At 46.6% G+C, this 115,343-nt stretch carries 66 protein-coding genes and 16 pseudogenes (1 of these 82 running past the window's edge); 51 read left to right on the forward strand and 31 right to left on the reverse strand.

Going from position 1 to position 115,343, the window contains the following annotated elements:
- Positions 1–325: 325 nt before the first annotated feature.
- Positions 326–1,666, forward strand: coding sequence for a hypothetical protein (locus tag DW830_RS02985; RefSeq protein ID WP_089543775.1), 1,341 nt, complete (start codon positions 326–328; stop codon positions 1,664–1,666).
- A 226-nt stretch (positions 1,667–1,892) separates the two neighbouring features.
- Here DW830_RS02985 and cysK read toward each other — a convergent pair.
- The 7 genes and pseudogenes from cysK to DW830_RS03020 form a co-directional block, all read right to left on the reverse strand.
- A pseudogene (gene cysK, locus DW830_RS02990) lies at positions 1,893–2,839 on the reverse strand (cysteine synthase A).
- 62 nt (positions 2,840–2,901) lie between these two features.
- Positions 2,902–4,196: pseudogene (locus tag DW830_RS02995) on the reverse strand (O-acetylhomoserine aminocarboxypropyltransferase/cysteine synthase family protein).
- 295 nt (positions 4,197–4,491) lie between these two features.
- Positions 4,492–5,766 carry an ATP-binding protein gene (locus tag DW830_RS03000; protein WP_119248812.1) on the reverse strand — a complete coding sequence of 425 codons (1,275 nt, stop codon included), beginning with the start codon at positions 5,764–5,766 and terminating at the stop codon, positions 4,492–4,494.
- Positions 5,767–6,078: 312 nt separating this feature from the next.
- Complete coding sequence (locus DW830_RS03005) at positions 6,079–6,972, reverse strand: hypothetical protein (protein ID WP_119248813.1); 894 nt, start codon at positions 6,970–6,972, stop codon at positions 6,079–6,081.
- Positions 6,973–7,035: 63 nt separating this feature from the next.
- Positions 7,036–7,482, reverse strand: a complete 447-nt coding sequence (locus DW830_RS03010) for a DUF6108 family protein (RefSeq protein ID WP_119248814.1) — start codon at positions 7,480–7,482, stop codon at positions 7,036–7,038.
- A 66-nt stretch (positions 7,483–7,548) separates the two neighbouring features.
- On the reverse strand, positions 7,549–8,052 hold the full coding sequence (locus DW830_RS03015; RefSeq protein WP_119248815.1) for a hypothetical protein: 504 nt from the start codon (positions 8,050–8,052) through the stop codon (positions 7,549–7,551).
- Positions 8,053–8,068: 16 nt separating this feature from the next.
- The gene (locus DW830_RS03020; RefSeq protein ID WP_119248816.1) at positions 8,069–8,569 is read right to left on the reverse strand and encodes an RNA polymerase sigma factor; all 501 of its coding nucleotides are present in this window, start codon (positions 8,567–8,569) and stop codon (positions 8,069–8,071) included.
- 155 nt (positions 8,570–8,724) lie between these two features.
- On the opposite strand from DW830_RS03020, the gene DW830_RS03025 reads away from it, so the two are divergent.
- A complete protein-coding gene (locus DW830_RS03025) occupies positions 8,725–10,305 on the forward strand; it encodes an L-lactate permease (RefSeq protein WP_119248817.1) in 1,581 nt (526 codons plus the stop codon).
- 85 nt (positions 10,306–10,390) lie between these two features.
- Here DW830_RS03025 and DW830_RS03030 read toward each other — a convergent pair whose 3' ends face one another.
- On the reverse strand, positions 10,391–11,335 hold the full coding sequence (locus DW830_RS03030) for a DMT family transporter (RefSeq protein WP_119248818.1): 945 nt from the start codon (positions 11,333–11,335) through the stop codon (positions 10,391–10,393).
- Positions 11,336–11,509: 174 nt separating this feature from the next.
- On the opposite strand from DW830_RS03030, the gene DW830_RS03035 reads away from it, so the two are divergent.
- Positions 11,510–12,325: an AAA family ATPase gene (locus tag DW830_RS03035; protein WP_089543767.1), complete on the forward strand. Its 816-nt coding sequence runs from the start codon at positions 11,510–11,512 to the stop codon at positions 12,323–12,325.
- A gap of 16 nt (positions 12,326–12,341) precedes the next feature.
- Entirely contained in the window at positions 12,342–13,343 is a 1,002-nt protein-coding gene (locus DW830_RS03040) for a DUF4435 domain-containing protein (RefSeq protein WP_119248819.1), read from the forward strand.
- 94 nt (positions 13,344–13,437) lie between these two features.
- On the opposite strand, the gene DW830_RS03045 is transcribed toward DW830_RS03040, so the two are convergent.
- From DW830_RS03045 to dxs, 5 genes and pseudogenes are all read right to left on the reverse strand, one after another.
- The gene (locus tag DW830_RS03045) at positions 13,438–14,466 is read right to left on the reverse strand and encodes a virulence RhuM family protein (RefSeq protein ID WP_119248867.1); all 1,029 of its coding nucleotides are present in this window, start codon (positions 14,464–14,466) and stop codon (positions 13,438–13,440) included.
- A gap of 110 nt (positions 14,467–14,576) precedes the next feature.
- Positions 14,577–15,539: a type I phosphomannose isomerase catalytic subunit gene (locus tag DW830_RS03050; protein ID WP_119248820.1), complete on the reverse strand. Its 963-nt coding sequence runs from the start codon at positions 15,537–15,539 to the stop codon at positions 14,577–14,579.
- A gap of 68 nt (positions 15,540–15,607) precedes the next feature.
- The gene (locus DW830_RS03055; RefSeq protein WP_119248821.1) at positions 15,608–17,065 is read right to left on the reverse strand and encodes a TrkH family potassium uptake protein; all 1,458 of its coding nucleotides are present in this window, start codon (positions 17,063–17,065) and stop codon (positions 15,608–15,610) included.
- A gap of 64 nt (positions 17,066–17,129) precedes the next feature.
- Positions 17,130–18,472, reverse strand: a pseudogene (trkA, locus tag DW830_RS03060) (Trk system potassium transporter TrkA).
- A 27-nt stretch (positions 18,473–18,499) separates the two neighbouring features.
- Positions 18,500–20,395: a 1-deoxy-D-xylulose-5-phosphate synthase gene (gene dxs, locus DW830_RS03065; RefSeq protein WP_119248822.1), complete on the reverse strand. Its 1,896-nt coding sequence runs from the start codon at positions 20,393–20,395 to the stop codon at positions 18,500–18,502.
- A gap of 199 nt (positions 20,396–20,594) precedes the next feature.
- Here dxs and DW830_RS03070 point away from each other — a divergent pair, with 199 nt between their 5' ends.
- The 4 genes and pseudogenes from DW830_RS03070 (at position 20,595) to DW830_RS17245 (ending at position 28,858) form a co-directional block, all read left to right on the forward strand.
- A complete protein-coding gene (locus DW830_RS03070) occupies positions 20,595–22,001 on the forward strand; it encodes an aminopeptidase C (protein WP_119248823.1) in 1,407 nt (468 codons plus the stop codon).
- 13 nt (positions 22,002–22,014) lie between these two features.
- Complete coding sequence (locus tag DW830_RS03075; protein ID WP_119248824.1) at positions 22,015–23,298, forward strand: serine dehydratase subunit alpha family protein; 1,284 nt, start codon at positions 22,015–22,017, stop codon at positions 23,296–23,298.
- A gap of 339 nt (positions 23,299–23,637) precedes the next feature.
- A complete protein-coding gene (locus DW830_RS03080; RefSeq protein ID WP_119248825.1) occupies positions 23,638–26,823 on the forward strand; it encodes a SusC/RagA family TonB-linked outer membrane protein in 3,186 nt (1,061 codons plus the stop codon).
- A 14-nt stretch (positions 26,824–26,837) separates the two neighbouring features.
- A pseudogene (locus DW830_RS17245) lies at positions 26,838–28,858 on the forward strand (RagB/SusD family nutrient uptake outer membrane protein).
- 562 nt (positions 28,859–29,420) lie between these two features.
- On the opposite strand, the gene DW830_RS03090 reads toward DW830_RS17245, so the two are convergent.
- A complete protein-coding gene (locus tag DW830_RS03090; protein ID WP_119248826.1) occupies positions 29,421–30,674 on the reverse strand; it encodes an ATP-binding protein in 1,254 nt (417 codons plus the stop codon).
- Positions 30,675–30,954: 280 nt separating this feature from the next.
- The gene (locus tag DW830_RS03095) at positions 30,955–31,854 is read right to left on the reverse strand and encodes a diaminopimelate dehydrogenase (RefSeq protein ID WP_089543756.1); all 900 of its coding nucleotides are present in this window, start codon (positions 31,852–31,854) and stop codon (positions 30,955–30,957) included.
- A 679-nt stretch (positions 31,855–32,533) separates the two neighbouring features.
- Here DW830_RS03095 and ruvA point away from each other — a divergent pair.
- Positions 32,534–33,148: a Holliday junction branch migration protein RuvA gene (gene ruvA / locus DW830_RS03100; RefSeq protein WP_089543755.1), complete on the forward strand. Its 615-nt coding sequence runs from the start codon at positions 32,534–32,536 to the stop codon at positions 33,146–33,148.
- Positions 33,149–33,177: 29 nt separating this feature from the next.
- Positions 33,178–40,794, forward strand: a pseudogene (gene sprA, locus DW830_RS03105) (cell surface protein SprA).
- A 113-nt stretch (positions 40,795–40,907) separates the two neighbouring features.
- Here the strand turns inward: sprA and DW830_RS03110 are convergent.
- Positions 40,908–42,236, reverse strand: coding sequence for an ATP-binding protein (locus tag DW830_RS03110; RefSeq protein WP_119248868.1), 1,329 nt, complete (start codon positions 42,234–42,236; stop codon positions 40,908–40,910).
- A gap of 236 nt (positions 42,237–42,472) precedes the next feature.
- The gene (locus DW830_RS03115; RefSeq protein ID WP_158573419.1) at positions 42,473–44,770 is read right to left on the reverse strand and encodes an outer membrane beta-barrel protein; all 2,298 of its coding nucleotides are present in this window, start codon (positions 44,768–44,770) and stop codon (positions 42,473–42,475) included.
- Between the two features lie 186 nt (positions 44,771–44,956).
- On the opposite strand from DW830_RS03115, the gene DW830_RS03120 reads away from it, so the two are divergent.
- Positions 44,957–46,333, forward strand: a complete 1,377-nt coding sequence (locus DW830_RS03120; protein WP_119248828.1) for a sensor histidine kinase — start codon at positions 44,957–44,959, stop codon at positions 46,331–46,333.
- A 2-nt stretch (positions 46,334–46,335) separates the two neighbouring features.
- Positions 46,336–47,061, forward strand: a complete 726-nt coding sequence (locus DW830_RS03125; RefSeq protein WP_119248829.1) for a response regulator transcription factor — start codon at positions 46,336–46,338, stop codon at positions 47,059–47,061.
- Between the two features lie 98 nt (positions 47,062–47,159).
- On the opposite strand, the gene nadB is transcribed toward DW830_RS03125, so the two are convergent.
- Positions 47,160–48,749: an L-aspartate oxidase gene (gene nadB / locus DW830_RS03130; RefSeq protein WP_119248830.1), complete on the reverse strand. Its 1,590-nt coding sequence runs from the start codon at positions 48,747–48,749 to the stop codon at positions 47,160–47,162.
- A gap of 171 nt (positions 48,750–48,920) precedes the next feature.
- Here nadB and DW830_RS03135 point away from each other — a divergent pair, with 171 nt between their 5' ends.
- The 5 genes from DW830_RS03135 to DW830_RS03155 all read left to right on the forward strand — a co-directional run bounded on the left by DW830_RS03135 (position 48,921) and on the right by DW830_RS03155 (position 53,881).
- A complete protein-coding gene (locus DW830_RS03135; RefSeq protein WP_089543749.1) occupies positions 48,921–49,328 on the forward strand; it encodes a PH domain-containing protein in 408 nt (135 codons plus the stop codon).
- Positions 49,325–50,602: a D-alanyl-D-alanine carboxypeptidase/D-alanyl-D-alanine-endopeptidase gene (gene dacB, locus DW830_RS03140; protein ID WP_119248831.1), complete on the forward strand. Its 1,278-nt coding sequence runs from the start codon at positions 49,325–49,327 to the stop codon at positions 50,600–50,602. The genes DW830_RS03135 and dacB overlap by 4 nt, the downstream gene beginning before the upstream one ends.
- Before the next feature lie 59 nt (positions 50,603–50,661).
- A complete protein-coding gene (locus DW830_RS03145) occupies positions 50,662–51,915 on the forward strand; it encodes a mechanosensitive ion channel family protein (RefSeq protein ID WP_119248832.1) in 1,254 nt (417 codons plus the stop codon).
- Between the two features lie 35 nt (positions 51,916–51,950).
- On the forward strand, positions 51,951–52,991 hold the full coding sequence (gene mutY, locus DW830_RS03150; RefSeq protein ID WP_119248833.1) for an A/G-specific adenine glycosylase: 1,041 nt from the start codon (positions 51,951–51,953) through the stop codon (positions 52,989–52,991).
- Positions 52,992–53,092: 101 nt separating this feature from the next.
- A complete protein-coding gene (locus tag DW830_RS03155; protein WP_119248834.1) occupies positions 53,093–53,881 on the forward strand; it encodes a DNA/RNA non-specific endonuclease in 789 nt (262 codons plus the stop codon).
- Positions 53,882–54,007: 126 nt separating this feature from the next.
- Here DW830_RS03155 and rbr read toward each other — a convergent pair whose 3' ends face one another.
- The 3 genes from rbr to ald all read right to left on the reverse strand — a co-directional run bounded on the left by rbr (position 54,008) and on the right by ald (position 57,616).
- A complete protein-coding gene (gene rbr, locus DW830_RS03160) occupies positions 54,008–54,550 on the reverse strand; it encodes a rubrerythrin (protein ID WP_119248835.1) in 543 nt (180 codons plus the stop codon).
- Positions 54,551–54,643: 93 nt separating this feature from the next.
- A complete protein-coding gene (locus DW830_RS03165) occupies positions 54,644–56,272 on the reverse strand; it encodes a Na+/H+ antiporter NhaC family protein (RefSeq protein WP_119248836.1) in 1,629 nt (542 codons plus the stop codon).
- Positions 56,273–56,509: 237 nt separating this feature from the next.
- Positions 56,510–57,616 carry an alanine dehydrogenase gene (gene ald, locus DW830_RS03170; protein ID WP_119248837.1) on the reverse strand — a complete coding sequence of 369 codons (1,107 nt, stop codon included), beginning with the start codon at positions 57,614–57,616 and terminating at the stop codon, positions 56,510–56,512.
- A gap of 213 nt (positions 57,617–57,829) precedes the next feature.
- Between ald and DW830_RS03175 the strand changes: the two genes are divergently transcribed.
- The 5 genes from DW830_RS03175 (at position 57,830) to DW830_RS03195 (ending at position 62,950) form a co-directional block, all read left to right on the forward strand.
- Positions 57,830–58,528 (forward strand): SIMPL domain-containing protein, encoded by a 699-nt coding sequence (locus DW830_RS03175; protein ID WP_119248838.1) that lies wholly within the window; start codon positions 57,830–57,832, stop codon positions 58,526–58,528.
- A 33-nt stretch (positions 58,529–58,561) separates the two neighbouring features.
- The gene (locus DW830_RS03180) at positions 58,562–59,971 is read left to right on the forward strand and encodes a hypothetical protein (RefSeq protein WP_119248839.1); all 1,410 of its coding nucleotides are present in this window, start codon (positions 58,562–58,564) and stop codon (positions 59,969–59,971) included.
- Positions 59,972–59,988: 17 nt separating this feature from the next.
- Positions 59,989–60,531 carry a thioredoxin gene (trxA, locus tag DW830_RS03185; RefSeq protein ID WP_233544354.1) on the forward strand — a complete coding sequence of 181 codons (543 nt, stop codon included), beginning with the start codon at positions 59,989–59,991 and terminating at the stop codon, positions 60,529–60,531.
- Between the two features lie 170 nt (positions 60,532–60,701).
- Positions 60,702–62,009 (forward strand): phosphopyruvate hydratase, encoded by a 1,308-nt coding sequence (gene eno, locus DW830_RS03190; RefSeq protein WP_119248840.1) that lies wholly within the window; start codon positions 60,702–60,704, stop codon positions 62,007–62,009.
- A gap of 194 nt (positions 62,010–62,203) precedes the next feature.
- A complete protein-coding gene (locus DW830_RS03195) occupies positions 62,204–62,950 on the forward strand; it encodes a ZIP family metal transporter (protein WP_119248841.1) in 747 nt (248 codons plus the stop codon).
- Here the strand turns inward: DW830_RS03195 and DW830_RS03200 are convergent.
- Positions 62,919–63,191, reverse strand: a complete 273-nt coding sequence (locus tag DW830_RS03200) for an AzlC family ABC transporter permease (protein ID WP_119248842.1) — start codon at positions 63,189–63,191, stop codon at positions 62,919–62,921. The genes DW830_RS03195 and DW830_RS03200 overlap by 32 nt on opposite strands.
- Before the next feature lie 190 nt (positions 63,192–63,381).
- Here DW830_RS03200 and DW830_RS03205 point away from each other — a divergent pair, with 190 nt between their 5' ends.
- Positions 63,382–64,182, forward strand: a complete 801-nt coding sequence (locus DW830_RS03205) for a KilA-N domain-containing protein (RefSeq protein WP_119248843.1) — start codon at positions 63,382–63,384, stop codon at positions 64,180–64,182.
- 252 nt (positions 64,183–64,434) lie between these two features.
- On the opposite strand, the gene DW830_RS03210 is transcribed toward DW830_RS03205, so the two are convergent.
- The 3 genes and pseudogenes from DW830_RS03210 to dapF all read right to left on the reverse strand — a co-directional run bounded on the left by DW830_RS03210 (position 64,435) and on the right by dapF (position 68,814).
- Positions 64,435–66,624, reverse strand: coding sequence for a glutamine synthetase III (locus DW830_RS03210; protein WP_119248844.1), 2,190 nt, complete (start codon positions 66,622–66,624; stop codon positions 64,435–64,437).
- 56 nt (positions 66,625–66,680) lie between these two features.
- A complete protein-coding gene (locus DW830_RS03215) occupies positions 66,681–67,913 on the reverse strand; it encodes an LL-diaminopimelate aminotransferase (protein ID WP_119248845.1) in 1,233 nt (410 codons plus the stop codon).
- Between the two features lie 62 nt (positions 67,914–67,975).
- Positions 67,976–68,814, reverse strand: a pseudogene (gene dapF / locus DW830_RS03220) (diaminopimelate epimerase).
- A gap of 453 nt (positions 68,815–69,267) precedes the next feature.
- Between dapF and DW830_RS03225 the strand changes: the two are divergent.
- The 8 genes from DW830_RS03225 (at position 69,268) to DW830_RS03260 (ending at position 76,073) form a co-directional block, all read left to right on the forward strand.
- The gene (locus DW830_RS03225) at positions 69,268–69,624 is read left to right on the forward strand and encodes a P-II family nitrogen regulator (RefSeq protein WP_006849503.1); all 357 of its coding nucleotides are present in this window, start codon (positions 69,268–69,270) and stop codon (positions 69,622–69,624) included.
- Between the two features lie 111 nt (positions 69,625–69,735).
- Positions 69,736–71,004: an ammonium transporter gene (locus DW830_RS03230; protein ID WP_119248846.1), complete on the forward strand. Its 1,269-nt coding sequence runs from the start codon at positions 69,736–69,738 to the stop codon at positions 71,002–71,004.
- 876 nt (positions 71,005–71,880) lie between these two features.
- On the forward strand, positions 71,881–72,108 hold the full coding sequence (locus DW830_RS03235) for a helix-turn-helix transcriptional regulator (RefSeq protein WP_119248847.1): 228 nt from the start codon (positions 71,881–71,883) through the stop codon (positions 72,106–72,108).
- Entirely contained in the window at positions 72,108–73,445 is a 1,338-nt protein-coding gene (locus tag DW830_RS03240) for a DNA cytosine methyltransferase (RefSeq protein WP_119248848.1), read from the forward strand. Before DW830_RS03235 ends, DW830_RS03240 begins: the two co-directional genes overlap by 1 nt.
- 1 nt (position 73,446) lies before the next feature.
- Positions 73,447–74,676 (forward strand): HpaII family restriction endonuclease, encoded by a 1,230-nt coding sequence (locus DW830_RS03245; RefSeq protein ID WP_119248849.1) that lies wholly within the window; start codon positions 73,447–73,449, stop codon positions 74,674–74,676.
- Positions 74,677–74,709: 33 nt separating this feature from the next.
- Complete coding sequence (locus tag DW830_RS03250) at positions 74,710–75,429, forward strand: hypothetical protein (RefSeq protein WP_119248850.1); 720 nt, start codon at positions 74,710–74,712, stop codon at positions 75,427–75,429.
- 98 nt (positions 75,430–75,527) lie between these two features.
- Positions 75,528–75,776, forward strand: a complete 249-nt coding sequence (locus DW830_RS03255; RefSeq protein WP_118080162.1) for a DUF3791 domain-containing protein — start codon at positions 75,528–75,530, stop codon at positions 75,774–75,776.
- 90 nt (positions 75,777–75,866) lie between these two features.
- Positions 75,867–76,073 carry a DUF3791 domain-containing protein gene (locus DW830_RS03260; RefSeq protein WP_006848384.1) on the forward strand — a complete coding sequence of 69 codons (207 nt, stop codon included), beginning with the start codon at positions 75,867–75,869 and terminating at the stop codon, positions 76,071–76,073.
- 867 nt (positions 76,074–76,940) lie between these two features.
- Here DW830_RS03260 and DW830_RS03265 read toward each other — a convergent pair.
- A complete protein-coding gene (locus DW830_RS03265) occupies positions 76,941–77,618 on the reverse strand; it encodes an SGNH/GDSL hydrolase family protein (protein ID WP_119248851.1) in 678 nt (225 codons plus the stop codon).
- 450 nt (positions 77,619–78,068) lie between these two features.
- Here DW830_RS03265 and DW830_RS03270 point away from each other — a divergent pair.
- The 3 genes and pseudogenes from DW830_RS03270 (at position 78,069) to DW830_RS03280 (ending at position 80,927) form a co-directional block, all read left to right on the forward strand.
- A pseudogene (locus DW830_RS03270) lies at positions 78,069–79,135 on the forward strand (PDDEXK nuclease domain-containing protein).
- Positions 79,136–79,145: 10 nt separating this feature from the next.
- A complete protein-coding gene (locus DW830_RS03275; RefSeq protein ID WP_233544355.1) occupies positions 79,146–79,763 on the forward strand; it encodes an HAD family hydrolase in 618 nt (205 codons plus the stop codon).
- A 24-nt stretch (positions 79,764–79,787) separates the two neighbouring features.
- Positions 79,788–80,927: a DUF418 domain-containing protein gene (locus DW830_RS03280; protein ID WP_119248853.1), complete on the forward strand. Its 1,140-nt coding sequence runs from the start codon at positions 79,788–79,790 to the stop codon at positions 80,925–80,927.
- A gap of 149 nt (positions 80,928–81,076) precedes the next feature.
- On the opposite strand, the pseudogene DW830_RS03285 reads toward DW830_RS03280, so the two are convergent.
- The 3 genes and pseudogenes from DW830_RS03285 to DW830_RS03295 all read right to left on the reverse strand — a co-directional run bounded on the left by DW830_RS03285 (position 81,077) and on the right by DW830_RS03295 (position 85,151).
- Positions 81,077–83,067, reverse strand: a pseudogene (locus DW830_RS03285) (glucosamine-6-phosphate deaminase).
- Positions 83,068–83,102: 35 nt separating this feature from the next.
- Positions 83,103–83,894 carry a glucosamine-6-phosphate deaminase gene (nagB, locus tag DW830_RS03290; protein ID WP_118313121.1) on the reverse strand — a complete coding sequence of 264 codons (792 nt, stop codon included), beginning with the start codon at positions 83,892–83,894 and terminating at the stop codon, positions 83,103–83,105.
- 60 nt (positions 83,895–83,954) lie between these two features.
- Positions 83,955–85,151, reverse strand: coding sequence for an ROK family transcriptional regulator (locus DW830_RS03295; RefSeq protein ID WP_119248854.1), 1,197 nt, complete (start codon positions 85,149–85,151; stop codon positions 83,955–83,957).
- A gap of 355 nt (positions 85,152–85,506) precedes the next feature.
- On the opposite strand from DW830_RS03295, the gene DW830_RS03300 reads away from it, so the two are divergent.
- The 14 genes and pseudogenes from DW830_RS03300 (at position 85,507) to DW830_RS03365 (ending at position 105,872) form a co-directional block, all read left to right on the forward strand.
- Entirely contained in the window at positions 85,507–86,742 is a 1,236-nt protein-coding gene (locus DW830_RS03300) for an MFS transporter (protein WP_119248855.1), read from the forward strand.
- Positions 86,743–86,787: 45 nt separating this feature from the next.
- Positions 86,788–87,704: pseudogene (locus DW830_RS03305) on the forward strand (dihydrodipicolinate synthase family protein).
- 25 nt (positions 87,705–87,729) lie between these two features.
- The gene (locus DW830_RS03310; protein WP_119248856.1) at positions 87,730–88,914 is read left to right on the forward strand and encodes an AGE family epimerase/isomerase; all 1,185 of its coding nucleotides are present in this window, start codon (positions 87,730–87,732) and stop codon (positions 88,912–88,914) included.
- A gap of 53 nt (positions 88,915–88,967) precedes the next feature.
- Positions 88,968–89,735 (forward strand): creatininase family protein, encoded by a 768-nt coding sequence (locus tag DW830_RS03315; RefSeq protein WP_119248857.1) that lies wholly within the window; start codon positions 88,968–88,970, stop codon positions 89,733–89,735.
- Between the two features lie 54 nt (positions 89,736–89,789).
- Positions 89,790–91,082, forward strand: coding sequence for a sialidase family protein (locus DW830_RS03320; protein ID WP_158573420.1), 1,293 nt, complete (start codon positions 89,790–89,792; stop codon positions 91,080–91,082).
- A 74-nt stretch (positions 91,083–91,156) separates the two neighbouring features.
- Entirely contained in the window at positions 91,157–94,456 is a 3,300-nt protein-coding gene (locus tag DW830_RS03325; protein ID WP_233544360.1) for a SusC/RagA family TonB-linked outer membrane protein, read from the forward strand.
- 12 nt (positions 94,457–94,468) lie between these two features.
- Positions 94,469–96,028: pseudogene (nanU, locus tag DW830_RS17250) on the forward strand (SusD family outer membrane lipoprotein NanU).
- Positions 96,029–96,191: 163 nt separating this feature from the next.
- Positions 96,192–98,053 (forward strand): annotated as a pseudogene (locus DW830_RS03340) (family 20 glycosylhydrolase).
- A gap of 62 nt (positions 98,054–98,115) precedes the next feature.
- A pseudogene (locus DW830_RS03345) lies at positions 98,116–100,179 on the forward strand (GDSL-type esterase/lipase family protein); the annotation flags it as partial.
- A 75-nt stretch (positions 100,180–100,254) separates the two neighbouring features.
- Positions 100,255–101,235: pseudogene (locus DW830_RS16275) on the forward strand (cyclically-permuted mutarotase family protein); the annotation flags it as partial.
- A gap of 270 nt (positions 101,236–101,505) precedes the next feature.
- On the forward strand, positions 101,506–101,862 hold the full coding sequence (locus DW830_RS03350; protein ID WP_089545297.1) for a P-II family nitrogen regulator: 357 nt from the start codon (positions 101,506–101,508) through the stop codon (positions 101,860–101,862).
- A gap of 63 nt (positions 101,863–101,925) precedes the next feature.
- The gene (locus tag DW830_RS03355; protein ID WP_119248862.1) at positions 101,926–103,188 is read left to right on the forward strand and encodes an ammonium transporter; all 1,263 of its coding nucleotides are present in this window, start codon (positions 101,926–101,928) and stop codon (positions 103,186–103,188) included.
- A 189-nt stretch (positions 103,189–103,377) separates the two neighbouring features.
- The gene (locus tag DW830_RS03360) at positions 103,378–104,097 is read left to right on the forward strand and encodes a hypothetical protein (protein ID WP_119248863.1); all 720 of its coding nucleotides are present in this window, start codon (positions 103,378–103,380) and stop codon (positions 104,095–104,097) included.
- Between the two features lie 191 nt (positions 104,098–104,288).
- Positions 104,289–105,872 carry an ATP-binding protein gene (locus DW830_RS03365; RefSeq protein WP_119248870.1) on the forward strand — a complete coding sequence of 528 codons (1,584 nt, stop codon included), beginning with the start codon at positions 104,289–104,291 and terminating at the stop codon, positions 105,870–105,872.
- Between the two features lie 103 nt (positions 105,873–105,975).
- On the opposite strand, the gene DW830_RS03370 is transcribed toward DW830_RS03365, so the two are convergent.
- Both DW830_RS03370 and DW830_RS03375 read right to left on the reverse strand, forming a co-directional pair.
- On the reverse strand, positions 105,976–107,460 hold the full coding sequence (locus DW830_RS03370; RefSeq protein ID WP_119248864.1) for a glycoside hydrolase family 125 protein: 1,485 nt from the start codon (positions 107,458–107,460) through the stop codon (positions 105,976–105,978).
- Between the two features lie 33 nt (positions 107,461–107,493).
- Entirely contained in the window at positions 107,494–109,671 is a 2,178-nt protein-coding gene (locus tag DW830_RS03375) for a GH92 family glycosyl hydrolase (protein WP_119248865.1), read from the reverse strand.
- Positions 109,672–110,218: 547 nt separating this feature from the next.
- On the opposite strand from DW830_RS03375, the pseudogene asnB (DW830_RS17255) reads away from it, so the two are divergent.
- The 3 pseudogenes from asnB (DW830_RS17255) to gltB all read left to right on the forward strand — a co-directional run.
- Positions 110,219–110,882 (forward strand): annotated as a pseudogene (gene asnB, locus DW830_RS17255) (asparagine synthase B); the annotation flags it as partial.
- A gap of 83 nt (positions 110,883–110,965) precedes the next feature.
- A pseudogene (gene asnB, locus DW830_RS17260) lies at positions 110,966–112,005 on the forward strand (asparagine synthase B); the annotation flags it as partial.
- Positions 112,006–112,044: 39 nt separating this feature from the next.
- Positions 112,045–115,343: pseudogene (gene gltB, locus DW830_RS03385) on the forward strand (glutamate synthase large subunit) (it continues 1,224 nt past the right edge of the window).

Raw genomic sequence — 115,343 nt, forward strand, 5'->3', positions numbered from 1 at the left:
TATATAATATATTAATATATAGATATTTTATATATATACTATATTATATATAGATATTTTATATATATACTATATTATATATAGATAATATTATTAACAATATTATCTATATATAATATAGCTTATGTTATGAAGAATGATAGATTGATGTATCTTGAAATAAGTGATACTGTCCCTATGTGAGTAGAAAAAATCTCAATGGGAGTAGAAAGATTCCTGATATGAGTAGAAACTTGCGGAAACATTTGGTGGTCTTGGATATTTTTCGTAATTTTGTAGTGTGTTGAAAATAACTTCAACCGTCAACTAATAAATACTAAACAAAATGGAAGAAAACAAAGAGAATCAGAAAGATCTTTTGTTTGAAGACGAAGAGGAGGAAGAGGAACTTCCCCCTGCGATGCCGGAAAAACTGCCATCGCTTATCAAGCTCCTAGTGAGTCGTACCCCTGACATCTACAAGCCAGCCGTGGCTCATGCCGTATTCCCATCTCTTGCCGCCCACCTCTATCAGGTAAGCTTCGAGTATGTAGATGGTGTAGAACACGAAGCAACACTAATGAACGTGCTCATGGCCCCCACAGGTGCAGGAAAGAGCTGCGTGAATGCTCCGATTAATCACATCATGGCCGATATCCGCAAGCGGGATGAGGTGAACCTGCAGCGAGAGAAAGAGTGGAAGCTGGAGGTGAATACGATGGGTACGCACAAGTATAAGCCGAAGCGTCCTACCGACCTGATGGTGCAGGAAGTGGATCCGGACATGACTTCGGCTGCCTTCGTGCAGCGCATGTATGATGCCAAGGGCCATTTCCTCTACTCCAACATGAACGAGATTGATCAGTGGGATGCCATCGAGGATGGCGGAAAGGGCAAGCAGAGAGGCAGAAAATGGACTATCATGTGCCTCGCCTTTGACCCCGGTAACTCCTTCGGGCAGACCCGCGCCATGCCCGGTTCTGTGAACGAAAGGGTACACATCCTCTATAACTGGAATGCCTGTACCACCATCGGTCACGGTCGTCAGTTCTTCAAGAAGGTGGTATCAGACGGTCCGCTCTCCCGCATCAATTTCTGTACCATTCCGCCCCGTGAAATCGGTTCTGATATGCCGGTGTATGGCGATTATGATGAGGCATTCGATGAGGAGCTTCGTCCTTACATCAATCGCCTGTGCAAGGTGCGCGGCAAGATAGACTGTCCTCAGGCCGTCCGTCTCATCAACGAACTCATGGAGGAATGTCGTGATTTCTCTATCTGCAGTCAGGACCGCATCTACGAGAATTTCTCATTCCGTGCTCTCGTGATAGCTTATCTCAAGGCTTGTGTGCTCTATGTGGCAAACGGTTGCAAGTGGGAGGATGAGATAGATGATTTCATCCGCTGGTCGCTGCATTATGATCTGTGGTGCAAGATGCGCTTCTTTTGGGATCTGATAGATGATGAGAGACATCAGCGTTTCACCTCCCGCGGTCCGCAGAATCTTCTCCAGCAATTGCCTGATGATTTTACCTGGGAGGCATTGGAAAAGCTTCGTGACGAGGCCAACCTGAAGCCTGGCGGTACCCGGGAGATGCTGAAGAGCTGGATGAAGCGAGGGTATCTGGAATATGATGTGGTGAGCAGAAAGACGCTTTTCCGCAAGAGTGCTTTCGGAAAAGCATAGTCGAAATGTAGAATAAGATAATCTTTCGATAAAATATAGTCGAAATGTAGAATATGATGCTCTCAGATAGGGGCAGTTTCAGTTGTTTTTTCAGACATTCAACTGAAGCTGCCCCCTCTTTTTTATATGAAGTTTTGGGAAATGCAAATTCCCAACCTGCTATGGGAAAGCTGGTTGGGGAAATTATGATAGATTTCGCTTCTATCAGAAAATATCCGAATGTGAATTAGAGTGGATATTCCTCGAAAGCGTAGAGTACAGTGCTCAAATAACGCTCGCCAGTATCTGGCAAGAGGGCAACAATCTTCTTGCCCTTGTTTTCAGGACGCTTCGCAATCTCGGTGGCTGCAAAGGCGGCAGCACCTGATGAGATTCCTACCAGCAGACCCTCGGTCTGAGCCAAATCACGACCTGCCTTGATGGCATCATCGTTCTGAATATCCAATACCTCATCGATATATTCTGAAGAATAGGTCTCTGGAACGAAACCGGCTCCAATGCCCTGAATCTTGTGAGGACCGCTCTTTCCGCCGTTCAATACAGGCGATGTGGCTGGTTCTACGGCAATCACCTTCACGTTAGGATTCTGCTCCTTCAGATATTTGGCGATGCCCGAAATGGTTCCACCAGTACCTACACCGGCTACGAAGATATCAATCTCGCCATCGGTATCAGCCCAGATTTCTGATCCAGTTGTGGCATAGTGCTTGGCAGGATTGGCTGGGTTGGTAAACTGTCCCAGAATCACGGAACCAGGAATGGAATCGCGGAGTTCCTCGGCAGCCTTGATGGCACCAGGCATTCCGTCCTTACCGCTGGTCTGCTTCACTTCTGCGCCGTAAGCCTTCACCAGGTTTCTGCGTTCCACACTCATGGTTTCTGGCATGGTGAGGATGAGGTGATAGCCCTTTACGGCTGAAACCAGAGCCAGGCCTACACCCGTATTACCGCTGGTTGGTTCGATGATGGTGGCACCTGGTTTCAGGATGCCCTTCTGCTCAGCGTCTTCGATCATCGCAAGTGCGATACGATCCTTTACGCTTCCGCCAGGTTGAAGAATTCTACCTTAGCAATCACAGGAGTCTCCAAACCCTTGGATGCTGAATACTTACCCAATTCTACCAATGGGGTCTTACCGATCAAATCAGTAATCTGTTTATATATCTTTGTCATAACTGTACTCTTTAAAATCATTAATAATTAGCTACTACTTACTAGTCATTTCTCCCTATTCATTACTTTACATAGGTGAATGCCTCATCGAGTGCCTCAATCAGGTCGTCGATGTTCTCGATACCGATGCTCAGGCGAACGGTAGAAGGATAGATGTGCTGCTCCTCCAATTCCTCTGGGCTCAACTGAGAGTGGGTGGTTGTTGCTGGGTGGATAACCAGAGACTTCACGTCGCTACGTTAGCCAACAGAGAGAAGATGCGCAGGTGGTCGATGAACTCCCATGCCTCTTTCTCGCCGCCCTTGATATCGAAGGTGAAGATAGAACCTGCACCGTTAGGGAAGAGCTTCTTGTAAAGCTCGTGGTCTGGATGAGACGGAACGGCAGGGTGATTTACCTTAGCCACCTTAGGATGGTTCTCCAGATACTCTACCACCTTCAATGCATTCTGAACGTGACGCTCTACACGGAGGCTCAATGTCTCCAAGCCCTGAAGAAGAATCCAGGCATTGAATGGAGAGAGGGTTGCACCGGTATCACGAAGGATGACCGCACGGATTCGGGTTACGAAGGCTGCTGCTCCGGCTACATCTGCGAATACCGCACCGTGATATGATGGGTCTGGCTTAGCGAGAGTAGGGAACTTGTCGGCATTTGCCTTCCAGTCGAACTTACCGCCATCTACGATGACGCCACCGAGAGATGAACCATGACCGCCGATGAACTTGGTAGCAGAGTGAACCACGATATCTGCTCCGTGCTCGATAGGGCGGATGAGGTATGGGGTGCCGAAGGTGTTGTCGATAATCAATGGGATGTTGTGGCGATGAGCAATCTCTGCCAACTTATCGATATCGGTTACATCAGAGTTCGGATTTCCGAAGGTCTCTGCATAGAGTGCCTTGGTATTTTCCTGGATGGCAGCCTCTACCTGCTCGAAGTTGCGAGGATCCACGATGGTGTAGCTGACACCCTGTGTGGATAATGTATGAGTGATGAGGTTATAAGTACCACCGTAGATGTTGTCGGCAGCTACGATGTGGTCGCCATTCTGAAGGATGTTCTGCAGAGCGTAGGTAACGGCGGCAGCGCCAGAAGCGACAGCCAAACCTGCTACACCACCTTCGAGGGCAGCCACACGGTCTTCGAATACACCCTGAGTAGAGTTGGTCAAGCGACCGTAGATGTTACCTGCGTCACGGAGTCCGAAGCGATCGGCAGCGTGCTGAGAGTTGCGGAACACGTAACTTGTGGTCTGGTAGATAGGCACCGCACGGGCGTCGGTAGCTGGATCTGGATTTTCCTGACCTACATGCAACTGAAGTGTCTCAAAGCGAAGTTTCTTTTCAGTACTCATAATCTATGTCCTTTCTTTAATTTTATGTTAATATTCCATCTTATTCATTTATATAAATATGTCGCCCAGAAATCAGATTGATGTTCTCTTTGAAAGACATTATACTGTTTGTTCTGATTGACGCTGCAAAGGTACGGCGATTTTTGGGATTCTGAAATAGCATATGAGTAGTATTCCTGCTACCACGTTTGTGGTATTCGGGCATTTTTTAGCTGCTTTGATGGGCTTACACCTTATTATTATAGGAGCAATTTTTATTATATATAGGATTTTTGAGTCTGTATCCCATCCCAAACTAGTCTTTCAGGCAGCCGATAGGTACCACATATACTCCGTCTTCTCTGCGGTAAGCATAGTCGCCTACGGCAGTAAGTACCATCATAAAAGATGGAGCTTTCATCTTGGTCGTGTCTATCTTATCTGCAAGAGCAGTTAGTGTAGAGACTCCTTTTTCGATGGCTTGTGCACCACCCAGCTTGATTTCGATGAGGCCGTATGAGCCGTTGCGAAGATGGATAACTGCATCACATTCCAAACCGTTCTTATCGCGGTAATGATATACGTTGCCGTCGATGGCATCAGCATATACACGAAGATCACGGACGCATAGGGTTTCGAAGAGCAAACCGAAAGTCTCCAAGTCGTTGATGAGATCATCAGGACCTAGACCTAATGCAGCCACTGCAATGGATGGATCAACGAAATATCGGGTTTCAGCCGAACGGATGGCTGTCTTGCTGCGAAGGTTCGGATTCCAGGCAGGCATGTCCTCTATGACGAAGATTTTTTTGAGCGCACCGATGTAACTCTGTACAGTCTTGTCAGCCAGTGTCTCATCATCGTTTTCCATCATATCTTGTCTTATGGCTCCGATACTTACTTGCCCACCTTGTGAACGGGCGTATGAACGCAGAAGCAGCTTGGTTCGTTCGCTGTTTCTGCTGATTTCATCCACTCTTGAAATATCAGTCTTTACCACCGCATCGTAATAGTCGTAAGCCTGTCGCAAAGCGGCTCTTGGGTTCTTGGTAGTGGCACTAGGCCATCCACCTCTGCAGACGAGATATGCGATGTCTTCCAGTTTCAATTTGTTGAAACCTTCCAGGTTTGCATTTCCCTTGAACAGTTCGCTGATGCTAACTTCTCCTGTAGATTCTCCTGATTCCCATAATGACATAGGTCGCATGGTAATCCAGGCGAAACGTCCTGTACCCGTGTGATGTATTTTTTCGGAAGATGCAGGCACGGCAGATCCAGTGAGGATAAACAAGCCTTCCTCACCCTGATGGTCCACTTCAAATCGGATGGCATCCCAGATTTGCGGTATGATTTGCCATTCGTCAATGAGTCGTGGCTTTTCTCCTTTCAGGAGCATTTTTATCTTTAAATTTGCCATTTCCAGATAGTTATTTTGATTGTCTGGATCTGCCATATATAGCACGCTTTTGGCCTTTTGTTCTGCTGTGGTAGTTTTTCCACACCATTTTGGCCCTTCTATCAATACGGCTCCAACTTCTTCGAGTCTGTATTCCAATAGTTTATCTGCAATTCTTTTCTTGTATCCTTTCATATTGAATCTCCTTTGTTTCGGCTGCAAATATACGATAAAATCTTGGAATTACCAAATTTGGCGGCATATTTTTACTTAATTTGGCTGTGTTTTGTTACCCAATTTGGCTGCGATTTTCGAAATCTGTTACCCAATTTGGCTGTATTCAACTCCCGAATTTGGCCGATTATTTTTCCCGAATTTGGCCGTTTTTAATTCCCGAATTTGGCAGAATACAAAAACTGTCCTCATCTGAATGAGTGTTTCAGATGGGGACAGTTTCAGTTATGTTTTGCTACATTACAGCTATATTTCTGCTACATTGCAGCTATGTTACAATCTAAATCCTAAGCCGATGGTCATCGGGTAGCACTTGGGAGCCTTGGTCTTGTTGAGCAGCGGGGTTACTCCGGCACGGGCGTAGAGCATCACTCCTGAGTAGCCGGCACGGGCCTCGAGGTTCACGCCGATAGGGTTGAGGTTGATATCGCCTGTTTCGGTATGCTTGTGCTTGCCTATGAAGTAGCGGGAATGCTCGTGCCAGCGGTATTCTACGGATGGACCTAGCGCCAGGAAAGCATCATGGCATCCTATGCGCTTCTGCCACTCCAGCATGATAGGCAGGCGGAGCACATTGTAGCTGATATAGCTTTTCTTCAGCGTCTCGCCTTCTATCGGAGTCATTGCAGATACCCCGTTTTGGGTGCTTAATACATAATTGTCCTTGAAATGGTGGTGTACCTGTCCGATGGAGAGAGAGGAGGTGAGCGCCATTTCGTTGGAAAGGCGGAAGCAGAGACTGGTGAGGGTAATGCCCCATTCCCACGACTTGGAGTCGCGACTGTGCATCTCGTTGTTGCCTCCCATGCTTCCTCTGCTGCCTGGCAACTGGCTGCAGCCGAAGAAGAAGGTTGGATAATGACTCTCCAGACTGCGCTTGCGCTTGCTCAAGGTCTGAGGGATGAATGGTGAGGTGACAAATACCTTTTCTACTTCCTGACCATCTACGAATTGGGTTTCGGAAATCTTGGTCATCTCGTTGCCGTTCATCTTATATATCTTCACAGAAGTCTGTTCACCATCCTGCTTGATGACGATGTTCTGGTCGTTCACTCTGATTGTGGTGTCGTTAGCCTCTACCGAGGCTAGTGCACTGTTGCTGTTGGTTTCAGCAAGGGCGAAGGCTGGCATCATGGCAGCCATCATCATTACGTTTTTGATATTCATAATACTTTATTTTATGTTGTTTCTTATTCTTATTGAGAGGATTCCTGTAGGAAGATGCTGTTTCTATCTTCTGGAATAGCAGAGTTTCATGATGTCTTCGGGCGACAGGTCGCCTTCGATATAAATCACGGTTCCCTTGCTTTCATTCGGATTACTGAAGAGGATAAAGCGGTTGTTGCCATTGTTCAAGGGTGCCATCATGTAATAGCCGCTCACCATCTTGCCATTTTCCACCACCTCTCTGATCTTTTTCGCAGCTTTGCGGTCGGACTTCAGATAGTGGGCTATTTCCGTGGCATGGTTCTTATATACCAGGCTCTTGTATATCTTGAGCCTGTAACCTTTGAGTTGCGCATTCTGCATCGTAACCATCTTGCATCCCTTGGCGTGCCCGAATCGTTGGAATATACTTTTTACGTATAGTCCCTCCTGGGCATTAGCCGAAATCGAGGCTACCACGATAAGAAGCAGTCCGATGAAGAAGCGTTTTATCAAGTTGCATCGTTTCATATTCTATACCTTATTATATATATTATACTTTATAGTTTGATTGATAGTTTCATCTAAAAGATGAATTTATTGTTTCATCATATCCAGGGCACTGAATGGATCTTCGGAATCTGCCGAAATATCTTCCAGGGCATCCAGAGCTTCGTTATGAACGAACTCCTGGTCGGTATAAACCTTTCCATCGATAACCGCATAACATTCAGGCTGAGGCTGGGCTATCTTCTGGATGCCCACAATCAGGAATGCGATGATAGCGGCGGCTGCCACAGATGTGCCGAAATATTTGAGCCATCTGCTGCGAGAAGCTTCCTTCTTTGGGATTTCTTTCTTCTCGATATCTTTCTTTTCGAAATCCTCCTCCTTCTCTTCTTCTCCTTTTAGAATTTGAGAAAGATTCATCTGTTCGAATCCGATATAGCTGAAGAGGGCGCGATAGGATTCCCATTCTTCCGGAATATCATTGCCATGCTCTTCGAAATATTTTCTGAGCGTTGCCTCTTCTTCATTGGATGTGGCACCATCCATATACTTGTCGAGCAAGTCCTGTATTTTCTTTATTTCATCATTCATATTCTTTCCTCCTTCTTTATTTTGTTCTGTTTTGTTTCACGATATTCATGTAGGTCTCTCTGATTTTGAGCCGGGCTCGGGAGAGATTCTTTCGGAGATTATCGGCAGTACATCCCGTTATCTGCATGATTTCATCGGCAGTATAGCCTTCTATCTCCTTCATGCGGAATATCTGCTGCTGCAAGGGCGGAAGCTGTGCCACTATCTGCTTGATGAGGTTTACCTCGTCCCGTTGCTCTGCCCGCCGGTCTTCTATGGACACTTCCATCACCTTGTCGGTGGTGAAGTTCCGCTCCTCATGTCGGCACTGGTCATAAAACTTGTTGCGCATGATGGTGATGGCGAGCGCCTTGAGGTTATCTTCTGCCTTGATATTCTGGCGTATGTCCCACAGCCTGAGCATGACTTCCTGCACGAGGTCTTCGGCATTGTCGTCACTCTCAGTCAACCTTAGCGCATACGCTTTCAAGTTGCTGCGCATCGGTAGGATGATATGGTTGAATTCTTCTGTTCTCATAACCTTTACACTCTATAGACGTATGAAATTGAAAAATCGGACATCTTAAAAAAGATTTTTTTCAAAAAATGCTTTCTTTTTTCAAAGAAAAATGTTATTTTTGCAAGTGAAACATAAAATTTAGCAATCGAAAACATTAAAAAACTGAATGGCTTATGGCATCAATAGTTTCTATTATTCCCATCGTGTTGCTGTTCATCCTGATGCTCGGCTTCAAGATGGCAGGTCATAAAAGCGCCTTGCTGACGCTCGTAATTACCGTGTTGCTCGCTCTCTTCGCTGCTTCACCGCTGGGCATGATTGCTCCGGAACATGCGGAGGACAGCGTTATCGCCCTGACGGGATGGGCGGTGGTGGAAGGCATCCTGAAGGCGGTATTCCCGATTCTCATCATCATCCTGATGGCTATCTACAGCTATAATATCCTCGTGGAAAGCAGGCAGATTGAGGTAATCAAGAGGCAGTTTACATCGATTACCGATGATAAGGGACTGCTCGTGCTGCTCCTCGTATGGGGATTCGGCGGACTGCTCGAAGGTATGGCGGGCTTCGGAACGGCGGTGGCGATACCTGCTGCCATCCTCATCGGACTCGGATTCAAACCGATGTTCTCGGCTCTGGTGTCCTTGATAGGTAATACCGTGGCTACGGGATTTGGTGCCGTGGGTGTGCCGGTTACAACGCTCTGTAATGAGGTGGCTGAAAGCGGATCGGCTTCGGCGGCACAGATTTGCGAGACTTCGGCCTTCGCCATTATCCAGCTGGCACCTCTCTTTATCATCCTGCCTTTCATCATCCTGACGCTTACCGATAAGCACAATCTTATCAAGAATCTCATCATCGCCCTCTGGGTGGGAGTGATTTCCGTGGTAGTGCAGTTTGTCTGCGGCTATTATCTCGGTTCGGAGACTCCAGCCATCATCGGTTCGCTGGCTGCCATTATCGCCATCATCGCATACGCCAAGGTATTTGCCAGAAAGAGCAAGGTGCAGGATAAGGAAACCTTTACGCTTGCCGAGAGTATGAAGGCATGGAGCGTTTACCTCTTTATATTGATTTTCATCCTGGTTTCCGGAGCTCTCTGTCCTCCGGTCAATGCTTTCCTCAAGAGTCATCTGGTGAGTGCTGTTCATCTGCCTGTGCTCGACAGCACCTTTAAGTTTGGCTGGATTTCCAATGCGGGCCTGATGCTCTTCCTGGGTGCTACGATTGGTGGACTGATACAGGGATTGAGCCTCAAGAAATTGATGGTGATTCTTGCCCGTACCACGGTGAATCTGCGCAAGACGGTAGTGACCATCTGTTCGCTGATAGCCCTGGCGAGCGTGATGAACTATTCGGGAATGATTACTGCCATCGCCTCAGGTCTGGTGGCAGTGACGGGCGACTTCTATCCTTTGGTAGCACCGATGATTGGTGCCATCGGAACCTTTGTTACGGGTTCTGATACCTCTTCGAACATTCTTTTTGCCAAGCTCCAGGCTCATGTTGCCAACCAGTTGGGCATGACGGGACAGAGCACATTCTTTGGTATGGAGGGCGGTCAGGAGAACTGGCTGGTTGCTGCCAATACCACGGGAGCCACGGGTGGCAAGATGATCAGTCCGCAGAGCATCGCCATCGCGACTGCAGCCTGCGATATGGAGGGAAAGGATGGAGAAATTCTCCGTTCGGCTATCCCATACGCCCTGCTGTATATCGTATTGGGCGGATTGATGGTTTATTTCGGTTGCTGATATCTTTTCTTATAAAACAAAAACTGTCCTCATCTGTTATCTCAGATGGGGACAGTTTCAGTTTTATAAATCGACATTATATCTTTTAAGCATGTCTTTTCTCGTAAGCCAGACTGTGGTCGTGCTGGTCGATATCATGCTTCGACTTACTCTTTACTACGAGCCATACGCCAGAGAATACAAGGATGGCGGCAATTGCCTGCATACCCTTGAATACGGCGAGACCTACGATGACACTTACGGTGACCGATACCAGCGGCTGCACATAGTTATATACACTCACCACGGTAGGGCGTAGAGTCTTCTGACCAATCATCATGCAGATGTAGCCCAGATACGTGCCGAATAGAACCACGTAGCCCGTTTCCCACCAGGTGCTCATCGGAATATGGGCAAAGTCGATGCTCATCACGTGACTGATGGTGAAAGGCCATATAATGATGGTGGCCCAGAGGAACATCCACTTGTTGATGGTGAAGAGCGAATACCTAGACAGCAGGTTCTTGAAGAGCGACAGGTAGAGGGCGAAGGAAAGCTGAGCCGACATACAGAGCAGGTCGCCCCAGATGTTTCCCACCTTGGCATTGCCAGCCGTGGCACTAGTCAGGATGATGATGACGGCACCAGCACATCCCATCAGTACACCGAGCGCCTTCTTCCAGGTGATAGGCTCCTTCAATATCAGGAAGGAGAGAACCATGGCGAAGATAGGCATTGAGGTGGTCATGATGCTGGAATTGCTAGGCGAGGTCATGTTCAGACCGATGGTGTAAGAACACTGGTTGAACACGAGGGCAAAGAGTCCGGCAGCAGCAAACTTGAAGATGTCTTTCACTGGAACATGCTCTTTCTTGGTGAAGAGCGAGGTGAGCCAGAAGAGGAGAGCACCACCCAAAACACGGAAGCTCACCAGGTCGATGCCGTCGATGCCGTGAAGCATGGCATCCTTGCCTACGGGAGCCATCAGTCCCCAGAATGCGCCGGAACAGAAGAGGCACAGGTGGGCGATAAGAGGTCGTTTGTTATCCATTTTTCCTTATTTCTATTTAAATCTTCTTTATTTTGAATAAAATCGGATGCAAAGGTACAAAAATTCGAGGAATTTTGCTATATTTGCGGTATATTTTTTAGAAGTTAAAGAAGTTAAGAAGTTAAGACTATCGTCTTTTTCTGTTCTTGACTATTAAAGATAGGAGAATATCTTATGCAGAAATATGCTGATTATATCAAACAGATAGAGATAGAATCTCTCTGGAGCGGTACCAAACATATTCTTTGGAACCTCGACCGCCGTGTCAATATCCTGAGTGGTGTAAACGGCGTGGGCAAGAGTACTATATTGAACAAGGTGGTAAAGGGCCTGGCGGCTGGCGGCGAATTCCCTAGTCACATGATCAAGGGCGTACACCTGAAGGTGGAGCCGGAGGAGGCAAAGTGGATTAGATATGATGTAATCCGATCGGTAGATAGACCATTGATGAATGCCGAGATGATCAACAAGATAGACCTTACCCTGGTTACCGAACTCGACTGGCAGCTTTTCCAGCTGCAGCGCAAGTATCTGGATTATCAGGTGAACATCGGCAACCGCATCATCGCCGTGCTTCAGAGTGGCGAACCGGATGCCGCCTTCAAGGCTCAGCAGCTGAGCGAACCGAAGAAGATGTTCCAGGATATCGTAGATGGTCTTTTCAAGGATACCGGCAAGACCATCATCCGTACTGCCAACGAAATCCGCTTCAACCAGATAGGTGAGCAGCTCTCGCCTTATCAGCTCTCGGCTGGTGAGAAGCAGATTCTCGCCATCCTCCTTACCGTGCTGGTGGAGGACAACCAATCTTATGTCCTCTTTATGGATGAGCCGGAAATCAGCCTTCACTTCGAATGGCAGAAGCAGCTCATCGGTCTGGTGCTAAAACTCAATCCGAACATCCAGATCATCATGACCACCCACAGTCCTGCCGTGGTGATGGACGGATGGACCGACCGGGTGACGGATGTGAGCGATATCACGATATAAGTGAAAAAGAAGTATTATGGCTAAACGTTTAACCGATAACATCAACTCGCTCTACTTCGAGGCCGCCAACAAGATGACCTCGAAGAAGGCTCGGCGCAAGATTGTGGCTTACGTCGAGAGCTACGATGATGTCTTCTTCTGGCGGTCGGTGCTGGGAAAGTTTGAGGATGAGACCCGCTATTTCGAAATCCTGCTTCCTACTCGCAACAACCATCTCGACCGCGGCAAGAAGGCGGCTATCAGCAATATGCTCAAAGGGGTGGGCAAGGATATGATAGCCTGCGTGGATGCCGACTACGATTTTCTGCGGCAGGGTACTACCGAGGCTTCTCAGCTGATGCTGGAGAATCCTTATATCTTCCATACCTACGCTTATGCCATTGAGAATTTCCAGTGTTATTCCAAGGGTTTGCACGAAACCTGCGTGATGGTGACGCTGAACGATACCCATATCTTCGATTTCGAAAGATTCATGGAGGCATATTCCCGTACGATATGGCCGCTCTTCGTGTGGCATCTTCTCTTCTATATCCGTCATCGCAAGATGTCGATGCATTTTGACATGGCAGAGTTCGACAAGGTCATCGTATTGCCATCAGTCAGAATCCAGGACCCTCAGCAGGCTATCAATTATCTTGCCAAGAAGGTGAGGGCGAAGCTTTTCCAGCTGGAGCGCCGCTTCAAGACGTTCAAGGATGAACTGCCGGATATGATCAAGTATCTGAATAATCTGGGGGTAAACGAGCATAACACCTATTTATATATACAGGGTCATCATCTTTTCGATCTGGTGGTTTGCCCTTTGGTGCAGACAGTCTGCGATACCCTTCGCAATGTCAGGGAGAATGAAATCCGTGATAGGGCGGTTCATTCCGAGCAGGCACGCACCGAGATGGCATGCTATGAGAACAGTCTGGGCAAGGTGAAAATGATGATGAAGAAGAACACCTTCTACCAGTTCTCTCCGGAATTCCAGAAGATTCAGGCGGATGTGGAGAAGTATTTGAGTGAAGAGTGAAAAATTGAAAATCGGCGACCGAGAGGAAGCCAACAGAAGAGTGAAGAATTTATGTGCAATGCCTATTGAATTCTTCACTCTTTTGCTATAAGTATTAGCTATCTGCTTTATCTCTGTCATCGGACAATCGTTTCCGCTCTCTTTCAAAGTTTTCTAGGAAGTGAATTCCTACAGGAGAAAGGTCATTCTTTGTTCGTTCTTTGAATTTGTCGTATTCAGTATCAGCCTTTTCCTTTGCCAATTTTGCAGATATCTTACCTGCATGGGTAAGTATGTCTTTCCGAGAAATACGGAGGAAGTCGTCTAGGATGTTAATCCAGTCCTTCATGTACATAGGGCGATGCTCTTCTGCCTGCATTTCTGCAAAGTCAAGATAGAGGCTCACGATGCGATTCAGTGATGTAATCTCGGCTTGTGTGAGATAATTCTTCGCAATCTCGGCTTCTGGCTTTGTAGGCATAGCACCTGACCAAGTGGTGAGTCCCATGAAATCTTTTTGGGCATCTGCACGTTCATAGATGATTTCCGCTGCGGTATGCCCATGTACAGAATAGTGCATTTTATTTTGTACCGTCTTGAAGAACTTTTGGGTCATTTCCACACGAGGGTCATAGTCGATACTGAGTGCATAGATTTCCAGAACTTTGCGATAGAATACCTTTTCACTAGAACGGATGTCCCTAATTCTTGCTAGAAGTTCATCGAAATAGTTGCCGCCGCCTGCACGTTTCAATAAGTCGTCGTTCAAGGCAAACCCCTTCACGATATACTCCTTTAGCACCTTGGTTGCCCAAATTCGGAATTGTACACCGCGATAAGAATGGACACGATAGCCTACGCTGATAATCATGTCGAGGTTGTAATATGATACAAGATGTTCTTGGGTCTTGCCCTCTATAGCACCATGTTTAGTGGTAGTTGCAAATTTTGCAACTACCATATTCTCGTCTAATTCCCCCTCCTCCAACACATTCTTAATATGTCTGGAAATGGTGGATTTGTTGCGTTGGAAAAGCTCTGCCATTTGGTCGAGTGACAACCAAACGGTATCGTCTTGCAACTTTACCTCTATCTTTGATTCTCCATCGGGAGTTTGATATAATAGAAATTGTCCTTTGTCCATGTTCGTTTCTCCTTTATTATTCAAAGTTGAGTTTTGGCAGAGATTCAATAGTTTAATAAAAAGGTTCGCAAGGCAATAAAACTTGCGAGCCTTTTTATTTCTTTTCATTTTTATACGTATGTCTCCAGGAACTTCAGTGTTCCCTCAACCTTCAATGTCTGGGTAGAAGCAGGAACTACGATACTCTCGCCGCCCTGGAGCGTAATCTCATTACCCTCGTTGTCGGTAATCTTAGCCTCACCCTTCAAGCCAATCAGAATCACGAAGCTGTCCAACTCTGAATAATCCAGAGTCATTGGCTCATTGAGATCATAAACGGCTGTGGTGAAGTAAGGGCACTGTACCATGCTGACACCCTGGTTCTTGGCAGGAATGTAGTTCTGGCGATAGTCTGCCAATACGGTGTAGTCGATGCACTCGGAAGCCTCCTTGGTGTGGAGCTGGCGATAGTTGCCATCCTTGTCCTTGCGCTTGAAGTCGTAGATGCGATAGGTAACATCGCTGGTCTGCTGAATCTCGGCAACGAAACAGCCTGTTCCGATGGCGTGAATTCTGCCGGCTGGGATAAAGAAGCAGTCGTCCTCCTTCACGTTATACTGAGCCAGAGCATCGGTGATGGTATCATTCTCCACCATCTCCTTGTACTGCTCAGGAGTAATCTGCATCTTTAATCCATTGTAGAGCTTGGCATCCGGCTCGCTTGGCAGCGCATACCACATCTCGGTCTTGCCACGCTCCTTACCCTGCTTCTTGGCAATCTCGTCATTAGGATGTACCTGGATAGAAAGGTCGGTATTGGCATCGATAAACTTGATGAGCAATGGGAACTCGTTGCCAAAACGCTTATAGTTCTCTGCTCCGAGGAAGTTCTCCTTCAACTCGGCAACAACCTCATTGAGTTTCTTGCCCTTCATCTCGCCGTCGGCTACGATGCTCTCGTTGCCTGGAACACCAGAGATTTCCCAACTTTCGCCAACTTTCTCCTGCTTGATGTCAAGATGCTTGAAGGCGATGATCTTGTTTCCACCCCAGATGGTGGACTTCAATAGTGGTTCAAATTTTAATGGCTTCATAACTTTATTGAATTAGTTGATAAAATTTATTATTGTCTAGGATTTCCTGTACCTGCCTCCTGCGGAAACTAGTTTTCTCTCCAGAAGGCAGGTGTAAAGATCACCAGTACGCTGAATATCTCCAGACGACCGATGAGCATCATCAGTGAGCAGAACCATTTTGCCACATCCGGCAGTTCGCTCCACGACATCGTCGGACCAATCTCCGTACCCAGCGTCGGACCTACGTTGCCCACACAGCTCAGGGTGATGGTGATGGCATTGGTGTTGTCGATGCCCATGGCTATCATCGTGAAAGAGATAACCAGGCAGATGATGAGATAGGTGGTGAGGAAGGCGAGCAAGGTGACTCGCTTCTGCATCGGAACGTTCACACCGTCAATCTTCAATGGAAGTACCGCGTTAGGGTGCAGAATCTGGCGGAATTCATTCTTCACCATTCTCACCAGCATCACGCCACGGATGCATTTCAAACCTCCACTCGTACTGCCCGAGCAGGCTCCGAAGAACATGCAGGTTGCCAATACCACCCAGGTGACATGAGGCCAGAGGGCAGCATCATCATTAAACAATCCCGTGGTGGTGATGAAAGAAACCACCTGGAAGACCGCGCTGCGGAAGGCATGCTCTATATCGTAGTTGCGCATCGCTATCAGCTCTACCATGATGAAGGCTGTGAAGGATGTAACGAGGAACATATAGAACCTGAACTCCGAGTTCTTGAACAAATCCTTGATCTTGAACTTGATGACTGCTGCATAAAGCAGGGTGAAGTTCACACCCGACAGGAAGCAGAAGAACGTACAGATGTATTCCACCGCTGGCGAATGGAAGAACTCGGTACTGCTGTTGTGGGTAGAGAAACCACCCGTAGCCGTCGTGGTCATCGCATAGTTGAAACTGTCGAAGAGATTCATTCCCGCCACGTAGTAGGAGGCGATGCAGGCGGTGGTGAGCACCAGATAGATGCTCCAGATCCATTTTGCCGAAGTGGAGAGGCGGGGATGCAGCTTGGTCTTGATAGGACCCGTAGCCTCGGCTGCAAACACCTTGGTCTGTCCTCCTACAAGTGATGGCAGCAGGGCGATGGTGAAGAACACGATACCCAAACCGCCTATCCACTGGGTGAGCGATCGCCAGAAAAGCAATCCGTGCGGGAAGCACTCTACATCATCTAGAATGGTGGCACCCGTAGTGGTGAATCCCGACATCGTCTCGAAGTAGGCATCCGTAAAGTTATTGATGTAACCGCTGACCATAAAGGGCAGGGTGCCGAAGAGACTGAAGATGATCCATGAGAGCGATACCACGAGGTAGGCGTCACGGCGCGACATAGAATTGTCTGCTCCGTGTCCCTTCCATTTCAGAATGAGTCCGCCGCCGATGGTGGTCAGTGTGGCTACCACGAAAGCGAAGATGTCGTCTTGCTGGTAGTAGTATGCCACCAGCAGACTGACGAAGAGCAGGAATGCCTCGATGAAAAGCAACTGTCCCAGTATCTTGTATATCAACTTACTGTTTATCATTCCCTCTTGTCTTTATACCTTATTATATATATCATATCTGTCTATACCTTATTATATATATAGACTAAATGAAATATTTCTCAATTTTCTTCATATTGATGTTGTGGCAGAACACCATTACCGAGTCGCCCGCTTCTATCTGGGTGTTACCCGAAACCAGCATTCCTTCGCCGTTTCTCACCAGACCACCGATGGTAACACCGATAGGCATTCCCAAGTCTTTCACCGGTTTTTGGGTAACCTTGGAATCTTCCTTGGCGATGAATTCTGCCACATCAGCGTTGGCACTCATCAGGAATCTGACGTTCATCACGTCGGCATCGAGCATCATCTGATAGATGTAGCTGGCTGCAATCATCTTCTTGTTGATGATGGTACCGATATCCAGACTCTCTGCCATGCTTACGTAATCCACGTTTTCTACGGCAGCCACGGTCTTGCGCACACCCAATCTCTTGGCGGTGAGGCATGCGAGGATATTGGTTTCCGCATTTCCCGTCAGTGCCACGAAAGCCTGGGTGCTCCTGATACCTTCCTCTGTGAGGAGAGGAATGTCGCGGCCATCGCCGTGGATGATGAGGATATGATTGTCGTCGAGGATATCGTTGAGATATTCGCAGCGATTCTCATCTTTCTCGATAATCTTGCACTCCATGTATTCCGGCATTTTCTTCACGGCTCTCACGGCAGTGCGTCCGCCACCCATCACCATCACGTTCTTCACATCCACATAATGCTCCTTTCCCACAATCTTGCGGATGTAGGGAATGTAGTTGCGGGTGGTCATGAAGTAGGCGAGGTCGTAGAGCTTCAGCTCATCGTTACCACCCGGGATGATGGTTTCGCTGCCTCGCTTGATGGCTACCACGTGGTAAGGGTCGTTGGGACCGCTGATGTTCTTGAGCGGCTCGTTGAGGATCTCGCATCCCTCACGCAGCTTGATGCCGAGCATCACGAGGGCGCCGTCGTGCACATCCCAGCGCTGGCGCACCCAACTCATCTTGAGTCCGTTGTTGATATCTACGGCAGCGAGCATCTCCGGATAGATGAGCTTGCTGATACCGAGTTCCTTGAAGAATTCCTGTGCCTGCGGTTCCATGTATTCCGGATTATCCACACGAGCACGGTGCGCTTGGCACCGAGATTCTTGGCAAGGATGCTGGAGGTGATATTGGTACTCTCCACCGGGGTGACCGCGATGAAGAGATCCGTATCCTGAACACCGGCATCCCTCAAGGTCTGCAGACTGGTAGGTTTTCCTATCATGGTGAGCAGATCGCAGTCGGAGCCGATACTTGCCAGGCGCTCTTCGCTTTCATCTATGAGTGTAATCTCCTCCTGGCTGCGCGACAGGAGTCGCGCCAGGTGGGTACCGATGGCATAGGCGCCAGCTATGATGATTTTCATATTGATGAATATTTAAATTTCGATGCTCTATTTTCCGATAATGGCATTCTTGATGCTCTCGTGGTCGAGATGTACAATCTCGCGCAGCTGTTCTACGGTTCCATGCTCCACAAATTCGTCTGGCAATCCCAGGCGGGTTATCTGTGGCTGATAGCCGTGGTCGCTCATCCATTCGAGAACGGCAGCTCCCATTCCGCCCATTCTTGCACCATCTTCTATGGTCACAATGCGCTTGAATTTCTTGCCCACCTCGGTGAGGATGTTTTCATCCAGCGGCTTCACAAATCGCATATCGTAGTGTGCAACGCTCATCTCCGTTTCCTTCTCTACCTCTTCGATTGCCTGGATGGCATCGTTTCCGATAGGACCGAGGGTGAGCACGGCTACATCTTCTCCGTCTTTCAGCTTTCTGCCGGTACCGGTCTTGATTTCCTCCATCTTGTTGCGCCAATTTACGAGCACACCGCAGCCACGAGGATAACGGATTACGTAGCTTCCGTGGTCTGGCAGCTGGGCAGAATACATCAGGTTGCGCAGTTCGTGCTCATCCATCGGCGAGGCGATGGTGAGATGCGGGATAGGGCGCAGGGCTGCCAGGTCGAAGGCGCCATGATGGGTAGGACCATCTTCTCCTACCAGTCCGGCACGGTCGAGGCAGAGCACTACCGGCAGATTGAGGAGTGCCATGTCGTGGATGATATTGTCGTAGGCACGCTGTGCAAACGAACTGTAGATATTGCAGAAAGGAATCAGCCCATCCTTTGCCATACCACCCGAGAAGGTGACTGCGTGGCCCTCGGCGATACCTACGTCGAAGGTGCGGTTTGGCATCGCCTTCATCATGATGTTCATAGAGCATCCAGTAGGCATGGCTGGTGTCACACCTACGATCTTAGGGTTCTGCTCGGCAAGTTCCAGCAGGGTCTTTCCGAAGACATCCTGGAACTTAGGAGGCTTGTTGCTGTTGTCGGCAATAATTCTCTCGCCGGTTTCCGGGTCAAACTTGCCTGGTGCATGCCAGATGGTAGCACTCTTCTCGGCAGGTTCGTATCCCTTGCCCTTGGTGGTATGCAGGTGGAGCAGCTTAGGGCCTTTCATGCTTCTGAGCTGCTTCAGGATTCTTACCACTTCCTTTACATCATGACCGTCGAATGGTCCGAAGTATCGGATGTTCATTCCCTCGAAGATATTCTGTTGATGGCTCAATACCGACTTGAAGGCATTGTTCAGCCGGATGATGCCGTTCTTGCGGTTATCATTGAGAATACCCTTGGAGTGGAGCCACTGCGAAGCCTTGAAGCGAATCTTGTTGTAGGTCTCGTTGGTGTCGAGCTGGAGGAGATACTTCTCCATGCCACCCACGGCACGGTCGATGCTCATATCATTGTCGTTGAGGATGATGAGCATATCGTTTGGTGTACTTGATACATTGTTGAGTCCTTCGAAAGCTAAACCACCGCTCATCGCACCATCGCCGATAACGGCTACTACGTGGCGGTCTTTGTTGCCTGTTTCGCGTGCTGCCACCGCCATACCCAGGGCTGCCGAGATAGAGTTGCTGGCATGTCCGCAGGTGAAGGTGTCGTATTCACTTTCCAGCGGTGTTGGGAATGGACGGATGCCATGGAGCTTTCTGTTGGTGCAGAATGCCTCACGTCTTCCGGTCAGAATCTTATGTCCGTATGCCTGATGACCTACATCCCAGACGATGCGGTCTTCTGGAGTATTGTACACGTAGTGTAAAGCTACGGTGATTTCCACAACACCCAGAGAGGAAGCAAAATGGCCAGGGTTTACAGCCACTTCGTCAATGATGTCTTCTCTCAATTCTTTGCATACCTCTGGCAACTGATTAATGCTCAGTTTGCGCAAATCATTAGGATATTTGATGTTGCTTAACAGACTAAACTTACTTTTGTCCATAATTTAATAATTTTATAAGTGCAAAGGTAATGCTTTTTTTCATAAAATAACATTTTTATGGGGAGAATTTCGCTTTTTTCGATAATTCTTTGTATTTTTGCAAAAAATTAGGAAGGAATCAGTAAAAGGAGAGGAACCTTTCGTTCTATCCGGTTGCGCTTTTCCTGTAAATAAGTAACTAAACATAAAGATTAAATAAATGAAAAAGAACCTGTTCTTTGTGGGAGCCTTGATGATGGCTTCCCTCTCGATGATGGCGCAGACCAAGAATGGCGGCATCAATCAGACTATGCTCCAGCAGATGGAAAAAAGCCAGACTGGCGGTGTGACCAACAAGGCATTGTTTAACGCTATCGCTGGCAACAACATCGATGATCTCGTGAAGAATCATGCGAATGAGGCTCCGGTAGATACTCATTTCAGCATCGAGACTCCTTCTCAGAGCATCCATAACCAGAAGAGTTCCGGCCGCTGCTGGATGTTCAGCGGCTTCAATGTACTCCGTTCCAACTTTGCTGTCAACGACAAGCAGGGCAGAGTAGTAGAGTTCTCTCAGGACTATCTCTTCTTCTACGACCAGCTGGAGAAGGCTAACCTGATGCTCCAGGGTGTCATCGACCTCGGCAAGAAGAGCCTGGAGGATCCTCAGGTGCAGTTCTTCTTCAAGAATCCGCTCAATGACGGTGGTACTTTCTGCGGTGTTGCCGACCTGGCTAGCAAGTACGGTCTCGTACCAATGAGTGCTCAGCCAGAGACTTATTCCAGCAACAATACTTCCAAGATGAGCCGTCTCATCAGCAGCAAGCTCCGCGAGTATGGTCTCGAACTCCGCAAGATGGTAGCCCAGGGCAAGAAACCTGCTGCTATCCAGGCTCGTAAGACCGAGATGCTCGCTCAGGTTTATCACATGCTCAGCCTTACTCTGGGTGAGCCGGTGAAGGAGTTTACCTATGCTTTCCGCGACAAGGATGGCAAGCAGATTGGTGAGGCTAAGAAGTATACTCCTAAGAGTTTCTATGAGGAGACTGTTGGCAAGGACCTCAACGGTACCTTCATCATGGTGATGAACGACCCACGTCGTCCTTATCACAAGACATACGAGGTAGAGTACGACCGCCATACCTACGATGGTCATAACTGGAAGTACCTGAACCTGCCTATGGAGGAGATTGCGCAGCTCGCCATCGCTTCCCTGAAGGATGGTCATAAGATGTATTCCAGCTACGATGTGGGCAAGCAGCTCGACAGAAAGCGTGGCTATCTGGCACTCGACAACTTCGATTATGGCAGCCTCTTCAACACTTCATTCCCAATGAACAAGGCTGACCGCATCGCTACTTTCGAGAGCGGTTCTACCCATGCCATGACTCTGACAGCGGTAGATCTCGATGCTGCCGGCAAGCCTGTGAAGTGGAAGGTGGAGAACAGCTGGGGTGCTGACAATGGTTTTGGCGGTTGCTTCATCATGACCAACGATTGGTTCAACGAGTACATGTTCCGCCTGGTAGTAAACAAGAAGTATGCTTCTGAGCAGCTTCTGAAGGAATTCGACCAGAAGCCAACCATGTTGACTCCTGACGATCCTTTGTTCCAGTTGGAGGATTAATACCTATCTTATTATGTTAGAGAAAAATAAGCGGGAGCGCATCATTGCGCTCGTCAACAAGGAAGTTGTGCCTGCCATCGGCTGTACCGAACCGATGGCTGTGGCTCTTTGTACAGCTAAGGCTGCTACCACTTTGGGTAAGCGTCCGGAGCGCATCGAGGTACGCTTGAGTCCTAATATGCTCAAGAATGCGATGGGTGTGGGTATTCCTGGAACCGGTATGATTGGTCTGCCTATCGCAGTTTCGCTCGGTGCCCTCATCGGAAAGCCTGAGTATGAACTCGAGGTTCTCAAGGATCTTACTCCTGATACCCTGGAGCTGGGCAAGCAGTATATCAAGAATGCAGACATCAACATCAAGCTGAAGCAGGGCGATGTAGATAAGCTCTATATCGAGGTAATCTGCTATGCCGGCAACGGCAGAGCTACTGCTATCATTGCCGGTTCTCATACCAACTTTGTGTATGTTGAGCGCAATGGTGAGGTGGTTTTCGACAAGCGTGATGGAGCTGCGGCTGATGTGGAGGATGACGATATCCAGTTGAATCTCCGCTTGGTTTACGAATTCGCAACCACCGCTCCGCTCGATGAGATTCGCTTCATCCTCAAGACTAAGGAATATAATATGAAGGCTGCCGAGGAATCTATCAAGGGCAACTATGGCCACTGTCTGGGTAAGACGATGGACCGTCCTTTGAGCCGTGGTATCTTCGGCAACAACATTTTCTCGCATATCCTCTCACGCACCGCTTCTGCCTGTGATGCCCGAATGGGTGGAGCCATGATTCCGGTGATGAGTAACAGTGGCAGTGGCAACCAGGGTATCTGTGCCACCAATCCGGTGGTGGTTTATGCCTTGGAAAACGAGAATACCGAGGAAGAGCTGATCCGTGCCTTGATGCTCAGTCACTTAACGGCCATCTATATCAAGCAGAGCCTGGGTAAGCTCTCAGCTCTCTGCGGTTGCGTGGTAGCCAGTACGGGTAGCAGTTGCGGTATCACCTATCTGATGGGTGGTGATTTTACCCGTATCTGCAACTCAGTCAAGAATATGGTGGCAAACCTTACCGGTATGATCTGCGACGGAGCCAAGCCAAGCTGTGCCCTGAAGATTTCATCGGGTGTGAGTACAGCCTTGCTTTCTGCTCTTCTTTCCATGGAGGGTAAGTGCGTAACTTCTGCCGAGGGTATCGTGGATGATGATGTGGATAAGTGTATCCACAACCTTACCTCTATCGGTGCCGATGCGATGAAGACCACCGATGATATGGTGCTTGATATCATGACGCATAAATAATTAGGTATCATGACGCATAAATAATTAGGTATCATGACGCATAAATAAATAGAAGTGTAGATTTTACGTTATTTATAAATGGAAGACCATAAAGGCTCGCAAGAATCTCTCTTGTGAGCCTTTTTTTGGAATGTTTTTCTACTTTTTTGCTTAAAAAGTCTTAAAATAATGAATTTTGTTTCATTAAAAACCAGTTCGTATTAAAATTTAATATATCTTTGCAGCGGCTAACTTAAATTAATAAGGATTAAATAACATTGGCTAACTTCAATAAGTAGGCCGAATAACATCGGCTGAATTAAATGATTGGACCAAATAACATTTTTTAAACTATATCTTATGATTAGACAACTATTCACAGTAAGTTCTATGATTATGGCTCTTGGTATGACTCCTTCTCTCGCATATGGGGGGGTGACTCACATCCAGGAAACTAATCAGTCCAAGAATGGACAGTGCACTGGTACCATTATTGACCCTACAGGTGAGCCAGTAATTGGTGCTACAGTTACAGTTAAGGGAAAGCAGGGTGGAACCATCACCGATTTGGATGGTAAATTCTTGCTTACTGACGTTCAGCATGGTGCAACAATCTGTATCAGCTACATTGGCTTCGAACCAGTGGAGATGGTATGGAAGGGTGGTGCCATCAATGTAACCATGAAGGAAGACAACAAGACTCTGAATGAGGTCGTTGTTGTCGGTTACGGTACACAGAAGAAGGTTAACGTGACAGGTGCTGTCAGTATGGTCAACAAGGACGTTTTGGAAAATCGTCCTGTTACAAGTGTAACACAGGCGCTGCAGGGTGAGGTTCCTGGTTTGAACCTTTCTGTCAGCAACTCTGGTGGTTCACTTGATGGTTCCATGAATATCAACATCCGTGGTACAGGTACCCTTGATAGCGGTTCTAACTCTTCTCCTCTTGTTTTGGTGGATGGTGTTGAAGGCGATTTGACCAACATCAACCCTAACGACGTTGAGAGCATCTCTGTATTGAAGGATGCTGCTTCATCTTCTATTTACGGTTCTCGTGCTGCATTCGGTGTGATCCTCGTTACAACCAAGAATGGTAACAAGGGTAAGGTGAATGTAAGCTATAGCGGTAACGTGAGATTCAATCATGGTATCGGTATCCCAGAGATGGCAAACTCTGTTGAGTATGCTAAGATGATGAATGCTGCCCAGATTAACGGTGGTGGTCAGGCTCACTTCTCTGATGCTCAGATTCAGAAGATGCAGGATTACATGGATGGCAAGCTTCAGTATCCTACAGAGAGAAACCCTAACAGTAATACTTGGAACTGCTGGGATGCTTCTTATGCTAACACCAACTGGTTTGACGTATATTACAAGGATTGGGCTACTTCTCAGGAACACAACCTCAGCCTCAATGGCGGTAATGACAAAACTCAGTGGTATATCAGTGGTAACTTCATGGGACAGAACGGTTTGCTCAATGTGGGTAAAGACCGTTTGAACCGTTATACTTTGAAGGGTAAGATTACTACAGAGCTTGCTAAGTGGGCTAAGGTAACTTATAATACAAGCTGGACCCGCCAGGACTTCGAGCGTCCTAGCTATATGAACGGTTTGTTCTTCCACAATGTTGCACGTAAGTTCCCTACTCAGCCAGTAACAGATCCTAACGGTCACTACATCAGTGAGAACGAAATGGAGCAGATGGAGAATGGTGGTATTCAGACCAAGAACAAGGACTTCTTCACCAACCAGCTTGTATTCGTTTTCGAGCCTATCAAGGATTGGCACATCAATGTAGAAGGAACTCTCCGTGTATATAACAACTGGGAGCACTGGGATGTATTGCCTGTATTCTACTACGACTGCGACAACAACGCTATTCCTATGCCTTGGAGTATGGGTAGCAGCGATTATGCAGCAGGTCAGACCCGAGTAAACGAGTATGTTTATAAGGAGAACTACTACGCTACCAATATCTATTCTGATTACTCTCATTCATTCGGCGACCATAACTTCAAGATTATGGGCGGTTTCAATGCCGAGAAGTATGCTGTACGTAATATCAGCGGCCAGAAGGATGGTCTTTACACACCTTCTCTTCCTTACTTGTCAACAGGTTCAGCTGCAGACCAAGTAAGTGGTCATCCAGATGAGATGGCTGTAGCCGGCTTCTTTGGTCGTTTGAATTACAACTATGCTGATAAGTATATGCTCGAGGCTAACATCCGTTATGATGGTTCTTCTCGTTTCGTAGGTGGCAAGCGTTGGGGTACTTTCCCTTCTTTCTCTGGTGGTTGGAACATTGCTCGTGAGAAGTTCTTCGAGAAGATTTCTGATGCTACTACTATCACCAACTTGAAGTTGAGAGGTTCATGGGGTGAGCTGGGTAATACCCGCTTGAAATCATGGCACCCTACATATAGCTCTTTGGGCGTAGGTACCAAGTATGGTTGGATTGTTGGTGGTGCATTGCCTAACTGGGCAAGCAATCCAGGTCTTGTAAGTGCTAGCTTGGGTTGGGAGACTATTCGTTCTTGGAACGTGGGTCTTGACTTCGGTCTCTTGAACAACCGACTCACTGGATCATTCGAGTACTTCGTACGTAGTACCCTCGACATGGTTGGTCCAGCTCCTGAGCTTTCTTCTGTATTGGGTACAGATGTTCCTGCTGAGAACAACTGCGATATGAAGTCTTATGGTTTCGAGTTCCAGATTGGTTGGCGCGATAATATCAAGGACTTCAAGTATGGTGTTAACTTCAATATCTCAGATGCACAGCAGGAAGTAACAAGTTATCCAAATGAGAGCAAGTATCTCGACAAGTACTATAAGGGTCGCAAGTTGGGTGACATTTGGGGTTACACAACTATCGGTATCGCACAGACTGATGAGGAAATGAAGGCTCATCTGGCAAAGGTTAATCAGAGCGCTCTTGGTTCTAACTGGGGTGCTGGTGATATCATGTATGCTGACCTCGATGGTGACGGTTATGTAAACAGTGGTGCTAACACATTGGAGGATCATGGTGATCTTCGTATCATTGGTAATGATACTCCACGTTTCAACTTCGGTCTGAATCTTGATGCAGCTTGGAAGGGATTCGATATCCGTATGTTCTTCCAGGGAACTATGAAGCGTGATCTTTGGTTGGATGGTATCTACTTCTGGGGTGCTCAGGGCGGATTCTGGCAGTCTAACGCATTCAAGGAACACTTGGATTACTGGACACCAGAAAACAAGGGTGCATACTATCCACGTCCTCTCTGGGATGGTCGTAACAGACAGACTCAGACACGTTATCTCCAGAATGGTGCTTACTGCCGTCTGAAGAACTTGACATTCGGTTATACATTGCCTAAGACTATCACTTCTAAGGCTGGTATGCAGAGCGTACGTGTTTATATGTCTTGTGAGAATGTCTTCACTATCACAAGCTTGAGCAAGATTTTCGACCCTGAGAATATTGGTTCTCTCTATGGTGGTTCAGGTAAGACCTACCCATTGCAGAGCACTGTATCATTCGGACTTAACGTAAACTTCTAAAAATGTCATTGATTATGAAACTATCATATAAGAAATTATTTTCCGCCGCATTGTTGGTGAGTGCTACTGTGGGCTTCTCTTCTTGCGATGATTGGTTGGATACACCACCACAGAATGCGGTAACTGCAAATGATTATTTTGCTAATGCAGACCAGCTCGCCGCGTATGCTATTCAAAATTACGGTGGCCTTTTCGGCCGCGGTGGTGCTTGGAACATCGGTTCTCCATATTTGGATGATAACAACACTGATAACTCTATTGGCAACTCCCCTTCGCAGTCACGTTATACCGTGGATAACTGGAAGACAGGCAATAGCGGTAGCTTGAATACAGACCTGATTCGTAACTGCAACTACTTCTTTGAGCAGGTGTTGCCTAAGTACGAGGCTGGTAAATATACTGCCAATGTGGATTTGGTGAAGCACTATATCGGTGAGATGTATTTCACACGTGCATACACTTATTTTGCTCGCTTGAAGACTTACGGTGACTATCCTATCATCACAAAGGTTCCTGTAAACAATCAGGAAGACTTGTTGTCTGTAGGTAAGCGTATGCCTCGTAATGAGGTGGCTGACTTCATCTTGCAGGATCTTGATAAGGCTATCGAGATGTTGAAGGATAAGGGTTTTGCTAACAACAACCGTATCAACAAGCAGGTGGCTCAGTTGGTTAAGTCTCGTGTAGCTTTGTATGAGGCTTCTTATGAGCGCTACCACAAGGGCTCTGGTCGTGTGCCAGGTGATGCTGAGTGGCCAGGAGCAAAGGTTCATCCAGGTTATACATTTGATGTTGACGCACATGTTAAGGACTTGTTGGGTCAGGCTATGGATGCAGCTAAGGCTGTAGCTGAGAATATCACTCTTGCTCAGAACACAGGTGTTCTTGATCAGGTAGATCCAGCTTCTCCTGTTGCTGGTATCAACCCATACTTCGAGATGTAGCTTTGCAGGATATGTCTGGTGTGGATGAAATCCTGATGTGGAAGGCTTTCGGTGAGATTGATGGAAAGGCTATGACTAATGGTATCGCTTCATTTATCACCAGTGGTTCTTGCTATGGTTTGATGAAGAGCTATGTGGATAACTTCGTGATGGCTAATGGTCTTCCTATTTATGCTGATGGCTCTGGCTATCACGGCGATGAGACTATCGACAAGGTAAAAGAGGATCGCGATGGTCGTTTGCAGTTGTTCTTGTTCGGTGAAAGCAACTGGTTGCCATTGTTCAGCACTCAGACAGAAGGTGTGAAGTTTACTCCTTATATCGGTGCTGCTCATGAGCAGCAGTTGGACGTAACTGGTTATCGTATGCGTAAGGGTGAGAACTTCGACAAGACACAGAACGTAAATGGTAAGATGATCGGTACACAGGGTATCTTTATCTTCCGTGGTACAGAGGCTTTGCTTAACTATCTGGAGGCTCAGTACATGCGTGACGGTAATCTCGATGCTACTTCTCAGAAGTACTGGAAGGCTATCCGTAACCGTGCTTTGGTTGACCCTGACTACAACAAGACTATCGCTGCTACTGATATGACTAAGGAAGGCGAGACCGATTGGGGTGCTTACTCTCATGGTCAGTTGCTTACCGATAAGACTCTCTACAACATCCGTCGTGAGCGTCGTTGCGAGTTCATCGGTGAAGGTATGCGTTGGGACGATCTCGTTCGCTGGTGCGCTATGGATCAGTTGAAGACCAAGAAGTATATCCCTCAGGGTGTTAACTTCTGGACAAGCATGTTCGAGACTGCTACCAATAATGGTTTGGATGATTCTAAGGTTACTTGGATTGAGGGACCTGTTGATGAGAAGGCTAACGTTTCATCTCGTGAGGATGGTAAGTATCTCTGTCCATTCCGTGTACGTGGTAACAACCCGGTTTATGATGGTTATACATGGATGGAGGCTCACTACAACTCTCCAATCGCTATCCGCGAAATCGAGCTGCTCTCTCCTGATGGTTCTATTGAAAATTCTGAGTGCTATCAGACATGGGGTTGGTCAACCAAGCCTAATGAGCCTGCGTTGAAGTAATAATGAAGCTTTGAATAAGCAAAGAACAAGCTTTTGATAAAATATAGATAAAGCTGATATAAATACAAAAAAGGCTCGCAAGAAGTTTCGATTTCTTGCGAGCCTTTTAAGATTAAGAAATATTAAAAAACTGGCTTTTCCTTGGAGATAATCGCGGATATGTGTATATTTGCACCATCCGATAATCGCGGATATGTGTGTATTTGTGCTATCCGATAATCGCGGATAGGTGTAAGAAACGGAAAATATTAATCGCGGATAGGTGTATTTATCCGATATTATTAATCTAGGATAGGTGTAAATTATGAGAAGAAAAGTATATGATCAACTCAAGAAATGGAAAGAAGAACAGAACGGAGAAAGTGCTGTTCTTGTCAATGGGGTGAATGCCGCAGGCTGTAGCTAAATTTGTAGAAACCAGAGATTTCAATAAGGTGGATCGTGTGAAGCGCCAAATTCTTAAAAAATGGAATGGTAGTTCATACGAATAATAAATGCTGCACTTATGATAAAAAACGGTTCGCAAGATGGGGCAATCCATCTTGCGAGCCGTTTTTATCTTTTACATCACCAGGCTATCTGGATTCATCAAGAAATCCAACAGCCCCATGGTGAGGATGCCGTTCTCGTCTCGCCATAGCTTGATGTCATCTTTTACGATGATAATCTTCTTGAACGAATCGTTGATTCTTAACAAGGAAGCCATCTCTTGCTGGCGTTTTTCCTCATCTGGCAGAGCTAGGGCAGACTGTATGTAATATCTTTGGCTTCCTTCGTTCACCACAAAGTCTACTTCTAGCTGCTTGCGTTGCCATTTGCCATCTTTGTCCACGAAGCGTTGTTCCATCATGCCCACATCCACCTTGCATCCACGGCGGCGCAATTCATTGTATATGATGTTCTCCATGATGTGAGTCTCCTCTTGTTGGCGCAGTCCTAATATTGCATTTCTGATGCCAAGGTCGGAAAAATAGAATTTTGATAAGTTGCCTATGTACTTCTTGCCCTTGATATCGAAACGGATAGCCTTTTCGATGAGGAAGGCATCTTGCATGTAGTCTAGATACCGGTCGATGGTGGCAGGGCTGATGCCTATCTTCTTTACGCTCTTAAATGTGTTCGATAGTTTGGCAGGATTGGTTGGTGCGCCGATACCTGAAGCAATGATTCTTATCAACTCCTCAAACTCAGCCTTGTTCTTAATCTTATGTCGCTCAAGAATATCTATCAGATATACGCTCTCGAAGAGATTGGTAAGATAGTCTAACTTCTTCTTCTCAGTATCTAATGCTAGAACATGTGGAAGACCCCCATAGGTATAATAGTCTTTCCAAGCATCTCTAGGATTTTGTCCTGTGCCTTCACAATATTCAGCCAAGGAGAGAGGGTAGAGGTGTATCTCATCGCCTCGACCACGAAACTCGGTGATGATGTCGCTCGACAGAAATTTGGAGTTGCTGCCTGTTACGTATACGTCAGCATTCTCAATGCGGAGCAGGCTGTTGAGCACTTCCTCGAATCTAGGAACCAGCTGTACTTCGTCGAGAAGAATATAGTACAAGTCATCATCAATCATCTTGGCTTTGATGTATCTGTAGAGTGTGAGTGGCTCTCTGAGTTCTGCATTTTCGATGTCATCGAGTGCTATCTGGATGATGTGGTCTTCGAGCACAGCATTGGCAATCAGATGTTGCTTGAAAAGCGTAAAGAGTAGATACGACTTTCCACATCGTCTGATGCCGGTAATAATTTTTATCAGCCCATTCTGCTTCCCGCTGATGAGCTGTTGTAAATAGAAGTTTCTTTTTATCTGCATATTCTTTTCTCTTACGTCATTTTTTTGGCAATGTTGCCACTTTTTCGCTGCAAAGATACGGCTTTTTCCCTTAAAAATGGCGATCTTACGTCATTTTTTGGCAATATTGCCACTTTTTCTCCGCAAACGAAAAGGTTGTTCCTTTAAAAATATGCTTGATTAGGGCGATAACTCGTTTTTTTAGGAGCTATCGCCCCAGTTCAGATGTTAATACACAAAACGCTCGCAAGAAGTTTCGATTTCTTGCGAGCCGTTAATGTATATATTTATTTCTCAATAATTACACGAGTGTAGCAACGACTTCTTCACGAGTACCTGGCAACATATCGATGACAGGAATCTCTGGCATGGTGTAGCAACCTGGCTGGAGACGGAAGGAAGCGCGAGCCACGTTAACCAATACCTGAGCGGTGAGGGCAGGGTTGTTGATGCTCATGTTGAACTCGAAACGCTGGTTCTGGGTCTTGCCAGATACACCCTTGCGAACGAGGTTCACACCATGACCCATATCCTTTACATCATCTACAGATGCTACGGCGAATACGTGAGTCTCATCGTGAGCGAAGTATGGGTCAGCCTTGATCTCTGCAGTTACATCCTCAAGCTTGGCACCTTCCTCCAACTCTACATAAACCATACGGCGGTGGATACCCTCGCCCAATGGGATAGTAACAGAGAGCGCTTCCTTGACGCCCTTCTTGCTACGGACGCAAACAGAGTGTCCCATGCTCATACCAGGACCGAAGTTGGTATAGGTCAATCCCTTTGGAGCCAGACTTTCCATCAATACACGTACGATAGAGTCTGAACCTGGGTCCCAGCCGGCAGAGATAACGCTTACCTTGCCAGCCTTCTTGCAGTTCTCCATCTGCTTGGTGCGATAGTCAAGGATGCTGGTGTGGATATCGAAGCTATCTACGGTGTTGATGCCGAGTGCAACGATCTTCTCTGCATACTCAGGGCAAGAACGGGTAGGAGTAGCGAGGATAGCAACATCTACATCCTTCAACTTGGTGATGTCATCTACTACCTCATAGTTAGCCAACTCTGCTGGTTTGTCCTTAGCACCCTGGCGACGAACGATACCTGCGATCTCGAAATCAGGAGCTGCTTCGAGAGCTTCTACTGTAAACTTACCGATGTTGCCGTAACCTACTACGGCTGCTCTAAACTTTTTCATTTGATGTATTTATTTCTTTTATATTGTTGTTTATTTTGGATAATTCTTTCCTGATATCTATTTCCGGTTGCAAAAGTATAGCTTTTTCTTGAAATACGTGACGTTTTAATAGATTTTTAACTCATAAAACTTGCAAAAGGTAATAAAATCATAGTTTCTAGGTAGAATGAAGGGGGAATTGTAAGGGTTCTAGAACAGATTCCTTACAGTTTCGTGATTTCAAGGATTTAAGAGAATGCCTTAGTTCTTCCTATTCTGTTTGTCGATGGATAATGAGTGATTTCTTTCCGCTCCTGATTAAATTAGCTCCTACTCTTAGGGAAAATTGTTTCTACCCTTAAGGAAAAATAATTCTTCCTTTAAAGGAATTACTTTCTACCCTTAAAGGAAATTGTTCCTGTACCTAATAGAATTCTTCGTTCATAAGTTTTGAATGTAGGTTCAAAAGTATTGAATGTACGTTCATAAGTATTGAATGTCGGTTCAAAACTTATGAACGGAGATTTCTTCTAGTTCTAAAAACAATTTCCATAGGGGATAAAGGCTTTTTCTTATAGGGGCGTCAGCAATATAATCCTATGCCGGATACAATAAATCCCTATTCCGTGCGTTCATATTATTATAATTAATTTATGAAAGAGGTATAACCAAGTGTTTAAATAGTAAGGAGAAAATAAAAATGATAGAATATATTCATGGCGATCTGACCGAACTGACTCCGGCAATGGCAGTAGTAGAGACTGCAGGAGTGGGTTACGGACTCAATATTTCGCTCAATACCTATACTGCCATTCAGGGCAAGCAGGAAGTAAAACTCTACGTGCATGAGGTTTTGGTGGCAGGTGGAAGAGATGACTCTTTCACCCTTTTCGGTTTCGCCTCCAAGCAGGAGCGCGAACTCTATCGACAGCTCATCACCGTATCGGGTGTGGGAGGCAATACGGCGAGAATGATTCTCTCGTCGATGTCGCCAAGCGAACTCTGCAATGTGATTTCTACAGGCAACGACAAGATGCTGAAGACCGTGAAGGGTATCGGATTGAAGACCGCTCAGCGCATCATCATCGACCTGAAGGATAAGATCGTGAGTCTGGGCATCGCCGATGAGCTGCCGGCTAATGGCGGTAATGTGGTGATGGTGAACAATGATATCAAGGATGAGGCTGTCAGTGCCCTCACCATGCTCGGCTTCTCACCGGCACCTTCTGCCAAGGTAGTAGTGGATATCCTGAAGGCGCAGCCGGATCTGCCGGTGGAGCAGGTTGTAAAGCTTGCCTTGAAGCAAATTAAGTAACTTCAGGCTGAAGCAAATCCGGTAACTTTATGAAGGGGCAAAGAATCTTTTATTTTTTGATGGCTTGGCTGATGGTGGCAACCTTCGGCTACGCCCTCGCTTTGCCTTTTCCGCAGCAAGACAAACAGCAAGATAAACAGCAAGATAAACAGGAAAACAAACAGCAAGACAAGAAGCTTCCAAGGCACCAGCCCATTCAGGTAGATGAGGATACGATTCCTGATTCCCTGCTGCATCCCCGTTGGAAAATCCAGCTTACCCAACCTTATTCCCTGAGCGATCTCTACCAGAGTCCACTCGACCTCAAGCGTCCTGATGCCCTCCGGTATCAGGTCATCTACAATGATACCCTCAACCGTTATGTCATCGGCAACAGGATGGGCAATACCTGGCTTTCGGCTCCCATCATGCTCACTCCTGATGAATATATGAAATGGACGGAACAGAACGAGCGCAATGCCTTCTATCGCCAGAAAAACAATGAAATCTATCAGGCGAAGGGCAAGGAGAAGTTCGATTTCTCTGATATGCACTTCGATCTGGGACCTGCCGAGAAAATCTTCGGTCCCGGTGGAATCCGTGTCAAGACCCAGGGTACTGCCGAACTGAAGTTTGGTATCAACAAGAAGAATATCGACAACCCGTCGCTGCCTATCCGCAACCGCAAGACCACGATGATGAACTTTGATGAGAAGATCAATCTCAACGTGAATGGAAAGGTGGGCGATAAGATGAATCTCAACCTGAATTACAACACCGATGCCACCTTCGACTACGATGCCCAGAACATGAAGCTGAAGTATGATGGCAAGGAAGATGAGATTATCAAGCTGGTGGAGGCGGGCAATGTATCCTTTCCCAGCAACTCCTCGCTCATCAAGGGCGCCAGCAGTCTTTTTGGTGTAAGAACCGATATGCAGTTTGGCAAGCTCAAGCTGCAGACGGTGTTCTCGCAGAAGAAGTCGGCTTCCAAGAGTGTTTCGAGCCGGGGTGGCGTGCAGCTTACTCCCTTCGAGCTTAATGTGGCAGATTACGAGGAAAACCGTCACTTCTTCCTCTCTCAGTATTTCCGCAGTCATTATGATGCCTGGATGCAGAAACTGCCGAATCTGCTGACGGGTATCACCATCAACCGTGTGGAAATCTGGGTTACCAACAAGACGGGAACCACCACGAATACCCGAAACATCATCGCCCTGACCGACCTGGGAGAAAACGAGAAGGTGAGCAACCCGATGTGGGGGGCAGGAGGAACGATGGTGCCGGCTAACAATGCCAATACTGAGTATGTATCGATGACAGGTCGGTTTGCCGCTGCCCGAGACATCAACCAGACAGCCTCTGTTCTGGAAGGTGGCGGACTGATAGGCGGCAGCGATTTCGAGAAGCTGGAGAGTGCCCGTCTGCTCAGTTCCTCTGAATATACCGTGAACCAGGCGATGGGATATGTTTCGCTGAAGTCTGGCCTGCAGACCGATCAGGTTCTTGCCGTGGCATACGAATATACCTATGGCGGAGTGACCTATCAGGTGGGCGAGTTTGCCTCGGATATCACCGATACCAAGCAGGCTCTCTTCGTGAAGTCGCTGAAGAATACCGGTTGCAATCCACAGCAGGGCAACTGGGACCTGATGATGAAGAACGTATATTATCTCTCTTCGCAGGTGGAAAAGGATAAGTTCCGCCTCGATGTGAAATATCAGAGTGATACAGCGGGTGTCTATGTCAACTATATTCCGGAAACGCAGGTGAAGAACCAGCCTATCATCCGTGTGCTGGGTGCCGACCGACTCGATAACAACAACAAGGCGCGCAGCAATGGTTACTTCGATTATGTAGAGGGCTATACCGTATCGAATGGTCGCGTGTTCATGCCGAAGGTGGAACCGTTCGGCAGTTATATGCAGGATTATCTCGTGAAGAAGGGCGTGTCTGAGGAGCAGGCAGAGAAGTATGCCTTCACCGAACTCTATGACAGTACGAAGACCATTGCCAGGCAGATAGCCGAAAAGAATAAGTATCTCATCGTGGGACAGTTCAAGGGTTCGGCAGCCAATGTCATCTCCCTCGATGCCTACAATGTGCCGCAGGGGTCGGTAGTGGTAACGGCAGGTGGCGTTACCCTGAAGGAGGGTACCGACTACTCGGTGGATTACAATGCCGGAGAGGTGACCATCTTCAACCAGAGCATCATCGATGCCGGTACGGCGGTCAACGTCTCCCTGGAGAGCAATACCGATTACGGGCAGATGAGAAAGACGATGGTAGGATTCAACTGGGAGTATGAATTCTCCAGGAATTTCCAGATCAGCGGAACCTTGCAGCATCTCTCGGAACAGGCGCTTACCAACAAGGTGGCGATGGGCAGCGAACCGCTGAAGAATACGCTCTGGGGCATCAACCTGAACTGGAAGAAGGAGAGCCAATGGCTTACCAACATGCTCGACAAGATACCGTTCCTGCATCTCACCCAGCCTTCCTACATCTCCTTCAAGAGTGAGTTTGCCCAGCTTCTGGCGGGCGAGGCAGGAGGAGTGCAGGACAATGCTTCGTATATTGATGACTTCGAGAATACCAAGGGAACCATCGACGTGATGACTCCTACTTCGTGGGTTATCTCCAGTGTGCCGTCGCTCAATTTCAAGGATGATTACAATGACAAGACGGGGTTGACCAGCGGTTTCCATCGTTCCCGTCTTGCCTGGTACACCATCGATCCGCTCTTCACTCGACGGGGAAGTTCGCTCACTCCGGGTCATATCAAGAGCGACCTCAAGCAGTTGAGCAACCACTATGTCAGAGAGGTGTATGTAAAGGAGCTTTTCCCTCTGCGCCAGCAGAGCACCTATCAGGGAGCCACCAGCACCCTGAGTGTTCTCAATCTGGCTTACTATCCATCGGAGCCGGGACCTTACAACTTCAACGTATCCGATCTGCAGTCGATGGTACCCTTGCCAATCCGTCCCGCAACTGGGGTGGAATGATGCGCAAGCTGGATACCAACGATTTCGAGCAGGCAAACGTGGAGTATATCGAGTTCTGGATGCTCGATCCGTTTATCTATTCCCGCGAAAAGGCAGATGCAGCCGACTATGGTGGCGACTTCTACATCAACCTGGGCGAGGTGAGCGAGGATATCCTGCGGGATGGCAAGAAGTTTTATGAGAGCGGAATGCCGGTGGATGGCAGCAACAGCTTCACCTATACGCAGTGGGGTAAGATTCCTACGCAGAGCACCGTGACCTATGCTTTCGCCACGACGAGCGGAAGCCGTGCCCTACAGGATGTGGGATTCAATGGTCTGACCGATGCCGAAGAGCAGGAATTCTACAAGAGTGCCTATCTCAACCAGATACAGGGAAAGGTGAACCAGGCGGTGTTCGACAGTATCTTTGCCGACCCAGCCCGGGATAACTATCACTATTTCAGAGGCTCTGACTGGGATGAAATGCGTGCGCCCATCCTTCAACGATATAAGTATATCAACAACCCTCAAGGCAATTCGCCTGACAGCGAAAGCCGTACCGAGAGTTATGATACCTCCTATAAATCGACACCGGATGTGGAGGACATCAACCAGGACTATACGCTGAACGAATATGAGAAGTATTTCCAGTATCACGTGAGCATCCGTCCGGAAGATCTCGTGGTGGGCAGCAACTTCATCGTGGATAAGCGGGAATACACCCAGACTTGGCGAGACAACACGAAATCCACGGTTACCTGGTATCAGTTCCGCATTCCTGTGGATGAGTTTGAGAAGCGCCAGGGAAACATCAATGATTTCTCCAGCATCCGCTTTATGCGAATGTTCCTCACCAACTTCAAGAAGCCTATCGTGCTCCGTTTCGGTACGCTTGACCTGGTGCACAGCAAGTGGCGTACCTACGACCAGCCGTTGGGTGCAGCCAGTGGCGGAACCTTGGAGGCGAGTGCAGTCAGTCTGGAGGAAAATGCCGAGAAGACACCGGTCAACTATGTGCTTCCTCCGGGTATCAGCCGCGAACAGGACCCATCGCAGCCACAGCTTGTCGAGGCAAACGAGCAGGCGCTGAGTCTGGTGGTGAAGGATCTGACCCATGGCGAGGCAAAGGCGGTATATAAGAACTCTACCCTCGATCTCCGCCAGTACAAGCGCATCCAGATGTTTACCCATGCCAATGCCCTGGAGCAGAACGCCACCAATCTGAAGAACGACCAGCTGGCGGTCTTCATCCGTCTGGGCAGCGACTATAAGAACAATTACTATGAGTATGAGATTCCGCTCAAGCTGACCGAACCTCGCAACAATTATAACCGCAACAGTTCTGCCGACAGAAAGCTGGTCTGGCCGGAGGAGAATATGCTCAATGTAAACCTGAGCGTATTTACCAGTCTCAAGAAGGAGCGAAACAAGGCGAAGACTGCTGGCATGGCTTCCTATATGGCACCTTATATGATGATGGATGCAGAACATCCGGCAACCGGATCACCATCGTGGGCAATCCGAGCCTGGGCGAGGTAAAGACGCTGATGATAGGTGTGAGAAACAATTCGGATGAGGTGAAGAGTGGAGAAGTCTGGGTCAACGAGCTCCGACTTCTGGAGCATAACAACAAGGGAGGATGGGCAGCCAATGCCAATCTGAACGTGCAGCTCTCCGACCTGGGTAGCGTGAATGCCACCGGCCGCTATATGAGCGAAGGCTTCGGCGGTCTGGAAGACGGTGTGGCTAGCCGCAGCACCGATAATTATGGTACCTATAGCGTGACCACCTCGTTGGAGATGGGTAAGTTCTTCCCCGACAAGGCGAAGGTGAGCATACCTTTATATTATAGTGTGACGAAGGAGAAGACTTCTCCGAAATACAATCCGCTGGATACGGATATGGAACTGAAGGATGCGCTGGATGCCGCCGGTTCGAAGGCTGAGCGGGACTCTATCGAGAACATCGCCGTGACCAAAGTCACCCAGACCAACTTCTCGGTATCCAATGCCCGGGTAGGTATCGCCACCCGTCGTCATCCGATGCCTTATGATCCAGCCAACTTCTCGTTTACCTACAGTCATGCCCATCAGCATACCACGGGTGAGACCACGGTCTTCGAGAATCGGGACAACTGGCGCGGAGCCTGGATTATTCCTGGACACCAATCTATAAGGCGTGGGAACCTTTCAAAAAGTGGAAGAACAAGAGCAAGTGGCTCGACATTCTGAAGCGATTCGGATTAAACTGGTTGCCTCAGAACATCGCCTTCAATACGGAGATGACGCACGAAACCTATGAGCTGCAGGAACGCGATATGGAGAGTACGCTCAATTCGCAGCTGCCGCTCACCGTGAGCGACCAGTTTCTCTGGAACCGCGAGTTCTCTCTGCGTTGGGATCTGACCAAGAACCTGCACATGAACTTCCAGAGTGCTACCCATGCACAGGTAGATGTGCCTTATCCGGATGTGAATGCTGATCTCTATGCCGACCAGTATCATGCCTGGAAGGATTCGGTGTATCGGAGTTCGGTATGGCAGAGTGTGAAGAGCTGGGGTACGCCGCTCGACTATAGTCAGAATTTCACGGCATCCTATAAGTTGCCTATCCATCTGCTGCCAGTCTTCGACTGGGTGAATACCGATGCCTCCTACAACGCCAACTATACTTGGGAGCGAGGCACGGAGGATGAGAACGGCAACTCGTATGGCAACACCATCAACACCCAGCGCGAGCTGACGATTAACGGAAGCTTCGACCTGGTGCGCCTCTACAACCACATCCCATTCCTCAAGAAGGCGAATGACCGATTCAACCGCTCGATAAGCAGGAGTGAGATAGAGAGGAAGAAGAAGGAGAAGGAAGCCAAGCGGAAGCAGGCTTTGCTGAAGAATGCCCAGCAGAAGAACGATATGCAGAAGAATGGGCAGAAGAATCAGGTAGATCTGGCAAAGGCGCTTCCGAAAAACAGGAAGGCTTTCGAGAAAGAAATCACCCTCCTGCCGGATACTACCCTGCTCATCAGACATGGCAAGAACAGCAAGCGACTCATCATCTCTGCCAAGACGGAGGATGGAAAGGTGTATCATCTGAAATATAAAAAGGTGGATAACAACCAGATCCGTATCAAGTCGAAGGTGGATAGCATGATGAAGCTGAAGATTACGGTGATGCCGAAAGAGCCGCTCGATAACGAAAAATGGTATCGGACAGCCCAGACGGCAGCCCGACTGGCAATGATGCTGCGCAAGGTGAGCTTCACTTACCGCAACAACTATCAGATGCTTCTGCCGGGCTTTACTCCTAACGTGGGTGATGCCTTCGGACAGAAGAAAGTAGGAACGATGGCGCCGGGACTGGATTTCGCCTTCGGACTGGTGGATGACAGCTATATAGGAAAGGCAAGAGACAACGACTGGCTGCTCTGCAACGACTCGATTGCTACGCCGGCTACTACCAGCAAGACCGAGAATCTGCAGTTGCGTGCCACCCTGGAACCGGTCAAGGATTTCAAGATAGATCTTTCTGCCACCCGCACCATGACCACGCAGAAGAGCATACAATATATGTATGAGGGTACACCGACCACCCAGAGCGGAACTTTCCAGATGACTACCATCTCACTGAGTTCGGCTTTCGAGGGAATCGGAAATGCCAACAGTGGTTATCGCAGCAGGACTTTCGAGAAGTTTGTCAACTCGCTCGATGGTTTTCGCCAGCGGGTGGAGTCGCAGTATGCCGGAACGGTATATCCTGTGGGTTCTACCTTGGGTGGAGGCAAGTATGATGCTTCCCGCACACCGGTTAATCCGTATAGTGGTGATGTGATGATTCCTGCATTCCTCAATGCCTATACCTCGATGGGTGGCAGTTCGCTCTCCATCTTCCCGGCATTGAGCCGGCTCTTGCCAAACTGGACGGTGCGCTATAGTGGCTTGGGCAAGTTGCCTTGGTTCCGTGATCACTTCAAGAGTGTGAACATCAACCACGCCTACAAGAGCATCTTTGCCGTGGGCAGCTATAGCAGCTACAGTACCTATCAGGAGTATATGAATGGTCTGGGCTTCGTGACGGATGCCTCTACGGGCAATCCATCGCCTAGCAGCATGTTCAATGTTTCGCAGGTGAGCATCAACGAGGCATTCTCGCCATTGCTCGGTATGGATGTTACGCTGAACAACAATATGACCATCAAGGGTGAGTATCGCCAGACCCGAGTGCTGAACCTCAGCATGACGAGTGTACAGGTGAATGAGGCGCTGAGCAAAGACTGGGTGGTAGGTATGGGCTATCGCATCAACAACTTCAACCTCTTCGGTGCTCCAAAGGCACACAAGGTGAAGGGAAGAACGGGTGCCCGGCAGAACAGCAGAAACGGAAGCAAGGGCAAGAATCAGACCCAGAACTACGGTCCTAATCACGACCTGAACCTGCGTCTCGACTTCAGTTTCCGCAAGCAGGCAGCCATCGTCCGTGATATAGCCACGATGACGAGCAGCGCCAGCAGCGGCAACAATGCCCTGAAGCTGAGTTTCACGGCTGATTATACCTTGAGCAAGATGCTCACCATGAGTTTCTACTATGATCGCCAGACCAATACGCCGCTCTTGTCGAGCAGCAGTTATCCTACCACCACGCAGGATTTCGGTCTGAGCATCAAGTTCTCGCTGACGAGATAATGTTTTTATCGCCCAACGGCGGTGCAAAGGTACAGCAAAAAACAGACATTGTATTTTGCAAGGTTGTCGCTGGTAGGGCAGGTAATAAACCTGCCTACCAGCGTATTCTTGCTTTATAAGAATGGCGTCATGTAAATCGGAACCAAGAGTGTTTGCCCATCTTTCTGCAGATCTTTGGTGTAAACCAAGTACGGATGTACTATCCTATCGGAGAATTTTAGACAGAAAGCATCAAGCGAGGCATGCGTTTTGTATCCAGACGACTTGACCTCTATAGGGCACAACTTACTGCCGCGTGACAACAAAAAGTCGATTTCGTAAGAATGCGTGGCATCCTTTGGAAAAGTATAGTAAAAGAGCCTGTTGCCTGAGGCTCTCAGCATTTGGGCAACCAGATTCTCAAATACGTATCCCATGTTGGTGGATAGCTTGTCGCTCAACAGTTTCTGGTAGATGATGTTCTCCGTATAATCCTTGTCCCAGAAAGCCAAAGTTACGAATAGTCCCGTATCGCCTATGTACAGTTTGTACTTGTTGATGTTGGCTGTCAGTGGCATTCCTACATTCGGATCATCCGTGTGGTACGCAATGTTAACCGTCTTGCTGTCTTCTAAGTTGAGTATCAACTCATCTATTTTCTCAGCAGCCATTCTTCCTACAGCAGAAGTAGGCTGATAGCGGAGCTGGTTCTTGCTCAATTGGGCTGGGATAGACATGAATAGTTTGGATATTTTGCCCGATGGGTCTATCTTTCTGAAATCATCAGCATATAGTTGGAGAATCTGTCGCTTAACGGTATCTACTTGCTGTAGATTGTTAGTGTTAAGATAAACATTGACAGCTTGTGGCATTCCTCCTACCAACATATATAGGCGTAGTTCTCTCATCTTCAATCTGTTGACTCCCTCGCCTAGAGATATTTTCTTATCGAAAACTTGACGCAGCAGAGGCACGCTAGCCGTGTCTCCCATGGCCCATCTGAACTCTTCGTAATCCATCGGAAACATCTCGATACGATGTTCTTCGCTAGGGATACTAATGTCCTTAGTGCTCTTATGTATGCTGATAAGTGAGCCAGTCTCTATATAGTCATATCTACCGTCTTTTACCAAATACTTGATGGCTTGTCGGGCTTTCGGACATTGTTGTACCTCATCGAAGATGATAACCGACTTTCGCTCATGCAATGTTTTATTGTAAGCATTCTGCAGGAAAAGAAATATGAAATCCATATTCATAAGATCATCAAAGAGTGCTTTTACTTCCTTGGAAGCCTCATTGAAATCTATCAAAATGTATGATTCGTATTCATTCTTGGCAAATTCTTCTACGATAGTTGACTTTCCTATACGGCGAGCACCCTCTACAAGGAGGGCTGTACTTCCCTTGGAAATTTCCTTCCATTCAGCCATTTGGCTATATATTTTTCTCTTAAATACCATATTCTCCATATTTTCAATGTCTTATGGGTGCAAAGTTACATAAAAAATATGTTTTACCAAAATCTTTTTGGCGAAAATATGTCGTTTTACCAAAATCTTTTTAGTGAAAATATGTCGTTTTACCAAAATCTTTAGTGTTATTAAGGATTTGAACTTTCCTGTAAGCCGCTAGGATATCGTGTGAGAATATCCTGGCGGCTTTTTGCTTAGCTTCCCAGCTCCAACTGATTTCTGTTTTACAATCGGTTTATTTCCTCCCGAGCTGCGCCCTTGCCTCGATAACTCTTCTTCTTGTTGAAAGAATAGGTTACATTGAGAGATACATTGTGAACACCGCCCTTGAGGTTTTGATAGAAAGATACTCCATTGGTCTCAATCAAGTTCTTTTGACGCCAAAGCTTAAAGCTATCATTCCAGTAGATGGTAAATGCCCAATTGCCCAAGCTCTTGTTAAGTCCCATGTCAAGGAGAACATATCCCTTGGTATAGTTGGTGGCAGAATATCCTTTGCTAACCCATATTCCATCGAAATAAGCATAGATTCCCCAAGGTAAGTCAAAGCGGTTGCGCATAGTCATATTAAACAACGGCTTGTTGTATGACTTTTCGGGATTACCATATTCCAACTTCTGCAATCTCAGCACACCGTGTAGCGTAGGATGCCAGATGCCTATGTCCAATCTTTGCCCTGCCACCATCTGAAAATAATCATAGCTAGGTAAGTTTACATTCTTGATGATATTTACCTTCTTGGTTTCCATATATGAATAAGTTGTGGCAAGTTCTCTCATGCTATGTACATAAGAGAGGCTCAAGCTCGTCTTACGATAACTCACATCCAAACTTAGCTCTCTTTCTAGTGATGATTTCAGCAAAGGATTTCCAAGCATCCATGATGTATGCGAGGCATAAGAATAAGTATTGCTCAGCATACTATAGCTAGGACGGTCAACTGAAGCGCTGTAAGATAATCCCAAACTTAGATTGCCGTTCTGATAATCAATGCTTACGTATGGGAGCCAATCCGTAAAACTCTTAGATTGTTCAGCAACCTTCTCACCATTAAGTATATAAGCGAAGTCTGTATTCTCTACACGCAGTTCTGTTCTTGCGCTCCATGCAGAGCTAAGCTGCCAATTTACCGTAATGTATCCTGCTGTCAGATGCTGGCGTTCCTCATCACGAGAAGCGTCAAAGAGAGCCTCGTCATTAGAGGTGCTTCCCTCAAAAGATTGGCGAGTCTTGGTATACGAATATTGGACGCCTAAGTCTAGAGTTACAGCCTTCCATGAAGCAGTGAAATTAGTCTTGCCCGCTACCAGGTGATTGTTGCTATGACTTACTGTACCAATATGATTCGCATAGTTCTCACCTTGCTCGTTGACATCAGAGAGTTCATTGGAGAAGTTGTAAAGATAATCCACATCTGCCGCCAACAGATAGTTCTTCTTTTCACCGAATTTCAATATAGCATAAGAGTTGAGATAATGGCGTGTATTCTGCTTTGACTGTTCACTCGTTGACTCAAGCTGTGCATTCTCTGGCTCTACATTTGTCTGGATGTCATTTGTTGAAGAGTATTTTCCCTTAGGTTTTCTGCTAAATTCATAACGGATGCCCAGAGAATTGGCTCCAAAGTCGTAACTAGCACCTATATTGGCGTTTAACTTATGCGCACGATTCTCATAGGTAGTATTTGTTTTTGTTTCATACTCATTATTGCCAAACTTTTCCAGATAGTAGCCTGTTTGCTTTTCTCCGTCCCCGGCATAATTGGCTCCGGCATACACTCCAAGTCCATTGCTGCCAGTCCAAGACAAGTCCAGGCCCGTTCTCCCGTATGAAACATCAGAAAGTGTAGCACCGGCTTTTGCTAAGCCTGCCCATCCTGCATCCTGCTTTTTGGTATGGATGATGATGACCGACTTCACATCTGCCTCATATTTAGCTCCAGGATTGGTAATGATTTCTACTCTTTCAATATTCTGCGAGGAGAGTTGTTGCAGTTCAGAATTGTCTCTTACCTTCCGATGGTTGATATAAATCTCAGGAGTTCCTTTGCCCAACACTGAAATGTTATTACCGATACCACTAATCAATGGCATCTGCTTGATGGCATCTATGGCAGACCCCAACTTGGACAAAGGGTTGCCAATCATGGAGATGTTTAATCCCATATTGTTAGACTTCACGTAGTTGCGATGTCCCTTCACCACGACTTCACCTAATAGCTTGGTATCTTCCTGCATGGCAATGATTCCCACAGAATCACTTTGGCAAGGAAGATAACTGGTCTTATATCCCATGGCAGACACTTTGAGTATGTCTCCTTTGAAATATCCATCTACAGAAAACACACCTGCTTCGTCGCTAACAGTACCCTTAATGAATGTTGAGTCCTGTTGATTTAGCAAGAATACATTCGCATAAGGCAAGGCTTCGCCCTGCTCATTGATAATTTTTCCAGTGATGTGTTGAGCCATAACAGGCATAGTTGCTATACACAGAAATGGCAATAATATCTTTTTCTTCATAATTTTCTCTTTTAAAATTTTAGTTAATGTGACCATGTTTTTATAATTATTTTAATCGGTTGCAAAGGTAATCAATGTTTTCCTTATAATTTCTAACAAAAATCTAATATTTTTCTAATAAGCAGATATTATTTGTTCCAAGTTCGATTTTTTTTTGTACTTTTGCAGTGTTTAAATAGAAGGATTATGAAGAAGGTTTATTATATTGCATTGTTAGCTATCATAATGATAGTATGCCTGCAAGGATACAATGTGCACTTGCAGTATTTAAATTACAAACTAGAATGTGTTGATAAAATCAATGATGTGTTAGTGCAATCAGTTGACGAAGAGTACCATAATAGAGCAAAAAGCAAAAAAGGGGGGATTAAAAAGGAAAAGCAACATATCAAATATAAAATATTTCATTCATTTAATCAAATACCTGGAGAAATTAAGAAAGAGCCGTTTTTTAACTTACGCACATTGAATATCGGTTCTTTGAAAAGAAAAGGCATTATAAGTAGCACGTCAGATGCGCTCACCTTATTGGAACAAGACCAAATAGAAAAAGAAGGTAAGCCGCTTAATTTAGCAAATCTGAATGAAATTGTTAGCAGAAGAATGGAAGACAAGATAGAGCGCTCCATATTCTTACTCGACAAAAATAAAAAGATAATAAAGGCAGAGGGAGTAAAGAATGTACCTTCCTCGTGGGTTTGCTCAAAAGATGTAGCAGTAAATTTAGCCAATCTCCGATTTGTAAGAGTTGCTATGCCTGTTCCACCTTCTAAGTTCATAGCACACTCTATATGGACATTGGCACTGTCTGTACTATTTGTGCTGATAGCTGTAGTTTGCATCGGCTACCATCTCTTGGTAATCAAGAGAAAAGAGCAGCTGCTAAGAAATCGAGAACTAGGCGTTAATGGTATCATCCACGACCTCAAGGCTCCTATCAATAGCGTTATCTCTGTATTGAGTTTGCTAAATATGAAGGTAAAGGAAGATAAGATATTGTTGGATGTAATTTCACAAGCAAGTGACAAGGCTAAGTTGCTGGTGAGCGATATAGAGTCTATATTGCTTGCAGCCAAGGGTGGCAATGACAGAATGTTACTCAATTTGAAGAAGGTCAGTCTTCTGGAATTAACAAATATCGTTAAGACAGATATGGACATATTATATAAGGTGAAGCCGCATACCATCGTAATTTCCGATGAGTCGCAAGGCGAAGGCATGGCATATGCCGACGAATTATATATACGTAATGTGATGAGAAATCTGGTGGAGAATGCACTGAAATATTCTGATGACGGAGTGAATGTTCAAGTGTTGATCAGAAATATAGACGAAAATATCGAGGTTAGCGTAACCGATGATGGATGGGGCATTGCCCCCAAGGACCAGAAGTTGATTTTCAGACAGTTCTACCGTGTGCGGCAGCATAAACAGGTTAAGGGATATGGCATCGGATTGGCTGTGGTGAAATATGTGGTGGAAGCACATCATGGAAGAATACGCATAAATAGTGAATTAGGAAAGGGAAGCTGTTTTACCTTCACTCTTCCTAAGGCACAATAAAAATGGCAAGAAAAATGGAAAAATTGAAAGTAATCATTGTGGATGACGATAAGTTGCTAGGCACTACACTGGTACTGGGCTTAGAAGGGTTAAGCATGAAACCTTACTATCTAGACTCATTGGATGGACTTTTGGATAAGATTTCTGAGGTCCAACCTAATATATTGGTACTAGACGTTGAGGTAGGCATGGGAAATGGCATAGAGAAACTAAAAGATTTGAAGCTTCATGCCATCAACATACCTGTTATCATCATGTCCTCGCATATCCAGATGGAGTACATCGCTCAAGCCCTGGAGAATGGCGCTTTTCATTTCTTGAAGAAACCATTTGAGATAGATGAACTTGGCGCATACATCCAGCGTTTTGCAAAAACTGATGAAAAGTTAGGGATAGTGACCGATATCCAAATAGGCAGTCTAAACTTGCAAATGCAATTCCATGCTCTATTTACTAAAAATAACGATCAAATTCATCTTTCCCAGAAACAGTTTGAGGTGCTTAGTATATTAGCACAAAATCTAGGGAAGATTACGACTCGTCAAACTTTGAAACGTCAGTTATGGCCTGATGGCAACTATTCTGACCCCAGCTTAGATAACTACATCTCTCAACTAAGAAAAATCTTATCGATTGATGAGAGTGTTCAATTAGAAACAATCCCGAAAGTTGGCTTCCTGTTAAAAACGAACAAACGAGGGTGTGGCATTAGTGTCATTGGACATTAGTGTCATTAAGGATTTGAGCTTTCATATAAGCATAGAAAAAGCCGCCAGGATATCGTGTGAGAATATCCTGGCGGCTTTATATGATAGCTTAAAAAACTTTACTTCTTATCGTAAGCATGCACAGGGTAGTCGATGGTATAGTGAAGACCACGGCTCTCCTTGCGCTCGATAGCCATACGGGTGATGAGGTAACCTACATTGATCATGTTGCGGAGCTCGCAGAGTTCCTTGCTTACCTTGACACGCTTGAAAAGATTCTCGGTCTCTTCGTAAAGAAGGTCGAGGCGGTCCCAGGCACGTTTCAGACGGAGGTCGCTACGAACGATACCTACATAGTTGCTCATGCATTCGCCTACTTCCTTGATGCTCTGGGTAATCAATACCTTCTCCTCGTTGGTCATGGTACCCTCGTCGTTCCAGGCAGGAACCTTCTCGTTGAAGTCGTATTCATCTACATGCTCAATGCTGTGCTTGGCAGCAGTCTCGGCATAAACCACAGCTTCGATGAGAGAGTTGCTGGCAAGACGGTTGCCACCATGCAGACCGGTGCAAGAGCACTCGCCCAAGGCATAGAGGCGGTTGATGCTTGAACAGCCGTTCAGATCTACCTTGATACCACCACACATATAGTGAGCAGCAGGACGAACCGGGATATAATCCTTGGTAATATCGATGCCGATGCTGAGACACTTGGCGTAGATGTTAGGGAAGTGATGCTTGGTCTCCTCCGGATTCTTATGGGTAACATCCAGACAGACATGATCCAGACCGTGAATCTTCATCTCCTTATCGATGGCACGGGCTACGATGTCACGAGGAGCCAGGCTCAGGCGCTCATCATATTTCTCCATGAAGCTTTCGCCGTTAGGCAGACGCAAGATGCCGCCGTATCCACGCATTGCCTCGGTGATGAGGAATGCAGGGTGGGTCTCGCCAGGATGATAGAGGGCTGTAGGGTGAAACTGTACGAACTCCATATCGGCTACGGTACCCTTGGCACGGTAAACCATCGCCTCGCCATCACCGGTAGCGATGACTGGGTTGGTGGTAGTCTGGTAAACGGCACCACATCCACCGGTACACATCACTGTAACCTTACTCAGATAGGTATCCACCTTCTGGGTGTCAGGATTCAGAACGTAGGCTCCGTAACAGTTAATATAAGGTGTGCGGCGAGTAACACGGGCACCCAAGTGGTGCTGGGTGATAATCTCCACGGCGAAATGATTTTCCTTGATATCGATGTCCGGGCAGTTGCGCACAGCCTCCATCAGACCGCGCTGGATTTCAGCACCTGTATCATCAGCGTGATGAAGAATGCGGAACTCGCTGTGTCCGCCCTCACGATGAAGATCGAACTTGCCATCCTGCTGCTTGTCGAAGTTGACACCCCACTGCACGAGCTCCTTGATCTGCTCTGGTGCCATGGTGACAACCTGCTTCACAGCCTGATAGTCGCTGATGTAATCACCAGCGATCATTGTATCCTGTATGTGCTTGTCGAAGTTATCTACTTCCAAGTTGGTAACTGACGCCACACCACCTTGTGCAAATGAAGTGTTTGCCTCATCGAGTGAGGTTTTGCAGATCATACACACTTTACCTTTATGCGCTCTGGCTACTTTCAGGGCGTAACTCATACCGGCAACTCCTGAGCCGATAATCAGAAAATCATACTTATAAACCATGTGAGTTTATTCTAATAATGCTTAATTGTTTGCAAAAGTACTAATTTCTCTTTAAAAAGAGTAATAAGAGAGGGATTTTTTGTAATTTTGCAGCGAATTTTAAGGTAATATAGTCTTTTAGACTATCAAATAGTAGCTGAAAACGCTATTTTAAAGATTAAAGAACGAGATATGGCAGATAGAACTTTTCATAAGCGCTTCAATACGACGGCTCGTGTTGGAGTGGTGGTTTTCGCCCTCCTGGCAGGATATTTCTTCTGGGTCAAGATGGCGATTATTGGCATTTTCGTTGCCATCATCATTGTGGGCATGATTGAGCGTATTCTGAATACCACCTATACATTCAAGAAGGTGAAACCTATCGACCGCGATGATGAGATGGAATATCTCATCATCAACGAAGGCAGGTTCTCTTCCAACAGGAATGTGCCGGTATGCGACATCATCAGTGTGCATACCGCCAAGACCTTTCTGGGATTGGATCATTGTCTGGTGATAGAATACGGACATCATAATATGGTAACAGTGCAGCCCGATAATGAAGAGGCTTTCGAGAAAGAAATTAGTAAAAGACAATGAAAAAGATTATATATATGATGATGAGCTTCATCATGGCAACGCTCATGGCGATGCCGGTGCAGGCTCAGGATGTGATTGAAGGAGAAGTGGTGGAGCCGCAGGACGACACGGAAGTGGCCGACTCCACAATGTTGGATTCCCTGGCTGCTGATACATTGAAGCTGCCTTGGCCCGAATCGGTGCAGGTAGGTATCGGCAAACTCTTGGAAAGTAAGATGTTTGAGACGTCGCAGGTGGGAATCATGGTCTGGGATATGGATGCTGATTCCTGCATCTACAAGCACAACGAACGACAGCTGATGCGCCCGGCAAGTACGATGAAGCTCTTGACAGCCATCACCGCACTTGACAAGTTGGGTGGTTCCTATCAGTTCAAGACTCAGTTGAAATATACCGGAACCATTGAGGACGGTGTGCTGACGGGTGATGTTTACTGTGTGGGAGGTATGGATCCCCGTTTCAACAGTGATGACCTGACGGCATTTGTCAACAGTCTCAAGGATATGGGTGTGGATACCATTCGCGGTAACGTATATGCCGACCGTTCGATGAAGGATGCGGCATTGCTGGGCGAAGGCTGGTGCTGGGATGATGACAATCCGGTACTTTCACCATTGGTGTTCTCCCGCAAGGACATCTTCATGGACCGTTTCCTGGCTAAGTTGAAGGATGCTGACATCGAATATGAGGAGATGTATGCCTCTACCAAGACCTGTCCTGCCAATGCCTTTACCATCTGTACCCGTTTCCATACGATGGACCAGGTACTGCATAAGATGATGAAGGAGAGTGACAATCTCTATGCCGAGTGCATGTATTACCAGATTGCGGCTTCTACGGGCAACCGACCGGCAAGTGCCAAGAGTGCCCGTAACGTGGAACGGCAGTTGATCAATAAGTTGGGACTGGATGCTTCCCGCTACAGACTGGCAGATGGTTCGGGCTTGTCGCTCTACAACTATCTCAGTGCCGAGCTGGAGGTGATGATGCTCCGTTATGCTTTCCGCAACGACAACATCAAGCAGCATCTGATTCATTCCTTGCCTATAGCAGGTGTGGATGGAACCCTGAAGAAGCGTATGAAGAGCGGCAGTGCCCACGGCAATGTCAAGGCTAAGACGGGTACTCTGACCGGTATCATCTCGCTGGCTGGCTATTGTACGGCAGCCAATGGACATGAGCTTTGCTTCTCTATCATCAATAATGGAGTCATGCATGGCAGCAATGCCAGACATTTTGCAGACAAGGTTTGTAACCTGCTCTGCCAACCATAAATGGGAGTTGATAGATAAGAGTAGATAGTTAAGAGTTGATAGTTTACAGTTTATAGTTTATGGAAGAAATTCGTAGATTTGTAGATGAAATGATAACATGGGCAGGTGTCACTGGTGATTACGTGCCTATGCTTCGTCATATCCTGCTCACCGTCACCGCTATCTTGCTGGCGATGTTGAGCGATTTCCTGTGTCGTAAGATTTTGGTTCCGCTGATTTCGAAGATTACGGAAAAGACAGAGGTTTCCTGGGATGATGTGTTGCTGAATAAGAAGGTGCTCACTTCTGCCTGTCATATCGTGCCTGCAGTGGTAATATGGTCGCTCATGCCGCTTATCTATCTGGAATATCCTATATTCAAGGAGATTCTGGAGCGTGCTACGGGTATCTATATTGTAGTGATGTCGGTTCGCACGGTATTGGTGTTCATCGGTTCCTTCAAGGGATTGGAGAATAGCGGAGAGCGCCGCTCTTCGGCTCAGCAGTATTTCCATACCTTCTGCGGTGTGCTCAGAATATTGATGCTCTTCGTGGCAGGTGTGGTGGTGGTAGCCATCCTGCTGGGGAAGAATCCGATGACTCTGTTTGCTGGCTTGGGTGCCACATCGGCTGTGCTGATGTTGGTATTCAAGGATACTATCCTCGGTCTGGCTGCCGGTGTGCGACTCACCAGCAATGATATGTTGCACAAGGGTGACTGGATTACCGTGAAGTCGGTAGATGCCAATGGTATAGTTGAGGATATGTCACTTACTACCGTAAAGGTGCGTAATTTTGATAATACCATCGTTACTATCTCTCCAGCTACCCTGGTGAATGGTTCGTTCCAGAACTGGATTGGTATGCAGAAGAGTGGTGGAAGAAGAGTAAAGCGAATCGTTTATTTTGATTTCCGTAGCATCCGATTGGTGGATGAGGCTTTGAAGCAGGAGCTGCTTGCCAAGCATTTTGCCGTAGAGGATTCTTTCAAGTTGAAGGATTCTCTCCAGAAGGCGATAGAAAAGGATATTGCGGAAGGAAAGGATATTGAGGATTTGAAGAATCCGGCAGCCCTTGCCCCAACCAATCTTCAGCTTTACCGTAAGTTTATGGAGAAATATCTGCGTCAGCGCCCTGAGGTGAATACGGAACTTACCTTGATGGTGCGCCACATGGAGGCTACCCAGTGTGGTCTTCCGATCGAGTTCTATTTCTTCATCAAGGATAAGGTATGGGTTAATTACGAGCATATCCTTGCCGACATCATGGAGCATGCCTATGCGCTTGCCAATGAATTCGGTCTGAAGATTTACGAGCAATATCCGGAGCAGTAGTTACTTTGAACTTTGAGATTTGAACATTGAACTTTATGAATAGCTTTTCTGCTGTCATTATCCGTTGGTTTCGTGAGAACGGCAGAGACCTGCCTTGGCGCGAAACCAGGGATTCTTATGCCATCTGGCTGAGCGAAATCATCCTTCAGCAAACCCGCATAGCCCAAGGTTGGGAATATTGGGAACGGTTCATGCAGACCTATCCCAAGGTAGAAGACCTGGCTGCTGCCAGCGAGGATGATGTCTTGAAACTCTGGCAGGGCTTGGGGTATTACTCCCGTGCCCGCAATCTCCATACTGCCGCCAAGCAGATTGTGGCTCTCGGTGACTTTCCCAATACCCTCGAAGGTATCAAATCCCTGAAGGGAGTAGGTGATTATACCGCTGCTGCCATCGGTTCCTTTGCTTTCGGTATTCCGGCAGCTGTGGTTGATGGCAATGTCTATCGGGTGCTTTCCCGATATTTCGGCATCGATACTCCCATCAACTCAACCCAGGGTAAAAAGGAGTTTGCTGCTTTGGCACAATCGCTCTTGCCTGCTTCCGATGCGGCATCCTATAATCAGGGAATGATGGATTTCGGTGCGATTCAATGCACTCCCCAGTCTCCGAAGTGTCTGCTCTGTCCGCTTGCCGAAACCTGCGAGGCTCTGCGTTGCGGCAGGGTAGAGGAACTGCCTGTCAAGAACAAGACCGTGAAGGTGAAGACCCGCCATCTCTCCTATATATATATAAGGTGTAAATCTTCGGCAGCGGATGGTGCTGGGAATTCAGAACCGATGGTTGCCATCCATCGCCGTGGAGAAGGAGATATCTGGCAGGGATTATGGGAGCCTTATAATGTTTCGGATATCAAGGAACTGCCTTCTTTCGTCAAGAATCCGATTTTGCTGGCTAAAGATGTCAAGCACGTTCTGACTCATCGCGTCCTTCTTGCCGACTTCTATCTGCTGGAAACAGAAAGTCGTCCTCCGCTTCCGGATGATTACATCTGGATCAGGGAAAGTGAGATAGAAGACTATGGGGTTCCGAGGCTGATAGAAATCATGCTGGAAAAGATCAATCCTGCAGAATAGGATACGCATATAGGGAAGTTAAGTGAAGTTAAGCAAGCTATCACTCAATTCCCTCACTAGTGAAACTTGAATATATAATAATCTCTTCATATAGAATAAAGATGATTCAATTCAATAAGAAAATGAGAGGCTGGGTGCTGGCAGGAGCCATCGCACTGCTCTCTATTTTGGGCTTTTCATCCTCTATGGTGCCAGCTGCACAGGGGGATACACCGGGAATGGAAATCCCGGTTTCAAAGAAAAAGGTATCGCAAACCATCAGAAAGCGTTTTGCCTATACCGTTTCATATAATCATGATACCCGTCAGCCTAACTGGGTGGCATGGTCATTGACCCGTGCTCATGCTTTAGGAAAGTTGAAGCGTGGCGACTTTGAGGATGATATGGATATGCCATCTCCTAAGGGAACAAAGGCAGATTACTACAACAGCGGTTATGATAGAGGACATCTCTGTCCGGCTGGCGATAACAAGTGGAATCAGAAGGCTATGGACGAATGCTTCCTGATGACCAATATGTGTCCTCAGACTCATGCCCTGAATGCAGGAATCTGGAATAGTATCGAACAACAATGCCGTACCTGGGCTAAGAAATATGGCAAGGTTTATATCGTTTGCGGTCCGATATTCCTGAATAAGCAGCATCGCAAACTGGGTAAGAACAAGGTGGTGGTGCCTGATGCTTTCTTCAAGGTTATCCTCCGCACCGGCAAGAATCAGCAAGCCATCGGTTTCATCTGTCGCAACCAGGGAGCTACCGGACTGCAGAAGAAGGATTTCGTTAACTCAGTAGATGAGGTGGAGCGTATCACCGGCTACGACTTCTTCTCCAAACTTCCTGATAACATCGAGAAAAAGATAGAGGCAAAAGCTGATATCAACCAGTGGTAAAAGAAAATCCCCTGATGCATGTCTCATTGCATCAGGGGATTTTTATCTGGTTCTATAGGAACTCTTCTATATGATAGGTTCTATGTTATAATCCTATCCTATCGTTCAATTTCCTATAATAGAATCTTAGTAGTTCTGAGCCTCAATCTGGAAGTAGCTCTGTGGGTGGTTGCAGACTGGGCAAACCTCTGGAGCCTGCTTGCCTACTACGATATGACCGCAGTTAGAGCACTGCCAGATACAGTCGCCATCACGAGAGAAGACGAGCTTGTCCTGCACGTTCTTCAAGAGTTTGCGATAACGCTCCTCGTGGTGCTTCTCGATTTCAGCCACCATCTCAAACTTGATTGCAATCTCCTCGAAGCCTTCCTCGCGAGCTTCCTTTGCCATGCGTGGATACATTTCGGTCCACTCGTCGTGCTCGCCATTGGCAGCAGCCTCCAGGTTCTTCTCTGTATCCTGGATAGCACCGCCCTCCAGGTACTTGAACCACAACTTAGCGTGCTCCTTCTCGTTGGCAGCAGTCTCTTCAAAGATGTTAGCTATCTGAACATAACCGTCCTTCTTAGCCTTACTTGCAAAATATGTATATTTGTTACGAGCCTGTGATTCACCAGCGAAAGCCTCCTGAAGGTTCTTCTCTGTTTTTGTTCCTTTTAATTCCTTCATAATGTATTCTGTGTTATGTTATTAATATGTTCTTTATTATTTTTCTTTTGCAAAGATATTGAAAAGTTCCTAATTATGCAAGAAAATTAAGGTTTATTTTACTTTCGACCTATTGTTTAGATAAAATAAAGCAAAACCAAGCATCGCCACACCGAATATCCACGAAATGATGGCACTTGTTACCATTCCCAGCGTATGGGTGAAACCTGCCACGATGAATGTCAGGAAGCTTACAGCAGCTACTGTAAGCGCGTATGGCAACTGAGATGAAACATGGTGTACATGCTTGCACTCGGCTCCGGCACTTGCCATAATGGTGGTATCGCTGATAGGTGAAATATGGTCGCCACAGACAGCACCAGCCATGCAGGCAGAGATGGAAATGATGCGCAATGGGTCGGCTCCTGGGAATACTGCGATACAGATAGGTATCAGGATACCGAAGGTTCCCCAGGATGTACCTGTGGCAAAAGCCAGGAAGGCTGCAACCAGGAAGATGATGGCTGGCAAAAGCATCTGAAGTTCTGAAGCACTGCTTGCCACCACAGTAGATACATATTCTGCTGCTCCCAGCGAGTCGGTCATACTCTTCAGAGTCCATGCCAGGGTAAGAATCAGAATGGCTGGTACCATTGCCTCGAATCCCTTGATCAGACTACTCATCCCTTCATCGAACGGTAAGGTCTTGCGAACCGTAAACATCAGAATGGTCAGAATCAAGGCTGCCAATGAACCAATCACCAGACCTATAGAGGCATTGCTTCCTGCAAAGGAATCTACGAAGTTCATATAGTTGGCATTGCTGGCATCGAAGAAGCCTCCCGAATAAACCATGCCTGCCATACAGAAGATAATCAACATGATGATTGGAATCACAAGGTCGCTCACAGAGCCTTTGCTCTTGGATGATTCTTCCTGCTTCGCTCCCACACCATGCTCCACGATCTGCAGCTTGGTATCGCTCACCTCGTCGAGCTTTCCTCCGTTGGTGCGCTCATACCATTCCTTCAGTCTTGCATCATACTTGCTCATCGCCTTGAAGTCGAAGCCCAAGATCACGATGCCCAGCATAAAGAGAATGGTGAAGAAGGCGTAGAAATTATAAGGTATCGCCTTGCAGAAAAGTGCCAGTCCGTTTTCGCCTCCCGATACGAAGCCCGATACTGCTGCTGCCCAACTGGAGATTGGGGAGATGATGCAGACTGGTGCTGCGGTGGAGTCGATGAGATAGGCAAGTTTCTCCTTGGTTACGCCGTTGCGCACTGCGATAGGGCGCATCACCGAACCCACGGTAAGGCAGTTGAAGTAATCATCGATGAATATCAGAATGCCGAGCAGTATGGTGGCTACCTGCACACCAATCTTCGACTTCACGTGCTTGGAAGCCCATCGGCCGAAAGCCGCAGAACCACCCGCCTTGTTCATCAGTGAAACGATGCTTCCCAACACCACCAGAAAAACCAGAATGCCCACGTTCCAAGGGTCGGAAAGGCAATGTATCAAACCGTATGCCTTGGCGTCATCGCCTTCACCTACGGTGTGGTTGGTCAGATGAACGAGGAATCCGTCGAAACCTGTTCCCATCGAAATGCAATATTGAACGGCACCCAGAATGATACCGATAAAAAGAGAAGAATAGACCTCTTTCGTCTTCAGCGCTAGAGCGATGGCGACGATAGGAGGTAGTAACGACCATGCGGTCCCAATCATGTTGTACTCCATTTTATTGTTTTTGGGTTAGAAATATTTTGCTGAGAAGCAGCTTATCTTATGCAAAGATAAGGCTTTTTTGTTATATATCCAAGAGTTACCTAAAGAAAAAATATCCTTTTGTTGATGAAGTAAGCTCTTTTAGCATATTTTATCATTGGAAAGACCCACAGAAAACATCATAACTTTCAAGCCCATCGGATTCCATGGGCTTGAAAGCTATGTTTTATGAATTTATAATGCGATCTCCTATAATACCATTTCTTCGTATTCCAATCCGAAGACATCGGCAACCGCCTTGAAAACTACCTTGCCATTCACGATGTTCAATCCCCGATACAAAGCCTTGTCTTCCTTGCATGCCTTTCGCCATCCCTTGTCGGCAAGAGCGAGGGCATACTTCAGGGTGGCATTGGTCAGGGCGATGGTAGAGGTATGAGGCACGGCTCCTGGAATGTTGGCTACGGCATAATGCACAATGCCATCTACCATAAATATCGGATTGGAGTGGGTGGTTGGATGAGAGGTCTCGAAGCATCCTCCCTGGTCGATAGCCACATCCACCAGCACGGTGCCTGGTTCCATCAGCTTCAGCATGTCCCTGGTAATCAGGTGTGGAGCCTTGTCGCCCGGAACGAGTACACTGCCTACTACGATATCTACATCTGGCAATTCCTTTCGGATATTGTGCTCGTTGGAATAGAGGGTGTGCGCATTGATAGGCAATTCCATCTCCAACTGGCGAAGACGAGGCAGGCTGATATCGGTAATCCACACATCAGCGCCCAATCCTGTTGCCATTCTTGCTGCAGCTTCTCCCACGGTTCCACCGCCCAGAACGAGAACCTTCGCCCGGTTCACGCCCGGCACACCGCTAATCAGCTTACCCTTACCGCCCTTGGTCTTCTGCAGATAGTAGGCACCATTGATAATCGCCATTCTTCCTGCTACCTCACTCATCGGAATGAGCAGTGGCAGATGATGGTTGTCGGTTTCTACCGTTTCGTAAGCCAGGCAGACAGCGCCGCTCTTGATCATGGCATCGGTGAGCTCTCTGTCGCAGGCAAAATGGAAGTAAGTAAAAACAAGCTGGTCCTGATGGATGAGTGGATATTCCTCGGCGATAGGTTCCTTCACCTTGATAATCATCTCAGCCTCGCGATACACACTCTGGATGTCGGGCAGGATTCTGGCTCCTACCTTCACATACTCTTCATCAGCAAAACCACTGTTCTCGCCGGCGGTATGCTGCACCATCACTTCGTGTCCATGTCGAATGAATTCAGCTACACCAGCAGGAGTCATTCCCACACGATTCTCATTATTCTTGATTTCTTTTGGAATACCTATTTTCATGATGTTATGTTTTTAAAGGTTATAAATCATTTTAACGGGATAAAGATAGTGAAAAAATCAATAGGTTGTATCGTTTGTATAGAAGATTTAACATATCTTTCTTGCCTGGTTAAGATTAGAACATAAAAAAGATTAAAAAAGATGGCTGCTATCATCTTTTTGCTTATCTTTGCCCTCGTAAGCATTTTAAACTTAATAAATGGAGGACTTATTATGAATGTCAATACAGGTATCAAGCAAGCAGTGATCTTAGCCATAGGCATTATCGTGCTTGGATTTTGTGTCAAGTCTGGACTTGAAAGTGTGATTGCCAAAGACCGCAAAGTGGTGGTGAAAGGATTGGCAGAAAAGGAAGTTGAGGCTGATAAGGTGACATGGCCTATCGTTTCCAAGGAGATTGGCAACGACTTGCCGCAGCTCTATAAGAAGATCAACGCTACCACCAGCACCATCCGCCAGTTCCTGCTGGCAAATGGAGTGAAGGCAAATGAAATCAATGTCAATGCCCCTGTGGTCATCGACCTCAATGCTGAGCGATATGGCGAAAACCGTCAGCCTTACCGTTACAACATCACGTCGATCATCACCGTGACTTCCCGGAATGTGAAGGTGGTTCGTGGCATCATCGCCCGACAGGGTGACCTGCTTCAGAAAGGTGTGGCCATCGTGGATGGTGGCTACGAGAATCCGGTGAAGTACGAGTATGTGGCTTTCCGCGAGATGAAGCCGAAGATGATGCAGGAGGCAATTGAGAATGCCGAGAAGACAGCTGCTCAGTTTGCCGAAAACAGCAAGAGCAAGATTGATAAGATCATGAACGCTGACCAAGGGCAATTCTCGATAGAGGATAGAGATTCCAATACACCTTATATTAAAAAGGTGAGGGTAGTGACTACGGTTACCTATCTTTGAAAGACTAGTAATTAAATATATATATAGTACGAAATGAAAAAAATGATTTACATGGTGATGGCGCTTGCCTCACTAAGCTACTCAACCCAGACTATGGCGCAGTCACAGGGATTGCAGAAAAAGGTGAATGCCTACTTCATGCAGTCGCTCAAAGCACAGCAGAAAGCATTGGAGAAAGACGGTAAGGCGGAATTCTCTAAAAACACACCTCTTGACACCAAGCTCCAGGCTGCTATCGACGGCAAGGATATTGCCAACTACCAGAAGATGGTATGGACAGCCTGGTGCGATGCCAACAAGAACCTGCAGGAAGAAAAGCTCATAGAACCTGAAGATCTGACATTGGCAAAAAACAGCTCCTGGAATCTGCCTCAGTGTCTGGAGCCAAATGCGGTGATGCCTTATTATTATGGTAAGAAGGGAGTGGCTGCCGATGGTAAGTTCCCTCTCTTCCTGTATGTTCACGGATCGGGACCTAAGGACCATGAGTGGTCGAATGGTATCAAGCTCGGTCTGAGCTTCCAGGATTCTCCTTCCATCTATTTCATTCCTCAGATTCCTAACGAGGGTGAATATTATCGCTGGTGGCATCTCTCCAAGCAGTATGCTTTCGAGAAGCTGATTCGCCAGAACCTGGTAAAGAATGAGGTGGATGCCAATCGTCTCTATGTATTCGGTATCAGCGAAGGTGGTTATGGCAGTCAGCGTCTTGCTTCCTTCTATGCCGACTATTGGGCTGCAGCGGGTCCGATGGCTGGTGGTGAACCTTTGAAGAATGCGCCTGTGGAAAACTGTGCCAATATCGGTTTCTCTTTCCTCACCGGTGCTGACGATACCGGTTTCTATCGCAACGACCTGACCTGGTACACCCAGGTGGCTTTCGATTCTGCGCAGTTGGTTCGCCCATTGTCTGTAGATAAGACTCCTATCTTCCGTCATCGCATCCAGCTCTTGCCGGGTATGCAGCATCATATCACCTATGGTCTGACTACTCCTTGGCTCAAGCAGTTTGTGCGCAATCCATATCCTAAGACCGTGCTCTGGGAGGATTTCGAGATGGATGGCAGACACCGTTCGGGTTTCTACAACCTGCAGGTGCTGGCTCGCCCATCAGAGCAGAGAACCTACTACGAGATGGATATCGACAAGAACGTGGTTTCCATCAAGGTGAGCAATGTGGATTACACCACTATCTTGAAGGATAAGCAGTGGGGTATTGACCTGAAGTTCAACCGCAGCTATTCTCCTGCCACAGGTGGCAAGCTGAGAGTTTATCTCAATGACCAGTTGGTCAACCTCAATGAGCCTGTAACCATCACGGTAAACGGCAAGCAGGTATTCCATGGCATTGCCAAGGCAGATTTGCAGGCAATGGTAAACAGTTGTGCGGAATACTTCGATCCATGTCGAGTATATCCTGTTTCAATCGATTTGGCTTATTAATTTTAAGGAAAGATTAGATGAAGAAAAACGTTTGTTTATATGCCATGATGGCTCTAGCCGTTATGGGATGTTCTCAAAATAACAAGAAACAGGAAGGCAGCTCAAAGGGGCTACCTTCTCGTGTTGAATCAGAGAGTAAGGCTGGGGCAGAGAAGGCAGATCAGTCAGTAGCTGGCAGTAGTAATCAGTCTGCTTCTGCTGGAAAGGTGCAGGTGCTTACGGCTTCCGATTTCAGGAAGAAGATTATGGATTACGAGTCTCATCCCGATGAGTGGGTGTTTGCAGGCTCCCGTCCTGCCGTCATCGATTTCTACACCACCTGGTGTGGTCCTTGCAAGATGATGGCTCCCGTGGTAGAATCTCTTGCCGGGAAATATGCCGGCAAGATAGATTTCTATAAGGTGGATATCGACCAGGAACCCGAACTGGCTTCCGTCTTCGGCATCCGCAGTATCCCTACCTTCCTCTTCATCCCGCTGAAGGACAATCCCACCATACAGATGGGAGCCATGCAGAAGGAAGATTTTGAGAAGATTATCGGGAAAATGATGAAAAAGTAAAGAGGCCTTAAAGGAATATTCCATGCCTTTTCTTCTTACCTATAAGTAGGTATTTTGGTGCGAATACCTATTTCTGATGATGCCCGAAATTTGGTGGTTTGCCAGATAATACCTAAATTTGCACTCAGAAAATAAGAAATGTTTAATGTAATTAAAGGAATTATAGTATTATGATTATTGAAAATGTTCATGCAAGAGAAATCTTGGATTCTCGTGGCAATCCTACAGTAGAGGTTGAAGTTTCATTGAAGTCAGGTGTCGTAGGTCGTGCATCGGTTCCTTCTGGTGCATCCACTGGCGAGAACGAGGCTTTGGAACTTCGTGATGGCGACAAGAACCGCTATGGCGGCAAGGGCGTCTTGAAGGCCGTGGAGAATGTGAATCAGGTGATTGCTCCGGCTTTGGTTGGCTTTTCTGCCTTGGAGCAGCGTGCCATCGATTATAAGATGTTGGAACTCGACGGTACCAAGACCAAGTCTAATCTGGGTGCCAATGCCATCCTCGGTGTTTCTCTGGCTGTGGCTCATGCTGCTGCAGAGTATCTCCACATCCCATTGTATCGCTACATTGGCGGTTGCAATACTTACACCCTTCCTGTTCCTATGATGAACATCATCAATGGTGGTGCTCACTCTGATGCGCCTATCGCTTTCCAGGAGTTCATGATTCGTCCTGTGGGTGCTCCTTCCGAGAAGGAGGCTATCCGTATGGGTGCAGAGGTGTTCCATGCCTTGGCTAAGCTTCTGAAGAGCCGTGGACTTTCTACTGCCGTAGGTGATGAGGGCGGTTTCGCTCCTGCACTCGATGGTATCGAGGATGCGCTCGACAGTATCTGCCAGGCTATCAAGGATGCCGGTTATGAGCCAGGTAAAGACGTGAAGATTGCCATGGACTGTGCTGCCAGCGAGTTTGCCGTTCAGGAGGATGGTGAGTGGTTCTATGATTACCGCCAGTTGAAGGATGGCAAGAAGAAAGATCCTAATGGCAAGAAACTGACAGCTGCTGAGCAGATCAAGTTCCTGGAGGAGCTGATTACCAAATATCCTATCGATTCTATTGAGGATGGTCTTGATGAGAACGATTGGGACAACTGGGTGAAGTTGACCGCTGCCATCGGCGACCGCTGCCAGTTGGTAGGTGACGACCTCTTTGTTACCAACGTGAAGTTCCTGGAGAAGGGTATCAAGATGGGTGCTGCTAACTCTATCCTCATCAAGGTAAACCAGATTGGTTCTCTCACCGAGACACTAGATGCTATCGAGATGGCTCATCGCCATGGTTACACCACCGTAACTTCCCATCGTTCTGGTGAAACCGAGGATACTACGATTGCTGATATAGCCGTAGCAACGAACTCCGGTCAGATAAAGACGGGCTCTATGAGTCGTACCGACCGTATGGCCAAGTACAACCAGCTTATCCGCATTGAAGAGCAGTTGGGCAATAGCGCAGCTTACGGTTATACGAAGTTGAAATAAACCAATTTCACCATGACTATACACATAATATAGAATAGGTCAGATACGAAATAGATGGGCATGGATGACCGTGAGGGTTGTCCATGCTTTTTTATCTTCTATGATGTATCTTCATCTTACATATTTGATAGGATAACTTCGATATATTTTATGGATTATATATTTTACGGATTAAGATAAAAAGCAAAACAACAATGACAAACGTATTGATAAGTGCTGCCGGACTTTGCTGTGCCACCATTATCGGTGCCATTCTGGGATTCTTTGTCAAGGAGTTGCCTCATAAATGGAACGATGCCGTATTGGGATATTGTGCCGGAATCATGCTGGCGGCTTCCACGCTGGGACTGATAGTGCCAGCCTTCGAACAGACCGGACTTTGGTGGCTGGTAGTAATCGGAGTAATGGCAGGAGCCTTGTTTCTGAATGTGCTAGATCTGGTAACTCCCCATCTTCATCATATCACGGGACTAGACCCCGAGGAGCATCGCAACAATGCCCGACTCAGCCATGTGATGCTTTTCGTGATGGCGATAGCCCTGCACAAACTGCCCGAAGGCATGGCGGCAGGAGTGAGTGTCTGTTCATCAGAAGGCGCAACGGAGTGGGGCGTTTCTTTAGGCATCGCACTGCAGAATATCCCTGAGGGAATGGTGATCATTGCTCCCTTGATGATGGCAGGCGTTTCTGCGATCCGCACCTTCTTCATTTCCATCTTCATCGCCCTGCTCGAAGTGGCAGGCATCCTGTTAGGTTTCGGTTTGGGTTCAGCCTCTTCTACCTTTCTCCCCGTGATGCTGGGCTTTGCCGGTGGTGCCATGCTTTATGTAACGAGCGATGAGATGATTCCTGAAACTCATGCCCATGGCTTTCAGAAGCAAGCCACCTACGCCCTTCTCCTGGGCTTCATCACCTTTGTGTTGATGGAAAAATGTGTATAATCAGGTTCTGATATGTTGATGGAGAAATGTGTGTAGTCAGATTCTGATGTCGTGCATTCACCACCAGCGCCATCAGGAAGGCTTGCAGGGGATGGAAGCTGCCCAGCAGCATATTGCCCAACAGAAACTCCACACTACCGGCATATACTGTGAGGGCAAGCACCATTGGGTACAGAAAGTTGAAGCCCAACTCATGCATATAAATGCCATAAGTCAGTCCCAGAAATCCATATCCAGCCATGATTGGCAGGGAGGTATGGAATGCGTGAAATGAAAAATAGCATAGTTGTGGTATGTTTGGTTTATGCTTGTTTTATTGGTTTCTGCTTGTTTTTTTTGCTGGTTTCTGTTGTAAATTTGTTGCAAAAGAGTTGTAAGTTTGAGTTTTTTTGTTAATTTTGCAAGCAGAAACAATTTTAAATTAGATAATTATGGCAAAAATTATAGTACATGACACAGGTGTTACTGTTATATCTGTAAACAATGAAGATTTTATTTCTTTGACAGATATAGCACGATACAAGAGTGACGATCCTAATGCTGTCATAGCAAATTGGATGCGTAATCGCAATACAATTGAATACTTGGGAATTTGGGAAGGTTTATATAATCCTTCTTTTAAACCCCTCGAATTCGAGGGGTTTAAAAAAGAGGCAGGTCTTAATGCTTTTACTCTTTCTCCTAAAAAATGGATAGATACCACCAATGCAATTGGTTTGATTGCAAAGTCAGGGCGTTATGGAGGTACGTATGCTCATAAAGATATAGCATTTAAGTTTGCAAGTTGGATATCTGTCGAGTTTGAACTTTATATGGTCAAGGAGTTCCAACGCTTAAAAGCAGAGGAACAAGCTCAATTGGGTTGGTCTGCTAAGCGTGAACTTTCTAAAATCAACTATCGCATTCATACTGATGCGATAAAGCATAACTTGATTCCTGCTGAAATTACGCCTGCGCAAGCTTCTCTGATTTATGCAAATGAGGCTGATGTTCTGAATGTGGCAATGTTTGGTATGACTGCGAAGCAGTGGCGAGATTTGAACCCCGAAAAGAAGGGTAATATACGTGATTACGCAACTGTCAACGAGTTGATTTGTCTTTCCAATATGGAGAATCTCAATGCGGTATTTATTGATCAAGGGATGCCACAAGGTGAACGTTTGGTTAAGCTTAATCAAATAGCAATCCAGCAAATGCGTGTATTGGAGGATGATAGAAAATATTTGAAATGATGCTTTTGGATGTCGACTTAGCTACAGAGCTCTTGTAAATGTAATTGTTAAAATGCATTTTTAAAGCTTCTAAAACAATAATAACTACTTGAAATATAGGGATAATAAAAAAGCGGAGCGTGATTTCACAACCACACTCCGCGCAAACTTAAACAACCAATAAAAGAAATAGATTGATCGTTCAATTGTTATATCTGATGAAGAGTAGCCCTTTTTTAGAGCTTTTTTTATTTCGATTTGAAGATAATGACCTTAACGGATGAACAAGAGCTCACGATACTTAGGCAATGTCCAGAGCTCATCGGCTACAGTCAACTCCAACTTGTCTATCTGATAACGGATCACCTCCATCTTTGGAGCTACGGTGTCATGATAAGCAATAGCCTTATCGTGCTCATTCTCAATCTTGTTGGCAACCTTGCGGGCATTTACCAACTCCTCAACACCGGTCTCGATGATCTGAGTGCGCTCGGCAATCTTCTTGATGATATTGATGTTGCGGGCAGTCAACTTCTTGCCTTCCTCATCACCGAAGATGTCAATCATGTTCTCCACATTCTTGGCCAACTGACTCTGATAGTGAGTAGCCACAGGGATGATGTGGTTCATGCTCAAGTCGCCCATCACACGAGCCTCAATCTGAATCTTCTTGGTGTAGGTCTCCCATTTCACCTCGTTACGGGCTTCCAACTCGTTCTTCTTCATGACCCCCATATCCTCGAACATCTTGATAGAGGCAGGGTCGAGATAACGCTCGAAGATCTTTGGACAGCTCTTCTCGCAGTCCAGACCACGCTTAGCAGCTTCCTCTACCCACTCATCTGAGTAACCATTGCCGTCGAAACGGATAGGCTTGCAGGTCTTCAAATCCTGACGAACGATATCGATGATGGCTGAAGTCTGATCCTCACCCTTGGCTATCAACTCATCCACACGCTTCTTGAAGTCGGTCAAAGCCTCGGCTACGGCTGTATTCAATACAATCATCGCTGATGCACAGTTAGCCTCAGAACCTACGGCACGGAACTCGAAACGGTTACCAGTGAAGGCGAATGGAGAAGTACGGTTACGGTCGGTGTTATCAATCATCAACTCTGGAATCTCTGGGATATCCAGCTTCATGCCCTGCTTGCCAGCCACGGTGAAGAGGTCCTTCTTGTCGGCTTTCTCAATGTGCTCGAGAAGGTCGGTCAACTGCTTGCCGAGGAATGAAGAGATGATTGCTGGAGGTGCCTCGTTGGCGCCCAGACGATGTGCATTGGTAGCGCTCATGATAGAAGCCTTGAGCAAACCATTGTGCTTATATACACCCATCAAAGTCTCTGTGATGAAGACTACGAAGCGGAGGTTATCCTCTGGTGTCTTGCCAGGACCATGGAGCAGGATGCCGGTATCAGTAGCGAGACTCCAGTTGTTGTGCTTGCCGGAACCGTTGATGCCGGCGAATGGCTTCTCATGGAGAAGTACACGGAAACCGTGATGGCGAGCCACCTTCTTCATCAAGCTCATCAGGAGCATGTTGTGGTCAACGGCAAGGTTGGTCTCCTCAAAGATAGGTGCCAATTCAAACTGGTTTGGTGCCACCTCGTTGTGGCGGGTCTTGCAAGGAATACCGAGCTCAAGAGCCTGGATTTCCAAATCCTTCATGAATGCCTGAACACGCTCTGGGATGGCTCCGAAGTAGTGGTCGTCCATCTGCTGGTTCTTGGCAGAATCATGACCCATCAGGGTGCGGCCTGTCAACATCAGGTCAGGACGTGCTGCATACAAACTTTCATCTACCAGGAAGTACTCCTGCTCCCAACCGAGATTGGAAATAACTTTCTTGACATCTGGGTTGAAGTAGTGGCAAACTTCTGTTGCTGCTACGTTTACAGCGTGCAATGAACGGAGCAATGGAGCTTTATAGTCGAGTGCCTCACCTGTGTAAGAGATGAAGACAGTAGGGATACAGAGTGTATCGTCGATGATAAATACAGGAGATGTTGGATCCCATGCAGAGTAACCGCGGGCCTCGAAGGTGGAGCGGATACCGCCAGATGGGAATGAAGAAGCATCAGGCTCCTGCTGAACGAGCAACTTACCTGAAAATTCCTCGATCATACCACCCTTGCCATCATGCTCGATGAAGGCATCGTGCTTCTCGGCAGTACCTTCTGTCAGTGGCTGGAACCAGTGGGTGTAGTGGGTTACGCCATTCTCGTCAGCCCACTGCTTGATTCCTTTGGCTACGGCGTTGGCGATGTTACGGTCGAGACGAGCTCCGTTGTCGATGACATCCACCAGTTTCTCATAGACATCTGCAGGGAGATACTTGTACATCTTCTGTCGGTTGAATACCTTCTTTCCGAAGAATTCACTTGGTCGCTCGCTAGGAGCGGTTACCTCAACAGGCTTTCTCTTGGAAGCCTCTGAAACAGCTTCAAATCTTAAGTTGCTCATACCTTATATAATTTAAAATTTCTGATTTTCAATGTTTTTATAATCTGTTGGAACGTTTATTTTCCCAGCCATTTGGCGATTCTTTCCATAGCCTCCTTGCAGTCCTCATGCTCACCGAAGGCGGTGAGGCGGATGTAGCCTTCGCCCGATGGACCGAAGCCGACACCTGGGGTGCAGACTACGCTTGCGCCATAGAGCATTTCCTCGAAGAACTTCCAGCTTGGTGTATCGTTAGGAGTCTTCACCCAGAGATATGGAGCATTCTCGCCACCATATACTCTCAGTCCGAGTTTCCGAAGTTCCGCTCTCATAAAGTGGGCGTTCTCCATATAGTAATTGATGGTAGCCTTCACCTGCTCCTTACCCTCTGGGGTGTAGATGGCTTCGGCAGCACGCTGGCTGATATAGCTGGTGCCATTGAACTTGGTGCACTGGCGGCGATCCCAGATTGGATTCAGTGCCACTTCCTCACCAGTCAATGTCTTTGCCTTCAACTCTTTAGGAACGATGGTGTAACCACAACGCACACCGGTGAAACCGGCTGTCTTTGAATAACTGTGGAATTCGATGGCCACCTTTCTCGCTCCACGAATCTCGTAGATAGAATGAGGAATATCCGGGTCGGTGATGTATGCCTCGTAGGCTGCATCGTATAGGATGATGCTTTCGTTCTTGATCGCGTAGTTTACCCATTTTCTGAGTTCCTCCTTCGAGATGACCGTACCCGTAGGGTTGTTTGGATAACAGAGATAAATCATATCCACGCGGTGGTCTGGAATCTGAGGGATGAAGTTGTCGCTCTCATCGCAAGGCATGTAGGTTACATTGCTCCACTTGCCGTTCTCAAAGACTCCCGCTCTGCCAATCATCACGTTAGAGTCGATATATACAGGATAAATCGGGTCGGTGACACCGATGTTGTTATCCCATCTCAAAATCTCCTGGATATTTCCTGTGTCGCTCTTGGCTCCGTCGTTTACGAAAACCTCGTTGGCATCCAGATGAATGCCACGAGGCAGGAAGTCGTTCTTGATGATAGCCTCACGGAGGAAGTCGTAGCCTCGTTCCGGACCGTAGCCTCGGAAGGAAGCCTGAACTGCCATCTCATCCACTGCCTTGTGCATCGCCTCGATGACGGCAGGGCAGAGGGGCTGGGTTACATCACCGATGCCCAAGCTGATAACTCGTTGTTTCGGGTGGGCAATCTTGTAAGCGTTTACCTTCTTTGCGATGTCGGCAAACAGGTAATTGCTAGCCAACTTCAGGAAATGTTCATTAACTAATGCCATATTTTTGTTCTCCTTTATTGCGGTCTTTTTATCAACCTTTGTTATTTAAGTTTGCTCTTAATTTATAATTCAATTTCTCCTTCGAAGACGAAGGCGGCAGGTCCCGTCATATAGACATGGTCGTCTGCCTCGCTGTATTTTATTTCCAGCGTTCCGCCATCCATTACGATACTGCTCTTTCTACCGGCACGCTTGGTCTGGGCTGCGGCTACAGCTGTGCACAAGCTCCTGTACCACAAGCCATCGTGATGCCGCTTCCCCTTTCCCAAACTCGTGTCCTTATAATGTCAGTGTCTGTAATTTGTGCGAACTCGATGTTGCATCGTTGAGGAAAGGCTTCGTCTCTTTCTAGAATCTTGCCATAGTGGGCGATGTCGATGGTGTCGATATCATCCACAAAGGTTACGAAATGTGGATTACCCATACAGACATAGGTGCCTTCGAAGATTCTGCCATCGGCTTCGAGTACCGAAGGACCTCTGAATTGCTGTGGATTTTCCAGTCTCGGCTTCAGCATATCCACTGTCACCGAATCTACAACCTTCTTGTTATCCTGAAGATGCAATTTCAATATCTTGATGCCCGATAGCGTTTCCAGTCGGATGGTTTCTTTTCGGGTCAATCCTTTTTCATAAAGATACTTTCCGATGCATCGGCTTGCATTGCCGCACATCATCGCTTCTGAACCATCGGCATTGAAGATGCGCATCGAATAGTCGGCTCTTCTGCCATCCTGTGGCTTTCCGATGAGAACCAGTCCGTCGCTTCCGATGCCTGTATGATAAGCACTCCAAGCTATGGCTGCCTTTTCGGGGTCTGGGATGTTGTATAGCTGGGTATCTACATAGATGTAGTCATTGCCCGCCCCATGCATCTTGGTGAAATGAACTGTTTCTTTCATATTGCGTTGTCCTTTAAGTTTGAATACTCTTCTTTATCTCTCACGTCTTGCCTCTTGTGGGGCTTGACTTTTTGATAGTCTTTCGAATGTTTCGATGACTATTTGTTTGATTTCGGTTGCAAAGGTACGACTTTTTGTTGAAATAAACAAGGAAAATTATGCAGAAAATAATAATAAAGATTAGGTTTCTTTCAATTTGTGATGAAGAAAAGCTTGATTGCTTACAAATTGTAAGGAGAATACGATGTGACTGGATAAATTTAAAATAATCGCGAAAAAGTAGAAACAAAATGCTTTTGATTACTTTAGAATGCTAACAAAATGTGTTAATTTTGCAGCCGAAAACGAACATAATGCAAAGGATGACTTGATTTGAGTGACAATCAAAGATGGTCCGTTTTCAATAGAGACAATCAATAAAGGTATTAACACATTATTAATTATTAAAGGATTATGAAGAAGATTGAGGCAATTATCCGCAAGTCTAGATTCGAGGATGTCAAGAAGGCACTTTTGGCTGCCGACATCGAGTGGTTCTCTTATTATAATGTAAGAGGTGAGGGAAAGATGCGCCAGGCTCGCATTTATCGTGGTGTGATGTACGATACCAGCAGCATCGAACGTGTGCTCCTGAACATTGTGGTTCGTGATAAGAATGTGGAGCCAACCATCGCTGCCATCCAGGGTGCTGCACAGACTGGCGAAGTGGGAGATGGCAGAATCTTCGTGATTCCTGTACTGGATACCGTCAGAATCAGAACCGGCGAGCGAGGCGATATCGCATTGTATAATGCTGAGAAAGAGGAATAAGATACTTTGAACATTGAGGTTTGAACATTGAACTTTATGATTAGTATTGAAGTTTATATTTGAGAGACTATATTATAATATTGTATTCTAATTTAACTATAAGATATATATATGAGCAGTTTATTATTGACGACACTTGATACGGGTAATACAGCGTGGATGATCATGGCCACCATCTTGGTGCTCTTGATGTCAATCCCAGGTATAGCACTTTTTTATGGCGGTTTGGTGCGCCAGAAGAATATCCTGAGCATCCTGATGCAGACGGTATTCATCGTGGCAGTAGTCAGTTTGATATGGGTGGCCTTCGGATATTCCTGGGCTTTCTCTACAGAATATGCGGATAGCGGCAACTCTTTGGCTTGCGTCATCGGAGGTTTCGATAAGTGCTTCCTCCACGGCATTGGTTTGGATGCCATCATGCCAACGGGTATTCCAGAGCTCACTTTCGTGATGTTCCAGTGTATGTTTGCCCTCATTACTCCAGCCCTGATTCTCGGTGCCTTTGCCGAGCGTGTCAAGTTCAGTGGTTATGTACTTTTCACCGTTCTCTGGGTTATCATCGCCTATCTTCCTATGGCCCACTGGGTATGGGGCGGCGGTTTCCTGCAGGAGATGGGAGCCATCGACTTTGCGGGTGGTACCGTGGTACATATCAATGCCGGTGTAGCCGCTCTGGTCATGGCACTCTGTGTAGGCAAGCGTGATGATTACCGTGCGGGTCATCCTATCACACCTCACAACATCACCTTCGTGTTCATGGGTATGTCGTTCCTCTGGTTGGGATGGTTCGGCTTCAATGCCGGTAGCGGATTGGCAGCCGATGGTCTGGCAGCCAATGCCTTCCTGGTAACTCATATCGCAACAGCTGCAGCTGCCACCACCTGGATGCTCATCGACTGGATTGTCAACAAGAAGCCAACCACGGTGGGTGCTTGTACCGGTGCTGTAGCCGGTTTGGTTGCCATCACTCCTGCAGCAGGTAGTACGGATATTTTAGGTGCCTTCTGCATCGGTATCATTTCCACCATCGTCTGCTTCTTCATGGTAGCCGTAGTGAAGGAGAAGTTCAAGTATGATGATGCCCTCGATGCCTTTGGTGTGCATGGTATGGGCGGTATCCTGGGATCTGTCCTCACCGGTGTCTTCGCTACAAGATACGTAACTGGAGCCGAGGGTGTGCAGGGTGCTCTCTATGGCGACTGGCATCAGCTTTGGATTCAGGTGGTAGCCACCGTGGTAAGCATCATCTACAGCATCGTAGTTACCTATATTATCTTCAAGGTAGTAGATAAGACAGTAGGTGTACGTGTTGACAAGCGAGTAGAGGAGGAAGGTCTCGACATCTACGAGCATGGTGAGAGTGCTTATAGCAACTAATAGCGAAATTCGATTATCAGCATAAAATTTAGGTCAATGGTGTTTCATTTTGAGGAATGGAACACCATTTTTTATGAGAAATCCTCAACTTGCACAATGAAAATGCCTCAACTTGCACAATGAAAATGCCTCAACTTGCACAATGAAAATGCCACAACTTGCACAATGAAACTTTTAAGTTGTTGATATTCAATAACGTTATGTCCACTATTTTCCCAAAGAATTCCTATATATAATAATGTGTAATCCCCGTTTCTCCTTAAATCTTCTTGTTCTTTCCCTTTTGGGATAATTTTGGGAAAGTTATCAATTTAGCGCTGGTCTGTGAACGCTGAATGTTGATGCTGTTTTGTCGGTGTAAATGTCGGTGTAAAATGTCGGTGCAAATATTGTTTTGGCGGTAATGTGGCGGTAATATGGCGGTAATGCCGATGTAAATGTCGGAGAAAAATGTCGGAGACATGTCGGAAATATGTCGGAAAGAAAAGTGATTGAAAACCAATATGTTATCGTTTTATGGGGAGTTCGTTACCGACAATAAATGTCGGAGACTTTGTCGGTAACCATGTCGGAGACTTCAAGAACGGAGAAAAGATTTGGCGGTAATGAAAATAATAGGTGTTATAAGGCATGAAGGAGGTGATAAAACTGGTGTTGGGGTGATTTCTATAAGTAGACGCATTCTGTTTCCATTTTTACAGGATGCAGATATATGCAAGGTAAAGAGGGACGAGTCACTATAAATTATGCAAAAATCAGCAGAATTTCTAATTAAACAAATTATTTTCTGCTTTTTATAACGTTTTTCGGATTAAACAAACAATATTTGAAGAAAAATGAGTAACTTTGCAGCAATAAACAATAATAATATACGCAATGGCTGAGAAAAATCTTAATCGTATCAAGGTTATGCTTGCAGAAAAGGGGAAAACGAACAAATGGCTTGCAGAGAAACTTGGCAGAGACCAAGCGACCATTTCCAAATGGTGTACTAATGCTTGCCAACCCCCTTTAGAAGCATTAATCCAGATAGCTCAATGTCTGGAAGTTGATATAAAAGAACTCATTAGGGTTCCTGAACATAATCCGTATAAAAAAATGTAATGAAAAAAATAAATACTTCATTCTCATTATTTGATTTCAGCAAGAAACGTGCCGATAAGGTACAAATATTTGGCAAAGAGTCGCTTGACGAAAATGGTAATCTTATACCATTTATCGAACAGGCTGCATTGGTAACTCACTATTTACAATTGAAAGAATCAAAAGTAAATGTGCCATATGCAAATAAAGCGCAAGATATACTGAATTTATGGTATGAATTCGTTCATGGAGAGAAGGAACAACGACCTAATGATTTCGTCGGTGTTTCAGAATCTACAGATGCCTATCAAGCATATCTATTTCCAGAATTATTTCATGCACCATTTCTTGCTCCCCAAAATCCAAAGTTCACCTTTATTGATCTTTTTGCGGGAATAGGTGGCTTCAGAATGGCATTTCAAAATTTAGGAGGAGAATGTGTTTTTTCTTCCGAATGGGATGAACAAGCGAAAAAGACCTATTATGCAAATTATGGCGATGTTCCTTTTGGTGATATAACAAAGGAATCAACAAAGAATAAAATACCAAAGGGATTTGACATTCTTTGTGCTGGTTTTCCTTGTCAAGCATTCTCGCTTGCTGGTAAAAAACTTGGATTTGCAGAGACGAGAGGTACTCTTTTCTTTGATGTTGCAGAAATACTGCGTAGATACCAGCCAAAAGCGTTTTTTTTAGAAAATGTCAAAGGACTTGCTATACACGACAAAGGTAGAACCCTCAAGACGATACTGAACACATTGGATGAAGTCGGATATGTTGTACCTGAGCCTCAGATTGTTAATGCAATGTTCTTCGGAGTTCCGCAACATCGTGAAAGAATCTATATAGTTGGATTTCGGAAAGATTTAGGACTTACAGCAGAAGATTTTTCTTATCCTGAACAGAAAGAAGTCACAAAGAAATGGATTGATGTTAGGGAAGAAAATCCAGTGCCTGCAAAATATTATCTTTCGACCACATACCAACAGACATTGATAAACCATAAAGCACGTCATGCAGCTAAAGGTAATGGTTTTGGCTATGACATAATTCCTGATGATGGTATTGCTCATGCTATTGTTGTCGGGGGAATGGGAAGAGAAAGTAATCTCGTTATAGACTTTAGACAGAAAGACTTAACTCCGACAACAAACATCAAAGGTACTGTTAATACAGATGGTTGGCGCAAAATGACTCCACGAGAATGGGCGCGTTTGCAAGGGTATCCTGATAATTTCAAGATTGTTGTTGCAGATGCTTCTGCTTATAAACAGTTTGGCAATAGTGTTGCTGTACCTGCTATTCAGGCAACTGCAGCACAATTACTTAAATCATTAAACGATAAAAATATATTATAATATGGCAGAGTGGCAATTTAACAGAGGTGAATGGACAGAAGCATACGTGTTTATGCGTTTGCTTGGTGATGGCCGTATCTATGGAGCATCTTCTGAATTAACAAAAGATGATTCCACATATATTGACATCATAAAGATTATAAGAGATGAACCTGATAAGATGCTGATATTTGAACGTTTCGTGGATGAAAATATAGCTTATGTAAGGGCTTCAAAAGATGATGAAAGTATTAAGGTGGTCACAACACCAGAGTTTTCTAAATATGCGCAAGTTTTGTATGACAACATCAAGACACTTACTGCTAACCGTGTAACCAGTGTTGCAGAAGTTCAGAAATATTTGGAGTCTCTTGGCATAGACTCTCCAAAAGCCAATTTATCGGAATCGGCAAAAGAGAAGTATGGTGCAAAAACTGATGTTATTATCACCAGTGAAGATTCTCTTGACCATTCCAAAACGACAGAGGGTTTTTCTGTAAAATCTCATATAGGCAGTCCTGCAACATTATTCAACTGCTCGCAAACCTCAGGTTTTACATTTGAAGTTGTTGGTTGTGATGAAAAAGGAATGCATGAAATCAATGCTAATGATACTTTCCTTTCTATAATGAAAGTTATTAAGGAGAAATACTCTCTTGAATATGTTGGGTGCAGGAATGAAGCATTTGAACAGAATATTGCTATTGTTGACTCTCGAATGGAAGAAGTCCTAAGTACAGCTGTGTTGGTGCAAACATCATACTATGGAACTGGTGGTTCTAATGTTAAGGATGTGTGTAACAAGGTTGTAGAATTGAATCCTATAAATGTCAAGAATCCACAAATGTTCTATCCTGCAAAGTTCAAAGACTTCCTCTTTGATTCTTTTGCAGGTATGACGGCATCTTCAATATGGAACGGTAGGAAAAGATTGACAGGCGGTTATATAGATGTTAGTCGCAATGGAGAGATGTTGTACTATCGTGCTATGTCTGATGATATTTTTGGCAACTATCTTTTTGAGAATACTTATTTCGACCGCCCTGATAGAGGAATGTGCAAGGATTTGGCAGTAGCTAAGGCAAATGCATATTTGGAAGGCAGAGAACTAACTGAAAGCGAGGAGAATAGTTATATCTACAAAAATGGAGTATCAGGAACCAAAAAATCTAAAAAAGGAGATTTTGGCTATGTCTATGAGAAACATAATCGCTATTTCATTGATTTGAATTTCCAAATTCGATTTAGATAAAATATAGAAAATCACCTTAGAAGTATTCAAAATATGGCAAAAAGTAAAATTGTATATTCAGATATAAAATGGGATGAGATAGATTACACTGTAGTCTCAAAAGTCAAAGATGTTTGCAAATCAATAAAAGAATATTATTGGAATAATCGGCATGAAGGTTCTTCTAAAAGTGAAATTATTGATTCGGGATTGGATTATGCTTTTTTGATAAAAGCATTTTCGATGTATCACACAGAGTGGAATGAAAGAACTTCAAGATGTACAAAAATAGGATTCTTTGTTGCTATTCCTCCAGAATATAAAAATAACGAACAAAGTAAATCCTTTCACCTTGTGCTTGATGGAGAAGTGCCTTTTGATAGCTCCATATCTCATAATTTTAGAAAATCAGACAGGTTAAAGCAAGATATAAAAGATTGTTGCAGAGATGCTATTAAATCCGAAAAAGACGAGCTTAAAAGACAATCTATAGGAAAGTTATGCCCCTATAAACATATAATGCTGACTAATGATAACATAGATGTGCATCATAGTGGTCAAAGTTTTTCTAAAATAACAGATAAGTGGATTGAGGAAAATGGAGGTATAGAGTTTCTTCATCAATTTGTAAGTCCTTCTATAAATGGTGGAACCATAATCAAATTTACTTCAGCCAGTATTCGTGAAAGTTTTATTGCTTATCACAAGAAATATGCATGTTTAGAAGCAATTTCAAGAGAAGCACATAAAGAAATTCACAAGAGAAAAATGTGATTATTGGGGATTGACAATCCCCAATAATATGATTGTAATTGAGTGGAATATCAGAGAAAATCTATAAATTTGCATCCAAATACAATATTTTGTAAAGAATGGAAGATAGAGAACTGTTGCTGAAAAGTGACCCAGAGTTTGACCGCCTCGCCTTTACGGTATTGGCTATCGAGGCTTCGGCGCAAAAAATGGGTATATCGCCGTCTGAAATGAGAAAGCGATTGGATAAGGTGGGGCTAATCAAGAGTCTCATTCAAGATTGCTATGACACTCTACATACCGAGAGCCGGGAAGCTGTGGCAAGTGATGTGGTCGAAGCTCTTAAAAATTGGGAAAGAAAAGAATAATGGAAAAGCAAATATTATATCATGGTTCATATTAAGCCAGGATATAGTTGATAAGTATTTACAATTCAAATCATATGAAAGGGTATAATTATGTTGGATTTCTTATTATGGAATAAAATTGCTCGTATCATAAAGCAACTAGCCGATACGTTACATATATCAACCGACAGAGCATTGCAGATATTCTATGACTCTGACGTTTGCCGTATGTTACATGACAAAGAACTTGGCTTGCATCTAATGAGTGATACATATATTGTAAATGATTTGATAGAAGAGCTGAGGAATAAGCAATAGCAAAACAATGGATCATTAGAGGAGGAAGATTCTTTGTACTGTAGCACCTTGATTGTTTAGTACGATCAAGGCAAATGCTTCATAATTCAAGATTGAAAGTGGGTATGGTGTCATCCAACAACTCATCGCCCACCAGCTGATTTCCGCTTGCACAACAGGTGTTGGACGAGCGCATATCAGCTGTTATGCAAGCGCACAACAGCTGTTGTGCGGCTGAAGATATAGGCTTCTCCGGCTTATAATATTAATTCTTCCGGCAACAAGTAAAGGTTACTCCGAAGACTTTTTACGTAAAACCGATGCTACAATGATAGTACTTACAAGTAACAGCGATAGTACTTACAAGCAACAGCGATAGTACTTACAAGGTGCAAGACTTTACTGAGAGGTCGCCATGATGGTACTGATGAGGCGTAAAGCGGCTTGTAGCGCTTATTGCCTCACTATGGCACAACATTGCCCCTTACCAGGGCAATAACCTGCCATTGCCAGGCACAAAACGATACGTCGGGAGCTGGTAAAATAACCACTCGCTTTTTTACTCTTCACTCTTCACCAAATCGGCTTAAACCCCGATAAACACTGGGGGTGCGAGAGGTGAAGAGTTACGCACTACTCTTCACCACTCTTCACCCCTCTTCACCTTCGGATTGCGCACGGAATTGAATGGTAGCTCGTCCTGTTCGGTCGGGGGGCTGAAACCACTTTTTTATGTCCCACAGATTTCACAGATTTTCCGTAAGCGGCTCCGCGTGAAGAGTGGTGAAGAGTGGCGTAAACTCTTCACACGTGCAAGTTCTTAAACTACAGGTGTTTATGACCTTCTGGTGAAGAGTGAAGAGTGTTTTTGAAAGTGGCTTGCTATTTTTATTTCTTAATCACCTTCAGAACCTGGTCGGCAAGGCTTCTCATTCCCTTGATTGTTGGGTGACCGTTCTTCTTGTCTATGTCATGAAGGGCGATGACCGGAACCTGATAGGTCTTGCAGATCTTTTTTACTGATTCGTTGATCTCATCCTTCAGCTCTGAATTTAGAATGAAGTAGATATCTACATTCGGATGGCGCTGACGGAGATCGGAAAGCAATTTAGCCAAAGCTGGACGGAAACAGTAGAGGTCGGCACGCTTCCAGTTGCTGTACTGGTAATTGCCGATAGGGGCATTCGCCCAACTGTCGTTCGTACCGCCGCAAATCAAGATGATGTCCGGATTGCCCAGCAGGGTAGTGCGGTTGATGAATGAACGGTCGCTGTAATCCTCATCGCGGTAGCCGGTGTTGCAGATGGTGGAACCGGAATAGGAATTGATGTTGCCCATCTTGTAACCCCCTTCCTTGATAACCTGCCACCACCAGGTTTGCTCCACCTTGTTGACATCGGTTGCTTTTTGAACCGCAGTGGTGTACCAGGTGGCATATCCCTTTGGGATGAAACCTTCGAAAGTTGAATACGAGTCGCCGAGCACGGCAACGGTCTGCTTCACCTGTGCCAGCAGAGGCATCAGGGCGAACATAAAGAGGCAGACGATAACTGATAATTTTTTCATGACGTTTTTTATATAATTTGATTTTTTTATGTGATCCTCTTTTGGGATAGGGTTTGAAACCCGATTGCAAAGATACGATATTATTTGTGGATATGCAAATGTTTGGGGCTATAAATTAAAGTAAAAAAGTGGCAACTGTTTTTCGGATGTTTTTGCCTGATTATCTTTCTTAGGAATATTGTTTACATACGGATAAGGGAAGAAGAAGGGAGATGGGCTAAAGATGAAAAAACAGTTGTAACTACTTATGTCCATAGAGGTTCTGAGTTATTACATTTTCATTCGCAAAAGACAAAAAAGCATAAATAGTGAATAATATAAGCGGCTTTGTGAAACTTTATCATTACCTTTGTAATTTAAATAGGCTTCTGACAGCATCATAGAACAAATTTCAATTCGAGGCTGTTATGGAGTTGGAAAAAGATAGTGTGGAATTTTAGACAGATAAAAATGGATGAAATTAGTAAACGTGAAGATTCTCTGTTTGAGCATGTGTCAAAGCTGATAGATGAAGCTAGGAAACATGTAAAGACAACTATTGATACCACAATGGTTTACACCTATTATGGAGTCGGCAAATACATTGTTGTGGATGAGCAGCAAGGATATGCTAGAGCCAAATATGGGAAAACTGTGCTAAGAAACTTGTCGAAAAAATTAACTGAAAGATATGGAAAGGGCTGGTCTGTTGAAACTCTTACTGCAGCCCGAAAATTCTATCAGATATACAGCGAAGGAAAAATCGCAAACACTGTTTACGAAATTCAAGAGAATGCAGATATTCATTTCACTCTTTCCTGGTCTCATTATCTCATACTCATGCGTATTGCTAATCAAAATGAACGTAATTTTTATGAGATTGAATGCTACAAGCAGAATTGGAGTGTCCGACAATTACAGCGGCAGTACAACTCCAGCCTCTATGAGCGATTGGCACTGAGTCGTAATAAGGATGAAGTGATGAGGCTGGCGCAAGAAGGACAAACTGTAGAAAAGGCAAGTGATGTGATAAAAAGCCCACTCACATTAGAGTTTTTGGGATTAAAGCCTGAAGCCGTTTATTCTGAGTCAAAACTCGAAAGTGCAATCATTAGTAAAATTCAAGATTTCTTGCTGGAGTTGGGAAAGGGATTCCTCTTTGAGGCCCGACAGAAGCGATTCACTTTTGATGAACAGAATTTCTATGTTGACTTGGTTCTATACAATCGGCTCCTGCAATGTTATTGCCTTATCGACCTAAAAATTGATAAGCTGACACACCAGGATCTTGGACAGATGCAAATGTATGTCAACTACTTTGATAGATTTGTAAAGCAGGATTTCGAAAAACCTACTATTGGCATTCTTCTTTGCAAAGAAAAAATGATGCACTTGTAGAGCTGACATTGCCAAAGAATGCTAATATCTATGCATCGGCTTATCAGCTCTATCTGCCAGATAAGGCTTTACTTCAAGCAAAGGTGAAGGAGTGGATTGCTGAGTTTGAAGAAAATGAGGAATTAATGAAACATGAGTAACGTATAGATTATGCAATACAAGAATATCATATTCGATTTAGGTAATGTCTTGGTGAAGCTCGATCCGGAAGGATGCATCGGGGCTTTCAAGGCGATAGGAATGGGGGAATTAGTTGATTCAAATCCTCAGAGTGAGGGGATGAAGCTGATGAGCAAGCTGGGGGTGGGGATGATCTCCACCGAAGAATTCTGCGATGCAGCCCGTAAGTTGACAGGGACTGATGTGACGAATGAAGAGATCATCGATGCTGCCAACAAGATGCTGGTGGAGATTCCTGATGAGAAAAAGGAGCGACTCCTGCAGTTGAAGAAGGCTGGCTATCGCCTCTTCCTCCTGAGTAATACCATTGATATTCATTGGGATTATTGTGTGGAGCATCTCTTCCCTTATCAGAACTATTGGGTAGAGGATTATTTCGAGCAGTGCTTCCTCTCTCAGAGAATGCATCTGGCAAAGCCTAATGCCCGCATCTATGAGGAGGTAATCAGGCAGGCGAACATCCATCCCGATGAAACCCTCTTCATCGATGATCTGAAGGAAAATTGTGAGGCTGCCGAGAAGCTGGGCATCCATACCTTCCAGAACGTGAAGTTCGATGACTGGCTTGCACTTACCTTTGTACGCTAATAATAACTAACATATAATATCAAAATGAATTTTTACAAGACATTAGGACTGAAAAACAGCCGTATTGACGTGGCTGATGCCTTGCGAGGATTGGCCGTAGCAGGTATTATTCTCTATCACTCCGTGGAGCATTTCAATATGTACGATGGAAGCATAGAGCATGCTTATACGCTGGGGTGTGATGATTGGATGGCAGATGTGCTGGCATTGCTGCTGTCGGGAAAGATGTATGGCATCTTTGCCCTGCTCTTCGGATTAAGCTTCTTTATCATGAATGATAATCAGCAGCAGCGTGGAAATTGCTTTTCGGGTAGATTCGCCTGGCGAATGTTCCTCCTGGCAATGCTCGGTATCGTGAACACCGCCTTCTTTGATGGAGACATCCTCTTCTCCTATGCCATCTATGGACTGGTTCTCATCCCATTGAGTTATCTTCCTACCAAATGGCTCTGGTGGGTGATTGCCTTCCTCTTTATCCAACCTGTAGAAATCTACTCCCTCATTTCGGGATGGCAGGTAGATGCGTCTTCGTTGAGAGAGGTATATGGAAATATGTATAATGGTCATCAGCACGGCACCTTCCTGGAGAATGCCTACGGTAACCTGCGATACGGACAGGTGGCTACCTATTACTGGTGTTTGATGAAGGGAAGACATACGCAGACAATCTGCCTCTTCATACTCGGAATGCTGGTGGGCAGAAAGCGTTGGTTCTATAATGAGAACAACAACCTGGCTTTATGGAAGAAGGTGCTGGCGGTTTCCATCCTGGTATTGATTGTGGGAGGTATCGCAGATGTGCGCCACATGGAAACATGGAACAATTGGCTTTATCCTATCTACAACTTCTTCATCCTCTCGTTTGTAGTATCAGGATTCGTATTGTTGTGGTACGGAAAGGAATGGTTCAGAAAGGCATTGTCGTTCCTGCGCCAGTTTGGTAAGATGAGTCTGACCAACTATTTCCTCCAATCTATCATCGGTTGCGGACTGTTTGCTTATTATGGCTTCAATCTCCAGACGAAGCTTGGCATCACCTACGCCTTTTTTGTGGGTATTGCCATGGTGGTAGTACAATGCCTCTTCTCCAACCTCTGGCTCAAGTATCACTCCCATGGTCCTTTCGAGGGAATATGGAAGAAGCTGACCTGGATTAAGTTCTAAAAAAATGCCCTCCAACCTTTCGGCAGGAGGGCACAAACTAATTATTCTCGTACAATTAGTTTTGTCAAATGAATAGTTGATATAGGTTAGAGTATTTATGAATGAATATCTATATTATTTTATATCAACTAGCGTATGCGGTTGAAGGCTTAGAGAGGAACGTACTCTACAAATGCCTCCATAGCCTCGTAGCAAGCCAGACCTAATTCATCATAGAGCTGAGCGGTGCCACGGTTGCGGTCTTCTGCACGCTGCCAGAAGAGGCGCTCGTCGTTGCCCAGGAATGGAGCACTCTCCATCTGTGACTGGTGCTTGAGGATAGAGTTACGCTTTGCTCTCAACTCCTCAGGCTCAATGGAACACACATCTCGATGTTCTCAATCTCCCATTCTGCCCAAGCGCCACGGTACATCCAGATGCGGCAGTCCTTCAACCACTCTGCGCCTGCCTTCTTCTCCTCGTCGATGGCTGCGAGAACAGCGTCGGTACACTTCTTGTGAGTTCCGTGTGGGTCTGCCAAGTCACCAGCAACATAAATCTGATGAGGCTTCACCTCCTGCAGCAATGCTCTAACGATCTCAACGTCCTTCTCTGTCATAGGCAACTTCTCAATCTTACCGCTCTCATAGAATGGCAAGTCAAGGAAGTGAACGCGGTTCAGAGGAATCTCGTTGAATGTACAAGCTGTACGAGCCTCGCCACGACGAATCAAGCCCTTGATGGTCAGAATGTCACGGGTGTCGAAGTCGCTCTCCTTCTTGTGTGCGAAGAACTCCTTGATTTCCTGGTATTTCTTAGAGATCACGCTATCCTTAGAGTCTGCGAAGATCTGGTTGAAACCATTGATGAAGTGCATGAATCTTGTAACCTCCTCGTCACCTACAGCGATGTTGCCGGATGTCTCGTAAGCAACATGTACCTCGTGCTTCTGCTGTACCAATCGGCGGATAGTACCACCCATAGAGATCACGTCATCGTCTGGATGTGGAGAGAATACGATTACTCTCTTAGGGAATGGTTTCGCACGCTCAGGACGATAGGTATCGTCAGCGTTTGGCTTACCGCCTGGCCAGCCTGTGATAGTATGCTGCAAGTCGTTGAAGATCTTGATGTTTGCATTGTATGCAGAGCCGTAGAGAGCCAAGAGTTCACTCAAGCCATTCTCGTTGTAGTCCTTGTTGGTCAACTTCAGGATAGGCTTGTGCAACTTCTGGCAGAGCCATACCAATGCACTGCGTACCAACTTGTCTGTCCACTCGCAGTTTGTTACGAGCCAAGGATGCTTGATACGTGTCAGGTGAGAAGCAGCGCTCAGGTCGAGAATTACGTTTGCATTAGGATGAGTCTGGAGGAAGCTGGCTGGCAATGTGTCAGTGATGTTTCCTTCTACTACCTTCTGCATGATTTCAGCCTTCTCGTCGCCCCATGCTGTGAGGTAAACACTCTTGGCAGAGAGCAGGGTAGCGATACCCATGGTGAGAGAGCAAGGAGGAACCTGCTCGTTGGTGCCGAAGCTGTTCTCCATCTCCTCGCGGGAAGTATTGCCGATGAGGATCAGACGGGTGATAGACTGGATACCAGAGCCTGGCTCGTTGGCAGCGATATTACCCATTCTTCCGATACCGAGGAGAGCGATATCGAGACCTCCGAAGGTCTTGATGCGCTTCTCGTAGAGGTGACAGGTATCCTGCACTGCGTCCTGTGCCACACTGCCATCCAATGTGAAGATGTTCTGTGGATCGATGTCAACATGGTCGAGGAAACGCTCCTTCAACTGGTTGATGCTCTTCAGAGAACTTTCCTTCTGTACAGGATAGTACTCGTAAGCATTGAATACTACCACGTTTCTGAAACTGAGCTGCTTAGCCTCGCATCTTTTCTGCAATTCCTTGTAGATAGGTGTGAGCGACAAGCCTGTGCCCAATGCCATTACGTAATATCTGCCCTCGTGCTGAGCTGCCTTGATTTCCTTCTCTACTTGGTCAGCTACATGAGCTGCACCCTCCATGGAAGAGGCGAAGATGTCGGTATGAATTTTCTCCATTCTGGAGATCTCAGAGTACTCTACTGTAGTCTTTGGTTTGTAGTATGCCAATGGTACCTTATTGAGTACAATTTCTGAACTAAGATTTAGTCTCATAGTTTCTTGTCTTTATAGTTATTACTTTGTTTTTTTTACAAGTTGTCTTTCTCGATGTCCTTGAAGTACTTGTAGGTGCTTACCTTCAACTCATCTGTAGCGCTCTCATCGCAAACGATGATACCGTGCTGGTGAGTCTGCAGTGCACTGATAGTCCAAGCCTGAGTTACTGGACCTTCGATAGCTGCCTGGAGAGCACGAGCCTTGTTGTGACCATTGCAGAGAATCATCACCTCTCTAGCTGCCATAACGGTACCAACACCTACTGTGAGGGCTGTAGCTGGCACAGCGTTCATATCGCCACCGAAGAAACGAGAGTTAGCGATGCGGGTATCAGTAGTCAAAGTCTTCACGCGAGTACGGGAATTGAGAGAAGAGAATGGCTCATTGAAAGCAATGTGACCATCAGGGCCGATACCACCGATGAAGAGGTCGATACCACCTGCTTCTGCAATCATCTCCTCGTAGTGAGCGCACTCAGCCTCGAGATCCTCAGCGTTACCATTGAGAATATGGATGTTCTCCTTAGGGCAATCGATGTGGTCGAAGAGGTTGTGAGCCATGAATGAATGATAGCTCTCTGGATGAGACTCTGGCAAACCTACGTATTCGTCCATGTTGAAAGTGAGTACATGCTTGAAAGAAACCTCACCAGCCTTGACAGCCTTTACGATTTCTGCATACATACCAATAGGTGATGAACCTGTTGGCAAACCCAATACGAATGGTTTCTCTGCTGTTGGTTGGAACGCTTTGATGGTCTCCACAACGTGACGAGCTGCCCAGCGAGCCAACTCATCGTAATTCTTTTCGATAATTACACGCATAGTTGATATATGTTTATTAGTTAATGTATTCTTATATATTAATAATGTATTCTTGATCTATTAATTGTTCAAGTACTTGCTTCTTGCCATAAGGCAGGCTCCTATCAGTCCCGCATTCTCTTTCAGGGTAGAGGCGGCAACCAGCGAATCCTCGTTCACCATATTGAGCGAGAACTTTTTGATGCCCATGCAGATAGGTTGGGTAAGATAAGCACCTGTTACCGAGAGGTCTCCTCCGATGACCAGCATCTCTGGATTGAAGATGTTGATGATGCCGGCGAGATTGGTTCCCAGTTCCACTGCCACCTTCTGCAGTGTCTCGATGCTGAGCACATCCTCTTTTTGGATGGCATCGAGGATATCCTGCAGGGTGAGTTCCTGATGCAGGTTCTTCACCTTGTCGGACAGCACGGATGTTCCACCGTTTTCCAGAGCCTCTTTCATCTTGCGCAGCAATGCCGAGCCTGATGTTTCCGTTTCCATGCAACCTGTTTTTCCACAATGGCAGATGATGTCATTATTATAGATGTGCATGTGTCCGATTTCACCCGAGAAGCCTGATTTTCCGAGATAGAGCTTACCGTCGAAGATGATACCGATGCCGATGCCCCAGCTGATGTTTACGAAGATGATGTTTCTCAATCCCTTGCAGACACCTTTCAGATATTCACCGTAAGTCATGCAGCGGGTATCGTTGTCGATGCAGAAAGGCAGGTCGAGTCTTTCGGTCAGCGCTTCTGCCAGCGGCATTGCCGTGCAGGTGAAGTAATTATAGGCACAACCTATTTCCGGGTTCACTCGTCCACCGATACTTATGCAAGCCTTCTTGATCTGGCTTCTTTCGATGCCTGATCTCTGAATATAATCGTTGATGAGGTTGATGAAACTGTCGAAGGTTACTGGGGTGTCCTGGTAGTCAAAGTGTATCAGTTCGGGTTTTGCCACCATGTTTCCACAAAAATCACAGATGCCGAAGGTGAGACTTTGCTTTCCTGTATCTATGCCGAGGAAATATCCGGATGTTGCGATGAGGTCGTAAATCTTTGGCGCTCTCTTCGAGTAATTGTCTTTCTTGCCAGTTACTTCAATCAAGCCATCCTCAATGAGTTCGTTCAGAGTCTTGGTAGTATATGGCACGCTTACCCCCAAACTATTGGATAGTTCGGCGATAGTTTGCCCTCCATGTTCTATGAGCAAGTTCAAAAGTGCTGTCTTAGAGGCAGACCATTTAGTGTGAGGTATGATGCTTTTTGCCATACAGATATTTCATGTTTAAGTTTTTACGCTGCAAAGATAAATAAATAAATCCGTTTTTTTAATGTTTGCGAGTTAATTAATCTAAATTATTAGAATAAACTTTGTTTTTCCCCATTTTCGGGGGATGATTTAACAGTTTGAGTCTATGAATTTTAGCTTTTTAAAATATGAGTTGATAAAACAACTCAGAAGAGGTTCTTTTATATATATATAATAAGGTATAGAGAGTAAAACGTAAGAATAAATAAATAAACTAATTTAATTAACTCAAATAATGAAAATTAATTCATTTAAATTTGGTTGGTATTAAAATAAGTTGTATATTTGCATCCGAATAACAAAACTAACAATTGAAATGAAAAATAAAAAGTTTTATCCTTGGTTAGTTGTAGCGCTCCTCTGGGTGGTTGCTCTTCTCAACTATATGGATCGTCAGATGCTTTCCACCATGCAGGCCGCCATGAAAGTTGACATCGTGGAATTACAGCAAGCTGAAGCCTTTGGCGCTTTGATGGCAGTCTTCCTTTGGATTTATGGTATTGTGAGTCCATTTGCCGGTATCGTAGCTGATAGAATCAGTCGAAAGAAATTAGTAGTAGGCAGTCTCTTTGTCTGGTCTTTGGTGACCTACCTGATGGGATATGCCTCCAGTTTTGATCAGCTTTACATGTTGAGGGCGTTGATGGGTATCAGTGAAGCACTTTACATCCCTTCTGCCTTGTCTCTCATTGCCGACTGGCATGAAGGAAAGTCCAGATCTCTGGCCATCGGTGTTCACATGACTGGTTTGTATGTAGGTCAGGCTATCGGAGGATTTGGTGCTACCGTGGCAGCAGCCTTCTCCTGGCACACCACTTTCCACTGGTTTGGTATTCTCGGAATCGCTTATTCTGTCGTGTTGCTTCTGTTGTTGCACGATAAAGACAAGGATACTGCGAGTATGGCTGTGGCTCAGCAGGAAAAGCCTGCAAAGGGCGGATTGTTCCAAGGCTTATCTGTTGTGCTTTCTACTTGGGCATTCTGGGTGATTCTCTTCTATTTCGCAGTTCCTTCTCTTCCAGGTTGGGCTACCAAGAACTGGCTTCCAACATTGTTTGCAGAGAATCTGGGTGTACCTATGTCTGAGGCTGGTCCGATGTCAACCATCACCATTGCAGTTTCTTCTTTGATTGGTGTGCTCTTCGGTGGTGTGCTTTCTGATAAATGGGTTCATAGGAACATTCGTGGCCGCGTTTATACCAGTGCCATCGGTCTGGGAATGACGATTCCTGCTCTCTTCCTCCTGGGCTTTGGTCACAGTGTGGTAGCTGTAGTGGGAGCTGGATTGCTCTTCGGTATCGGTTACGGTATGTTTGATGCCAACAATATGCCAATCCTCTGCCAGATTATCTCGGCAAAATATAGAGCAACAGCCTATGGTATCATGAATATGGTGGGCGTATTTGCCGGAGCTATGGTTACCCAGATAATGGGTAAGTTCTCTGATGGCGGTAATCTGGGTTTGGCCTTTGCCGTATTGGGCGTGGTGGTTATCGCAGCGTTGACACTTCAGTTGGCTTGTTTGAAGCCAAAGACTGATAACTTAGAATAATAAATAGTAATAAAGAAAATTTAACTAACTTATATATATATAATTATGGAAAAGATCATTGGACTTATCGATGCACCGTTTACTCCTTTTTATGCTAACGGTGATGTGAACTTGGAACCTATCGAGGCTTATGCAAGATGCTTCAGAAGAACGGTCTGAAGGGTGTGTTTATCAATGGTTCATCAGGCGAGGGCTATATGTTGACCACCGAGGAGAGAATGCTCCTTGCTGAGAGATGGGTAGCCGTAGCTCCAAAGGACTTCAAGATTATCGTTCATGTAGGCAGCTGCTGCCTCCGTGAGAGCCGTCGCTTGGCTGAGCACGCGCAGAAGTTGGGTGTTTGGGGCATCGGTTCAATGGCTCCTCCATTCCCACATATCGGCCGCATCGAGGAACTGGTGAAGTATTGCGAGGAGATCGCTTCTGCTGCTCCCGAGCTTCCTTTCTACTACTATCATATTCCTGCATTCAATGGCGCTTATCTGCCAATGCTCGATCTGCTGAAGGCTGTAGATGGACGCATTCCTAACTTCGCTGGTATCAAATATACCTTCGAGAGCCTGTATGAGTACAACCAGTGCCGTCTCTACAAGAACGGTAAGTACGATATGCTCCATGGTCAGGATGAGACCATTCTCCCTAGCCTGGCTCAGGGCGGTGCCCAGGGTGGTATCGGCGGTACAACCAACTACAACGGTAAGGAGTTGGTAGGCATCATCGAGGCTTGGAAGAACGGCGATATCGAGACAGCCCGTGAGAAGCAGAACTTCGCTCAGGAGGTTATCAACGTAATCTGCCACTACCGTGGTAACATCGTTGGTGGTAAGCGTATCATGAAGTTGATGGGCTTCGATCTGGGTCCAAACCGTACTCCATTCCGCAATATGACCGATGAGGAGGAGCAGGCAATGAAGAAAGAGTTGGAAGCTATCAACTTCTTCGAGCGTTGCAATCAGTTTTAAGTAAAATCCACTAGAACCAGTAGGAATGAACATAAAAGAATATATTAAACAGTGGGCTGAATCTTATAAGACTGATCTGACAGAGAACATCATGCCATTCTGGATGGAGCATGGATGGGATAAGGTAAACGGTGGTGTTTACACTTGTCTTGATAGAGATGGAAGTCTGATCGATTCCACCAAGTCTGTGTGGTTTCAGGGTCGATTCGCCTTTATATGCGCCTATGCATATAATAATGTAGAGAAGAATCCGATGTGGCTGGAGGCTGCGAAGAGTACGCTCGACTTCATCGAGGAGCATTGCTTCGACGAGAATGGAAGAATGTACTTCTCTGTAACTGCAGAAGGCAAGCCATTGCGCATGCGTCGCTATGTATTCTCTGAGACATTCGCAGCCATTGCTATGTCAGAGTATGCTTTGGCTACCGGCGAGCAGAAATATGCAGAACGTGCCCTGCAGATTTTCAAGGACACCCAGCGCTTCCTCACCACTCCAGGCATTCTGGCTCCTAAGTTCGAGGAATCTGTGAAGTTGCAGAGCCATAGCATCATCATGATTCTCATCAACGTAGCTTCCTGCATCCGCAAGGTTATCAACGACCCTAAGCTCACCGAGCAGATTGATGAGTCAATCGCCAAGCTGAAGAAGTACTTCATCCACCCAGAGTTCAAGTGTCTCCTGGAGACCGTAGGAATGAACGGTGAGTTTGAGGATACCTGTATGGGACGCACCATCAACCCTGGTCATTGCATCGAAACCTCCTGGTTTATCATGGAAGAGGCTAAGCAGAGAGGTTGGGACAAGGAGATAACTGATATGGCGCTGCAGATCTTCGACTGGTCTTGGGACTGGGGATGGGACAAGCAGTATGGCGGCATCATCAACTTCAGAGACTGCAGGAATCTTCCTGTACAGGATTATTCACAGGATATGAAGTTCTGGTGGCCACAGACCGAAACCATCATCGCTTCTCTCTATGCTTACCTTGCAACAGGTGATGAAGAGTATATCTACAAGCACCAGCGCATCAGCGAGTGGACCTACGCCCATTTCCCAGATGCAGAGTTCGGCGAGTGGTATGGCTATCTGCACAGAGACGGAACCGTGGCACAGCCGGCCAAGGGCAATCTCTTCAAGGGTCCGTTCCACATTCCTAGAATGATGATCAAGGCATATACATTGTGCCAGGAAATCTTGAATAAAGATTAAAATCAATCTTGGATAAAGATTAAAATCAATCTTGAACAAAAATTAATGATTCAATGAGAAAAGAATTAGACTTGTCTATTTCGAATTTGAGTACAGTGAGGGACAAATGCTATGAGATGGCGATGTTACCTTGGGGTGCAACGGAACCTCATAATCTGCATTTGCCCTATCTCACCGACTGCATTCTTTCGCAAAGCATTGCCGTGGAGGCAGCCATGAAGCTCTACGCCGAGAAAGGCGTAAGATGCATGGTACTTCCTCCGGTGGCGATGGGCGCACAGAACCCAGGTCAGCGAGATGTAAACTTCTGTATTCACTACCGATACGAGACGCAGAAGGCTATCTTGAAAGATATAGTTGAGGCATTACAGCATCAGGGCATCCGAAAGCTGCTGATAGTAAACGGCCATGGCGGCAACTGTTTCAAGAACATGATCCGCGACTTGGCTGTGGATGATCCGGATTTCATCATCGCTTCCAGCGAATGGTTCAAGATGTGTAATCCTAAGGAATATTTTGATAATCCTGGCGATCATGCCGACGAGGTAGAGACCTCTGTGATGATGCATTATCATCCTGAGTTGGTAGACTTGAAGGATGCAGGCGAAGGAGCCGCCAAGGGCTTCCGTATTCCGGCATTGAGCAGCGGAAAGATATGGATACCGCGCAACTGGTCGATGATTTCCACAGATACAGGAATCGGAAACCCAGACTTGGCTACGGCAGAAAAGGGCAAGAAGTTTGCCGAGGCAGTGGTCAGCGAGTATGTAGATTTCCTCAGTCAGTTCTCTTTAGTTAAATCAGCATCTGATTTGTATTAAATAAAGATTTTGAATCTATATAGTAATAAAGATTTTAAACCTATGAATAAAAAAATGATGTTATCAGCAAATGTCAGCAAGGCTTTGTTCCTGGCAGCGATGGGCTGCTCCCTTCTGATGCCAGCACAGATGATGGCAGCGCAGTTGGTGGGCGATGCTCCAGTCATGGCAGTTGAGGCTCAGGCTGTGAACGCTCAGGGAGGACTCACCGTCTTCTCTAACAAGGAAGCACAGTATCGCATTCCTGCCATCGTGGAGTGTAAGTCGGGAAAGTTGATTGCGTTTACCGATCATCGTTATCATAATAAGGATATTGGTGGCGGCCGTCATCTCGACATCGTGATGAAGACCAGCACGGACAAGGGCGCTACCTGGAGCTCTCCAGAGCAGATGGTGGCAAAGGGCGGAAACGGTATTGCTACCAGTTTCGACTGTGCCCATGGCGATGCAGCTGTCGTTGTAGATAAGAAGAGCGGCAGAATCCTCCTGATGTGTGCATCGGGTGGTATCGGCTACTGGGAGTCTAAGCGTGGTCATCTCCTGATGATGGGTAGATACTACAGCGACGACGAGGGTAAGACATGGTATGGTGAGGAAGTGACCAAGCAGATTTACGACCTTATGCCAGAAGTGGAATCTGCCTTCTTTACCAGTGGTAGAATCTGCCAGAGTAAGCAGATCAAGGTAGGCAAGTACTATCGCGTCTATACCGTGTTGTGTACCCGCAGCGGTAACCGCATCATCTATAGCGATGACTTCGGTCAGAACTGGAAGGTATTGGGCAAGAATGTAGCTGAGGCTGCTCCTCACGGAGATGAGGCTAAGGTTGAAGAGTTGCCAGACGGCAATGTGTTGCTCAGCAGTCGTGCGATGGGTGGACGCCACATCAACATCTATACTTATGAGGATAAGAAGACAGCCACAGGTTCTTGGGGCAAGGTAATAGCTTCTGATGCCAAGAATATGGGTGTTGCTGCTCACAAGAACTCTTGCAATGGCGAGGTTCTCATCGTAGATGCCAAGAAGAATGGCAAGAAGACTAAACTGTTGCTGCAGAGTGTTCCGGTAGGTCCTGGCCGTAACAACGTAGGTATCTACTACAAGGCATTGGAGACTCCGGCTGATTATGCAACTCCAGAGGCTATCGCCAAGAACTGGGAAGGCTGCTATCAGTTGAGCAACACAACATCGGCTTACTCAACCATGGTTCAGGGCAAGGATGGAAGCATCTACTTCCTTCTGGAGGAGAATGCATTCAGAAATCCTAAAACCCAGACGGATGATTATTACGACATTCGATTCTATAACCTGAGCATTGAGCAAATAACGAATAACAGATATAAATAATATTAACTAATTATCAACTTACAAACATGAACTCAGATTTGAAACAATTAGTCATGGCAGTATCTTTGGGATGCATGGGCGCTTCGCCAGCATTCGCAGGTACTAGTAGCTTGGCAGTGAGTGCCACGCAGCAGACCTCTACCTGTACAGGTGTGGTAGTTGATGACCTTGGAGAGACCGTGATCGGTGCTTCTGTACTCGTGAAGGGTACTTCCAATGGTACTGTTACCGACTTGGACGGTAAATTCTCTTTGAGCAACGTGAAGAAGGGCGACATCATCGTGATTTCCTACATCGGCTTCGATTCACAGGAAATCAAGTTCGAGGGTCAGCCTATCAGCGTAACCATGAGCGAAAATAAGCAGGTTCTTGCCGAGGTAGTGGTAACAGGTTATGGCGGTCAGCAGAAGCGTGCCACCTTGACCACTGCTATCTCTAAGATGGATAACAAGGTATTGGAGAAGGCTGCTGTCAGCAACGTGGGTAATGCGTTGCAGGGTACAGTGACTGGTCTCCGCGTAATCAGCGAGTCTGGTCAGCCAGGTGCAAGTCCTAACATCACCCTGCGTGGTGGTGCTTCTATCACGGGTGGCCATAATGGCGCCCTCATCGTTGTGGATGGTATCATCCGTGAGAGCTTGAGCGATATCAACCCTTCAGACATCGAGTCAATCCAGGTGTTGAAGGATGCCGCTTCTACCGCTATCTACGGTGCCCGTGCCAACGGTGGTGTAATTCTGGTTCAGACCAAGAATGGTCAGGCTGGTAAGACCACAGTTAACTACAAGGCTAAGCTCGGTATGAACTTCTCCCGTCAGGGTTACGATTTCCTCAATGCACATGATTACATCTACTACAACCGTTTGGGTTACAAGCGTTATACCAATAATGTTCCAACTGCAGGTGCTGTAGATAACCAGATGGGTTATGGTATCGGTAACAAGTTGTTCGATATCCGTTATCTCAATGATGATACCAAGCATCTCCAGAGTGAGGGCTGGCAGGTAATGGACGACCCATACTACGAGGGCAAGCAGATTCTCTATAAGGATTACAGCGGTCAGATGGAAGATGCAACCTTCCACGATGTAGCGCTTACCCAGGATCACTACCTGAGCCTCTCTGGCGGTAATGATAAGGGTACCTTCTCTGCAAGTCTCGGTTACTACAATGAGGATGGTGCTGTCAAGGGTACAGGCTACAGGCGCTTCAATGGTGCTTTCAACGGTTCTTATTGGGTACTTCCTTTCCTGAATGTAAAGGCAGGTACTACCTACAGCTGGGCTAAGCAGCCTTCTCTGTGGATCGGTGCATACGAGTTCTTCTATCGTTCCCGTTCACAGCGTCCTACCTGGAATCCATATCTGGAGGATGGCACTCCTGCTTCTGGTTGGGGTACAGGTGACGGTAACCCAGAGTACTACCGTTCTCGCCTCACAAGCACAGACGGTACACGCAAGCAGACCTACAACCTGGGCTTCGATTTGAACATCATCCCTAAGAAGTTGGTATTCACAGCAAACTCTTCTCTGTATCACTACGATTACCAGTACGAGAGCTTTAACAAGTCATACCAGCAGCAGAACCAGGGTTCTCCTAACCAGACCCGTGGTGCTAAGGCCGAGATCACACGCTTCACTCAGATTCAGTTGAGCGGTACCTTGAACTATCACGATACCTTCTTCGAGAATCACAATGTGGATGCCATGATTGGTGGTGAGTACTTCGACTATCAGTACTTTAAGTTTAATGCAAGTACAGAGAACTCTCCATTCGATACCATCCATACCCTGAACGTAGGTGCTAACCGCACGGCTACAAGCAGCAGCAAGACCGGTTACCGTATCGAGTCTCTCTTCGGTCGTGTGAACTACGACTTCAAGCAGAAGTATCTCTTCTCTTTCACCTATCGTTACGACGGTATCTCTAAGTTGAAGGACAACCGCTGGGGTTTCTTCCCAGGTGTATCTGCAGGTTGGAACATCATGGAGGAGGATTTCTGGAAGAACTCTAAGATTTCCAGCGTCATCAGCAACTTGAAGCCACGTGTAAGTTATGGTATCAACGGTAACGTAAACGGTATCGGTAACTTCGATATCTATGGTCTTTACGAGAAGTATGGCAACTATGGCGGTCAGACTGGTTACTATAACTCAACCCTTACCAACACAGCGTTGAAGTGGGAGCAGAGTAAGTCGTTCGAGGCAGGTCTCGATATCGGTTTCTTCAACAACCGTCTGGGCTTCATCCTCGACTACTATAACCGTACAACCAATAACTTGCTCACCGATATCAGTTTGCCAGGTTACACCGGTTTCTCTAGCATGAAGACCAACCTGGGTAAGCTCCGCAACTCTGGTTTCGAGATGGAGGTACGTGCCAACATCATCAACAGCAAGGACTTCAAGTGGGATGTTACAGCCAACCTCACTTCTGTAGCCAACAAGGTATTGCAGTTGCCAAGCAGCGACAAGCCAAACAACCAGATTGGTGGTTACGAGGTAGCAGCAGGCAAGGTAGATGCCAACGGCAAGACCCCAACCAAGTGGATTGGTGGATACCGTGAAGGTGGCAAGTTGGGCGACCTGGTAGGTTACCAGCAGCAGCATATCTTCAGAGATTGGGACGATGTAAAGGCAAATGCCAACGAGCGTGTTGACGACATCGCACATCTTTATGGTCCAGGTTTGGCTGATCAGATCAACCCAGCAACCGGTAAGACTTATAAGGAGTCTAATGGCTGGAAGCCTATCGAGCCAGGAGATGTATGCTGGGAAGACGTGAATGGCGATGGCCATATCAGTCAGCTCGACCGCGTGGTAGTAGGTAATATCTTCCCTAATGTGACTGGTGGTTTCACCACAACATTCGGTTACAAGAACGTATCTCTCTACGCACGTTTCGACTACTCTTTGGGTCACACCATCTACAACGACCTCAAGGCTCGTTCTTTGGGACAGTATCAGGGTTCGTTCAACCTCATCGACAAGGTGAAGGATACATGGTCTGAGACCAACCGCGATGCAGACCTTCCAGTCTTCACATACGCTGACCAGTTGAACAAGATGAATATCACCCGCGAGAACAACGGTTACACAGAAGTCAACGGTAACAGCTCCCGTTTCTACGAGAAGGGCGACTACCTGGCACTGCGCGAGATTACTCTCAACTGGAACTTGCCAAAGACATGGATCAGCAGAGTAGGCATGCAGAATGCTTCCCTCTATGTAACAGGTCAGAACCTGTTCTACATCACTGGTTATGATGGAGCTTCTCCAGAGCCAGCAGCGTATAATGGTTATGGTGCAGGTATTGACAACGGTCGTTACCCAACACCACGCACATTACTCTTCGGTTTATCTGTAACATTCTAAAATTTGACTAAAATGAAAAAGTTTTTGAAATATTTTGCAGCAGGCTGCATGGTCTTCTCAATGACTAGCTGTCTTGATGTAGAACCACAAAGTGAGATTACTGATGCTGGCTACTGGAAGGAAGAAGGCCAGTTCAGTTCAGCCAACACCGGTCTCCAGGCGATGTTCCGCGACCAATCTTTCAACCTTTACCTTTGGGGTGAGATGCGTACCAACCTCTATGGTGGCAACCCATTCTCGGGTGAGGCAACTCGTGGATACGAGTTCATGTGGAACAATCTCTTGAGCCAGTCAAGTCCTGCCATCAGCAACTATGGCGGCTGCTATTCAATCATCAATCAGCTTAACCTGATGATTGCCAAGACTGAGAATACCGACCTCATCAAGGAGGCTGCCAAGAACAACTATCTGGGTTCTGCATACGGTATGCGTGCCTTCATATACTTCCAGCTGTTGAGAACCTATGGTGACGTCATCGTAGTAACTGACTATACCAAGGGTAGCGACATCAGCATCGGTAACATGGGCAAGGCTGCTTCTCCTGCTACTGAGGTAATGGCTCAGATCAAGAAGGATATCGAGGCTTCTGAGAAGGCTTACGGCGACAACTACAAGTTTGCCAGTGGCAGAAACTACTGGTCTCTGGCTGCTACCAAGATGCTCAAGGGTGAGGCTTATCTCTGGAGCGGTAAGCAGATGGGCGGCGGAAACGCTGATTATCAGACAGCCAAGGCTGCTTATGAGGATGTGAAGAAGGCTGATGTAGCTTTGCAGAACGACTTTACCCAGGTATTTGCCTTTGCCAACAAGAAGAACAAGGAGATTATCTACGCTGTTATAACGGCAAGGATGAAAAGACTTTGTGGAATGATAGATTCCGCTTGACTTTGGTGATGGGTTCTATGTTCTTCAAGAACTACTACGAGGCTGATGGTACAACTCTGGCTGAGTCTGCATGGGTAATATGGACGGTGTAATGTCTGTATCTCTCAACAAGGACATGTGGAAGGAACTCTATCGTGATGGCGATACCCGTAAGCTGGTAGCTTGAAGGATATCTATGCCAAGAACGAGGATGGGTCTCTCAAGTATGTTGGCAACATCCAGTATAAGTTCCAGGGAACCCTGCCACAGGGTTACAACCTGCGCCAGTGGCTCGATGATTATCCTATCTATCGTTACGCAGACTGTCTCTTGGGCTTGGCTGAGGCTAAGGCTTTGCTGGGCGAGGATCCTGCTGCCGAGATCAACGAGGTAAGAAAGCGTGCTTACGGCGAGGAGTACTTCAATGCTCACCAGGCTGAGGTGGCTTATCCTAATGATACAGACGCTTCATTCTATGCCAACAACTCTTTCGTAGGCAGCGATGCCAATGTCATCGAGGCTGTATTGAAGGAAAGATGCCGCGAGTTCCTCTTCGAGGGTAAGCGCTGGCACGACCTCCGACTGATGGGTGCTGAGTATGTTACCAAATATACTTCTGCTCATGCCGACAGACTGTTGTGGCCTATCGATGAGAACACCCTCGGCTTGAACGGTCTGTTGCACCAGACTCCTGGTTACGACAAATAAGGAGCCTATTGTGGAAATTGATTTCGCCGATGAAGCAAATCGTTTTTGTTTGATTATAAAAGAGAAGAGAGGGAATTCTGTTCCCTCTCTTCTTCATAAACTCTCTTTCTAAATCAACTTTGTGAATAACAATAATTCATCAGAATCAACCTAAATAAAAAATATGAATCGACTCTTACTTTTTGTGTTTTCTATATTTTTGTGCATGGCTGGCATCTCTGCCAATCATCCATCTTCATTGTTGCCTCTGCCTCAGAAGTATCAGTTCAACGGCAAGAAATCCAGCGGCGAGTTGACGGTGGAGGAAAAATATGTGAGCCAGATTGAAGGAGCCAAGTTCCAGGAAGAGGCTTATCATCTATCGATTACCAGGAAAGGCATCCTTCTGGAAGCTACCACCCGAGTATGTATTGGGGACGACAGACGCTGGAACAACTAAAATACACTAAAAATAAAAAGACTTGGGTGCCACAGTGTGACATCACCGACTGGCCTGCCTTCCGCATCCGCGGCTTCATGCACGATGTGGGCAGAAGCTATATTCCTGTAGAGGAGCTGAAGCGTGAAATCAGTCTCCTCAGCAGATATAAGATCAATGTCTTCCACTGGCATCTCACCGAAAACCAGGCTTGGCGACTGGAATGCAGGAAATATCCGCAGCTCAATGCGCCTGAAAACATGGAGCGTGAGAAGGGTAAGTTCTATACCCTGGATGAGGCTCGTCAGCTGGTGGAATTCTGCAAGCAGCACCAGGTGCTCCTGATTCCGGAAATCGATATGCCAGGACACAGTGCTGCCTTTGAGCGTACCTTCAAGACCGATATGCAGAGTGAGCAGGGCACGCAGATTCTGAAAGATATCATCGATGAGGTATGTGCTACTTTTGATGTACCTTATCTCCATATAGGAACCGACGAGGTTCAGTTCACCAATCCGGATTTCGTTCCGATGATGGTGAAATACATTCGCGACAAGGGCAAGAAGGTCATCTCCTATAACCCTGGCTGGAACTACAAGCCGGGTGAAATCGACATGACGCAGCTCTGGAGCTATCGTGGAAAGGCACAGAAGGGCATCCCTGCCATCGACTGCCGCTACCACTACGCCAACCATTTCGATACCTACGCCGACCTGGTGGCGATGTTCAACAGCCGCATCTATAACCAGTCTGAGGGCAGCGACGACCTGGCTGGCTGCATCGTAGCCTTCTGGAACGATCGCTTCATAGACAATACTCCTCAGTTGCTGGCAGAAAACAACTTCTATCCTTATATGCTCACCCTGGCAGAACGTGCCTGGCGTGGAGGCGGCAACTGCTATTTTGATGGCAAGGGCACCCTGCTGTGGGAGGATGAGCCTGAGCAGTTGGCTGCATTCAGGGAGTTTGAAGACCGCCTGCTGTGGCAGAAGAAGACCTGGCTGAAGGAAGTTCCGTTCCCATACGTATGCCAGACCCAGAGCGAGTGGCAGATTACCGATGCCTTTCCTAACGGAGGCGACTTGACCAAGGTGTTCCCTCCAGAGGAGAAAGAAGATTCCGTTTATCAGTATGAGGGCAAGACTTACAAGACCCGCAAGATCATCGGCAACGGCATCTATCTGCGCCATGTATGGGGCACGCTGGTTCCTGGATTCTACGCCAATCCACAGGAGAACCACACCGCTTATGCTACCCGATGGATCTACTCTCCTAAGGAAAGAAAGACCCAGTTGATGCTGGAGTTCCAGAACTACAGCCGTTCGGAAAGCGACCTGGCTCCTCATCAGGGCACCTGGGATTACAAGTGCAGCCGAGCATGGCTCAATGGTCAGGAAATCATGCCTCCTGTATGGGAGAACACGAATACCGAGCGTTCTAATGAGATTACGTTGAAGAATGAGAACTACATGTCTCGTCCTGCGATAGATATTACCCTCAAGAAGGGTTGGAACAAGTTGATGCTGAAACTTCCTGTCGGCAAGTTCTCTTCCAAGGAGACCCGACTTGTGAAATGGATGTTCACGGCAGCGCTGGTTGATGAATAAAAGTATTATAAGATAGGTTTATATATATGTTGTATGGTAAGTTAAAGTTTCCTAGTAGAGTGTTGGCAGCAGTTTTGCTGTCGGCACTCTCGATGGGGCTCCAGACAGTAAATGCAGCCCCAAAGAAGAAAGCCCCAGTAGTAAAGGTGGCTTGTGTTGGTAACAGTATTACCTATGGTACAGGTATCCAGGATAGAGAACATTTCTCTTATCCTGTACAACTTCAGAAGATGTTGGGAGACAAGTACCTGGTAGGTAACTTCGGTAAGCCGGGTGCTACCCTGTTGAAGCATGGACACCGTCCGTACATGCAGCAGGAAGAGTACAGACAGGCAATGGCGTTCAAGGGCGATATTGCTGTCATCCATTTGGGAATCAACGATACGGACCCAAGAAACTGGCCTAACTATCGTGATGAGTTCGTGAAAGATTATCTTTCCCTGATGGACTCTCTGCGTTCTGTGAATCCGAAGGTACGTTTTATTCTGGCTCGAATGACTCCGATTGCCCACCGCCATCCCCGTTTTATCTCGGGCACCAAGCAGTGGCATGATGAGATACAGGAGGCTATCCAGGTGGTAGCAAAGGTGAGCGGAGCGGAAGTAATCGATTTCCATGCTCCTCTCTATCCTTATCCTAATCTGTTGCCGGATGCCATCCATCCGAATGCGGAAGGTGCCGGAATCCTGGCGAAAACCGTTTATGGCGGTATTACCGGAAATTATGGCGGACTGCAACTCTCCGACCTCTATACGGATGATATGGTATTGCAGCGCAATGTGCCGCTCGATATCCATGGCATCGCCAATACGGGAGAGAAGGTGATGGTAAGTATTGCCGGACAGAAAGCTACTGCCATTGCCAATAACCGTGGTGAGTGGAGTGTTACCCTGCAACCTCTGCAGGTAGGCACTGATTATACGCTGACCATTCAGGCTGGCAAGCAGAAGAAAGAGTTCCGCCATGTGGCTGTAGGTGAGGTCTGGTTGTGTTCGGGACAGTCGAATATGGCATTCCGATTGAATCAGGCTGCTACCGGCAAGAAAGACATCGCTCAGGCTGATGACCCTGATTTCCGTCTTTTCGATATGAAGGGAAGATGGGAGACTTATGATGTGGCATGGCCGGCATCCTGTCTGGATTCCCTGAATCATCTGCAGTATTTCAAGCCTACTACCTGGAAGAAGGTTTCTCCGGAAACCGCAGCCCAGTTCTCTGCCGTAGCCTATTATTATGGTAAGATGTTGCGGGATAGTCTGAAGGTGCCTGTGGGATTGATCTGCAATGCCATCGGCGGTGCTCCTACGGAAGCCTGGGTAGATAGAAATACCTTGGAAACCCAGTTCCCGGCTATCTTGAGAGACTGGTTGCACAATGACTTTATCCAGGATTGGGTAAGAGGCAGGGCTGCCAAGAATCTCACCCACGATGCTACACATCTCGGTCGTCATCCATACGAACCATGCTATCTCTACGAGAGCGGTATCCTGCCTTTGCAGCAGTATCCTATCAAGGGAGTGATCTGGTATCAGGGTGAATCGAATGCCCACAATATGGATGCTCACGAACAGCTCTTCCGCCTTCTGGTGGATAGTTGGAGAAGCAATTGGAAGAATCCTCAGATGCCTTTCTATTTCGTGCAGTTGTCCAGCCTGAACCGTCCTTCCTGGACCTGGTTCCGTGACAGTCAGCTCCGATTGATGAAATCCATCCCGAATACCGGAATGGCGGTGTCTTCCGATCAGGGAGATTCGCTCGATGTGCATCCTGTGAACAAGCAACCGGTAGGTGAGCGTCTGGGTCGCTGGGCTTTGAACCAGACCTACGGTCATGGCGTAACCCCATCGGGTCCTATATATAATAAGGTGGTAAGAGAGGGTGAATCGCTGGTGGTATCATTTACCTATGGCGATGGTCTCCGTACTTCCGACGGCAAGGCTCCATCCTGTTTCGAGATGGCAGAGGAAGATGGTATCTTCTATCCTGCACAGGTGAAGATTGAGGGAAACAAGGTTCGACTCACTTCACCAGAACTCAAGAAGCCGAGATTTGTAAGATATGCATGGCAACCTTTCACACGTGCCAATCTGGTAAACCAGGACGGTTTGCCGGCGTCTACATTCCGGGGAGAAATCAAAACGGCCATCAAATCCCTGTCTGGCTTCCCTTCTGGTGAGGCTGGCTATGAGCTCGGTGTCTCTGCTTGTTATTCCGGATTCATCGGCGACTACCTGATAGTGGCTGGTGGCTGCAATTTCCCTGAACCTGGAAAGAAGAAGTACTATTCGGGCATCTATGCTGCGAAAGTGACAGGCAACGGGGAATCCTTACATTGGAAGATGATAGGTAATTTGCCTGAACCTGCTGCTTATGGTGGTGTGGTAGCCACTGGTGATAGCCTGGTTTTGGTTGGTGGATGCAATACCGAACATAGTCTGAAAACTGTCTTGAGTATCCATTTGGACAAGAAGAGTGGTAAACCGATATTGAAATCCTTGTCAGCCCTGCCTTGTACGGTAGATAACATGGGTGTCTGTCTGATGGACAATCGCCTGTTTGTTGTGGGGGGCAATCAGGATGGTCATCCTTCCTCTTCCGTTCTCACCTGTGAACTCGGAAAGAATCTGGAATGGAAAAAGGAAACGGAAATGATTGGCGAACCGAGAGTTCAACCGGTCTGCGCTGCCTATGATGGCAAGCTCTATGTCTGGGGTGGCTTCTATCAGAATGGCAAGTCAAGTGTCGTTGCCACATCGGGATTGCGTTATCTTCTCCAGGGCAAATGCTGGAATCCGCTTCCGGCACCCCGTAATGGCGAAGGTAAGGAACTCACCTTGACGGGCGCTACTGCCATGCTGGCTGTGAGTCCCGACGGTGAAGCCCAGATCATTTGCGCCGGAGGCGTGAACCGTGATATCTTCTGGGATGCCATCAGCGGAACCTATTCCAAGGTGGCACAAGCTGATTATTTGAAGAAGGACATTTCGTGGTATCAGTTCAACGGTTGTCCTTTGACATATAAACTGAAAACTGAACGCTGGGAAATTCTTTCCCACCAAACCTCTCTGTTGGCTAGAGCGGGAGCCCAAGTGGCAATGCGAAAACATACATTATATTATATTGGCGGTGAATTGAAGCCTGGTCTTCGTTCACCCGGTATAGTTCAGTTAGATTTACGTTAATTAATGATTCTACCAGTGTGGTATGATAGTCTGGTGAGGCTTCATCCACACTGGTTTTTCTATTTTATGAAGGTCTGTTGCAAAATGAAAGCTAAAACACTTGTTTTCCTTTTATTTTGTATTGTGTTTCTTGAAAAAGGCTATTAAATAGAAAGCAAACTGAAATAATAAAAGCAAAAAGTAAGTAGATAACTATTTGATTAATCAAATTGTCGTATCTTTGCACTCGAAAACGAACAATATGTAATTTAAATAATAGGAGAGATTAACATGAAAAAGATCGAAGCAATTATCCGCAAGACGAAATTTGAGGATGTAAAGGAAGCTTTGCTTGCCGCCGACATTGAGTGGTTCTCTTACTACGATGTAAGAGGAGAGGGCAAGATGCGACAGGCTCGTATCTATCGTGGTGTCATGTATGATACCAGCAGTATTGAGCGAGTGTTGTTGAATGTTGTCGTGCGCGACAAGAACGTAGAGAAAACTATTCATGCCATCCAGGAGGCAGCCCGTACCGGCGAGATTGGTGATGGTCGAATCTTTGTAATTCCTGTAGAGGATACCGTAAGAATCCGTACAGGTGAAAGAGGCGACATCGCTCTTTATAATGCGGAGCAGGAAAAATAAGATGTGGAAGGGAGGAGAGAGATTAGTTTTCAGATTGTATCAACACTTTAAAGATTTTGTGTTATGAGTGTACAGGATTTAGGAATTTCAGTAGATACCGTATGGATGCTCTTGGCAGCCATGTTGGTCTTTTTCATGCAGCCGGGATTCGCCCTCTGCGAGGCGGGCTTTACCCGTAGTAAAAACACCGCGAACATCTTGTTTAAGAACTTCGTTGACTTCATGATCGGTTCGGTTCTTTTCTGGTTCGTAGGTTTTGGATTTATGTTTGGTAGCGATGGCGCCGGATTCATCGGTATGCCTAACTTCGGCGATCTTTCTTTCTACAAGAATGCAGCTGGTCTTCCTACAGAAGGCTTCCTGATGTTCGAGACCGTATTCTGCGCTACCAGTGCTACCATCGTTTCAGGTGCCATGGCAGAACGTACCAAGTTCTCTATGTATTGCATCTATTCATTCTTCATCTCATTGATTATCTATCCTGTAGAAGGTCACTGGACATGGGGTGGCGGTTGGCTTTGCAATGCTGATGCCGGTTCATTTATGATGGACACCTTTGGTGCTGCCTTCCATGATTTTGCAGGTTCTGCCATTGTACATAGTGTTGGTGGTGTCCTCGCCTTTGTAGGTGCTATCTGCTTAGGCCCTCGTTTGGGTAAGTACCGCAACGGCAAGAGTATGGCTATCCCTGGTCACAACCTGATGGCTGCTGCCCTCGGTGTATTCATCCTCTGGTTCGGATGGTTCGGATTCAACCCTGGTTCTCAGCTCGCTGCTTCTGGTGAGGTTAACCGTGTTGCTATCAGCCACGTATTCCTGACCACCAACCTGGCTGCTGTCTGTGGTGGTTTGGGTACTATGTTTACATCTTGGATCAAGTATGGTAAACCATCATTCTCATTGACATTGAATGGTATCTTGGCAGGTTTGGTAGCTATCACAGCCGGTTGCGACTTGGTTAGTCCATTGGGTTCAGCCATCATTGGTCTTCTGGCAGGTATCATCCTGGTATTCTCTATCGAGTTCATCGATACCAAGCTTCATATTGATGACCCTGTAGGTGCTAGCTCTGTACATGGTGTATGTGGTATCTTCGGTACCTTGATGACAGGTCTCTTCGCCCTTGATGGCGGCGCTTTCTATGGTGGTGGCTTCGGTTTCTTTGGTGCACAGGTCTTCGGTATCATCGTTATCGACCTTTGGGCAGCTGCAGCAGGTATCATCCTCTTCTGGGGTATCAAGAAGATCTGTGGTCTCCGTGTTGACAAGCGAATCGAGGAGGAAGGTCTCGATATCTACGAGCATGGTGAGAGCTGCTACAACTAAGGTACTTTCATATATTGACGAGAGAGATTATTGATAAAAGTTTTGGTGCGCAGAATTATTATTTGTAATTTTGTACCCAAAACTTTTAAAAACAGGAACGGAGCTGGTGGATGGATTCGCCGCCTACAACAGAAAAGAGGTGGATGAGTTCTGCAGTTCCTTATTATTAACGGAAAAACAAGAGAGATTATGAAGAAGATTTTAGATATGAAGAAGATGGGTGCGTTGGCACTCGGTTTGATGGCTTTTGCTCCTGCTGCCATGGCACAGGACGAGGTAGAAACTTCTATCGGTGCTGATATCGTAAGCCAGTACTACTGGCGTGGTCAGGATTTGGGAGCCGTTTCCCTGCAGCCTACCTTGGGTATCGGATATAGAGGTCTGTCTCTTACTGCTTGGGGAAGTGTAGGTCTTTCTCAGCCGGAAGATACCAAGGAGTTTGATCTTACCTTGGCATACGAGACTGGTGGTTTCCATATCGGTGTTACCGATTACTGGTTCAACTCTCCTAACGAGAAGTATTTTGCTTACAAGGCTCACGAAACTTCTCATGTTTTCGAGGCAAATGTAGGTTATGACTTTGGTCCGCTTGCCTTGAACTGGTACACCAACTTCGCCGGCAACGATGGGGTCAACAAGGATGGCGACCGTGCTTATTCATCTTATCTCGAGGCTACCGCTCCATTCAAGTTGGGTGGGTGTGATTGGGAGGCAAGCATCGGTGCTGTGCCATTTGCCACCACCTTCTATGGTGATGCCAACGGTTTTGCCGTTACCCACGTAGGTGTCAAGGCTACCAAGGATATCAAGATTACCGATTCCTTCTCTGTTCCTGTCTTTGCTCAGGTAGCAGCTAACCCTAGCACAGAGAAAGCTTATCTGGTAGTTGGTTTCACCCTGCAGCCATAAAGTGAGGTCATTTTTTCAGTTAGCATAAATATAAGGGAGTGTGTCATAAACTTATGGCACACTTCTTTTTTCCTCCATTTTACAATGCCATACTGCAAGAACTGTGAAGAAACTGAAAATAAAGCCTCAGAAAGACAAAGATAAGAGAATATTTTGTATCTTTGCATAAAATATATATGGAGGAAAAGAATATGGCAAACATCAAACGAAGAAGACTGCCGGTAGGCGTACAGTCTTTCAAGAAAATCAGGGAAGAGGGATACGTCTATGTTGATAAGACAGATATCGTCTGGGAGTTGGCAAACTATGGTGACCAGTATAACTATCTGAGCCGCCCTCGCCGATTCGGCAAGTCTGTGCTCGTAGATACTCTGGAAGCTTATTTCCGCGGCAGAAAGGAACTCTTTGAAGGTCTCAAGATCATGGATATGGAAGATGACTGGAAGCAATATCCAGTCATCCGACTCGACATGAGCCGTGGAGGAGCCAGCGCTGAAGGAATCCGCTCGTATCTCAATCTGTGCTTTAAGTCGTATGAACAAAAGTATGCCATAACGCCTGATCCTACCGCGCAACTTGCCGATCGCTTTGATGCCATCATTACCACAGCTTATCGGCAGACTGGCATGCAGGTTGTAGTACTCATCGATGAATACGACTCTCCGCTGCAGCATTCCTGGAAAACTCCTGAGCACGAAGAATGTACCAATGTGTATCGAAACGTGTTCGCCATTTTGAAGGCTGACGATGAGTACGAGCGCTTCGTCTTTATCACCGGCATCACCAAGTTTACGCAGATTTCCCTGTTCTCTGCACTCAACAATCTGACCAATATCAGTTTCCTGCCACAGTATGCCCCTCTTTGCGGTATCACGGATGAGGAAATCAGCGAGAATTTCATGCCAGAGTTGGAGAAAATGGCGGAAGTGAATGGTTGGACTCTGCAGCAGACCCATGACAAACTGAAGGAGTATTATGATGGGTATCACTTCAGCCGTAATAATATGGTAGATATTTATAATCCTTTCAGTCTCATCAATGCGTTGAATTCGAAGAATTTGGCTAATTTCTGGGCTGCATCCGGAGCTACTTCCCGGCTTCCTAGGTTTATCACCAATGCAGAGTTGAGTTTGGGTGATTTTGAGAATTGCCGTGTTCTGCGCAACATCCTGGAGACTTCGGATGTAACGGGTGGTGGACCAGCCCTGTTCCTTTATCAGTCGGGCTATCTCACCATCAAGGATAGTGATGAGTTCGGCTATGTTTTGGGATTCCCTAATGAAGAGGTGAAGCAGGCGCTCTACGAAACCGTGCTCCCAGCTTTGACTATGCGAGAGATGGGAGACATCCAGTCGTTGCAGGCCAATCTGTATATGCAGTTGGGCACCGGGCAGTTGCCGGATGCGATGAAGTCATTGAAGGCATTGGTTGCCGATGTGCCTTATAGCAACAAGAAGATGGCTTCCATGGATATGGAGGAGCGCTATCGTCTGGTCATCAGTACGATTTTCAATGCCATCGGTTTGAAGGTTGAAGTAGAGCACATGCTTTCCACGGGCAGGATAGATATTGTGGCAACTACTTCTCGCTATATCTATGTGATAGAACTGAAATTGAGAAACAATGGTGGCAAGGAAGCTGCCGTTCGCCAGATTATCGATTGTCGCTATATGGAGCCTTTCAAGGCTGACAGGCGAGAGGTGATAGGACTCGGAATCGAACTTGACGAAGATGGCAAGGGATTGATCGATTGGAAAGTGACAGAAGAAGAATAGAAGTGGCATATTTGACGCCAGTTAGCATAAATATAAATGCGATAGTTCTGAAACATCAGAAACTATCGGCATTTTCTATATGTATATATTATAATAAGGTGTATTATAAGTTGTTCAGCAAGTCTGCCTTGCCATCATTAATCAACTTGATCACCAACTCTCCGAAGAGGGTGTTCTGCCATGCGAACCAAGGACGGGTATATTTAGAAGCATCATCCTTGTGGAAAGACTCATGGATGAATCCCATACCGGCATCAGTATTCAGCAGCATCTTCATGCAGAAACGAATCTCATCATCGCTCTGTGCGGTAAAGCACTTCATCATGATAGACATAGGCCAAGGCATGTCATAACCGATGTGTGGACCACCGATACCCTCGCCAGCTTTGCCACGGAAGAAGCAAGGATTGTCCTCACTCCAAACGAAACGGCGGGTGTTCTGGTAGATAGGGTCGTTCATAGGAACATCACCCATATATCCCATACCCAGGAGGGAAGGAACGTTGGAATCGTCCATCAGGAGCTGGTTGCCGAAACCATCTACCTCGTAAGCATAGATCTTGCCATACTTAGGATGGTTGTAGATAGCATACTTCTGCAGAGCAGTATGTACCTCATCGGCAAGACTGCTGCAATCCTGCGCAATCTTCAGGGCAGCATCTTTCTTTGCTGCATCCTTCTCTGCCACGTGCTTCAAGATTTCTGCTGCCTTGTTCATGGAAGAAACTGCCATGAAGTTGGATGGAATCAGGAATGGAAGAATCGTGGCATCATCAGAAGGACGGAACATGGAAGCAATCAGTCCTACTGGTTTTACCGGAGCGCCGAAGCCGTCCCAGCCGATGGTATCGAAAGCACGGTCAGAAACACGGGTAAAGTGATAAGCCTTGGCTGTCACCTTGCGCTGCTGCTCGTGGAAGGTCTTCAGGATATTCTCGATAGCCTTCATCCATACCTCGCCGAAAATAGAGTCATCGCCTGTCACCTTCCAGTATTCGTAGGCCAGGCGGATAGGGTAGCAGAAGGAGTCGATCTCATATTTGCGCTCGAATACATCCGGCTGCATCTTGGTGCGGTCTTTCTGCCATCCGGCACCGGTAGGGCCGTCATTGAAGGCATTGGCGTAGCGGTCGATGTTGATGCACTTCAACTGGCGGAGAATCACACCCTTCAGCATCTTCTTCAATTTTTCGTCCTTGTTGGCGAGGGCTACGTAAGGCCATACCTGGGCACCTGAGTCGCGGAGCCACATGGCTGGAATATCACCGGTATATACGAATGTATCATCATCACCATTTTCGAGCACACGGTAGTGAACGGTACTCTCCAGGGTGTTAGGATAGCAGTTGGCAAACATCCAAGCCAACTTTGGATTCTTCTTCAGGAGTTTCTGTACTTCCTTGATCTTCTTCTCTACAGCTGTAGAAGTGAAGAGGCGGTCCTCTACAGGAGGACGCTTTGACTCATATTTGCCGTTGACAGGGGTTACCACCTTGGTATAGCGTGCATGCACATCTACCTTGGCATTCTCCTGAGCCATAGCGCTCATAGAGGCAAGAAGAGCCATTGTTAAAATAGTCTTTCTCATTATTTATATGTTTTGTTAGTTAGTGCTTGATTCTTATGGACGGTCTGCTGGACGGGTTCCCCACTTCGATGGCTGGTTGCCCATCTGCAGTTCGAGGGTGCCGCCCTTCATGATGTCGTTATACATGATGTAAGACTTGCTGTATGGCTTGCCGTTCAACTTCACAGACTGTACGTACATGTTTTCCTTGCTGTTGTTCTTGCAGACGATGCTGAAGGTCTTGCCCTTGCCCACGTTCAGTTCAGCCTTGTCGAAGATTGGGCTACCGATGATGTACTTGCCGCCAGCTGGCTCTACCTGATAGAGACCTACGGAAGAAAGCACATACCATGCAGACATCTGACCTACGTCTTCGTTGCCGCTCAAACCGTCGAAGTCATCCTTGTACATCTCGTCCAGGGTCTGTCTGAGCAGACGAGCACCCTTCCAAGGCTGACCTGCATAGTTGTACATATAGAGCACGTGATGACTTGGTTCGTTGCCATGTGCATACTGACCGATCAGACCAGAGATGTCTGGAGATGCATTGTCGCCCATCTCACCGGTAACGATGAAGAGAGAGTCGAGCTTGGTCACGAATTTCTTTTCATTGCCGAAGAGCTTCACGAGTCCGTGAACATCATGTGGAACCAGCCAGGTATATTGCCATGCATTTCCCTCGGTATAGTCATCTTCACGATGCTCTGCTGCGAATGGGTTGAAAGGAACACGGAACTTGCCGTCAGAACCCAGACCGCGCATAAAGCCGGTCTCCTTGTCGAAGTACTTGCTGTAAGCCTTTGATCTGTTCTCGAAGTACTTGGCATCTTCCTTCTTGCCCAGCATGCGAGCTACCTTAGCCACGCAGGCATCAGCCAGCGCATATTCCAATCCCTTGGCTACGGTTTCCTTGGTAGGCTCCTTGTCGTATGGCAGATAACCGTACTTCTTGAGCAGTCCCATACCACGTTCATCGAGCATAGCCGACTGCTTCAAGGCTTCGTAGGCTCCTTCCTTATCCTTTACATAGCCCTTCAGTACCATATCGGCAAGAACTGGAATGCCAGGGTTACCCACCATACAGTTGGTTTCGTTACCCATCAGATGCCATACTGGCAACTTGCCCTGCTGGCGATAGATATTGATGAAGGTGCTTGCCATATCTGGCAACATGTCGGTATGGATCATGGTCATCAATGGATGAGCAGCACGATAGGTATCCCAGAGTGATAAGGTGGTATAATTGGTGAAGTTGCCGTCATAGACCTTGCCGTCGGCACCGCGATACTGACCGTTGACGTCTGAGAAGACAGATGGAGCGGTCATGGTATGATACATGGCTGTGTAGAAGATGCGGCGGGAGGTAGAATCGCTGGTCTCGATGTTCACCTTTGCCAATTCCTTGTTCCAGGCAGCATCTGCATCTGCTACTACCTGACGGAAATCCCAGCCCGGAATCTCTTTCTCCAGGTTCAGCTTGGCATTCTCTGCACTTACAGCCGACAAACCGGTCTTTACCAACAATGGCTTGGTGACATCAGCAGCGGTAATCAACCATCTGCCGGTGCCCAATGACTTCACGGTAACAGGCTGAGAGAATTCTGCAAAGAAGAATGCCTTCTGGTCGTTCGCCCATCCCTTGGAGAAACGGTGACCAGCCACGGTGGTAGCTGTAGTATTATCTACATTCATGTCCTTGGCTCCATCCCAGCCGATACCCTGCTTCAGGTCGAGTACTAGCTGTGCCTGTTGTGCATCAGCACCAAAGGTATAGCGCTGGAAGCCGGCACGCTGGGTAGCGGTCAGCTCCACCCATACATTAGGCTGTTGCAGTTTGACTGCATAGTATCCAGGACGCACGTTCTCGTTGTCGTGACTGAACTTGATTTCTTTCTGGTTGCCATCTGTTACGGGCAGGAATGCCACGTCGCCCAGGTCGCCGATACCGGTACCGCTCAGGTGCTGGTGTCCGAAACCGATGAGGATGGAGTCAGAATGATGATAGCCGGAGCACCAGTCCCATCCGCGGGATGGTTCTGTAGGACCTAGCTGGACATATCCGAACGGAACGTTGGCTCCGAAGAATACGTGACCGTGACCACCCGTTCCGATTCTTGGATTTACAAACTGGGTGAGATTGCTCGACTTAGCCTGTTGAGCAAGCGATACCTGAGTGTAGCCGCCGGCTAGCACGCAGGTCATCATTAAAAGATTTATAATTCTCTTTCTCATAATGCTATAGTAACATCTACGGAATAATTGAATAAATTAGGTTATTTGTAATAAAACTAATAATACTGCAAAGATACGAAAAAAATGGGAAAAACGGCACTATTCTATATATTTTTTAACTAAACTTTCATTGGATATTTTATTCATCGGATTACGCTGAGTTAACGGAACCTTAACTTCCCTCCTCGGATTACGCACGGATTTTAGACGGAAAGCGACCTCACGGTCGTAACGATACCCCTAAAAATGGGAAAGAATGCTCTTCCGATAATTCCGTGTAATCCGATGATGAAAAATGCTTTTATCTTATTTTTCTTTCTATGTGTTATTTTGAAATAAATATTGGTACTTAATCTTTCAAAATGAAAGATAAAATAGGCTCTTGTGTTTAAATATGTAATTATCTACCTTTTCTTAAGACAAAAGGTAATGAAAATCTTTTGTATATTGACAAAAAGTAGTAATTTTGCAGCCGAAACATAACAAAATGTTATTTGTTTTAGGTAAAAAGAGATAAAAATAACCGTAAAAGAAAGGAAAAGATATTATGTGTGGAATCGTATCTATCTTCAATATTCAGGAGCAAACTCCTGAATTGCGACAGCAAGCGCTTCGTATGAGTCAGAAGATCCGCCATCGCGGACCAGACTGGAGCGGAATCTACTGTGGTGGTTCTGCTATCCTGGCACATGAGCGTCTGAGCATTGTTGACCCGGAAAGTGGTCGCCAACCTTTGTTTGCACCAGACAAAAAGCAGGTGCTTGCCGTGAACGGTGAGATTTATAATCATCAGAATATCCGTGCCCGTTTTGCCGGCAAATACCAGTATCAGACCGGTTCCGACTGCGAGGTGATTCTTTCTCTCTATCGTGAGATGCGAGCAGATTCCGACTTTGATACCTTAATATATAAAGGTGAGGATGCGCTCCACGCCCGTATCTCCAAGATGCTTGAAGAGCTGAATGGTATCTTTGCCTTCGCCCTTTACGATGCTGAGCGTGATGAGTTCCTCATTGCCCGCGACCCTATCGGTGTCATTCCTCTTTATATTGGTTATGATAAGGATGGAAAGGTGTTGGTGGCAAGCGAGTTGAAGGCGCTGGAAGGTCAGTGCGACCACTACGAGCCATTCCTCCCAGGTCATTATTATTACAGCAAGAATCCTGGCATGAAGCGTTACTATACCCGTGATTGGTTTGAATACGCTGCCATGCAGAAGAAATATCAGATAGATGATACTCAGAAGGCTGAAGCCCAGCTGAAGGATGCGGAACCTCAGGAAAAGGCTGCGGTGAAGGAGATTCACGATGCCCTGGAGCTTCTGTAAAGCGCCAGCTGATGAGCGATGTTCCTTACGGTGTATTGCTGAGTGGTGGTCTCGATTCTTCCGTCATCTCTGCCGTAGCCGAAAAATTCTCTTCTACCCGTGTGGAGAACGGTGGCGAAACCAAGGCATACTGGCCTCGACTTCACTCCTTTGCCGTGGGCTTGAAGGGTGCGCCTGATTTGGCAAAGGCACGATTGGTTGCCGACCACATCGGTACCGTGCATCACGAAATCAACTACACCATCCAGGAAGGTCTGGATGCCATTCGTGATGTCATCTATTTCATTGAGACCTACGATGTTACCACCGTGCGTGCATCTACCCCGATGTATCTCCTGGCGAGAGTCATACGCAGCATGGGTATCAAGATGGTACTTTCCGGTGAGGGTGCCGACGAGGTATTCGGAGGTTATCTCTACTTCCACAAGGCACCGGATGCCAAGGCTTTCCATGAGGAAACCGTGCGCAAGCTCGGCAAGCTCTATCTCTACGATTGCCTGAGAGCCAACAAGAGTCTGGCGGCATGGGGCATCGAGGGCCGTGTGCCTTTCCTCGACAAGGAGTTCCTGGATGTAGCCATGGGTATGAACCCGGTATTGAAAATGTGTCCTGACAAGACTATCGAGAAGAAGGTGGTTCGTGAGGCATTTGCCGATCTGCTTCCGGAAGAAGTGGCATGGCGCCAGAAGGAGCAGTTCTCCGATGGTGTAGGTTATTCTTGGATTGACACCTTGAAGCAGATTACTGCATCAGCCGTCAGCGATGAACAGATGGCGCATGCTGCCGAGCGATTCCCTATCAATCCTCCTCAGAACAAGGAGGAGTATTATTATCGCTCTATCTTCGCCGAACATTTCCCTAGCGACAGCGCTGCCAAGAGTGTGCCTAGCGTGCCAAGCGTAGCCTGCTCTACAGCCGAAGCCCTTGCCTGGGATGCCTCTTTCAAGAACCAGAACGACCCTAGCGGCAGAGCCGTAGCGGGAGTTCATGAGCAAGCATATCAATAATAAAATAGTTAGAAATAACCGATATAAAACGAACAAGAAATGGAAAAAGGATTGTACAGTTCAGCCTATGAACACGATGCGTGTGGCGTAGGTATGGTGGTGAATATCCACGGTAACAAGAGTCATGAGCTGGTCGATAACGCCTTGAAGGTCCTCGAAAACATGCGCCATCGTGGTGCCGAGGGTGCCGACAACAAGACGGGTGATGGTGCCGGTATCATGCTCCAGATTCCACATGAGTTTATTCTTCTTCAGGGTATCCCTGTACCGGAAAAGGGAAAGTATGGTACAGGTCTTGTCTTCTTGCCTAAGGATGAGAAGAAACAGCAGGATATCCTCTCTATTATGATCGAAGAGATTGAACGTGAGGGACTTCAGTTGATGCACCTTCGCAATGTGCCTACCAATCCAGACTGTCTGGGTGAGGCTGCATTGAGCAACGAGCCTGCCATCAAACAGGTGTTCATTACAGGTGTAACAGATGATAAGGTGCCTGTCTTTGAGCGCACCCTCTATCTTATCCGTAAGCGTATCGAGAAACGAATCAGCGATCCTGATTTCTATATCTGTTCGTTGTCTAATTCGAACATCGTATATAAGGGTATGTTGAGCAGCCTTCAGCTGCGTCAGTACTATCCTGACTTGACTAATAATTATTTTACAAGCGGTCTGGCTCTGGTTCACTCCCGCTTCTCTACCAACACCTTCCCAACATGGAGTCTGGCTCAGCCATTCCGTCTCCTTGCCCACAATGGTGAGATCAACACCATCCGTGGCAACCGTGCCTGGATGAAGGCTCGTGAGAGTGTGTTGAGCAGCGAGGCTCTGGGCGATATCCGTGAGATTTCTCCTATCGTCCAGCCTGATATGAGTGACTCAGCCAGTCTCGACAATGTCTTCGAGTTCTTCGTGATGAGCGGTTTGTCTCTGCCTCACGCTATGGCTGTGATGGTGCCAGAGAGCTTCAACGACAAGAACCCTATCTCTGAGGATCTGAAGGCTTTCTATGAGTATCACTCTATCCTGATGGAGCCATGGGATGGTCCTGCCGCCCTGCTCTTCAGTGATGGCAGATATGCCGGTGGTATGCTCGATAGAAACGGTCTGCGCCCTGCACGCTACACCATCACCAAGAACGATATGATGGTGGTGGCTTCTGAGGTGGGCGTGATGGATTTCGACCCAACCGAGATTGCCGAGAAGGGACGCTTGCAGCCGGGTAAGATTCTCCTGATTGATACACAGGAAGGCAAGATTTACTACGACGGCGAAATCAAGGAGCGCCTGGCTGAGGCTCATACTTACCGCCAGTGGCTGAACACCAACCGTATAGAACTGGAAAAGCTGCGCAGCGGACGAAAAGTGGAAAATGGTGTGGAAAACCTCACTCGCAAGGAATTGGAGTTTGGTTTTGGCGAGGAAGACATCGACGGTACCATCATCCCGATGGCTACCAAGGGTCAGGAACCTACAGCTTCCATGGGTAATGATACTCCGCTTGCCGTACTCTCCGACCAGCCACAGATTTTCTTCAACTACTTCCGTCAGCAGTTTGCTCAGGTTACCAACCCTGCCATCGACTCCATCCGTGAGAACCTCGTGATGAGTCTTACCGAGTATATCGGTCGTGTGGGTTCCGGCATTCTGAACCCAGACGAGAGCAACTGCAAGATGGTTCGCTTGCCACATCCTATCCTGACCAATACCCAGCTGGATATCCTTCAGAATATCCGCTACAAGGGATTCAATACCGTCAAGCTCCACATGCTCTTTGAAACTGCCAAGGGCGAAGAAGGACTGCATGAGGCTTTGGATGAACTCTGCAAGCAGGCAGCACAGAGCGTGGATGACGGTTACAACTACATCATCTTGAGCGACCGTGGCGTGGATGAGACCCATGCCGCCATCCCATCACTGCTCGCCGTGAGCGCCGTACATCATTATCTGATTGATGCCGGCAAGCGTGTGCAGACTGCCCTCATCGTAGAGAGCGGTGAGATTCGTGAGGTAATGCACGCAGCCCTGTTGCTGGGTTACGGTGCATCAGCCCTCTGTCCATATTTGACATACGCCATTCTCGACGACCTCGTAAAGAAGGGAAAGATTCAGGAGGATTACCATACAGCCGAGCAGAACTACATCAAGGCTGTGAAGAAGGGCTTGTTCAAGATTATGGCTAAGATGGGTATTTCTACCATCCGAAGCTATCGTGGTGCCAAGATCTTCGAGAGCATCGGTTTGAGCGAGAGCCTCCTGAAGAGCTACTTCGGAACAGAGCTGAGCACCATCGGCGGTATCGGGCTCGAGACCATCGCCCGTGATGCCATCCGCCTGCACGACAAGGCATTCGAGACCAAGAAGCTCGACTTCCTGCCAAGTATGGGACAGTTCCACTACCGCAAGGACGGTATCAAGCACGCTTGGAACCCAGAGACCATCGCCACCCTGCAGCTCGCAACACGCAAGGGCGATTATGATCTCTTCAAGAAATATACACATCTCGTTGACGATAAGCAGGAGCCTATCTTCATCCGCGACTTCTTCAGTTTCCGCAAGAACCCTATCTCTATCGATAAGGTGGAGCCGGTAGAGGAAATCGTCAAGCACTTCGTTACCGGTGCGATGAGTTTCGGTGCCCTCTCCAAGGAGGCTCACGAGGCAATGGCACTCGCCATGAACGCCCTGGGTGCCCGAAGCAATACCGGTGAAGGTGGTGAAGATAACGAGCGATTCCATTCTACACAGGATGGCATCAGCTCTCCAGCAAGACCAAGCAGGTGGCTTCCGGTCGATTCGGTGTGACAACAGAATATTTGGTAAATGCAGAGGAAATCCAGATCAAGGTGGCACAGGGTGCTAAACCGGGTGAGGGTGGTCAGTTGCCTGGCTTCAAGGTCAACGAGGTCATCGCCAAGACCCGTCACTCTATCCCTGGCATCAGCCTGATTTCTCCTCCACCTCATCACGATATCTACAGTATCGAGGATTTGGCTCAGCTCATCTTCGACCTCAAGAATGTGAACCCTAAGGCGGCTATCTCTGTCAAGCTAGTAGCTGAGAGCGGTGTGGGTACCATCGCTGCCGGTGTGGCTAAGGCAAAGGCAGACCTCATCGTCATCTCTGGTGCTGAGGGTGGTACAGGTGCCAGCCCTGCATCCAGCATGCGTTTCGCTGGTATCTCTCCTGAAATCGGACTTTCTGAGACTCAGCAGACCTTGGTGAAGAACGGTCTTCGTGGTCAGGTTCGCCTGCAGGTGGATGGTCAGTTGAAGAGCGGTCGCGACATCATCCTGATGGCTCTGCTCGGTGCTGAGGAATTCAGTTTCGGTACTGCCGCC

The organism is Prevotella sp. AM34-19LB (genome assembly GCF_003468525.1).
Classification (GTDB): domain Bacteria; phylum Bacteroidota; class Bacteroidia; order Bacteroidales; family Bacteroidaceae; genus Prevotella.

Coding starts and splice junctions, on each gene's coding strand:
- DW830_RS02985 (WP_089543775.1), top strand. CDS start 326: ATGGAAGAAAACAAAGAGAATCAGAAAGATCTTTTGTTTGAAGACGAA.
- DW830_RS03000 (WP_119248812.1), bottom strand. CDS start 5,766: ATGAAAGGATACAAGAAAAGAATTGCAGATAAACTATTGGAATACAGA.
- DW830_RS03005 (WP_119248813.1), bottom strand. CDS start 6,972: ATGAATATCAAAAACGTAATGATGATGGCTGCCATGATGCCAGCCTTC.
- DW830_RS03010 (WP_119248814.1), bottom strand. CDS start 7,482: ATGAAACGATGCAACTTGATAAAACGCTTCTTCATCGGACTGCTTCTT.
- DW830_RS03015 (WP_119248815.1), bottom strand. CDS start 8,052: ATGAATGATGAAATAAAGAAAATACAGGACTTGCTCGACAAGTATATG.
- DW830_RS03020 (WP_119248816.1), bottom strand. CDS start 8,569: ATGAGAACAGAAGAATTCAACCATATCATCCTACCGATGCGCAGCAAC.
- DW830_RS03025 (WP_119248817.1), top strand. CDS start 8,725: ATGGCATCAATAGTTTCTATTATTCCCATCGTGTTGCTGTTCATCCTG.
- DW830_RS03030 (WP_119248818.1), bottom strand. CDS start 11,335: ATGGATAACAAACGACCTCTTATCGCCCACCTGTGCCTCTTCTGTTCC.
- DW830_RS03035 (WP_089543767.1), top strand. CDS start 11,510: ATGCAGAAATATGCTGATTATATCAAACAGATAGAGATAGAATCTCTC.
- DW830_RS03040 (WP_119248819.1), top strand. CDS start 12,342: ATGGCTAAACGTTTAACCGATAACATCAACTCGCTCTACTTCGAGGCC.
- DW830_RS03045 (WP_119248867.1), bottom strand. CDS start 14,466: ATGGACAAAGGACAATTTCTATTATATCAAACTCCCGATGGAGAATCA.
- DW830_RS03050 (WP_119248820.1), bottom strand. CDS start 15,539: ATGAAGCCATTAAAATTTGAACCACTATTGAAGTCCACCATCTGGGGT.
- DW830_RS03055 (WP_119248821.1), bottom strand. CDS start 17,065: ATGATAAACAGTAAGTTGATATACAAGATACTGGGACAGTTGCTTTTC.
- dxs (WP_119248822.1), bottom strand. CDS start 20,395: ATGGACAAAAGTAAGTTTAGTCTGTTAAGCAACATCAAATATCCTAAT.
- DW830_RS03070 (WP_119248823.1), top strand. CDS start 20,595: ATGAAAAAGAACCTGTTCTTTGTGGGAGCCTTGATGATGGCTTCCCTC.
- DW830_RS03075 (WP_119248824.1), top strand. CDS start 22,015: ATGTTAGAGAAAAATAAGCGGGAGCGCATCATTGCGCTCGTCAACAAG.
- DW830_RS03080 (WP_119248825.1), top strand. CDS start 23,638: ATGATTAGACAACTATTCACAGTAAGTTCTATGATTATGGCTCTTGGT.
- DW830_RS03090 (WP_119248826.1), bottom strand. CDS start 30,674: ATGCAGATAAAAAGAAACTTCTATTTACAACAGCTCATCAGCGGGAAG.
- DW830_RS03095 (WP_089543756.1), bottom strand. CDS start 31,854: ATGAAAAAGTTTAGAGCAGCCGTAGTAGGTTACGGCAACATCGGTAAG.
- ruvA (WP_089543755.1), top strand. CDS start 32,534: ATGATAGAATATATTCATGGCGATCTGACCGAACTGACTCCGGCAATG.
- DW830_RS03110 (WP_119248868.1), bottom strand. CDS start 42,236: ATGGTATTTAAGAGAAAAATATATAGCCAAATGGCTGAATGGAAGGAA.
- DW830_RS03115 (WP_158573419.1), bottom strand. CDS start 44,770: ATGAAGAAAAAGATATTATTGCCATTTCTGTGTATAGCAACTATGCCT.
- DW830_RS03120 (WP_119248828.1), top strand. CDS start 44,957: ATGAAGAAGGTTTATTATATTGCATTGTTAGCTATCATAATGATAGTA.
- DW830_RS03125 (WP_119248829.1), top strand. CDS start 46,336: ATGGCAAGAAAAATGGAAAAATTGAAAGTAATCATTGTGGATGACGAT.
- nadB (WP_119248830.1), bottom strand. CDS start 48,749: ATGGTTTATAAGTATGATTTTCTGATTATCGGCTCAGGAGTTGCCGGT.
- DW830_RS03135 (WP_089543749.1), top strand. CDS start 48,921: ATGGCAGATAGAACTTTTCATAAGCGCTTCAATACGACGGCTCGTGTT.
- dacB (WP_119248831.1), top strand. CDS start 49,325: ATGAAAAAGATTATATATATGATGATGAGCTTCATCATGGCAACGCTC.
- DW830_RS03145 (WP_119248832.1), top strand. CDS start 50,662: ATGGAAGAAATTCGTAGATTTGTAGATGAAATGATAACATGGGCAGGT.
- mutY (WP_119248833.1), top strand. CDS start 51,951: ATGAATAGCTTTTCTGCTGTCATTATCCGTTGGTTTCGTGAGAACGGC.
- DW830_RS03155 (WP_119248834.1), top strand. CDS start 53,093: ATGATTCAATTCAATAAGAAAATGAGAGGCTGGGTGCTGGCAGGAGCC.
- rbr (WP_119248835.1), bottom strand. CDS start 54,550: ATGAAGGAATTAAAAGGAACAAAAACAGAGAAGAACCTTCAGGAGGCT.
- DW830_RS03165 (WP_119248836.1), bottom strand. CDS start 56,272: ATGGAGTACAACATGATTGGGACCGCATGGTCGTTACTACCTCCTATC.
- ald (WP_119248837.1), bottom strand. CDS start 57,616: ATGAAAATAGGTATTCCAAAAGAAATCAAGAATAATGAGAATCGTGTG.
- DW830_RS03175 (WP_119248838.1), top strand. CDS start 57,830: ATGAATGTCAATACAGGTATCAAGCAAGCAGTGATCTTAGCCATAGGC.
- DW830_RS03180 (WP_119248839.1), top strand. CDS start 58,562: ATGAAAAAAATGATTTACATGGTGATGGCGCTTGCCTCACTAAGCTAC.
- trxA (WP_233544354.1), top strand. CDS start 59,989: ATGAAGAAAAACGTTTGTTTATATGCCATGATGGCTCTAGCCGTTATG.
- eno (WP_119248840.1), top strand. CDS start 60,702: ATGATTATTGAAAATGTTCATGCAAGAGAAATCTTGGATTCTCGTGGC.
- DW830_RS03195 (WP_119248841.1), top strand. CDS start 62,204: ATGACAAACGTATTGATAAGTGCTGCCGGACTTTGCTGTGCCACCATT.
- DW830_RS03200 (WP_119248842.1), bottom strand. CDS start 63,191: ATGGCTGGATATGGATTTCTGGGACTGACTTATGGCATTTATATGCAT.
- DW830_RS03205 (WP_119248843.1), top strand. CDS start 63,382: ATGGCAAAAATTATAGTACATGACACAGGTGTTACTGTTATATCTGTA.
- DW830_RS03210 (WP_119248844.1), bottom strand. CDS start 66,624: ATGAGCAACTTAAGATTTGAAGCTGTTTCAGAGGCTTCCAAGAGAAAG.
- DW830_RS03215 (WP_119248845.1), bottom strand. CDS start 67,913: ATGGCATTAGTTAATGAACATTTCCTGAAGTTGGCTAGCAATTACCTG.
- DW830_RS03225 (WP_006849503.1), top strand. CDS start 69,268: ATGAAGAAGATTGAGGCAATTATCCGCAAGTCTAGATTCGAGGATGTC.
- DW830_RS03230 (WP_119248846.1), top strand. CDS start 69,736: ATGAGCAGTTTATTATTGACGACACTTGATACGGGTAATACAGCGTGG.
- DW830_RS03235 (WP_119248847.1), top strand. CDS start 71,881: ATGGCTGAGAAAAATCTTAATCGTATCAAGGTTATGCTTGCAGAAAAG.
- DW830_RS03240 (WP_119248848.1), top strand. CDS start 72,108: ATGAAAAAAATAAATACTTCATTCTCATTATTTGATTTCAGCAAGAAA.
- DW830_RS03245 (WP_119248849.1), top strand. CDS start 73,447: ATGGCAGAGTGGCAATTTAACAGAGGTGAATGGACAGAAGCATACGTG.
- DW830_RS03250 (WP_119248850.1), top strand. CDS start 74,710: ATGGCAAAAAGTAAAATTGTATATTCAGATATAAAATGGGATGAGATA.
- DW830_RS03255 (WP_118080162.1), top strand. CDS start 75,528: ATGGAAGATAGAGAACTGTTGCTGAAAAGTGACCCAGAGTTTGACCGC.
- DW830_RS03260 (WP_006848384.1), top strand. CDS start 75,867: ATGTTGGATTTCTTATTATGGAATAAAATTGCTCGTATCATAAAGCAA.
- DW830_RS03265 (WP_119248851.1), bottom strand. CDS start 77,618: ATGAAAAAATTATCAGTTATCGTCTGCCTCTTTATGTTCGCCCTGATG.
- DW830_RS03275 (WP_233544355.1), top strand. CDS start 79,146: ATGCAATACAAGAATATCATATTCGATTTAGGTAATGTCTTGGTGAAG.
- DW830_RS03280 (WP_119248853.1), top strand. CDS start 79,788: ATGAATTTTTACAAGACATTAGGACTGAAAAACAGCCGTATTGACGTG.
- nagB (WP_118313121.1), bottom strand. CDS start 83,894: ATGCGTGTAATTATCGAAAAGAATTACGATGAGTTGGCTCGCTGGGCA.
- DW830_RS03295 (WP_119248854.1), bottom strand. CDS start 85,151: ATGGCAAAAAGCATCATACCTCACACTAAATGGTCTGCCTCTAAGACA.
- DW830_RS03300 (WP_119248855.1), top strand. CDS start 85,507: ATGAAAAATAAAAAGTTTTATCCTTGGTTAGTTGTAGCGCTCCTCTGG.
- DW830_RS03310 (WP_119248856.1), top strand. CDS start 87,730: ATGAACATAAAAGAATATATTAAACAGTGGGCTGAATCTTATAAGACT.
- DW830_RS03315 (WP_119248857.1), top strand. CDS start 88,968: ATGAGAAAAGAATTAGACTTGTCTATTTCGAATTTGAGTACAGTGAGG.
- DW830_RS03320 (WP_158573420.1), top strand. CDS start 89,790: ATGATGTTATCAGCAAATGTCAGCAAGGCTTTGTTCCTGGCAGCGATG.
- DW830_RS03325 (WP_233544360.1), top strand. CDS start 91,157: ATGGGCGCTTCGCCAGCATTCGCAGGTACTAGTAGCTTGGCAGTGAGT.
- DW830_RS03350 (WP_089545297.1), top strand. CDS start 101,506: ATGAAAAAGATCGAAGCAATTATCCGCAAGACGAAATTTGAGGATGTA.
- DW830_RS03355 (WP_119248862.1), top strand. CDS start 101,926: ATGAGTGTACAGGATTTAGGAATTTCAGTAGATACCGTATGGATGCTC.
- DW830_RS03360 (WP_119248863.1), top strand. CDS start 103,378: ATGAAGAAGATTTTAGATATGAAGAAGATGGGTGCGTTGGCACTCGGT.
- DW830_RS03365 (WP_119248870.1), top strand. CDS start 104,289: ATGGCAAACATCAAACGAAGAAGACTGCCGGTAGGCGTACAGTCTTTC.
- DW830_RS03370 (WP_119248864.1), bottom strand. CDS start 107,460: ATGAGAAAGACTATTTTAACAATGGCTCTTCTTGCCTCTATGAGCGCT.
- DW830_RS03375 (WP_119248865.1), bottom strand. CDS start 109,671: ATGAGAAAGAGAATTATAAATCTTTTAATGATGACCTGCGTGCTAGCC.